Source organism: Allokutzneria multivorans, from assembly GCF_039537405.1.
Classification (GTDB): domain Bacteria; phylum Actinomycetota; class Actinomycetes; order Mycobacteriales; family Pseudonocardiaceae; genus Allokutzneria; species Allokutzneria multivorans.
Genome location: NZ_BAABAL010000019.1, coordinates 307,936 through 421,030, shown reverse-complemented (window position 1 = coordinate 421,030; position 113,095 = coordinate 307,936). Strand labels below are relative to the sequence as shown.

General features: G+C 70.6%; 114 protein-coding genes and 2 riboswitches (2 of these 116 running past the window's edge). Of the genes, 68 read left to right on the top strand and 46 right to left on the bottom strand.

The annotated features are described in order from the left end of the window. From dxr to ABD798_RS29840, 10 genes are all read left to right on the top strand, one after another. Positions 1 to 1,134: the 3' portion of a 1-deoxy-D-xylulose-5-phosphate reductoisomerase gene (gene dxr, locus ABD798_RS29885; RefSeq protein ID WP_344882121.1), read on the top strand. Its footprint begins 117 nt before the window's first position; only the last 1,134 of its 1,251 coding nucleotides appear in the window; its start codon lies off the left edge, out of view; its stop codon occupies positions 1,132 to 1,134. 4 nt (positions 1,135 to 1,138) lie between these two features. After that, complete coding sequence (locus ABD798_RS29880) at positions 1,139 to 2,359, top strand: M50 family metallopeptidase (RefSeq protein WP_344882117.1); 1,221 nt, start codon at positions 1,139 to 1,141, stop codon at positions 2,357 to 2,359. Between the two features lie 199 nt (positions 2,360 to 2,558). Beyond that, on the top strand, positions 2,559 to 3,722 hold the full coding sequence (gene ispG / locus ABD798_RS29875) for a flavodoxin-dependent (E)-4-hydroxy-3-methylbut-2-enyl-diphosphate synthase (protein WP_344882114.1): 1,164 nt from the start codon (positions 2,559 to 2,561) through the stop codon (positions 3,720 to 3,722). 344 nt (positions 3,723 to 4,066) lie between these two features. Further along, the gene (locus tag ABD798_RS29870; protein WP_344882111.1) at positions 4,067 to 4,897 is read left to right on the top strand and encodes a GNAT family N-acetyltransferase; all 831 of its coding nucleotides are present in this window, start codon (positions 4,067 to 4,069) and stop codon (positions 4,895 to 4,897) included. 45 nt (positions 4,898 to 4,942) lie between these two features. Continuing rightward, entirely contained in the window at positions 4,943 to 6,757 is a 1,815-nt protein-coding gene (locus ABD798_RS29865) for a penicillin-binding transpeptidase domain-containing protein (protein ID WP_344882108.1), read from the top strand. Positions 6,758 to 6,789: 32 nt separating this feature from the next. Next, a complete protein-coding gene (locus ABD798_RS29860; protein ID WP_344882103.1) occupies positions 6,790 to 7,077 on the top strand; it encodes a type II toxin-antitoxin system Phd/YefM family antitoxin in 288 nt (95 codons plus the stop codon). After that, entirely contained in the window at positions 7,074 to 7,469 is a 396-nt protein-coding gene (locus ABD798_RS29855; RefSeq protein WP_344882101.1) for a type II toxin-antitoxin system VapC family toxin, read from the top strand. Before ABD798_RS29860 ends, ABD798_RS29855 begins: the two co-directional genes overlap by 4 nt. A 10-nt stretch (positions 7,470 to 7,479) precedes the next feature. Then, the gene (map, locus tag ABD798_RS29850; protein ID WP_344882098.1) at positions 7,480 to 8,337 is read left to right on the top strand and encodes a type I methionyl aminopeptidase; all 858 of its coding nucleotides are present in this window, start codon (positions 7,480 to 7,482) and stop codon (positions 8,335 to 8,337) included. Further along, a complete protein-coding gene (locus tag ABD798_RS29845; protein WP_344882096.1) occupies positions 8,334 to 8,792 on the top strand; it encodes a GNAT family N-acetyltransferase in 459 nt (152 codons plus the stop codon). The genes map and ABD798_RS29845 overlap by 4 nt, the downstream gene beginning before the upstream one ends. Next, entirely contained in the window at positions 8,789 to 10,312 is a 1,524-nt protein-coding gene (locus ABD798_RS29840) for a cobyric acid synthase (protein WP_344883642.1), read from the top strand. Before ABD798_RS29845 ends, ABD798_RS29840 begins: the two co-directional genes overlap by 4 nt. Here ABD798_RS29840 and ABD798_RS29835 read toward each other — a convergent pair whose 3' ends face one another. Both ABD798_RS29835 and asnB read right to left on the bottom strand, forming a co-directional pair. Further along, positions 10,313 to 10,636, bottom strand: a complete 324-nt coding sequence (locus ABD798_RS29835; RefSeq protein ID WP_344882093.1) for a chorismate mutase — start codon at positions 10,634 to 10,636, stop codon at positions 10,313 to 10,315. A 39-nt stretch (positions 10,637 to 10,675) separates the two neighbouring features. Further along, the gene (gene asnB / locus ABD798_RS29830; protein WP_344882090.1) at positions 10,676 to 12,499 is read right to left on the bottom strand and encodes an asparagine synthase (glutamine-hydrolyzing); all 1,824 of its coding nucleotides are present in this window, start codon (positions 12,497 to 12,499) and stop codon (positions 10,676 to 10,678) included. 83 nt (positions 12,500 to 12,582) lie between these two features. On the opposite strand from asnB, the gene ABD798_RS29825 reads away from it, so the two are divergent. Further along, positions 12,583 to 13,026: a MarR family winged helix-turn-helix transcriptional regulator gene (locus tag ABD798_RS29825; RefSeq protein ID WP_344882087.1), complete on the top strand. Its 444-nt coding sequence runs from the start codon at positions 12,583 to 12,585 to the stop codon at positions 13,024 to 13,026. Here ABD798_RS29825 and ABD798_RS29820 read toward each other — a convergent pair. Continuing rightward, the gene (locus ABD798_RS29820; protein ID WP_344882084.1) at positions 13,015 to 13,710 is read right to left on the bottom strand and encodes a FadR/GntR family transcriptional regulator; all 696 of its coding nucleotides are present in this window, start codon (positions 13,708 to 13,710) and stop codon (positions 13,015 to 13,017) included. The two genes, ABD798_RS29825 and ABD798_RS29820, sit on opposite strands and share 12 nt — an antisense overlap. Before the next feature lie 48 nt (positions 13,711 to 13,758). On the opposite strand from ABD798_RS29820, the gene ABD798_RS29815 reads away from it, so the two are divergent. Next, on the top strand, positions 13,759 to 14,979 hold the full coding sequence (locus ABD798_RS29815) for a CynX/NimT family MFS transporter (RefSeq protein WP_344882081.1): 1,221 nt from the start codon (positions 13,759 to 13,761) through the stop codon (positions 14,977 to 14,979). Positions 14,980 to 15,240: 261 nt separating this feature from the next. On the opposite strand, the gene ABD798_RS29810 is transcribed toward ABD798_RS29815, so the two are convergent. After that, entirely contained in the window at positions 15,241 to 16,617 is a 1,377-nt protein-coding gene (locus ABD798_RS29810; protein ID WP_344882078.1) for a mycothione reductase, read from the bottom strand. A gap of 129 nt (positions 16,618 to 16,746) precedes the next feature. Between ABD798_RS29810 and ABD798_RS29805 the strand changes: the two genes are divergently transcribed. After that, complete coding sequence (locus ABD798_RS29805) at positions 16,747 to 17,529, top strand: polysaccharide deacetylase family protein (RefSeq protein WP_344882075.1); 783 nt, start codon at positions 16,747 to 16,749, stop codon at positions 17,527 to 17,529. Here the strand turns inward: ABD798_RS29805 and ABD798_RS29800 are convergent. After that, the gene (locus tag ABD798_RS29800; protein ID WP_344882072.1) at positions 17,519 to 18,127 is read right to left on the bottom strand and encodes a TetR/AcrR family transcriptional regulator; all 609 of its coding nucleotides are present in this window, start codon (positions 18,125 to 18,127) and stop codon (positions 17,519 to 17,521) included. The two genes, ABD798_RS29805 and ABD798_RS29800, sit on opposite strands and share 11 nt — an antisense overlap. A 96-nt stretch (positions 18,128 to 18,223) precedes the next feature. Here ABD798_RS29800 and ABD798_RS29795 point away from each other — a divergent pair, with 96 nt between their 5' ends. Beyond that, positions 18,224 to 19,123, top strand: coding sequence for an SAM-dependent methyltransferase (locus ABD798_RS29795; protein WP_344882069.1), 900 nt, complete (start codon positions 18,224 to 18,226; stop codon positions 19,121 to 19,123). Here the strand turns inward: ABD798_RS29795 and ABD798_RS29790 are convergent. From ABD798_RS29790 to ABD798_RS29750, 9 genes are all read right to left on the bottom strand, one after another. After that, positions 19,101 to 19,637, bottom strand: coding sequence for a YbhB/YbcL family Raf kinase inhibitor-like protein (locus tag ABD798_RS29790; RefSeq protein ID WP_344882066.1), 537 nt, complete (start codon positions 19,635 to 19,637; stop codon positions 19,101 to 19,103). The two genes, ABD798_RS29795 and ABD798_RS29790, sit on opposite strands and share 23 nt — an antisense overlap. Beyond that, on the bottom strand, positions 19,634 to 20,782 hold the full coding sequence (locus ABD798_RS29785) for a VanZ family protein (protein ID WP_344882063.1): 1,149 nt from the start codon (positions 20,780 to 20,782) through the stop codon (positions 19,634 to 19,636). Before ABD798_RS29785 ends, ABD798_RS29790 begins: the two co-directional genes overlap by 4 nt. A gap of 125 nt (positions 20,783 to 20,907) precedes the next feature. Continuing rightward, a complete protein-coding gene (locus tag ABD798_RS29780; RefSeq protein ID WP_344882061.1) occupies positions 20,908 to 21,222 on the bottom strand; it encodes a hypothetical protein in 315 nt (104 codons plus the stop codon). Between the two features lie 292 nt (positions 21,223 to 21,514). After that, entirely contained in the window at positions 21,515 to 21,718 is a 204-nt protein-coding gene (locus tag ABD798_RS29775; protein WP_344882058.1) for a hypothetical protein, read from the bottom strand. Positions 21,719 to 22,056: 338 nt separating this feature from the next. Continuing rightward, positions 22,057 to 22,779, bottom strand: coding sequence for a class I SAM-dependent methyltransferase (locus tag ABD798_RS29770; protein ID WP_344882055.1), 723 nt, complete (start codon positions 22,777 to 22,779; stop codon positions 22,057 to 22,059). 115 nt (positions 22,780 to 22,894) lie between these two features. Continuing rightward, positions 22,895 to 23,095, bottom strand: coding sequence for a PspC domain-containing protein (locus ABD798_RS29765; RefSeq protein ID WP_086820593.1), 201 nt, complete (start codon positions 23,093 to 23,095; stop codon positions 22,895 to 22,897). A 294-nt stretch (positions 23,096 to 23,389) separates the two neighbouring features. Beyond that, the gene (locus ABD798_RS29760) at positions 23,390 to 24,349 is read right to left on the bottom strand and encodes an alpha/beta hydrolase (RefSeq protein WP_344882051.1); all 960 of its coding nucleotides are present in this window, start codon (positions 24,347 to 24,349) and stop codon (positions 23,390 to 23,392) included. Beyond that, on the bottom strand, positions 24,327 to 25,592 hold the full coding sequence (locus ABD798_RS29755; protein WP_344882048.1) for a cytochrome P450: 1,266 nt from the start codon (positions 25,590 to 25,592) through the stop codon (positions 24,327 to 24,329). The genes ABD798_RS29760 and ABD798_RS29755 overlap by 23 nt, the downstream gene beginning before the upstream one ends. A gap of 6 nt (positions 25,593 to 25,598) precedes the next feature. Beyond that, positions 25,599 to 26,306 (bottom strand): TetR/AcrR family transcriptional regulator, encoded by a 708-nt coding sequence (locus ABD798_RS29750; protein ID WP_344882045.1) that lies wholly within the window; start codon positions 26,304 to 26,306, stop codon positions 25,599 to 25,601. 227 nt (positions 26,307 to 26,533) lie between these two features. On the opposite strand from ABD798_RS29750, the gene ABD798_RS29745 reads away from it, so the two are divergent. Further along, on the top strand, positions 26,534 to 27,592 hold the full coding sequence (locus ABD798_RS29745) for a M48 family metallopeptidase (RefSeq protein ID WP_344882042.1): 1,059 nt from the start codon (positions 26,534 to 26,536) through the stop codon (positions 27,590 to 27,592). Between the two features lie 42 nt (positions 27,593 to 27,634). Here ABD798_RS29745 and ABD798_RS29740 read toward each other — a convergent pair whose 3' ends face one another. Beyond that, on the bottom strand, positions 27,635 to 28,849 hold the full coding sequence (locus ABD798_RS29740; protein WP_344882039.1) for a serine hydrolase domain-containing protein: 1,215 nt from the start codon (positions 28,847 to 28,849) through the stop codon (positions 27,635 to 27,637). Positions 28,850 to 28,882: 33 nt separating this feature from the next. Beyond that, positions 28,883 to 29,566: a M15 family metallopeptidase gene (locus tag ABD798_RS29735; protein ID WP_344882036.1), complete on the bottom strand. Its 684-nt coding sequence runs from the start codon at positions 29,564 to 29,566 to the stop codon at positions 28,883 to 28,885. A gap of 367 nt (positions 29,567 to 29,933) precedes the next feature. On the opposite strand from ABD798_RS29735, the gene ABD798_RS29730 reads away from it, so the two are divergent. The 3 genes from ABD798_RS29730 to ABD798_RS29720 all read left to right on the top strand — a co-directional run bounded on the left by ABD798_RS29730 (position 29,934) and on the right by ABD798_RS29720 (position 32,783). After that, positions 29,934 to 30,755, top strand: coding sequence for a serine protease (locus ABD798_RS29730; protein ID WP_344882034.1), 822 nt, complete (start codon positions 29,934 to 29,936; stop codon positions 30,753 to 30,755). Between the two features lie 174 nt (positions 30,756 to 30,929). After that, on the top strand, positions 30,930 to 31,721 hold the full coding sequence (locus ABD798_RS29725; RefSeq protein WP_344882031.1) for a S1 family peptidase: 792 nt from the start codon (positions 30,930 to 30,932) through the stop codon (positions 31,719 to 31,721). Positions 31,722 to 31,985: 264 nt separating this feature from the next. Then, positions 31,986 to 32,783, top strand: coding sequence for a S1 family peptidase (locus ABD798_RS29720; protein ID WP_344882028.1), 798 nt, complete (start codon positions 31,986 to 31,988; stop codon positions 32,781 to 32,783). An 81-nt stretch (positions 32,784 to 32,864) separates the two neighbouring features. Here the strand turns inward: ABD798_RS29720 and ABD798_RS29715 are convergent, their stop codons facing one another. Continuing rightward, a complete protein-coding gene (locus tag ABD798_RS29715) occupies positions 32,865 to 33,491 on the bottom strand; it encodes a LysE family translocator (RefSeq protein WP_344882025.1) in 627 nt (208 codons plus the stop codon). Between the two features lie 180 nt (positions 33,492 to 33,671). On the opposite strand from ABD798_RS29715, the gene ABD798_RS29710 reads away from it, so the two are divergent. Continuing rightward, positions 33,672 to 34,118 carry a GNAT family N-acetyltransferase gene (locus ABD798_RS29710; protein ID WP_344882022.1) on the top strand — a complete coding sequence of 149 codons (447 nt, stop codon included), beginning with the start codon at positions 33,672 to 33,674 and terminating at the stop codon, positions 34,116 to 34,118. Positions 34,119 to 34,393: 275 nt separating this feature from the next. Here ABD798_RS29710 and ABD798_RS29705 read toward each other — a convergent pair whose 3' ends face one another. After that, on the bottom strand, positions 34,394 to 34,861 hold the full coding sequence (locus ABD798_RS29705; RefSeq protein ID WP_344882020.1) for an Lrp/AsnC family transcriptional regulator: 468 nt from the start codon (positions 34,859 to 34,861) through the stop codon (positions 34,394 to 34,396). A gap of 60 nt (positions 34,862 to 34,921) precedes the next feature. Between ABD798_RS29705 and ABD798_RS29700 the strand changes: the two genes are divergently transcribed. Further along, positions 34,922 to 36,073 (top strand): trans-sulfuration enzyme family protein, encoded by a 1,152-nt coding sequence (locus ABD798_RS29700; protein WP_425549291.1) that lies wholly within the window; start codon positions 34,922 to 34,924, stop codon positions 36,071 to 36,073. Here the strand turns inward: ABD798_RS29700 and ABD798_RS29695 are convergent. Further along, on the bottom strand, positions 36,033 to 36,611 hold the full coding sequence (locus ABD798_RS29695) for a TetR/AcrR family transcriptional regulator (protein ID WP_344882016.1): 579 nt from the start codon (positions 36,609 to 36,611) through the stop codon (positions 36,033 to 36,035). The two genes, ABD798_RS29700 and ABD798_RS29695, sit on opposite strands and share 41 nt — an antisense overlap. A gap of 236 nt (positions 36,612 to 36,847) precedes the next feature. On the opposite strand from ABD798_RS29695, the gene ABD798_RS29690 reads away from it, so the two are divergent. Beyond that, positions 36,848 to 37,513: an esterase/lipase family protein gene (locus tag ABD798_RS29690; protein WP_344882014.1), complete on the top strand. Its 666-nt coding sequence runs from the start codon at positions 36,848 to 36,850 to the stop codon at positions 37,511 to 37,513. Here the strand turns inward: ABD798_RS29690 and ABD798_RS29685 are convergent. The 4 genes from ABD798_RS29685 to ABD798_RS29670 form a co-directional block, all read right to left on the bottom strand. Beyond that, on the bottom strand, positions 37,503 to 37,904 hold the full coding sequence (locus ABD798_RS29685; RefSeq protein ID WP_344882011.1) for an NUDIX domain-containing protein: 402 nt from the start codon (positions 37,902 to 37,904) through the stop codon (positions 37,503 to 37,505). The genes ABD798_RS29690 and ABD798_RS29685 overlap by 11 nt on opposite strands. Continuing rightward, positions 37,901 to 38,434, bottom strand: a complete 534-nt coding sequence (locus tag ABD798_RS29680) for a DoxX family protein (protein WP_344882008.1) — start codon at positions 38,432 to 38,434, stop codon at positions 37,901 to 37,903. Before ABD798_RS29680 ends, ABD798_RS29685 begins: the two co-directional genes overlap by 4 nt. Before the next feature lies 1 nt (position 38,435). Next, positions 38,436 to 38,972: a GTP cyclohydrolase I gene (gene folE, locus ABD798_RS29675; protein WP_344882005.1), complete on the bottom strand. Its 537-nt coding sequence runs from the start codon at positions 38,970 to 38,972 to the stop codon at positions 38,436 to 38,438. A gap of 128 nt (positions 38,973 to 39,100) precedes the next feature. Next, on the bottom strand, positions 39,101 to 40,261 hold the full coding sequence (locus ABD798_RS29670) for an 8-amino-7-oxononanoate synthase (protein ID WP_344882002.1): 1,161 nt from the start codon (positions 40,259 to 40,261) through the stop codon (positions 39,101 to 39,103). Positions 40,262 to 40,298: 37 nt separating this feature from the next. Here ABD798_RS29670 and ABD798_RS29665 point away from each other — a divergent pair, with 37 nt between their 5' ends. Continuing rightward, the gene (locus ABD798_RS29665; RefSeq protein WP_344881999.1) at positions 40,299 to 41,543 is read left to right on the top strand and encodes a cytochrome P450; all 1,245 of its coding nucleotides are present in this window, start codon (positions 40,299 to 40,301) and stop codon (positions 41,541 to 41,543) included. On the opposite strand, the gene ABD798_RS29660 is transcribed toward ABD798_RS29665, so the two are convergent. After that, the gene (locus ABD798_RS29660; RefSeq protein ID WP_344881996.1) at positions 41,525 to 41,914 is read right to left on the bottom strand and encodes a nuclear transport factor 2 family protein; all 390 of its coding nucleotides are present in this window, start codon (positions 41,912 to 41,914) and stop codon (positions 41,525 to 41,527) included. The genes ABD798_RS29665 and ABD798_RS29660 overlap by 19 nt on opposite strands. Before the next feature lie 86 nt (positions 41,915 to 42,000). Then, positions 42,001 to 42,068, top strand: a riboswitch (cobalamin riboswitch). A gap of 77 nt (positions 42,069 to 42,145) precedes the next feature. Here ABD798_RS29660 and ABD798_RS29655 point away from each other — a divergent pair. From ABD798_RS29655 to cobA, 9 genes are all read left to right on the top strand, one after another. Next, positions 42,146 to 44,116, top strand: coding sequence for a putative cobaltochelatase (locus ABD798_RS29655; protein WP_344881992.1), 1,971 nt, complete (start codon positions 42,146 to 42,148; stop codon positions 44,114 to 44,116). Between the two features lie 25 nt (positions 44,117 to 44,141). Beyond that, positions 44,142 to 44,756: a cob(I)yrinic acid a,c-diamide adenosyltransferase gene (gene cobO / locus ABD798_RS29650; protein WP_344881989.1), complete on the top strand. Its 615-nt coding sequence runs from the start codon at positions 44,142 to 44,144 to the stop codon at positions 44,754 to 44,756. A gap of 328 nt (positions 44,757 to 45,084) precedes the next feature. Next, entirely contained in the window at positions 45,085 to 46,437 is a 1,353-nt protein-coding gene (locus ABD798_RS29645) for a cobyrinic acid a,c-diamide synthase CobB (protein ID WP_344881986.1), read from the top strand. A gap of 13 nt (positions 46,438 to 46,450) precedes the next feature. Then, positions 46,451 to 47,068, top strand: a complete 618-nt coding sequence (locus tag ABD798_RS29640) for a GNAT family N-acetyltransferase (RefSeq protein WP_344881983.1) — start codon at positions 46,451 to 46,453, stop codon at positions 47,066 to 47,068. A 127-nt stretch (positions 47,069 to 47,195) separates the two neighbouring features. Next, positions 47,196 to 48,380: a cobalt-precorrin-4/precorrin-4 C(11)-methyltransferase gene (locus ABD798_RS29635; RefSeq protein WP_344881980.1), complete on the top strand. Its 1,185-nt coding sequence runs from the start codon at positions 47,196 to 47,198 to the stop codon at positions 48,378 to 48,380. Positions 48,381 to 48,563: 183 nt separating this feature from the next. Beyond that, positions 48,564 to 49,925 (top strand): precorrin-6y C5,15-methyltransferase (decarboxylating) subunit CbiE, encoded by a 1,362-nt coding sequence (gene cbiE / locus ABD798_RS29630; protein ID WP_344881977.1) that lies wholly within the window; start codon positions 48,564 to 48,566, stop codon positions 49,923 to 49,925. Positions 49,926 to 50,046: 121 nt separating this feature from the next. After that, complete coding sequence (locus ABD798_RS29625; protein ID WP_344881974.1) at positions 50,047 to 51,750, top strand: cobalamin biosynthesis protein; 1,704 nt, start codon at positions 50,047 to 50,049, stop codon at positions 51,748 to 51,750. A gap of 585 nt (positions 51,751 to 52,335) precedes the next feature. Then, a riboswitch (cobalamin riboswitch) is annotated at positions 52,336 to 52,451 on the top strand. A 52-nt stretch (positions 52,452 to 52,503) separates the two neighbouring features. Then, on the top strand, positions 52,504 to 53,583 hold the full coding sequence (locus tag ABD798_RS29620) for a HoxN/HupN/NixA family nickel/cobalt transporter (protein WP_344881971.1): 1,080 nt from the start codon (positions 52,504 to 52,506) through the stop codon (positions 53,581 to 53,583). Positions 53,584 to 53,638: 55 nt separating this feature from the next. Continuing rightward, positions 53,639 to 54,844: a uroporphyrinogen-III C-methyltransferase gene (gene cobA, locus ABD798_RS29615; RefSeq protein ID WP_344881968.1), complete on the top strand. Its 1,206-nt coding sequence runs from the start codon at positions 53,639 to 53,641 to the stop codon at positions 54,842 to 54,844. Between the two features lie 88 nt (positions 54,845 to 54,932). Here cobA and ABD798_RS29610 read toward each other — a convergent pair whose 3' ends face one another. The 4 genes from ABD798_RS29610 to ABD798_RS29595 all read right to left on the bottom strand — a co-directional run bounded on the left by ABD798_RS29610 (position 54,933) and on the right by ABD798_RS29595 (position 59,276). After that, the gene (locus ABD798_RS29610; protein ID WP_344881965.1) at positions 54,933 to 56,810 is read right to left on the bottom strand and encodes a DEAD/DEAH box helicase; all 1,878 of its coding nucleotides are present in this window, start codon (positions 56,808 to 56,810) and stop codon (positions 54,933 to 54,935) included. A 319-nt stretch (positions 56,811 to 57,129) separates the two neighbouring features. Next, the gene (locus ABD798_RS29605) at positions 57,130 to 57,870 is read right to left on the bottom strand and encodes a serine protein kinase RIO (protein WP_425549290.1); all 741 of its coding nucleotides are present in this window, start codon (positions 57,868 to 57,870) and stop codon (positions 57,130 to 57,132) included. A gap of 110 nt (positions 57,871 to 57,980) precedes the next feature. Continuing rightward, positions 57,981 to 58,721, bottom strand: a complete 741-nt coding sequence (gene yaaA, locus ABD798_RS29600) for a peroxide stress protein YaaA (RefSeq protein ID WP_344881963.1) — start codon at positions 58,719 to 58,721, stop codon at positions 57,981 to 57,983. Between the two features lie 192 nt (positions 58,722 to 58,913). After that, positions 58,914 to 59,276, bottom strand: a complete 363-nt coding sequence (locus tag ABD798_RS29595; RefSeq protein ID WP_344881960.1) for a VOC family protein — start codon at positions 59,274 to 59,276, stop codon at positions 58,914 to 58,916. An 83-nt stretch (positions 59,277 to 59,359) separates the two neighbouring features. Between ABD798_RS29595 and ABD798_RS29590 the strand changes: the two genes are divergently transcribed. Continuing rightward, on the top strand, positions 59,360 to 61,108 hold the full coding sequence (locus ABD798_RS29590; RefSeq protein WP_344881957.1) for a proline--tRNA ligase: 1,749 nt from the start codon (positions 59,360 to 59,362) through the stop codon (positions 61,106 to 61,108). Positions 61,109 to 61,438: 330 nt separating this feature from the next. Continuing rightward, positions 61,439 to 63,313, top strand: coding sequence for a Xaa-Pro dipeptidyl-peptidase (locus ABD798_RS29585; protein ID WP_344881954.1), 1,875 nt, complete (start codon positions 61,439 to 61,441; stop codon positions 63,311 to 63,313). Between the two features lie 3 nt (positions 63,314 to 63,316). Here ABD798_RS29585 and ABD798_RS29580 read toward each other — a convergent pair whose 3' ends face one another. From ABD798_RS29580 to ABD798_RS29565, 4 genes are read right to left on the bottom strand one after another with little or no spacing between them, the layout of a single operon-like run. Then, entirely contained in the window at positions 63,317 to 64,009 is a 693-nt protein-coding gene (locus ABD798_RS29580) for an HAD family hydrolase (RefSeq protein WP_344881951.1), read from the bottom strand. Continuing rightward, positions 64,006 to 64,890, bottom strand: a complete 885-nt coding sequence (locus ABD798_RS29575; RefSeq protein WP_344881948.1) for a DUF8017 domain-containing protein — start codon at positions 64,888 to 64,890, stop codon at positions 64,006 to 64,008. The genes ABD798_RS29580 and ABD798_RS29575 overlap by 4 nt, the downstream gene beginning before the upstream one ends. A 39-nt stretch (positions 64,891 to 64,929) precedes the next feature. Next, on the bottom strand, positions 64,930 to 65,622 hold the full coding sequence (locus ABD798_RS29570; protein ID WP_344881945.1) for a DUF8017 domain-containing protein: 693 nt from the start codon (positions 65,620 to 65,622) through the stop codon (positions 64,930 to 64,932). A gap of 33 nt (positions 65,623 to 65,655) precedes the next feature. Continuing rightward, on the bottom strand, positions 65,656 to 66,066 hold the full coding sequence (locus ABD798_RS29565; RefSeq protein WP_344881942.1) for a YjbQ family protein: 411 nt from the start codon (positions 66,064 to 66,066) through the stop codon (positions 65,656 to 65,658). A gap of 51 nt (positions 66,067 to 66,117) precedes the next feature. On the opposite strand from ABD798_RS29565, the gene ABD798_RS29560 reads away from it, so the two are divergent. Continuing rightward, positions 66,118 to 67,152: an aminotransferase class V-fold PLP-dependent enzyme gene (locus ABD798_RS29560; RefSeq protein WP_344881939.1), complete on the top strand. Its 1,035-nt coding sequence runs from the start codon at positions 66,118 to 66,120 to the stop codon at positions 67,150 to 67,152. Positions 67,153 to 67,312: 160 nt separating this feature from the next. Continuing rightward, positions 67,313 to 68,068 (top strand): hypothetical protein, encoded by a 756-nt coding sequence (locus ABD798_RS29555; protein WP_344881936.1) that lies wholly within the window; start codon positions 67,313 to 67,315, stop codon positions 68,066 to 68,068. A 7-nt stretch (positions 68,069 to 68,075) separates the two neighbouring features. Here ABD798_RS29555 and ABD798_RS29550 read toward each other — a convergent pair whose 3' ends face one another. Together ABD798_RS29550 and ABD798_RS29545 are read right to left on the bottom strand one after the other, a co-directional pair. Next, positions 68,076 to 68,537 carry a ferritin-like domain-containing protein gene (locus ABD798_RS29550; protein WP_344881933.1) on the bottom strand — a complete coding sequence of 154 codons (462 nt, stop codon included), beginning with the start codon at positions 68,535 to 68,537 and terminating at the stop codon, positions 68,076 to 68,078. After that, positions 68,537 to 69,025 (bottom strand): hypothetical protein, encoded by a 489-nt coding sequence (locus ABD798_RS29545; RefSeq protein WP_344881930.1) that lies wholly within the window; start codon positions 69,023 to 69,025, stop codon positions 68,537 to 68,539. The genes ABD798_RS29550 and ABD798_RS29545 overlap by 1 nt, the downstream gene beginning before the upstream one ends. 154 nt (positions 69,026 to 69,179) lie before the next feature. Between ABD798_RS29545 and rimP the strand changes: the two genes are divergently transcribed. The 17 genes from rimP (at position 69,180) to ABD798_RS29460 (ending at position 87,746) form a co-directional block, all read left to right on the top strand. Beyond that, complete coding sequence (gene rimP / locus ABD798_RS29540; RefSeq protein WP_344881928.1) at positions 69,180 to 69,740, top strand: ribosome maturation factor RimP; 561 nt, start codon at positions 69,180 to 69,182, stop codon at positions 69,738 to 69,740. Beyond that, positions 69,737 to 70,759 (top strand): transcription termination factor NusA, encoded by a 1,023-nt coding sequence (gene nusA / locus ABD798_RS29535; protein ID WP_344881925.1) that lies wholly within the window; start codon positions 69,737 to 69,739, stop codon positions 70,757 to 70,759. The genes rimP and nusA overlap by 4 nt, the downstream gene beginning before the upstream one ends. Before the next feature lie 105 nt (positions 70,760 to 70,864). Continuing rightward, complete coding sequence (locus ABD798_RS29530) at positions 70,865 to 71,197, top strand: YlxR family protein (protein ID WP_344881922.1); 333 nt, start codon at positions 70,865 to 70,867, stop codon at positions 71,195 to 71,197. A gap of 78 nt (positions 71,198 to 71,275) precedes the next feature. After that, positions 71,276 to 74,386: a translation initiation factor IF-2 gene (infB, locus tag ABD798_RS29525; protein WP_344881919.1), complete on the top strand. Its 3,111-nt coding sequence runs from the start codon at positions 71,276 to 71,278 to the stop codon at positions 74,384 to 74,386. A 217-nt stretch (positions 74,387 to 74,603) separates the two neighbouring features. Further along, positions 74,604 to 74,900 carry a DUF503 domain-containing protein gene (locus ABD798_RS29520; protein WP_086829167.1) on the top strand — a complete coding sequence of 99 codons (297 nt, stop codon included), beginning with the start codon at positions 74,604 to 74,606 and terminating at the stop codon, positions 74,898 to 74,900. A gap of 42 nt (positions 74,901 to 74,942) precedes the next feature. Next, positions 74,943 to 75,383: a 30S ribosome-binding factor RbfA gene (rbfA, locus tag ABD798_RS29515; RefSeq protein ID WP_344881916.1), complete on the top strand. Its 441-nt coding sequence runs from the start codon at positions 74,943 to 74,945 to the stop codon at positions 75,381 to 75,383. A 4-nt stretch (positions 75,384 to 75,387) separates the two neighbouring features. Then, positions 75,388 to 76,407, top strand: coding sequence for a DHH family phosphoesterase (locus tag ABD798_RS29510; RefSeq protein WP_344881913.1), 1,020 nt, complete (start codon positions 75,388 to 75,390; stop codon positions 76,405 to 76,407). A gap of 34 nt (positions 76,408 to 76,441) precedes the next feature. Then, complete coding sequence (locus ABD798_RS29505; protein WP_344881910.1) at positions 76,442 to 77,743, top strand: MATE family efflux transporter; 1,302 nt, start codon at positions 76,442 to 76,444, stop codon at positions 77,741 to 77,743. Positions 77,744 to 77,857: 114 nt separating this feature from the next. Beyond that, positions 77,858 to 79,186 carry an MFS transporter gene (locus ABD798_RS29500; protein WP_344881907.1) on the top strand — a complete coding sequence of 443 codons (1,329 nt, stop codon included), beginning with the start codon at positions 77,858 to 77,860 and terminating at the stop codon, positions 79,184 to 79,186. Positions 79,187 to 79,211: 25 nt separating this feature from the next. Then, positions 79,212 to 80,135, top strand: coding sequence for a tRNA pseudouridine(55) synthase TruB (gene truB / locus ABD798_RS29495; RefSeq protein WP_344881904.1), 924 nt, complete (start codon positions 79,212 to 79,214; stop codon positions 80,133 to 80,135). A gap of 21 nt (positions 80,136 to 80,156) precedes the next feature. Beyond that, positions 80,157 to 81,119: a bifunctional riboflavin kinase/FAD synthetase gene (locus tag ABD798_RS29490; protein ID WP_344881901.1), complete on the top strand. Its 963-nt coding sequence runs from the start codon at positions 80,157 to 80,159 to the stop codon at positions 81,117 to 81,119. A gap of 5 nt (positions 81,120 to 81,124) precedes the next feature. Next, positions 81,125 to 81,607 (top strand): XRE family transcriptional regulator, encoded by a 483-nt coding sequence (locus tag ABD798_RS29485; RefSeq protein WP_344881897.1) that lies wholly within the window; start codon positions 81,125 to 81,127, stop codon positions 81,605 to 81,607. A gap of 692 nt (positions 81,608 to 82,299) precedes the next feature. Next, positions 82,300 to 82,569, top strand: coding sequence for a 30S ribosomal protein S15 (gene rpsO / locus ABD798_RS29480; RefSeq protein ID WP_030430415.1), 270 nt, complete (start codon positions 82,300 to 82,302; stop codon positions 82,567 to 82,569). Positions 82,570 to 82,798: 229 nt separating this feature from the next. Continuing rightward, positions 82,799 to 85,048 (top strand): polyribonucleotide nucleotidyltransferase, encoded by a 2,250-nt coding sequence (locus tag ABD798_RS29475; protein WP_344881891.1) that lies wholly within the window; start codon positions 82,799 to 82,801, stop codon positions 85,046 to 85,048. Positions 85,049 to 85,132: 84 nt separating this feature from the next. Then, positions 85,133 to 86,512 carry a M16 family metallopeptidase gene (locus ABD798_RS29470; protein WP_425549308.1) on the top strand — a complete coding sequence of 460 codons (1,380 nt, stop codon included), beginning with the start codon at positions 85,133 to 85,135 and terminating at the stop codon, positions 86,510 to 86,512. Further along, positions 86,509 to 87,264: a 4-hydroxy-tetrahydrodipicolinate reductase gene (dapB, locus tag ABD798_RS29465; protein ID WP_344881885.1), complete on the top strand. Its 756-nt coding sequence runs from the start codon at positions 86,509 to 86,511 to the stop codon at positions 87,262 to 87,264. Before ABD798_RS29470 ends, dapB begins: the two co-directional genes overlap by 4 nt. Positions 87,265 to 87,302: 38 nt before the next feature. Next, a complete protein-coding gene (locus ABD798_RS29460) occupies positions 87,303 to 87,746 on the top strand; it encodes a hypothetical protein (protein WP_425549289.1) in 444 nt (147 codons plus the stop codon). Here the strand turns inward: ABD798_RS29460 and ABD798_RS29455 are convergent. After that, complete coding sequence (locus ABD798_RS29455) at positions 87,739 to 88,227, bottom strand: VTT domain-containing protein (protein WP_344881882.1); 489 nt, start codon at positions 88,225 to 88,227, stop codon at positions 87,739 to 87,741. The genes ABD798_RS29460 and ABD798_RS29455 overlap by 8 nt on opposite strands. Positions 88,228 to 88,283: 56 nt before the next feature. Then, positions 88,284 to 88,844 (bottom strand): GNAT family N-acetyltransferase, encoded by a 561-nt coding sequence (locus tag ABD798_RS29450; protein ID WP_344881879.1) that lies wholly within the window; start codon positions 88,842 to 88,844, stop codon positions 88,284 to 88,286. A 266-nt stretch (positions 88,845 to 89,110) separates the two neighbouring features. On the opposite strand from ABD798_RS29450, the gene ABD798_RS29445 reads away from it, so the two are divergent. Beyond that, positions 89,111 to 89,464, top strand: coding sequence for a hypothetical protein (locus tag ABD798_RS29445; protein WP_344881876.1), 354 nt, complete (start codon positions 89,111 to 89,113; stop codon positions 89,462 to 89,464). Positions 89,465 to 89,512: 48 nt separating this feature from the next. Here the strand turns inward: ABD798_RS29445 and ABD798_RS29440 are convergent, their stop codons facing one another. Next, a complete protein-coding gene (locus ABD798_RS29440) occupies positions 89,513 to 90,265 on the bottom strand; it encodes a S1 family peptidase (protein WP_344881873.1) in 753 nt (250 codons plus the stop codon). Positions 90,266 to 90,551: 286 nt separating this feature from the next. On the opposite strand from ABD798_RS29440, the gene ABD798_RS29435 reads away from it, so the two are divergent. From ABD798_RS29435 to ABD798_RS29425, 3 genes are all read left to right on the top strand, one after another. Next, positions 90,552 to 90,722, top strand: a complete 171-nt coding sequence (locus tag ABD798_RS29435) for a hypothetical protein (protein ID WP_344881870.1) — start codon at positions 90,552 to 90,554, stop codon at positions 90,720 to 90,722. Between the two features lie 152 nt (positions 90,723 to 90,874). Next, positions 90,875 to 91,888 (top strand): EamA family transporter, encoded by a 1,014-nt coding sequence (locus tag ABD798_RS29430; protein WP_344881867.1) that lies wholly within the window; start codon positions 90,875 to 90,877, stop codon positions 91,886 to 91,888. Positions 91,889 to 91,905: 17 nt separating this feature from the next. Next, complete coding sequence (locus tag ABD798_RS29425) at positions 91,906 to 93,120, top strand: winged helix-turn-helix domain-containing protein (RefSeq protein ID WP_344881864.1); 1,215 nt, start codon at positions 91,906 to 91,908, stop codon at positions 93,118 to 93,120. 18 nt (positions 93,121 to 93,138) lie between these two features. Here the strand turns inward: ABD798_RS29425 and ABD798_RS29420 are convergent, their stop codons facing one another. Beyond that, entirely contained in the window at positions 93,139 to 93,750 is a 612-nt protein-coding gene (locus ABD798_RS29420) for a TetR/AcrR family transcriptional regulator (protein WP_344881861.1), read from the bottom strand. Between the two features lie 75 nt (positions 93,751 to 93,825). Here ABD798_RS29420 and ABD798_RS29415 point away from each other — a divergent pair, with 75 nt between their 5' ends. Next, positions 93,826 to 95,040 carry a cytochrome P450 gene (locus ABD798_RS29415; protein ID WP_344881858.1) on the top strand — a complete coding sequence of 405 codons (1,215 nt, stop codon included), beginning with the start codon at positions 93,826 to 93,828 and terminating at the stop codon, positions 95,038 to 95,040. A gap of 102 nt (positions 95,041 to 95,142) precedes the next feature. Here ABD798_RS29415 and ABD798_RS29410 read toward each other — a convergent pair whose 3' ends face one another. Further along, entirely contained in the window at positions 95,143 to 96,072 is a 930-nt protein-coding gene (locus ABD798_RS29410; RefSeq protein ID WP_344881856.1) for a DUF4097 family beta strand repeat-containing protein, read from the bottom strand. 19 nt (positions 96,073 to 96,091) lie between these two features. Continuing rightward, entirely contained in the window at positions 96,092 to 96,685 is a 594-nt protein-coding gene (locus ABD798_RS29405) for a toxin-antitoxin system HicB family antitoxin (protein ID WP_344881853.1), read from the bottom strand. Between the two features lie 150 nt (positions 96,686 to 96,835). On the opposite strand from ABD798_RS29405, the gene thyX reads away from it, so the two are divergent. The 6 genes from thyX to ABD798_RS29375 all read left to right on the top strand — a co-directional run bounded on the left by thyX (position 96,836) and on the right by ABD798_RS29375 (position 102,810). Continuing rightward, positions 96,836 to 97,588, top strand: coding sequence for an FAD-dependent thymidylate synthase (gene thyX, locus ABD798_RS29400; protein WP_344881850.1), 753 nt, complete (start codon positions 96,836 to 96,838; stop codon positions 97,586 to 97,588). Between the two features lie 18 nt (positions 97,589 to 97,606). Next, the gene (locus ABD798_RS29395) at positions 97,607 to 97,993 is read left to right on the top strand and encodes an ACT domain-containing protein (protein ID WP_344881847.1); all 387 of its coding nucleotides are present in this window, start codon (positions 97,607 to 97,609) and stop codon (positions 97,991 to 97,993) included. A gap of 9 nt (positions 97,994 to 98,002) precedes the next feature. Next, positions 98,003 to 98,629, top strand: coding sequence for a TIGR03085 family metal-binding protein (locus ABD798_RS29390; protein ID WP_344881844.1), 627 nt, complete (start codon positions 98,003 to 98,005; stop codon positions 98,627 to 98,629). Between the two features lie 302 nt (positions 98,630 to 98,931). Continuing rightward, positions 98,932 to 99,858 carry a 4-hydroxy-tetrahydrodipicolinate synthase gene (dapA, locus tag ABD798_RS29385; RefSeq protein ID WP_344881841.1) on the top strand — a complete coding sequence of 309 codons (927 nt, stop codon included), beginning with the start codon at positions 98,932 to 98,934 and terminating at the stop codon, positions 99,856 to 99,858. After that, complete coding sequence (locus ABD798_RS29380) at positions 99,855 to 101,573, top strand: ribonuclease J (RefSeq protein ID WP_344881838.1); 1,719 nt, start codon at positions 99,855 to 99,857, stop codon at positions 101,571 to 101,573. The genes dapA and ABD798_RS29380 overlap by 4 nt, the downstream gene beginning before the upstream one ends. A 253-nt stretch (positions 101,574 to 101,826) precedes the next feature. Continuing rightward, on the top strand, positions 101,827 to 102,810 hold the full coding sequence (locus ABD798_RS29375) for a hypothetical protein (protein ID WP_344881835.1): 984 nt from the start codon (positions 101,827 to 101,829) through the stop codon (positions 102,808 to 102,810). Positions 102,811 to 102,878: 68 nt separating this feature from the next. Here the strand turns inward: ABD798_RS29375 and ABD798_RS29370 are convergent, their stop codons facing one another. The 3 genes from ABD798_RS29370 to ABD798_RS29360 form a co-directional block, all read right to left on the bottom strand. After that, on the bottom strand, positions 102,879 to 103,007 hold the full coding sequence (locus ABD798_RS29370; protein ID WP_344881832.1) for a hypothetical protein: 129 nt from the start codon (positions 103,005 to 103,007) through the stop codon (positions 102,879 to 102,881). Between the two features lie 24 nt (positions 103,008 to 103,031). Next, complete coding sequence (locus ABD798_RS29365; protein ID WP_344881829.1) at positions 103,032 to 104,207, bottom strand: S1 family peptidase; 1,176 nt, start codon at positions 104,205 to 104,207, stop codon at positions 103,032 to 103,034. A gap of 292 nt (positions 104,208 to 104,499) precedes the next feature. Beyond that, complete coding sequence (locus ABD798_RS29360) at positions 104,500 to 105,330, bottom strand: lysophospholipid acyltransferase family protein (RefSeq protein ID WP_344881826.1); 831 nt, start codon at positions 105,328 to 105,330, stop codon at positions 104,500 to 104,502. Between the two features lie 116 nt (positions 105,331 to 105,446). Here ABD798_RS29360 and ABD798_RS29355 point away from each other — a divergent pair, with 116 nt between their 5' ends. Next, complete coding sequence (locus ABD798_RS29355; RefSeq protein ID WP_344881823.1) at positions 105,447 to 107,924, top strand: FtsK/SpoIIIE family DNA translocase; 2,478 nt, start codon at positions 105,447 to 105,449, stop codon at positions 107,922 to 107,924. A gap of 160 nt (positions 107,925 to 108,084) precedes the next feature. Here the strand turns inward: ABD798_RS29355 and ABD798_RS29350 are convergent, their stop codons facing one another. The 3 genes from ABD798_RS29350 to ABD798_RS29340 all read right to left on the bottom strand — a co-directional run bounded on the left by ABD798_RS29350 (position 108,085) and on the right by ABD798_RS29340 (position 109,987). Beyond that, on the bottom strand, positions 108,085 to 108,519 hold the full coding sequence (locus ABD798_RS29350; protein WP_344881820.1) for a phospholipase: 435 nt from the start codon (positions 108,517 to 108,519) through the stop codon (positions 108,085 to 108,087). Between the two features lie 316 nt (positions 108,520 to 108,835). Beyond that, complete coding sequence (locus tag ABD798_RS29345) at positions 108,836 to 109,357, bottom strand: phospholipase (protein WP_344881818.1); 522 nt, start codon at positions 109,355 to 109,357, stop codon at positions 108,836 to 108,838. Between the two features lie 96 nt (positions 109,358 to 109,453). Further along, the gene (locus ABD798_RS29340; RefSeq protein ID WP_344881815.1) at positions 109,454 to 109,987 is read right to left on the bottom strand and encodes an amino-acid N-acetyltransferase; all 534 of its coding nucleotides are present in this window, start codon (positions 109,985 to 109,987) and stop codon (positions 109,454 to 109,456) included. A gap of 103 nt (positions 109,988 to 110,090) precedes the next feature. On the opposite strand from ABD798_RS29340, the gene rimO reads away from it, so the two are divergent. From rimO to ABD798_RS29320, 4 genes are all read left to right on the top strand, one after another. Then, positions 110,091 to 111,536 carry a 30S ribosomal protein S12 methylthiotransferase RimO gene (rimO, locus tag ABD798_RS29335; protein ID WP_344881812.1) on the top strand — a complete coding sequence of 482 codons (1,446 nt, stop codon included), beginning with the start codon at positions 110,091 to 110,093 and terminating at the stop codon, positions 111,534 to 111,536. Continuing rightward, on the top strand, positions 111,533 to 112,132 hold the full coding sequence (pgsA, locus tag ABD798_RS29330; RefSeq protein ID WP_344881809.1) for a CDP-diacylglycerol--glycerol-3-phosphate 3-phosphatidyltransferase: 600 nt from the start codon (positions 111,533 to 111,535) through the stop codon (positions 112,130 to 112,132). The genes rimO and pgsA overlap by 4 nt, the downstream gene beginning before the upstream one ends. An 88-nt stretch (positions 112,133 to 112,220) precedes the next feature. Further along, a complete protein-coding gene (locus ABD798_RS29325; RefSeq protein WP_344883631.1) occupies positions 112,221 to 112,685 on the top strand; it encodes a CinA family protein in 465 nt (154 codons plus the stop codon). A 145-nt stretch (positions 112,686 to 112,830) separates the two neighbouring features. Beyond that, on the top strand, positions 112,831 to 113,095 hold the 5' portion of the coding sequence (locus ABD798_RS29320) for a helix-turn-helix domain-containing protein (RefSeq protein WP_344881806.1). Its footprint extends 185 nt past the window's final position; the window shows 265 of its 450 coding nt (coding positions 1-265); its start codon is at positions 112,831 to 112,833; its stop codon lies off the right edge, out of view.

Below are 113,095 nucleotides of genomic sequence, written 5' to 3'. Positions count from 1 at the left end.
GTGGCCGGTATCGCGGCGGGCGGCAGTGACCCGGCCGCGGTGGCCGCCCAGGCGCTGGAGTTCGAGGTCGAGTCCGTCGCGGTGACCAGGGCCAGCGCGGCGGAGGACCTCCAGCTCGCGCTGTACGCCGAGGCGCAGCGGCGCGGGTTCGAGCGCGGCGAGTTCCGGCTGCCGAGGATGCTGGTCGGGCCGGAGGCCGTCCGCGAGCTGATCGCCTGCACCCCGGTGGACGTGGTGCTCAACGCGCTGCCCGGCTCGATGGGCCTGACCCCGACGCTGGACGCGCTCGCCACCGGCTCGATCCTGGCGCTGGCCAACAAGGAGTCGCTGATCGCGGGCGGGCCCCTGGTGCTCAAGGCGGCCGAGCCCGGCCAGCTCGTGCCCGTGGACTCCGAGCACTCCGCGCTCGCGCAGTGCCTGCGCAGCGGGCGGGCCGAGGAAGTGGACCGGCTGGTGGTGACCGCCTCCGGCGGGCCGTTCCGGGGCCGTCGCCGCGAGGAGCTGACCGAGGTCACGGTGGCCCAGGCGATGAACCACCCGACGTGGGCCATGGGCCGGGTGATCACGATCAACTCCGCGACCCTGGTCAACAAGGGACTGGAGCTGATCGAGGCGAAGCTGCTCTACGACCTGCCCTACGAGCGCATCGACGTGGTCGTGCACCCGCAGTCGATCATCCACTCGATGGTCACCTTCGTCGACGGTTCGACGCTGGCCCAGGCGAGCCCCCCGGACATGAAGCTGCCCATCTCGCTGGCGCTGAACTGGCCGAACCGGGTTCCCGGCGCGGCGCGGCCGTGCGTGTTCGACACGGCGTCCTCGTGGACCTTCGAGCCGGTGGACGACGAGACCTTCCCCGCGGTGCGCCTCGCGCGGCAGTCCGGGATGGCGGGCGGGTGCGTGCCCGCCGTGTACAACGCGGCGAACGAGGAGGCGGTCGAGGCGTTCCTCGCGGGCCGCGCCTCGTTCCTCTCGATCGTGGACACCGTGCAGCGCGTCGTGGACGAGGCCGACCAGTGGCGCGCGGAACCGTCTACGGTGGACGAGGTGCTGGCCGCGGAGCAGTGGGCCAGGGCTCGGGCTCAGGAGCTGGTGGGCGCGGTCGGCGGCCCAGCCACCGCTGGAAGGAACTAGAGACGTGTCGTTCGTTTTCGGCGTTGTGCTGTTCGCACTCGCCATCGGGGTGTCCATCGCCCTGCACGAGTTCGGTCACCTGCTGACCGCGAAGATGTTCGGGATGAAGGCCACCGAGTACTTCATCGGGTTCGGGCCGCGGATCTTCTCCTTCCGCAAGGGCGAGACCGAGTACGGGCTCAAGGCCATCCCGGCGGGCGGCTACGTGCGCATCATCGGCATGACCGCGCTGGAGGAGGTCGACCCGGCGGACCAGAAGCGGGCCTTCTACAACCAGAAGGTGTGGAAGCGCGTCGTCGTGCTCGCCGCAGGCTCGGTCATGCACTTCATCATCGGTGTGCTGGTCGTGTACTTCATGGCCGTCTCCACTGGTATGCCCAACCTGGAGAACAAGCCGATCGTCGGTGAGGTCAGCCAGTGCGTGCCCGCCTCGCAGGACACCAGGACCGGCTCGCTCACCCAGTGCGGCCCCGGTGACAAGGCGCCCGCGCTGGCCGCCGGTCTGCAGAAGGGCGACCGCGTCCTCAGCGTGGGGGGCAAGGAGACGCCGGTCTACGCGGACGTCCTCAAGGCGACCCGCTCGACCAGCGGCCCGACCCCGTTCGTCGTGGAGCGCGGCGGTCAGCAGCTCACGCTGACCATCGACGTCGCACAGGTGCAGCGCATCCCGCTGAACACCAAGCCCGGCCCCGACACGCGGCTGGAGCCCGTCGGCGCGGTCGGCCTGGCCAACGCGAGCACCATCTCCTACGGCGCGCTCTCCGCTGTCGGACCGACCTTCGAGTTCACCGGGCTGCTGTTCCAGAACGCCTGGGAGGGGCTGAAGCGGCTGCCGGAGAAGGTGCCGGTCGTGGTGAAGGCGATCTTCGGCGACGACAACCCGGAGCGCCCGGTCAGCGTCGTCGGCGCGAGCATCATGGGCGGCGACGCCGTCGAGCGGGGCCTGTGGGAGGTCTTCCTCATCCTGCTGGCGATGCTCAACCTGTTCATCGGCGTGTTCAACCTGCTGCCGCTGCTGCCGCTGGACGGCGGGCACATCGCGGTGAATCTTTATGAAAAGGCCCGTAACTCGATCCGGCGAATGCGTGGTCGCCCGATCGGGGCTCCGGTGGACTACACGAAGCTGCTTCCGCTCACCTACGTGATGATTTTCCTCGGTGGTGCGCTGATGCTGCTGACCATCACCGCTGATGTGGTGAACCCGCTGCGCCTGGGTGGCCAGTAACGAACTACCGAATGTGAGCGGTGCCGCGGCCATTGTTTTCCGGCCTTGTGGCACCGCTCACATTTGTTGTATGGGATTCCAGTCGCCCCCCGGAGTTTCCGCGCCGGTGCCCGGGGGCCGTACAGTGGAAGTCGGCAGGGAAGTCGGCAGTGGCCTCCAGCCGGTCGGTCGAAGATCCTCATCCCGGGAGTTGAAATCCATGTCCGTTGACGGTGTGATGCTCGGAATGCCGGGCTTGCCCGCTCCGGTGCTCGGACAACGACGCAAGACCCGCCAGCTCCAGGTTGGCTCCGTCGGGGTCGGCAGCGACTCGCCGATCTCGATCCAGTCCATGACCACGACCCTGACCTCCGACGTCAACGCGACGTTGCAGCAGATCGCCGAGCTCACGGCCTCCGGCTGCGACATCGTCAGGGTGGCCTGCCCGTCCCAGGACGACGCCGACGCGCTGGCCGCCATCGCGAAGAAGTCGCAGATTCCCGTCATCGCCGACATTCATTTCCAGCCGAAATATGTTTTCGCGGCGATCGAGGCCGGTTGTGCGGCTGTTCGGGTGAATCCGGGAAACATTCGCAAGTTCGACGACAAGGTCGGCGAGATCGCGAAAGCGGCCAAGGACCACGGAACTCCGATCCGCATCGGCGTGAACGCCGGATCGCTCGATCCCCGGCTGCTGCAGAAATACGGCAAGGCCACCCCGGAGGCGCTGGTCGAGTCCGCGCTGTGGGAGGCCTCGCTGTTCGCCGAGCACGACTTCCACGACATCAAGATCTCCGTCAAGCACAACGACCCGGTGGTCATGGTGCGCGCCTACGAGCTGCTCGCCGAGCGGTGCGACTACCCGCTGCACCTCGGCGTGACCGAGGCGGGCCCGGCGTTCCAGGGCACCATCAAGTCGGCCGTGGCCTTCGGCGCGCTGCTGGCCAAGGGCATCGGTGACACCATCCGCGTCTCGCTGTCCGCGCCGCCGGTGGAGGAGATCAAGGTCGGCACGCAGATCCTGCAGTCGCTGAACCTGCGCCCGCGCAAGCTGGAGATCGTCTCCTGCCCGTCCTGCGGGCGCGCCCAGGTCGACGTCTACACCCTCGCCGAGCAGGTCACCGCCGGTCTGGAGGGCATGGAGGTGCCGCTGCGGGTTGCCGTGATGGGCTGCGTCGTCAACGGCCCCGGCGAGGCGCGCGAGGCCGACCTCGGCGTCGCCTCCGGCAACGGCAAGGGCCAGATCTTCGTGAAGGGCGAGGTCATCAAGACCGTGCCCGAGCACAAGATCGTCGAGACCCTGATCGAGGAGGCCATGCGCATCGCCGAGGAGATGGAGGACGCGGGCGAGCCCTCCGGCGCCCCCGTCGTCAGCGTCTCCTGACCCCTCCGTTCGACCACCCCGACGACACCGAACCCCGCGGCCCCCGCCGCGGGGTTTCGTCGTCTTCGGCCGGTGTCAGGTGCCTTGACCGCCCGGTCCGCCTCACTCCACGACCCTGTGCGCCAACGCCTCGTTTGGTGCGCTCAACTCCCTGAACGACCCGTTTGGTGCGTTGAGCGCGCTGAACGGGTCGTTCAGTGCGCTCAAGTACCTGAAGGGGTCGTTCAGGGCTTGTGCCGAGGGGGTTGAGGGGTGCTCACGTGGAGTGAGGGGAGCAGGTGGGGATACGGCCAACCGGGGGGCAACCGGCGCGCGTTCGGCCCGTGTTCTGGCAGTCTTGGGGGGTGCTGAAGCTTGCCGGGGCTCGGCTGCTCGACGAAGGCGATCTTCGGGCGGTTCGTGCCGTTCTGGACGCCGATCCCGTCGCGTCGTGCATGGTCTCCTCCCGGGTGGAGGTCGCGGGCACCGATCCGTGGCGCCTCGGCGGTGAGCTGTGGGGCTTCGGCAGGGACGGGATGTGCTTCTCCGGCGCGAACCTGGTGCCGCTCGCGGGCGGTCCCGCCGCGGTGCGCGCCTTCGCGGACCGGGCGTTGCGCCGCCGCCGCGCGTGCTCCTCGCTCGTGGGTCCGGCGGAGCAGGTGCTCGGCCTCTGGCAGGAGCTGGAGCCGGAGTGGGGCTCGGCCCGCGAGGTCCGCGCCGACCAACCGCTGATGGCACTGGCAGGTGCGCCGACCGTGCGCCCCGACGCGCTGGTCCGCCCGGTGCGCCCGGACGAGCTGGACCGCTACCTGCCCGCCGCCATCGCGATGTTCATCGAAGAGGTCGGCATCGACCCCCGCGCCGAGGACGGCGGCGTCGGCTACCGCGCCCGCGTCGCCGAGCTGGTCGCGGCGGGGCGCGCGTTCGCCCGCTTCGAGGACGGCGAGGTCGTCTTCAAGGCGGAGATCGGCGCGATGTCGGCGCGGGTCGGCCAGATCCAAGGGGTCTGGGTGCGCCCGGAACGTCGAGGTCAGGGCCTGGGCGCGGCGGGAACGGCCGCCGTCGCGGACCGCCTCGTGCGCGGGCTCGGCAGGGTGGCCAGCCTCTACGTCAACGGCTACAACGCTCCCGCCCGCGCGGCCTACGCCAGCATCGGCTTCACCCAGGTCGGCCAGTTCAGCACGGTTCTGTTCTAGACGGCTGTCTAGGCGTTGTCGGGGACCGCTGGCACACTGTGCGCCGTGTCAGCACAGCCACCACGCATCCGCTCGGTCAGGCTGTTCGCAGCCGCGCTCCTCCTCCTGCCGGTCGCGGGTTGCGGGCTGTTCGGCTCCGAAGCGAAACCAGAGGTCGCGGCCCGCACCTTCCTCAACGCGTTCGCGGGCGGGGACACCACGACGGCGTCCAAGACCACTGACGACGCGCAGTCCTCGAAGGACCTGATGGAGAAGGTCCGCGCCGCGCTCAAGCCGGTCGCGATCAGGACGACCGTCGGCGAGTCGACCGCCAAGGGCGAGACGGCGACGGTGACCTACACGGCCGAGTGGGACCTGGGGAAGAACCGGATCTGGGGCTACAAGGGAACTCTGGAGCTGCGCCGGGGCGACAAGCAGTGGCAGGTGCACTGGACGCCGGAGGCGATCCACCCGAAGCTCTCCGCCCAGCAGACCCTCGCGCTGAAGGAGCAGCAGCCCGACCCGGCGCCGATCCTGGACCGCGACGGCGGATCGCTGCTCTCGGCGGAGAAGGTCGTCTCCGTGCTGCTCGACCGGAAGCAGGCCGGTGACCTGCCGGCGGTGGCCGCCTCGCTGGCCACCGCGCTGAACCGCTTCGACGGCGACATCACCCAGCAGTCCATTGTGGACAGAGCGGGCAAGACGCCGGAGGGCCAGGCGTACGCGGTGGCGCTGCTGCGCGATCCCGACTACCAGAAGGTGAAGGCGCAGATCTACGACCTGCCCGGGGTGCGGTTCAGCTCGCAGACCCGGTTGCTCGCGCCGGACCGCGCCTTCGCCTCCCAGGTGCTCCCGGGAATCCGCAAGGCCGTCGAGGACCGCATTGAGGGCAAGGCGGGCTATCGGATCTACTCGGTGAACGCGGGCGGCAACGAGGTCGAGACGCTGGTCGACGAGAAGGCCGTGCCCGCGCAGGCCGTCACCACCGCGCTCAGCCGCTCCGTCCAGACGGCGGCGGAGGACGCGGTCGAGCCGGTCGGCAACGCGACGATGATCGTGGCACTGCAACCCTCCACCGGCGACGTGCTCGCGGTGGCGCAGAACGGGGCCGCCGACGCCCAAGGCGCGGTCGCGCTGACCGGGCGCTACCCGCCGGGCTCCACCTTCAAGATCGTCACGGCGGCGGCCGCGCTCGGTGGCGGGGTCGCCGACTCCGGGACCGAGCTGCCCTGCCCCGGCACGTGGACCATCCAGGGGCGCAAGATCCCCAACGACAACGAGTTCGAGCTCGGCACCGTCCCGCTGCACCGCGCCTTCGCGCGCTCGTGCAACACCACCTTCGCGGAGCTGGCGACCAAGCTGCCCGCTGACGCGTTGACCAAGTCCGCCAAGCAGTTCGGCCTCGGCTCGGACTTCGTCATTCCCGGCATCACCACCGTGACCGGCTCGGTCCCGCCCGCCGCCGGGATCGTCGAGCGCGCGGAGGACGGCTTCGGCCAGGGCAAGGTGCTCGCCAGCCCGTTCGGCATGGCCCTGGTCGCCGCGACCGCCGCGAAGGGCTCGATGCCGCTGCCCAACCTGATCCGCGGCGCCGCCAAGACCACCGTCGACGCCGAGCAGCAGCCCGTGCCGCAGCCCGTGATCGACTCCGTTCGCACGATGATGCGCGAGGTGGTGACCGAGGGCACCGCCACCAAGCTCCAGCGCAACGGCGAGGTGCACGGCAAGACCGGGACCGCGCAGTTCGGCGACGGCACGCGCTCGCACGGCTGGTTCGTCGGCTATCGCGGCGATCTGGCGTTCGCGGTGCTGATCGTGGACGCCGGTTCCTCGGCTCCGGCAGTGGACGTGGCCTCGAAGTTCCTGGCGGCGGTCCGTTAGCTGACGTTCGGCAAGGTGCTACCATGTAGCACATGAGTGCGGAGACCATTGGCGTACGCGAGTTGCGGCAGAACGCGAGCAAGTACCTGAAGCGGGCCGCCGCCGGCGAGACGCTGGTGATCACCGAGCACGGTGTTCCAGTGGCGATGCTGGCGCCACCGCCGAAGCCGTCCCTGCGCGAGCAGTTGATCGCCAACGGCGAGCTACTTCCAGCTGACGGCAACAAGGACGCGTGGTTCGAACCACCGCTCCCCGCCGACCCTGGAAAGCCGTTGTTGTCGGAGATCCTGCAGCAGATGCGGGACGAGGAGCGTTGGTGATCTACTTCGATTCGTCCGCCATGATCAAACTGGTCCTCCAGGAGCCGGAGAGCGCGGCCTTCCGGGAGTGGGTGAGCGAGGTCAGGCATGAGACGTCCATCAGCAGTTCGCTGATCCGGGTCGAAGTGGTTCGCGCCGCCAGCAGGTACGGAGCCGATGCCTCGGCCAGGGCGCGCTCGGTGCTCGCGGGGCTGGAGACCATGCCGATGACCTACGCCCTGCTCGATGAGGCCGCCGCGCTGCCGTTGCAGGTCAAGAGCCTCGACGCGATCCACCTGGCGACGGCGATCCGGCTGCGCAGTGAGCTGAAGGCGTTCGTCTCCTACGACAAGCAGCTCATCGCCGCGGCGAGCGTGGTCGGTCTGAACGTCGAGACGCCCGGGGCGTCGTAGGCTGGGGCCCATGCCCGTCAGTGCCCCCTTGAAGCCAGGTCAGCAGTCCCCGCGCCGCCCCGTGCCCTCGCACATCGCGCGGCCCGAGTACGTCGACAAGCCCGCCCCGAAGCGCAACACCGATCCGTGGGTGCAGCCGGACGAGGTGATCGAGGCGATGCGCGTCGCGGGCAAGCTCGCCGCGCAGGCGTTGGAGGAAGCGGGCAAGGCCATCGCGCCCGGCGTGACCACCGACCACGTGGACGCGGTCGTGCACGAGTTCCTCTGCGACAACAAGGCCTACCCGTCGACGCTGGGCTACCGGCAGTTCCCGAAGTCCTGCTGCACCTCGCTGAACGAGGTCATCTGCCACGGCATCCCGGACTCCACGGTGATCTCCGACGGCGACATCGTGAACGTGGACGTCACCGCGTTCATCGGCGGCGTGCACGGCGACACCAACGGCACCTTCCTCGCGGGTGAGGTCGACGAGGAGTCGCGGCTGCTGGTGGAGCGGACCCGCGAGGCCACGATGCGCGCGATCAAGGCGGTCAGGCCGGGCAGGCAGATCAACGTGATCGGCCGGGTGATCGAGGCGTACGCGAAGCGCTTCGGCTACGGCGTGGTCCGCGACTTCACCGGGCACGGCATCGGCCGCTCCTTCCACAGCGGGCTCGTGGTGCTGCACTACGACGAGCCGAAGATGGACACCGTGCTGGAGCCCGGGATGACCTTCACGATCGAGCCGATGATCACGCTCGGCACGATCGACTACGACATCTGGGACGACGGCTGGACGGTCACCACCAAGGACAAGAAGCGCACCGCGCAGTTCGAGCACACCATCGTCGTCACGAAGGACGGCTCCGAGATCCTGACGCTGCCATGATCACGTTCAGGCGCTGGACCGAGGCGGACGCGGCCTGGTACGTGGAGCAGGCCAAGGACCCGGAGATCCTGCGCTGGACCACCGACGGCCCCGATCTCACCGTCGAGTTCCTGCGCGGGCGCATCGCCGAGCTGACCGAGGAATCGCTGGCCTGGCTGATCGTCGACGCGGAGACGGGCGAGCGGCTCGGCAACGCGGCGGTGGACGTGAAGGGCGGGCTGGCCGAGCCCTCGTACTGGGTGGCCTCCTCGGCGCGTGGGCGCGGCGTCGCGACCGCGGCGTTGCTGGAGATGTGCGCGCGGGCGCGGGCGGCGGGTGCCGAACGCGTCGAGGTGATCATCCACCGGGACAACGCGGCCTCGGCGCGGGTGGCGGGCAAGGTCGGCTTCACCGAGGTCGAGTCCTTCGACAACCCCAAGCTCGGGCCGTGCGTGCGCTACCGGCTGGGCGGGTGAGCCGGGGCGGAGCGCTGCTCGTCGCGGGGACCACCTCCGACGCGGGCAAGAGCGTGGTGGTCGCGGGCCTGTGCCGGTGGCTGGCCAGGAAGGGCGTGCGGGTCGCGCCCTTCAAGGCGCAGAACATGTCCAACAACTCCGTGGTGACCTCGGACGGCGGCGAGATCGGGCGCGCGCAGGCGGTGCAGGCCGCCGCCGCCGGACTGGAGCCGTCGGTGCGGTTCAACCCGGTGCTGCTCAAGCCGGGCAGCGATCGCAGCTCGCAGGTCGTCGTGCTGGGCAAGGCACTCGGCCAGGTCAGCGCGATGTCCTACCGGCAGCGCAAGCTGGAGCTGGCCGAGGTCGTCGCGTCCACATTGGACGGTTTGCGGCGGGACTACGAGGCGGTGGTCTGCGAGGGCGCTGGGTCACCGACCGAGATCAACCTGCGCGCCAACGACATCGCGAACATGGGCCTGGCCAGGGCGGCGGAGCTGCCGGTGCTGGTCGTCGGCGACATCGACCGGGGCGGGGTGTTCGCGCACCTCTTCGGCACGCTCGCGCTCCTCGACGCGGCCGACCAGGCGCTGGTCAGCGGCTTCGTGATCAACAAGTTCCGCGGCGACCCGGCGTTGCTGGAACCCGGGCTGGACCAGATCTCCGAGCTGACCGGGCGGCCCGTGCTCGGCGTGCTGCCCTGGCGCGAAGAGCTGTGGCTGGACGCGGAGGACTCGTTGTCCTACACGGCGGACGGCGTTGTCGGCCGTCCCGCGCCGCCCGCCGGAGAGCAGTGGCTGCGCGTCGCGGTGGTGCGGTTGCCCAGGATCTCCAACGCCACCGACGTCGAAGCGCTGGCCTGCGAGCCCGGCGTCTCGGTCCGCTTCGTCACCGAGCCGTCCCGCATCGCGGACGCGGACCTCGTCGTGCTCCCCGGCTCGAAGTCCACAGTGGACGACCTGGAGTGGTTGCGGCGCACGGGTTTGGCGGAGGCCGTTGCGCGGCACGCGGCGAAGGGGCTGCCCGTCGCCGGGATCTGCGGCGGCTTCCAGATGCTGGGCGTGCGGATCACCGACCGCGTCGAGTCGGCGGCGGGGGAGGTCGAAGGACTCGGTCTGCTCGACCTCGACATCGAGTTCCGCGAGCGCAAAACCCTTGAGCGCCCAACGGGAACGGCGTTCGGCGAAGCGGTGAACGGCTACGAGATCCACCACGGCGAGGTCACGCGATCCGCCGAAAAGCCGTTGGTGCAGCTGGAGAACGCGCAAAGTGAGGGCGCGCTGACGGACAACGTCGTCGGCACGCACTGGCACGGGCTGTTCGAGAACGACGCCTTCCGTGCGGAGTTCCTGCGCTGGGCGGCCGAACGCAGCGGCAGGGACGGGTTCGCCGTTGCTGGCGGGGTGTCCTTCGCCGAGCAGCGCGCGGCGCAGCTGGACCTGCTCGGCGACCTGGTCGCGGACAACCTGGACACCGACGCGGTCATGCGCCTGCTGGAGCACGGTGCTCCCGGCGGGATGCGCACGCTCCCGCCGGGAGCCTGATCACGAGCTGGGGCCCCGGAAAGCTTCGAGAACGGCCTTGGCGATCTTCTCCCCACCGTCGCCGAGCCTGGCGCGGTACTTGTCGATGATCACCTGCTCGCGCGACGGGTCAACGCGGCCACCGCCCGCCGAGGTGCGAGCTCGCTGCACCGCCTCCGATGCCTCCTTGCGCTGGCCCAGCAGTTCGACGATCTGCCGGTCCAGGTCGTCGATGCGCGTCCGCTGCTGGGAGATCACGTCCGAGGGAGCCGCCGGGGCAGGGGGTGGTGTGCTCCCGCACGCCGACATCGTGAGAACTCCGAGCAGCGCAAGGACAACGCGCATCGCCGACCTCCTTGAGTCGTGGCTACGGGCAACCGTAGATCACAGCTCGACGCGCACGTCGTAGTCGCTCAGCCAGCCGTCCAGCGTCAGGATGACCTCCAGCGGGCGCCGCGCCGCGATCGAGGAGCCCCGGTCGAGCAGGCTCCGCGTCTTGTCCGGGTCCACCAGCTCGAACGCCCGCGAGGTCCCCGCGTGCAACAGGGTGCTGACCCGCTCGTGCAACGCGGCGTCGTATCCAGTGTCCTGTGTGGACGGATACGGGCTCTTCACGCGGTCCACCACCGACTGCGGCAGCACGTCAGCCGTTGCCGCGCGCAGCAGGCTCTTCTCCCTGCCGTCGAAGGTCTTCATCGCCCACGGCGCGTTGAACACGTACTCGACGAGCCGGTGATCGCAGAACGGCACGCGGACTTCGAGGCCGACGGCCATGCTCATCCGGTCCTTGCGATCCAGCAGGGAGTTCACGAAGCGGGTCAGGTGCAGGTAGCTGACCTCCCGCATGCGCGCCTCCTTGCCGGACTCGCCGGGCAGCTTCGGCGCCTCAGCGATCGCTTCCGCGTAGCGCTGCTGGACGTAGCCGCCGATGTCGAGCTTGCTGACTACGCCCTCGCGCAGGAAGTCCGGCCGGTCGCCGTTGCCCATGACGTGCATGGCCAGCCACGGGAAGGTCGGCGCGTTCACGGCCTTCTCGTTGTGGAACCAGGCGTAGCCGCCGAACACCTCGTCCGCCGACTCGCCGGAGAGCGCGACCGTGGAGCGCTTCCTGATCTCCTGGAAGAGCAGGTAGAGCGAGATGTCCATGTCGCCCATGGAGATCGGCAGATCGCGGGCGCGGAGCACGGCCTTGCGCGCGCCGTCGTCGAGCAGGTCGGCGTTGTTCAGCACGATGTTGGTGTGGTCGGCCGCCACGTGCTCGGCCACGTCGGCGACGAAGGGCGCGTCCGGGCTCGGGCGGAACTCGTCGGCCTGGAAGTTCTCGGTGTAGCCCGCGAAGTCGACGGAGAAGGAACGCACCGGCACGTCGAGGGACTTCGCCGCGAGCGCGGTGAGAGCGCTGGAGTCCAGGCCGCCGGAGAGCAGCGTGCACAGCGGCACGTCGGAGATCAGCTGCCTGGCCACGATGTCGTCCAGCAGCTCGCGCACGGTGCTGATCGTCGTTTCGAGGTCGTCGGTGTGCTCGCGCGCCTCAAGCTTCCAGTAGGTGCTCTTCTGCAAGCCGGTCCGCGAGACGCGCACGAGGCTGCCGGGGCGGACCTCGTACATGCCGTCGAGGATCGCCACCTCCGGCGTCTTCACGAAGGACAGCGCCTCAGCGAGGCCTTCCGCGCCGATGACGGCCTTGGCGAGCGGGTTGGCCAGGATCGCCTTGGGCTCGGAGCCGAAGAGCACGCCGTCCGCGGTGGGGTAGTAGTACAGCGGCTTGATGCCGAGCCGGTCCCGCACGAGCAGCAGTTCCTCGCTGCGCGGGTCCCAGATGGCGAAGGCGTACATGCCGTTGAGCCGGTCGACCAGGCCCGCGCCCCACTCCAGGTAGGAGCGCAGCACGACCTCGGTGTCGCTGCTGGTGGAGAACTCGTGCCCGCGCCGGATGAGCTCCGCGCGCAGCTCCTTGAAGTTGTACGCCTCGCCGCTGTAGGTGATGACGGCTTCGACCTCGCCGTCGCGCGAGGCCACCATCGGCTGCGCGCCGCCGTCGATGTCGATCACCGAGAGCCTGCGGTGGCCGAGCGCCGCGTGCTGGGCGAACCAGCTCCCGCCGGCGTCGGGGCCTCGGCAGACCATCGTCTCGGTCATGGCGGCGACCGCGTCCCGCTCGGTCGTCAGATCGTGCCGATAAGCCACCCATCCCGTGATTCCGCACATCGCAGATCCCCTTTTCTCGTGGATAACGACCACGTTACGACTTACAGTTGCGCGGCGCAACAGTCGGGAGGTATGGTGCGTATGTGACAGAGCGGACAAACAGCTCAGGAATGACCGAGCTGGAGCAGCAGCTGACGCTGTTCGCGCGCAAGGCGGTCTGGCGGAGCTGGTCGCGGGGCTACCAGGGCCTCGACCACATCACCTACCCGTACCTCGCCGCGGTCGCGCTCCAGGGCGAGAGCCGGGTCGCCGACCTGGCGAAGCGGTTCGCCGTCGACAAGTCCACCGCGAGCAGGCATGTGGCAAAACTCCAGGCAGCGGGCTTGGTCAAGCCGGTGGAGAACCCGCCGGACGCGCGGTCGATCCCGCTCTGCGCCACCGCCGCCGGGATGCGGCTGCTGGCCGACGTGCAGGCCGAGCGCGCGGCGTGGCTGCGCGCGGCGCTGGCCGACTGGGACGAGGAGGATCAGCGCGTCCTCGCGACTTTGATGGCCCGGCTGAATTCCGGACTGGAGTCAACTTTGTGACTTTTTGTCTTTTCCTGGGAGGTTTGACAACAGTTCTTCCAGGAAGCCGCCCGCTTCCCTGACTGCTTTTTCTGGGTCCTGTTCGCGCACGGCGTCGAGCAGTTCCGTGTGCGAGACGTGTTCCTCGGTGCGCAGGCTGGTGTCCACGGTCGCCGCGACGCTGGAGCGCACCGCCTCGGTGAAGCCGCGGTACAGCTCGGTCAGCACGTTGTTGTGCGAGCACTCCACCAGGAACAGGTGGAAGTCGGTGTCGAGCTGCACCATCAGGTCGAAGTCGCCCGCCGCCAGCGCGGTGTCGCGCTCGGCGAGGATGCGCTCCAGCTCGGCGAGGTCCTCGGCGCTGCGCCGGGTCGCGGCTTGGCGCGCGCCCTCGACCTCCAGTGCTCGGCGCACCTCCAGCACGTCGCGCAGCTCCGAGCCGCACAGCCTGCGGACCGCGCCGGAGAGCTCGCTCGTCGCGCGGACGAAGGTGCCGTCGCCCTGCCGGACCTCCAGCAGCCCGGCGTGCGCGAGCGCGCGAACGGCCTCGCGCACGGTGTTGCGGCCGACGCCGAGCGCGGTCACCAGCTCCGGCTCGGGCGGGATGCGCCGGCCGACCGGCCACTCTCCCGAGGTGACCAGCGCGCGCATCTGCTCGATGACCTGCTCGACCAGACCGGCGCGCCGGGTAGTGGCCAACGGCACAGGCTCATCCTTTCATCCGAACATCCCATGTTTGCCATACTCGTTCGCGTGACGCTCTCGCCTCAGCTCGACCAGCCTGCCAGCACCCGATCCGCGCCCGCCGCGAGCGTGGCCGGCGGACTGGCTCTGGTCGTGGGCGTGGTGCTGGCGGCGGCGAACCTGCGTCCCGCCGTGACCAGTCTGGCGGCGGTGCTCTCCGAGGTGCGGGACACGCTCGGCGTTTCCGCCGCATGGACCAGTGCCGTCACCGCGATCCCGACGCTGTGCTTCGGCCTCGTCGGCATGCTCGCCCCGTGGTTCAGCCGCCGCTACGGCGCTCGCGCGGTGATCGGCGGAGCGCTCGCGCTGATCACCGTCGGCCTGGCGCTGCGCGTGGTCGACGGGCCGTTCGTGCTGGTCGCGGGCACGTTCCTGGCCTGCGCGGCGATCGCCGTCTGCAACGTCCTGATCCCCGTGGTGGTCAAGGACTCCTTCCCCGCCAGCAAGGTCGGTGCGGTCACCGGCGCCTACAGCGCGGCGCTGTCCGCCGGTGGCGCGGTCGCCGCGGCGTTCACCGCTCCGCTGGAGGAGCTGGTCGGCGGCTGGCGCGGCGCGGTCGCCATGTGGGCGCTGCTCGGCATCCTCGCGTTCGCCACCTGGACGCTCGCCGGTCGCGGCCCTTCGCCGTCGGAGGCCGTCGTGGCGGACCCGACGCCCCGCCGGTCGCTCCTGCGCAGCCCGTTGGCTTGGGCCGTCACGGTCTTCTTCGGTTTCCAGTCGCTGGTGGCCTACACGGTCATGGGCTGGCTGCCGGAGATCCTGCGCGACACCGCAGGCGCTTCGTCGACCACGGCCGGGCAGTTGCTGGCCATCGTGATGGTCCTCGGCGTGCCGGTCTCGATGATCGTTCCGCCGCTGGCCGCGCGTGCGCGTTCCCAGTCCGCGTGGGCGATGTCCATGGCCTTCACCGGCTTCGTCGGGTTCGCCGGACTGCTGCTCTGGCCGACCGCGGCGACGGGTTTGTGGATCTTGCTGATCGGCATCGGCATGGGAGTGTTCCCGTTGGCGCTCACGCTGATCACGTTGCGGGCGCGCACCGGCCAGGACACCGCGCGGCTGTCCGCGATGGCGCAGAGCCTCGGCTACCTCATCGCCGCCGTCGGCCCGTTCGCGGTCGGCCTCCTGCACGGCCTCACCGGCACCTGGACCGCGTCCCTCGTGCTGATCCTCGTGGTCCTCGCCGCCCAGATCCTCCTCGGCCACATCGCCGGCCGCCCCCGCTACGTCTAGGGCTTGTCCTGCAAGTGGTTGCGCTGTGCCTCCCGGTCACGGTGTCGCTGGGGGTTGGGGTGTCTTCAAGACCACCAAACCCCGCTGCTGATCATCGTTAACCGCCGCAAACCCTGCGGTGTTGCGGGGTTTGCTGTCGTTGGAGACGGTGGGGGTGGGGGTTGGGTGGTCTTGAAGACCGGCGAACCTGATGACTCACAGGACAGGGTCTAGCACCGCCGTGCGCGCCAACTGGGTCGAGTTGACGCGCGCGGCGGGTGGCTAGTGCTTCACGGGGAGCTTGAGGAGGGCGTTCTCCACCAGCTCGGGCATCGTGGGGTGGATCCAGTACTGGCCGGTGGCGATGGTCCGCGCGGTTTGGCCGAAGTGCATGGCCTGGATCAACGGCTGGATCAGCGTTCCCGCCTCCGGGCCGATGATGTGCGCGCCGAGCAGCCTGCCGGTTTCGGGGTCGGCGATCAGCTTGCAGAAGCCGGTGGTGTCCTCCATCGCCCAGCCGTAGGCGATGCCCGCGTACTCCTGCACTGCCGTCACGTAGTTCACCCCGGACGCGCGCGCCTCCTGCTCGGTCAGACCGACGGCGGCGATGGTCGGCGAGGAGAACACCGCGTGCGGCACGAAGCGGTGGTCGGAGGCGAGCAGCTTCTCCGGCTGCAAGAGGTTGTGCTGCACAACGCGGGACTCGTGATTGGCCACGTGCTTCAACTGGAACGGCGAAGAGATGTCGCCGAGCGCCCAGATCCCGTCGACCCCCGTGCGCTGGAACTCGTCCACCACTACGCGGCCGTCCAGGTGCGTCGCCACCCCGGTCGCGGCGACGTCGAGAGTGTCGGAGTTCGGCGTGCGCCCGACCGCGACGAGCAGTTCCTCGGCCTCCACGACCTCAGCACCGTTGGGGCCGTTGAGGTGCAGCCGCACCACGCCGTCGACCCGCTCCGCGCGGACGGTCTCGCGGTTCAGGCGGAGGTCCCACCGCTGCGCGGCCAGCTCGGTGAAGCGCGCGGAGACCTCTTCGTCCTCGGCGCGCAGAACCGCGCCGGAGCGCGCGATCAGCGTGACGTCCACGCCGAAGGAGGAGAACACGTGCGCGAACTCGGTCGCGACGAAGCCGCTGCCGAGCACGATCATCCGTCGGGGCAGCTCGTCCAGCCGCATCACGGTGTCGTTGGTGTGGAAGCCGGTCTCCACGATGCCGGGGATCTCCGGGACGACCGGCCTGCTGCCCGCCGCGAGCACGAAGCGGTCCGCGGTGATGACTTCGCCCGTGCCGGTGTCGAGCTGCTTGGGGCCGACGAACTTCGCCTCACCGGTGAAGACCGTGACGTTCGGGCAGTCCTCGACGCGGTAGCGCTTGCCGCCCGCCGCGATCGGGTCGATCCGGCCGAACACGCGGTCGCGGATCTCGGGCCAGCGCACGCCGTGCAGCTCCGAGTCGACACCGAGCTTCGTGCCCGCCGCCGGGGTGCTCGCCACGTTCGCGGTGTGCACGAACATCTTCGTCGGGATGCAGCCGACGTTGAGGCACGTCCCGCCGAAGACGCCCTTCTCGACGATGGCCACGTTCCAGTCGTCGAACCGCTCGTCGAGGATCGAGTTCCCCGAGCCGGTGCCGATGATCACCAGGTCAAAATGCCGCACGGTGCGTCCCTTCGAGATCCGTCGAGCCCGACCGTACCCGCGCCCTGTCCGTCCCAAGTGTCCGGAAGGTTCGTGGCACTTGTCACGGCAACCCCGCAGTCAAGCTCTTCCGCCGAGTACAACGGATTCATGCGGCTCTTGTCTTCCCGTCGGGTGCTGGTGGCGAGCGTTCTGGCGCTGGCGTTCATAGCCGCCTGCGGTGCGCCGCCGCCCCCTCCGCCCGCCCCGGCACCGCCGCCCCCGCCGCCGACGCCGACCGGACCGCCCGTCCCGTCCTTCGACGCGCCCTACGCCTTCGGCACCTCGCAGGCCAAGATCCCGCCGCTGGAGCACGGCCTCGCCCCCGTCGTGAAGCGCGTCCACACCGACAAGCCCTACGTCTTCATCACCATCGACGACGGCCAGGTCCCGCACCCCGCCGCCCTGGACCTCATGCGGCGCAGCAAGACCCACCCCACGCTGTTCCTCACCGACCGCTACGTAGAGGGCCACCGCGGCTACTTCAAGGACCTCCGCGACCAGGCGGGCGCGACGATCGAGAACCACACGCTGAGCCACCCCAACCTGCGCGGCAAGCCCTACGACGTGCAGCACAAGGAGATCTGCGGTACCTCCGACGCCTACCAGCGCGAGTACGGCAAGCGCCCCGTGCTCTTCCGCCCGCCCTACGGCAACTACGACGACACCACGCGCAAGGCCGCCGCCGACTGCGGCATCAAAGCGCTCGTGCTGTGGACCGAGACCGTCAACGACGGCGTCGTGCAGTTCCAGGCCGGCACGAAGCTGAAGGCCGGGGACATCGTCCTCATGCACTTCCGCAAGACCTTCGTCGAGGACTACACCGCCCTGCTCGCCAAGATCAAGGAAGATGGGATGACCCCCGTCCCCCTGGCCGACTTCCTCACCCCGTAGCGATCCCCGGGTTCACTGCCAGGAGGCCGGCGAAGCCGGTCGTGAGCCTGTCGGGATCGAGATCACCGAGCAAGGCGTCCTGGACGAGAAAGGCCGGCCCGAGCGCGGCGAGGATCTCCGCCATCTCCGCGACCGGCGCCCCGTCGGGGACGGTTCCGCGTTCGACGTGGAGCTCGAGCAGGCGGGCGAAGTGCTCGCGGACCCTCCGGTGATCATCGGCCAGTCGTCCGCGCAGGGTGTGGTCACGCTGCGCTTCTGCCCAGACCTGCACAGCGAGTCCCGGGACGTCGTCGGCCAGCGAGGATCGCAGTGCGTGCAGGAAGCGCCCGAGCACCTGCGGCAGCGGTTCGAGGTTGCCGTCCTCCCGCGCCGGTGCCAGCGAGCGCCCCACCTCGGCGAGCACCTCGTCGATGATCGCGGAGATGAGCTGGTCCTTGCTGGTGAAGTAGCCGTACACGGCTCCAGCCGACAGTCCTGACTCGGCGAACACGTCTGACATCGACGTTCCGGCGAACCCCTTGCGGGCGAAGCAGCGCCGGGCGGCCTCGGTGATCTCCCTGCGCCGCGCAGTGCGGTAGTGCTCTGACACGGCTGGCATCCACGTCCCCCAAAAAAGAAGAGCAATTCTCTTTGTGGTGACTCATAGTATCTGCTAGAACGATAGAGAACAATCATTCTGTTTGGAGGCGTCGTGGTGACCGACGAGACGAGTGCGACGGGGGACGCCGTCCCGCGTGGAGTGGGGGCGACGGCGCTCGGCGTGACGCGCCTGCGGGCGATCGAGAGCAACCGCGCTCGCCCCTTGGCGATAGATCCCTACGCCGAGCGAATCCTGGAGGCCGCGGTGCCGGCGGGCTCGGAGTGGACCGCGGACAGGGGAGCGGCAGAGCCGCGCTTCTTCCGGCTGATGCGCGACCAGGTCGCGGTCCGGACCCGGTTCATCGACGACACGATCGCCCGCGCGGTCGCGGACGGGGCAGCCCAGGTCGTCGTCCTCGGCTGCGGGATGGACACCCGTTCGTACCGCCTGAACTGGCCGGAGGGCGTGCACGTCTTCGACCTGGACCTGCCGGAAGTGCTCGCGTTCCGGGACGCCGTTCTCTCAAGGCTCGCGGCCTCCGGCGGTCACCGGACGTCGGTCGCCGCCGACCTGCGGGAGGACTGGCCGCGCTCGCTGGTGGCCGCCGGATTCGATCCGACGGTCCGGACGCTCTGGGTCTGCGAGGGGCTGCTGTACGCGTTGCCCGCCACCGCCGCAGAGGATCTCCTCACCGAGATCACCCTGCTCTCGTCCCCGGCCAGCGCTGTCGTCGTCGACCACATCACCGACTCACCGGCTTTCGCGGCGGCACGGGAGGAGGTCTCGCCGGAGCTGCTCGAACTCTGGCAGGGAGGCCCCGAGCACGTGGGCACGTGGTTGTCCGGGCACGGCTGGGAGCCGGACGTCCGCGATCTCAGGAACGAGGCCGCGCGGTACGGCCGCGAGATTCCCGAGGACCTCGCGGGAGGTCAGCACGAGGTCGCCCGAACATGGCTCGCCGTCGGAGAACTGGCGAGCACGAACCCGGGTGTCAGTGGGCGTAGGTGGGGGTGATGATGGCGCGCGCCAGGGTGTGGAAGGCGAGGTTGAAGCTGACGACGGCGGCGGTGGCGTCCTTGTCCACGCCGAGGGACTCGACGTCGACGGCGTGCACCACGAAGTAGTAGCGGTGCGCGCGGTCGCCCTGCGGCGGAGCGGCGCCGCCGTAGCCGGGGGTGCCGAAGTCGGTGGGCGTCTGGAAGGCGCCCTCGGGCAGGGAGCCGGAACCCGCGCCGGTGGGGAGCGAGGTCACGGAGGCGGGGACGTCGACGAGCACCCAGTGCCAGAAGCCGGACGGCGTGGGGGCGTCGGGGTCGAAGCAGGTGACGACGAAGCTCTTGGTCTCGGCGGGGAAACCGGACCAGGACAGGGCGGGGGAGAGGTTCTCGCCGCTCGCGCCCATGCCGTTGAACACGTGCTTGGCGGACAGCGGCTGACCGTCCGCGATGTCGTCCGAGGTGACCGTGAACGACGCGACCTCGGGCAGCAGCGCGTACGGATCGGGGGCGACGGGACGGTCGAGGCTCATCGGTGTTCCTCCGCGGGAAGGTGTTCGAACCGGTACTTGCGATCGGGGGCAACCCTAGTGCCGTAGCGGTCCACCCGGGAGTCGATCACCGTCAGCCCGGCGACCACCCCGCTCAGCCCGCGACCGCCCGTGGTGTGCACGAGGAAGCCGAAACTGGCGCACACCAACGACACCGCCGCGTCGGGAACCGCCCCGACGAGCACGTAGTACCCACCGGAGCCGGTCAGGAACCTCAGCGCGGCGCGCGGCCAGCGGGGGACCTGGCCGAGTCGGTCGGCGGGGCGCAGGAGCACGATGCGCTGGCCGATGGTGCCGCCGTTGCCCAGCAAGGGGATCACCAGCAACAGCAGCACGGCGGGCAGCCAGTACGCCAGAACCGAGGTGAGCAAAGGGTTCCACACGCCCTCGCGCGGGACTTCGCCGTGCAGCGCCCAGTTCGCGAGCTTCGCGCCGAACAGCAGGCCGTTGCCCGCGACCCACACGGCGAGCAGGTCGAGCGCGATGCCGAGCAGGCGCCGCCGCCGCGTCACGGGCCGGGGTACGCCGACGGGGACGCGAACCCGTTGTCCTGGAACGAGGTTGAGCACGGGAGCGAGCAGGAAGCCGACGGCCGCTCCGAGAGAGTTGGAGAGCAGGTCCCCGGTGTCGAAGAGGCGGTACGGGCATTGGAAGAGGAACCACACGCCGGTCAGCTGGGTGCTCTCCACGGTGAGCGAGATCAGCAGCCCGGTGAGCAGCGTCAGCGGCAGGCCGCAGCGGAACAGGTGGCGCAGGAACATGCCGAGCGGGACGAACAGCGCCACGTTGAACAGCACCTGGCGCAACGCGGGATTGCGCAGCAGCGCGCGGATGCCCGCGGTGTCGTACTTGCCCATGTCGGAGACGAAACGCAGCGGCGCGAGCACCGGCCTGGTGACCGCCGCGTGCCGCACGCAGTACGCCGTGTCGATCTCGGGCAGCGGTAGGAGCGTGTAGGTGACGAGGGCGAAGGAGTAGATCAGGAAGGCCAGTCCGAGCACCGCGTGCCCGAGGCCCAGCTCGCCCCGCCGGTGGTAGCTCCAGGCGATGTAGGGCACGACCAGCACGGCCGCCAACCCGAATCCCCCGAGCACCGCGACGACGGCCGACAGGGTCGTGCCGCTCACCAACCGTTCCCCCTGCCGCCCCGCACCTCCTGCCAGTATCGCGAAAAATGATCATGAATTCCGGGTGCTCCACCCGGACGTGTGAGACGGGCGGCCGGTCGCACCGGCCGCCCGTCGGGAGAGCGTCAGAGAACGACGAGGACGCGGATGCCGAGCAGGTTCACGCTCAGCCGCACGTGCACGCCGACCCGGATCTTGCCGATCACGATGCAGCCCGCCAGCCGCACCTTGACCGCCGCGCCGACCTTCGGCTTGATCGTCACGTAGCCGCCGACGACGGCGGTGACAGTGCCCTCGACCTTGGCCGCCGCCTGTACCGAGGCCCCGGCCTTCGCGTGGGTCGTGCCCGCCGACGCCGCCGGAGCCGCGCCGAGCAGCAGTGCCGTGCCGACCGCGGTGGCCACGACGGCGCCGAGGGCCCGCTTGGTGAAAGTACGCATGGAATCGCACCCCTCCCGGTGAATGCCTAACTGACCTTCAGTCAACTCCTCGCTCGACAGATGGGAAGTGGGCGGGCAGCGATTCACTCGAACCGGGCGACAGCAATTCGGAGCGTGATCTGCGATGTGCCCGGTCGGATTACTCGCGCCAGCACGACGTGGGAATCGAGCAAATCGTTAGAAAACTTCTCGCGTTCACTGAGTGGGGTGGTTGTCTCGACGGGGACACGGCGGCACAACAAAGGGGGTGGCCGGAAAACCGGCCACCCCCTTCGCGGGGACGTTCACATCTCTAGAGGACCACCAGAATTCTGATGCCGAGGAGGTTGACGCCGAGCCGCACGTGCACGCCCTCGATGAGCGGGCCGCCGATGACGATGCAGGCGGCCAGGCGCAGCTTGACCCGCACACCGGTCTTGAGCTTGACCGTCGCGTAGCCCTCCGCGACCGACTCGACCTCGCCTTCGCCGTTCTCCTCGTCCACCTGCGTGGACATCGAGGGACCCGAGGGGCCCGCCGGCGCTGCCGAGGCCGGTAGGCCCGTGAGTGCGAGGCCTGCGGAAAGGGCCGCGGTCGCGGCCAGGGTCACTACGCGCTTCGTGATGGTTCGCATGGTTTGGTGCTTCCCCTCGACTCAGGCAAATATCTGGAGTGGTGGGCCCGTCACCAGTGCAACACCCGATTCCGGATCCCGGCAGCCCCAATTCGCTGTTTCACCCGTTTCCCGGAATCCCATGAACTGAGAGCGACTGATGTGCCACCCCGACGTATGACCCGAATCAGGCGGTGTGAGTACGCCCGTGATTGTCCCGTTATCACCTGAACGGGAGGTTTTCAGGGCTTTCGCGCGGTGACCAGCGTGGTCGGGGCCCACGGCCCGCTCCACCACATCCGCCAGCCGAGACCGCGCCTGCGCACCTGCGTCATCCCCAGTTCGGTGAGCGCTGCCGCGTACTGGCGCGTGTGCCCGACCTCGGCGAGCACGATCCGCCCGCCGGGGCGCAGAACGCGGACCGCCTCGCGGATCGCCAGCGCCCGCGCGTCGGCCCCGGCGACGGTGGTGATCGCGACACCGCTCAGCACGAGGTCGAAGGAGTCGTCGAGCAGCGGCAGTCGAGCCAGCTCGCCGGTGCGCAGCTGGACGCGGTCGGCGACCCCCTCCGCGAGGGCGTTCTCCTTGGTGGCGCCGATGTCGTGGCCCGCCTGGTCGAGGCTGCGCCACGGGTCGACGCCCACGGCCGTGCCGCCGACGTCGAGGCGCCTCGCCGCGGCGAGCAGCACGGAGCCCCGGCCGCAGCCGAGGTCCAGCACGTCCTCGTCGCCGCGCGGCCGGAGCTCGTCGAGCAGCTCCTCCCAGACGGCGAACTTGCCGCGCACGGTGGTGTGCAGGTGCACCAGCGCGCACAACGCCAACAGCCCGGCTCCCACGAGGGGAACCGGGCCGTCGGTGACGGTCGCCGTCAGCAGGCAGGTGAGCACTCCGAAGCCGAAACCCGCGAGAACGATCGGGGCGTCGATTCCGTAGGAAGCCGCCCGTCGCACCGATACTCCAGCCATGTCGGACTCCTGCCACCCGTTTCCAGGGGCACAGAATAATCCGGCTCTCGCGAAAGGAAACGAGAGTTCGGCGGGATTGCGGTGATTGTCCGAAATGGCGGGTAAATAATTCGCGTCAGTGGTCGGGCTTGGGCAGCACCAGGGCCAGTGCCAGGTACAACAGCACCTGCGGGCCGGGGAGCACGCAGGACACCACGAAGCCGAGGCGCACGGCGCCGGGGCGCCAGCCGAAGCGCTCCGCGATGCCGCCAGCGACGCCGAAGAACACGCTGTCGCGGGAACGGGTGAGTCGGTGGGTGCGGTACGGAGCGGACATTTGCGTTACCTCCCGGGCGTCGCGGCGGAGCGGGGATCTCTGAAGATCTATTGCTCCTCCACTTCAGGTTGCCCATTCCGCGCAATCGGTACCTCGGGGTCCACCCGGAATCCGACCCCGATCCCGGAACACCGCCCTCAGGGGCAGGCCGTGTTTCGCAGGTCCGTGTTCGCGATGGCCGGGCCGAGGTCGCCCCTGGCGGCGCCGCCAGAAAGCCCACGTACAACACCGGTACGCGGACTTCCCGCCGTCTTGCCAGGAACGACCTCGATCCCGGCCCTCATCGAACGAGACCTACGAAACACGGCCTAGACGCTGCGCCAGCCAGGAGTCGATCTCGGCGAGGGCCTTGTTCCGCACCGGCTCCGGCGAGAGGAAGAGGTCGTGCATGCCGTCCTCGATCGGCACGGTGGTCACGTCGCGGCCGAGCTTGGGCGCCCAGCGCGCGATCTGCTCCACGTCCAGCACGGTGTCGGCGGTCATCGCCGCGGGCTCCCACTTCTTGCGGTGCAGCAGGCTGCGCGAGGAGTGCTCGACGAGCACCGGAACGCGGATGTCCAGCCCTCTGTGCACCTGCGCGTGGCCGAGCCGGACCGCGCGCAGCCAGCCCGCGCGCACGGGGAAGTGCTCGGACGGCTTCCACGCGTTGTCGTAGGTCCACTCGCCGTGGTGGGTGGAGCTGAGGCTGTGCCCGTAGGTCGGCGCGAGGCCGGGCTTCACGACCAGGCGGGGAGCGAAGCGGCCGACCACGTTGTTCACCGCCGTGCCGACGGTGCGGGTGAGCCACGGCTCGGCGAGGTCCAGCCACGGGCTGTTCAGCACCAGGGCGTCGATGAGGTTCGACGCGCGGTGCTCGTGCGCCCACAGCGGCGCGATCAGCCCGCCGGTGGAGTGCGCGAGCAGCACCAGGCGCTGGTGCCCGTGCTCGGAGCGGATCACCTCGATCGCGGCGTCGATCTCCTCGAAGTACTCGGTGAGGTCCGTGGTGTAGGTCGGCAGCTGGTCGGGGCGGATCGAGCGTCCGTAGCGCCGCAGGTCCACCGCGTAGAAGTCGTAGCCCTGGCTGGCGAAGTGCCGGGCGAGGTGGTCCTGGAAGAAGTAGTCGCACCAGCCGTGGACGTACAGGACCGCGCCCTTGCCCGGCGAATCGGCCGGGAGGTGCACCAGCGTCGCGACGACCTCGTCGCCGTCCTGGGTCGGGGCGAGGGGCAGCGTTCGAACCCGATAGGGCTCACCGAGAATGTCGACGTCCACGCGACAAGTGTGACCCCTGACCGCCCTGCGGTGGCACCTCGGCGTTGTGCACGGCACGTTTCGAGCGCACGCGCAGCGGCATCGACGTCGGCACGGTGATCCACCCGATGCGCTGGGAACGCAGGGCGTCGCGGTCGACGGCGATCTCGCAGTAGCGCCACAGCAGCAGTTCCAGGGCCATCCGCGTCTGCAACCGCGCGACGGGGGAGCCCGGCCCGAACGGCAGCCCGTAGCCGGTGGACAGCCGCGAGGTGGTCTTGCGGTGGATGTCGAAGCGTTCCGGGACGGGGAAGCGGTGCTCGTCCTGGGTCACGGAGTCCATGACGACCACGACCTGCTCCCCGGCCGCGATCCGCTGGCCGCCGAGGTCCAGATCGAGCTTCGCCCTGCGCGTCACGCGGGAGACCGGCGGGCTGTAGCGCAGCACCTCCTCGATCGTCGGCGCGAGCAGTTCGGGGCGGGCGCGCACCTCCTCGCCGACCTGGCCGAACTCGTCGAGGCAGAGCACGGTGGAGGCCAGCAGGCTGGTCGTGGTGAGGTGCCCGGAGAGCAGGAGCAGGCCCAGCAGCGCGACCGCCTGGTCGTCGTCGGGCAGCCGGCCGTCGATCTCGGTCCCGAGGAACTCCGCGGTCAGGTCGGCGCGCGTCGTCCTGCGGTAGGAGGCGACGTGCGCGTACAGGTAGGCGAGCAGCTCGGAGCGCGCGTCACAGGCGGAGACCCTGCGTTGAGCGGGCACGACCGAGGGCTGAGGAGGGTTGCCGCACAACGCGTCCACCCACAGCAGCACGGAGTCGAGGTCCTGCTGCGGCACGCCGAGCAGCTCGGCGATCACCCGCACCGGCAGCGGGAAGGCGAGGTCCGTGGCGAGGTCGATCCGATCGTCCCCGGCGACCCGGTCGAGCAGCTCCGTGGTCAGCGTCAGCACCCTGGAGCCCAGCGCGGCCACGACGCCCGGCGTGAACCGGCGGCTGACCGTGCGCCGCAGCTCGCGGTGCATCGCCGAAGTGATCACCACGGATTCGCGCCCGGAGAGCAGCCGGGCGACGAGCGCGCTGGAGGAGGCGTATTCCGAGGTGAACGCGGCGTGGTCGGTGAGCACCCGCGCGGCGTCCTCGTAGCGGTAGACCATCCACTGCCCGGAGTCGACGTCCCGCGCGACGGGCTCGGCATCGCGCAGCGCGCGGTGCCGGTCCCCCTCGGCCGTCGTCGGCCGTGCTCCCAGCGCCTCGACCACGAAGCTCACCCCTCCTCAGTTCCGCGTCGCTGCCGGCCCCCCGTTCACGAAGTCCACGCAGCGCGCGTGGGTCCGTTCGTAGAAGGCGGTCACGTCCGCGGCGATCCTCGTCAGTTCCTCCTCGGACGGCGTGTCCCTGGTCTCGAACGCGTTGCGCACGATGTGCGCGAGCACGTCCGCCGTGGTCTCCAGCCCCATACCGGAACCACCGGGCACCGCCGTGTCGATCAGATAGAACCCCATGATCGTGCATGTGAGCCCCTGGATCTCAAGTTCCGGACTGAGATCACCCCGAAGCAGGCGTCCGTTCGCGATCGCGTCGTCGTAGCCCTGGCGCTCCAGCATCAGCACCGCCGTGGGCACCGTGCTGCCGTCGCGGCTGACCAGCGAGCCGAGCACCTCCTCGTCGGCCACCAGCATCGCTCGCATCAGGGGGCTGCTCATGACCGCCAGGTAGCCGATGCGCACCATCCGGTTCGGCAGCACGGCGGCCGGGTCGGCGGCGATCTCGTCGAGCAACGTGCGCAGGTAGCGGGCCGACTCGCGCACCAGCACGGCCTGGAACAGGTCGTCGCGGGTGCGCCAGTGCAGGTAGACGGTGCCCTTGCCGATGCAGGCGCGCTTGGCGATGTCGTCGACGGTCGTCCTGCGGTAGCCCCAGCGCAGCAGCAGCTCGGCCGCCGCGTCCAGGACTCGTTCCGCCCTGGCGGCGCGTTCGGCCACGGCTCTCCCACCTCGATGACGGTTGTTTGACTGCTTGACTGAAAACGGAATCTGGTCAAGATTGCATGGGGCAGCGGGGGAGTCAACGGGGGTGTCGGCCTCTCACAGGGGGTGGGGCCGACGCCCCCGAGCTGGTCATCGCGGGTTCGGGGGCGGAATCAGGGTTCTCACCGATCTCGCCGGTCGCCCGGTCGGTCTAGCCTCGATGGCACACCAAGGATCGGGGAGTGTCTGTGAACCAACCGCCTCAACCGCCCGCCGCGACCGGCCGGGTTCGGTTTCCGAACATCAGCCCGCGCGCGTACGAGCACCCGGCGGACCGCGGCGCGCTGGCGACCGCGCGCGCCGTCCCGGGGTTCCCCGCGGTGCTGAAGGCCATCTCCGGTGCCCTCGGGGAGCGCAGTGAGCGACTGCTCTCGCTGGCCTCCTCGATCAAGGTCACCGAGACCCAGTACCCGACGGTGCACCGCCTGCGGGTGGAGTGCGCGGCGGTGCTGGACATCAACCCCGCGCCGGAGGTCTTCGTCGCGCGGGACCCGCACGCCAACGCGATGACCATCGGCATGGACGAGCCGTTCATCGTGATCACCACGGGCCTGATCGAGCTGCTCGACGAGGACGAGCTGCGCTTCGTCATCGGCCACGAGATGGGTCACGCCCTCTCCGGTCACGCCGTCTACTACACGGTGCTGCGCAGGCTGATCTCCATGGTCACCGGCATCGCGTGGATGCCGGTCGGCTACTGGGGCATGCGGGCGATCATCATCGCGCTGCAGGACTGGTACCGCCGCGCCCAGCTCTCCGCCGACCGCGCGGGCCTGCTCTGCGCGCAGGACCCCGAGGTCGCGCTGCGCACGCACATCAAGCTCTCCGGTGGCATCGACGTCAACGAGATCGACACCGAGGCCTACCTCAAGCAGGCCGAGGACTACGACAAGGTCCCGGACGTGCGCGACAGCGTGCTCAAGCTGCTGCACCTGAGCAACCGGCTCGACCCGCTGCCGGTGGTCCGCGCGGCCGACCTGCAGAAGTGGGCGGCGGGCGAGGAGTACCGGGCGATCCTGGCCGGGGAGTACCCCAGCAGGGAGAACGACGACGTCACCAACTGGCGCGACGACGTCAAGTCGGCGGCGAAGTCCTACAAGGACGCCATCGCCAGCTCGGCCGACCCGCTCGCCAAGGTCCTCAACGAGGTCGGCGAGACCCTGTCCAGCACGGCGGGCAAGGTCTGGCGCAAGTTCACCGGCGGACCGGACGACCGGCCCCCGTCGGGCGACGGGAAGTAGGGAAAGGGGCGCTCCCGGAGCGCCCCTTTTCTCCGTGCCGTGTCAGCCGGTCGTGCGCGGCGCGCTCGCCGGGCTCGGCGTCGAGCTGCCGCAGGCGGCCTTCGTGATCACGTCGAGGTAGGCCGGGTCGATGGTGGGGTGCGGCTTGAGCGTCCCGTCCGAGCCGATGCGCTGGTACTTCATCAGGTTCGTGCCGACGGAGAGCTGGCGCCCGCCGTCCTCGGTCGAGCCGCTGAACGTGCCCATGCCCCACACAGCGCCGTCGTGGCCCCAGATCCGCCCGCACGGCAGCGCGTAGACGTTGAGCCCCAAGCCGTACTCGCCGACCTTCGTGCCGTTGGGCGCGAGGATCGGCACCGTGCGCTTCATCTCCGCGAGCTGCGCGGGCGCGAGGAGTTTGCCGCTCTGCAAGGCTTTGTGGAACGCGACCACGTCAGCCATCGGAGCGATGATCTCACCGGCCGCGTCCGCCCACGTCATCTTGTAGACGCTGAAGTCCTTGGGCGGCACGAAGGCTCCGTACAGCTCCTCGTAGGCCTTCGCGTGCGGACCACGGATCTTCGTTTCCTTGCGCGGGAAGTACGTGCGCTCCATGCCCGCCGGGCGCAGCACGTTGCGCTCGACGTACTCGCGGAAGTCCGCCTTGGTGACCTTGGTCAGCAGCAGGCCGAGGATGAGGTAGTTGGTGTTGGAGTAGCTCCACCGCTCCCCGGGCGCGCCGGTCGGCGGCAGCGGCAGCGCGGTGCGCACGAGCGAGGCGGAGTCGAAGTCGCGCAACCGGTTCGCTTCGATGTCCTCGGGCTTCGGGAAGAGCGCTGCGACGAAGTCGGCGATGCCGCTGGTGTGGTTGAGCAGCATGCGCACGCTCACCCGGCGGCCCAGATCGCCCGGCACGTTCTCCGGAAGGTAGTCGCCGATCGGTCCGTCGAGCGCGATCTTCTTGGCTGCCACCAGCTGGAGCACGGCGGTGGCGATCATCGGCTTGGTGACGCTGCCGATGCGGTGCTCGAAGTTCGCGCGTGCGGGCACCCTCGTGTCCTCTGTGTCTACTTCGGACACTCCGGCGGCGCCTTGCCAGTGCTGCTTGCCATCGCGCACGGCGGCGTAGACGGCGGGCATCCCCGCCTCGTGCAGCTTGGTCAGACTTGCTTGCAGCGCAACAGGATCAAGTGCCGGCTGACCCGCGCTCGCGACACCCGTGCTGAGCGCCGTGGCGAGCACGGCCGCGACGCCGATCCGAGCTAGATTTCCCCGCATGCGCGCGACCGTAGTCACCGCAGGGCGCGGTATCTACTTGCCGTTGGCCGAAAAGTGCATCAGATCCTTCGGTGAGCGCCACGATCCGCCCCAGGTCCAGCCGACCGAGGAGAACGCGCGCGTGACGACGTCGCCTGAGAAGACCATTCCGGGTGAGCGGCGGGTGCGGTTCACGTAAGCGCCCGCCAGCTCCGGCAGCACGAGGTCGCCGCGCAGGTACGGGTTGCAGAACGGGTTGATGTCCACCGCGATGCCGAGCGCGTGCGCCGACCAGGTGGTCAGTCCGCGCGCCGGTCGGCAGACGAACGCCGAGGTGTTGTTGCCGTCGCCGGTCGGAGCGCGGTCGAGGTCCGCGCGCGAGGAGATCCGCATCTCCTCCAACGGGAACTTCGCGGCCCAGAGCTTGCCGAAGACCGTGACCATCGCGTCCGCCGCGCTCGCGTTCACGAGCAGCTCGCCGGTGTGCTGGCGGCCGTCGAAGCCCCAGAACGACAGCGTCAGGTAGCGCAGGTCCTCCTTGCGCACGGGGCACCCCTGCTGCCACGTGCTGCGCGCCAGAACGTCGGCCGGGACAGCGCTGACCGTGGAGGCGAAGCGGTTCTCCTTCGGCGCGGGCAACACGTCCGTGGTCGGCAACGCGCGGTTGACGAGCTCCTGTGGAGTGGGCAGGACCGCGCCGAAACCGTCCGGGCGCTTCGGCAACGGCCGCGCGCCCACGCGCCACAACGGTTTCGGCGACACCGTTGTCGTCGTTATGGGCGCTGTTGTCGTGGGCGAAGTGGTGGTGGTCGGTGCGGAAGCGCTGGTGAGCGGCGCCTGCGCTGCTGGAGCGGGAGGGGCTGAGCAGCCCGCGACGAGGGCCGCTCCACACATCAGCGTCAGCGCGTTCTGTGAAAGGCGCTGTGAAAAACCGGCCACTCCACCAGCTTCCCACGAACGGCCCAAACGATCTTTGAGGCACCCCGATGCCCCGTCGTTCGGTGCCGTCCATTTAGATCAGTGGCCGGTACGCCGACTAGTCGAGTGGACCTCGTTGAAGAATCCGGTGGTTTGGGACGCCGGAAAATGGACAAGGAGATCGCGCATGTCGACCCCGCCCGCAGCGACCCGTTCCCGCAGGCGAGTGCTGGGGATCGCTCTCGCCGCCGTCTCGCTGGCCGCGCTCGTCCCCACCGTCGTGGTCGGCCTCGCCGCCGCGAACGAGCCCGTGGAGGAGGTGCACGCCGACCCCTTCGTCGTCGGCGGGCAGCGCGCCGCGGTGGGGCAGTTCCCCGGCCTGGTCTACCTCGTCGACCGGCTCGGCTCCCTCTACTGCGGCGGCGCCCTGCTCACCCCGACGAAGGTGTTGACCGCCGCGCACTGCGTGGACCAGCGCTCCGCGGCGGGCATCACCGTGGTGTCCGGCCGGGAGGACACCGAGACCCGCGCCGGGCAGTCCTCGCGGGGCTCGAAGTCCTGGCAGCACCCGTCCTACCGCAGCGTCTTCGAAGGCGATGACCTGGGCGTTCTGACCCTGGAGACGCCGATCCTGGCACCGACCGCCACCCTGGTCGCTCCCGGCGAGCGCGCCAGCTACGCGCCGGGCACCGAGGCCGTCGTCGCGGGCTGGGGCGCCACCAGCGAGACCGGCTCGGTCTCGCGCTACCTCATGTCGGCGACCGTGCCGGTGATGGAGGACGCGACCTGCTCGCGCTCCTACCGCTCGTACAACCCGAAGAAGATGTTCTGCGCGGGCTACGACGGCGGGCGGGTCGACAGCTGCCAGGGCGACTCGGGCGGACCGCTGCTCGTGCGCGGTGTCGTGGTCGGCGTGACCTCGTGGGGCGACGGCTGCGCCAGGGCGGGCAAGCCCGGCGTCTACGTGCGGCTGACCACCTACTTGGACACGGTGCGTGCCCAGCTCTGAATCATGATCCCCAATGGAGCAGTGCCGTCCTTCGCGGCTGGTCCATCCGACTGGGCTGAATAGACTAATTCGAACAGCCGTTGTTTCTTGATCTCACCAAGCGTTTGCTCTGTGTAGCCCCGGGGGTCACCCATCCGGGGAACAACTGCTGAGATGCGCGATTGGGAGGCAAAGATGGCGGCAACCCTGCACCGTCTGGCCAGAACCGTCGGGGTCGCGCTCGCGGTGGCCACCTGTGGGATCACCTCGCTGTCCGTGGCCGCTGCGGCAACCCCGCCGGAGCAGAAGATCGTCGGTGGTGAGCGCGCGAAGATCGCCGACCACCCGTACACGGTCTTCCTGACCAACAACTCGAACTTCCAGTTCTGCGGCGGCACCGTCGCGGCCGCGAACAAGATCGTCACCGCCGCGCACTGCGTGAAGGGCAAGACCGCCGACAGCATCAAGGTGGTCGCGGGCCGCGAGGACAAGCAGGCCACGGACGGCACCACCGCCACCGTGACCAAGGTCTGGGTGCACCCGCAGTACACGACGGCGACCGCGGGCTTCGACGTGGCGGTGCTGACCCTGGGCTCGAACCTGACCCAGGCGGCGGCTCCGCTCGCCACCTCCGCCGACGCCGCCCTCTACAAGGAGGGCGCGACCTCCACCGTGCTCGGCTGGGGCACCACCAGCTCCGGCGGCGCCGCGTCGCGCTACCTGCTGAAGGTCGACGTCCCGGTCACCTCGGACGAGACGTGCAAGACCGCGTACTCCCAGTACAGCAACACCTCCATGGTGTGCGCCGGTGTTCCCGAGGGCGGCAAGGACAGCTGCCAGGGTGACTCCGGTGGGCCGATGATCGGCGGCGGCAAGCTGATCGGCGTCGTCTCCTGGGGCGAGGGCTGCGCCGCGCCGAAGAAGCCCGGTGTCTACGCCCGCGTGTCCGCCTACAACGACGTGCTCCAGGAGCAGATCAAGTCCTGATCCGTTCTCCTGGTAACCCTGCGGCTCCGGCCCGGAGCACCCTTCCCAGTGGGGGTGCGCCGGGCCGGACGCCGTTCCGGGGTTTGTTCGGCAGAATCTCCGCTTTGCCGACGAATCCGCTGTTCCAGGCCGTTTTGGTGAAACATTTCCCAAGTGCTGAGCTGTTCAGCCTACATCTAACGGCCGTTGTGCCACTCCGTCACGGACCGCTTGCATTGTGTTCACCCCCGGTGAGGGCCTGGGGCATGCGAGAGGAGCACGACCATGGCGGGAACCCTGCGTCGCCTGGTTAGGTTCGCCGGAGCGGCCGTTGCCGTGTCGACGATCGGGCTTTCGTTCGTCCCGTCGGCCGTCGCGGCCGACAACGGAGACCCGCAGACCCAGATCGTGGGCGGCACGCGGGCCAGCATCAGCCAGTACCCGTGGACGGTCTTCCTGACCAACACCTCCGGCTTCCAGTTCTGCGGCGGCACCCTCGTCTCCAAGACCAAGGTCGTCACCGCCGCGCACTGCGTGAAGGGCACCGCCGCCTCCGCCGTCCGCGTGGTCTCCGGCCGCGAGGACAAGCAGAGCACCGCGGGCACCGTCACCAACGTCTCCAAGGTGTGGGTGCACCCCAGCTACACCACCGCGACCGCCGGTTACGACGTCGCCGTGCTGACGCTGGCCAACGCGGTCAACTCGGCCGTGCTCCCGCTGGCCACCCCGCAGGACACCGCGCTCTACGCGGCCGGGACCAACTCCACCGTGCTCGGCTGGGGCACCACCAGCTCCGGCGGCTCGGCATCGCGCTACCTGCTCAAGGTCGACGTCCCGGTGACCTCCGACGCCACCTGCAAGACCGCGTACCCGCAGTACAGCAACACCTCCATGGTGTGCGCGGGCATCCCGGCCGGTGGCAAGGACAGCTGCCAGGGTGACTCCGGTGGCCCGATGGTCGCCGGCGGCAAGCTGATCGGCGTCGTCTCCTGGGGCCGTGGCTGCGCGCTGCCGAACTACCCCGGCGTCTACGCCAGGGTCGCGCCCTACCACGCCGTGCTGACCGCTCAGATCAACTCGTAATTTCGCTGCGTTTCGTTGCACAGCAAGAAGAAGAGGCGAGGACGGTCCCTGCAACCGCCCTCGCCTCTTCGCTTTCCCCCCTTAAACGACGAGCCCTACTGACATGGTCAGGAAGGCCGTCGCTGAGACCACGTCGAGCGTGGTCAGCACCGCCGGGCGCTGGAGCTTGCCGGAGACTCGCGCCGCGGTGAGCACGATGCCGGTCTCCCACGCCGCCGCGAGCGCCAGGAACACGACGCCGAGCAGGCTGAGCTGGAGCACCGGGCTGGTCGCCGCGCCCATGAACTGCGGCAGGAACGCCAGGCAGAACAGCAGCATCTTCGGGTTGGTGATGTTGCAGACGAAGCCCCGCCGGAACGGATTGCCGTTGCCGCGCGGGGTTTCCGCGTCTGCGACCCGGCCGCCGCGCGAGCGCCACACGTCCCTGGCGATGCCGAAGGCCAGGTAGGTCAGGTAGGCGGCGCCGAGCCAGCGCAGCGCCGTGAGCACGCCCGGGTTGCTGGCCAGCACCACGCCGAGGCCGGAGACCACGAGCGCCACGTGCACCAGGCTCGCGGAGTGGATCCCGGCGAGGGTGAGCAGGCCCGCCCGCGTCCCCGTGCGCATGGAGGTGCGCAGCAGGAGGAAGACGTCGACCCCGGGGGTGATCACGAAGATCACGCTGGCTATGACGAAGACCGGAAGCTGGCTGGTGTCGATGGCGGACATGGCGCACCCCCTCTTGGTGGACGACCGGACGGGTATCCCGGCACAAGGCAGGCAAATTTCTTGCCCTCGACGACATTAGCAGAAGATTTTGCGGAATCTTGACGCTTTGACCGTGCTTTCCACCACGTCACCCGGACGTCACACTGGTTCTTCCGGCTCGGCTCTGGTACGCACGTGCGCGTGACGAAGACCGAGAGGACCCAGCGCAGGGCGACGGGGAACGAGCTCAGCGCGGAGGAGCTGTACCGCATCCTGCGGTTGCGGGTGGACGTGTTCGTGGTCGAGCAGAAAGCGGCCTACCCGGAGCTCGACGGCCGCGACCTCACGCCGTCGACCGTGCACCTGTGGAGCGAGACCCCCGAAGGCGTGCTCGCCTACGTCCGCGTGCTCGACGAGCCCGACGGCACCGCGCGCATCGGCCGCGTCGTGACCGCCGCGCCCGCGCGGGGACAAGGCCTGTCGCGTGAGCTGATGGAAGCCGCGCTCACGGAGATCGGCGACCAGCCGTCAGTGCTCGACGCCCAGACCCAGGTCGCCGGTTTCTACACCTCGCTCGGCTACCGCGTGGTCGGCGACGAGTTCATGGACGACGACGGCATCCCTCACGTCCCCATGCACCGCCCCTAACCCCCACATTGGGTACGTCAGCGAGGTGACCCGTTCGGGGGGACGTGGTGGCTCCTGACGCGGAGGTTGCGGGGTCTTGAAGACCGGCAACCCTGCTGTGGCGGTCGTCAACGGTGGTGAACCCGTTGGTGGCGCGGGGTTTGCGGTGGTTGGAGACCGCTCGCGCGGGGGTTGTGGGGTCTTGAAGACCGGCGAACCCCGTGGGGGCCGGGTGCGCCGAGACTCCGTTGCGTGCTCAACCCGGGATGAAGAGCGCTTCCCTGTGCGAGGCCGGGTCAGGGGAGGAGGGGGCCGCCGCGCCAGTGTTGGAAGATCAGGTTGGTGTGCACGAGCGCGACCTCGGTGCGCGCGGTGAACTCGTCGAGCACGAGGCGCTGGAGGTCGGCGGCGCTGCGCGCGGCGACGTGCACGAGAAAGTCGTCCGGGCCGGTCAGGTGGTAGAGCGCGCGCGTTTCCGGTTGCGCCAGAACGTGTTCCACGAACGGGTCGACGAGCGGGCGGCGGTGGGGCTGGACGCGAACGGACAGGAACGCCTCCAGGGGCCTGCCGAGCTTGGCGGCGTCGACGCGGAGGTCCTGGCCGAGGATCACGCCCGCCTCGCGGAGCCGGTTCACCCGGTCGAGGCAGGTGGACGGCGCGACACCGACGGCGGCGGCCAGCTCCTTGTTGGAGGTCCGTGCGTCGTTCTGGAGCACTCGCAGGATGTCGAGGTCGACCGGATCCAAGCGCACGTTCAGCGTCATCCGCCGAATTCTAGCCGGATCGCTTGCCGTGCAACCGGCTGATCTTCGACGCTGCTGCTCATGCAGCTGGAGACAACGGCCGTCCACGCGGGCCGCGAAGACCTCGTCGACCTCGGCGTTCACGCCGTGCCGCTCGACCTCTCCACGACCTACCCGTCCCGGGACAGCCGGGAGGAGGCGCTCCGCCTGGACGCCTTCGCCGAAGGGGCGCAGCTGCCCGGTGCGCCGATCTACGGCCGCCTCGGGAACCCGACCGTCGCCCGCTTCGAGTCCGCGCTGGCCGCGCTCGAAGGTCTGCCCGCCGCCGTCTCCTTCGCCAGCGGGATGGCCGCCCTCTCCGCCTGCCTGCTCGCGGCGGTCTCGCAGGGCAAGCCGCACGTGGTCGCGGTTCGCCCGCTGTACGGCACCAGTGACCACCTGATCGCCTCCGGCCTGCTCGGCAACGAGCTGACCTGGGCCGATCCCGCCGATGTCGCCGCCGCGATCCGGCCGGACACCGGGCTGGTGATCGTCGAGACGCCCGCCAACCCGACGCTGAGCGAGGTCGACCTGCGTGCGCTGGCCGACGCGTGCGGGTCGGTGCCCTTGTTGGTGGACAACACTTTCGCGACTCCGGTGCTGCAACGCCCCGCCCAGTTCGGAGCCTCGATCGTGCTGCACAGCGCGACGAAGTTCCTTGGCGGACACGGAGATGTGCTCGGCGGCGTCGTGGCGTGCGACGAGTCCTACGCGCGCGTGCTGCGTCAGATCCGCATCGTCACGGGCGGAGTGCTGCACCCGCTCGCCGGATATCTGTTGCTGCGCGGGCTTTCCACGCTCCCCGTGCGCATCAAGGCACAGTCGGCGAACGCCGCCGAGCTGGCCGGTCGGCTGGCCGCGCACCCCGGAGTCCGGCGCGTGCACTACCCGCGACTCGGCGGCCCGTTGGTGGCGTTCGAGGTCGAGGGTGATCCGCACGCGGTGATCGCGGCCGTCCGGCTGGTGACCCCGGCGGTCAGCCTGGGCAGCGTGGACACGCTCATCCAGCACCCCGCCTCGCTCAGCCACCGCATCGTCGAGGAGTCCGACCGCCACGGTTGCGGTGTCTCCGACCAGCTCCTGCGGATGTCCGTGGGCCTTGAGGACGTCGACGACCTGTGGGCGGACCTCGACGCGGCGGTGCGGAGCGCGGTCAGCGCCGGTGCTCGATCAGTGCCAGCACCTGTGGGATGACCCGTTCCATCGGCTCGGTGGACTGGAAGGCGCGGCACAGCACCATCGCGCCTTCCAGGCTCACCAGCATCAGCATCGCCAGGCCGTCGGCCTGCTCCGGCTCGATGCCGTAGGACGCCAGCCCCTCGGCGAGCGCGCTCAGCCAGGCCGAGTACGCGTCCCGGCACGCCTCGGTCAGCGGCTCGGAGGTGGGCACCGAGTCCAGCACCACGGTCGTGATCGGGCAGCCCTCGGTGAAGTCGGAGTCGCGCAGCTGCTCAGCGAAACCCTTGCACATCAACGAGATCCAGTCCTCCGGCGTCGCGCTCATGGCACGCGCCTTACCGATCAGCTCGACCCACTCGCCGATGCACTCGCGCACCCCCGCGACGGCCAGCTCCTCCTTGCCGCCGGGGAACAGGAAGTACAGCGAACCGCGCGGGGCGCCGCTGTCCTCGATCACCTGCGCGAGGCCGGTCGCGTGGTAGCCCTGCCTGCGCAGCAGCTTGCGCGCGCTGTCGACGATCTTGTCCCGGGAGTCCGACTTGGGTCGTGGCACGCCTCGACCATACCGATCTGCGTAGTCAGAAGTAGGACGAGCGGCCAACGTGGTTGCGCGACAACGTGAACGGCACGCTCGGAGTGCAGCGAAGCCGGTTTGCCCGTGCGGCGAGCAAGGCGCGCGCGTTCCCTCGCCGACGGGCTCGCCGGGCCGCGTGAGAGTTCTTGATGGCCGGTTCGGTCAGGGCCGAACTTCGCTAGCTTCGGCTGCTCTGGCAGATCGAAGGGACACACATGCGCAGGTTGATGTCGGTGCTCGTGGCCGTGCTGGCCGCCGCGTCGGTCACGGGTTCCGCCCAGGCGGCCGGGCGGACACCGGTGGTCTTCGTGCACGGCTTCAGCGGGGGATCGTCGGTCCTGTTCGCGGAGATGATCGACAAGTTCAAGGCGGCGGGCTGGGCCGACCGCGAGCTCATCCGGTGGGACTACGACTGGAAGCAGTCCAACTTCACCACCGCGAACCAGCTCAAGGGCAAGATCGACCAGGTGCTCAGCGCCACCGGCGCCACCAAGGTCGACATCGTCGCGCACTCCATGGGCTCGCTGTCCACGCGCCACTACGTCAAGGCGCTCGGCGGCACCGCCAAGACCAAGCGCTGGCTGTCCATCGGTGGCGTCAACCAGGGCGCCGAGGTGGCCAAGCTCTGCCCGGGCTTCCTCTTCGACTCGTGCGCGGACATGAAGCCGGGCTCGAAGATGCTCAAGGCGCTCAACGACTCCACCCCCGCGCCCGCGCCGACGAAGTACCAGACGCTGTCCTCCAGCTGCGACCTGATGGCGCCGGAGTCCAAGGTCAAGATCCCGGGCGTGCCCAACGTGAACGTCGGCTGCTACGAACACATTTACATGCCCAAGGGCGACCGCGTGATCACCGAGGCGATCAAGTACCTCAGGCCCTGACCGCGTCCATGAGGATGGCGTGGTGGTCGAAGGCCAGCTTCGGCAGATCGGCCAACGGCCACCACCCCGCCTCCTTCGCGTCGGAGGACCCGCGCACCGGAACGGGTTCCGGCAGTGCGAAGAGGTAGGCGGTGCTCTTGTAGAGGCCGCGCGGATCGCGACCGGGCGCGTCGTACACGCCGACCCACCGCAGTTCCTTCGCGACGCAGAGCAAACCGGTCTCCTCGGCGAGCTCGCGCACCGCAGCGTCCACAGTGGACTCTCCGGCGTGCACGTGCCCGCCGGGAAGCGCCCAGTGCCCGACGAAGGGCGGTTTCCCGCGCCGGATCAGCAGCACGTGCCGCCGTCCGGCGCGGGAAGCCACGACCACCACGTCGGCCGTGGTGATCACGAACCGACCAACGGGCCGGTGAACAGCAGCACCGCGGCGGCGCTGCCCACCCCGAGCACCAGGGCCACGAGCGCGGGCCGTGCTCCGCCCGAGGCCCAGGGCTGGGACCGGTCGAGGGAGTACCGGCCGGGGCCGATCGCGGCGACGCACACCGCGATCACCGCGACCACGATGGGGTACTCCGCACCCCCGTCCTTCGACCAGTACCCGACCGAGGTCAGGGTGACCGCGACCGCGTTGGACATGACGCCCACCAACGCCGCCGAGGCGAGCGGGGTGAGCAGTCCCACGGCCAGCATCAGCCCGCCGGCCAGCTCGGTCAGCCCGGCGACCACGGCGAACGGGTAAGCCGGGGCGTACCCGCGCGAGGCGAAGAACGCCGCGGTCCCGTCGAGCCCACCTCCGCCCAGCAGGTTGAACAGCTTCTGCTCGCCCTGCAACGCGATGAAGATGCCGACCACCGCGCGCAGCACCAGCATCCCGACGTCGCCGGCCTTCTCGTTCCCCTTCGGGGTGAGCAGCGCCTTCACGTCAGGACCGCATGCCGTAGGAGTCCAGCAGCGCCTGGTCGCCGAGCACGTAGGTGGTGTCGGTGCCGACGGTCTGGTCGCTGGGGCCCCTGCTGCACATGCACATGTGGCGCCCGGTGGAGTGCACGCGGACCGCGCGCGCCCCGCCCGAGGTCATGATCTCCCTGGCGATGTCGGCGACCAGGTCCTCCTGGATCTGGAAGCGCTTGGCGTAGGCGTTGACCAGCCGGGGGAACTTGCCGAGACCGATGATCTTGGTGCCCGGCACGTAGGCGATGTCGATCTTGCCGAAGAACGGCAGGAAGTGGTGCGCGCAGATGGAGAAGTAGTTGATCTCGTGCACGCGGACCACGCCCTGGTGGTCGCCCTCGACCGGGCGAGTCGTCTTGAGCAGGGTCGACGGGTCGATCGAGTAGCCCTCCAGCAGCTCGCGGTAGGCCCGCACGATGCGGTCCTCGCACTCCGGCTCCGCGAACCACCGCACGGCGCGGTCGTCGTCGGTGACGTTGGACTTGATCCACTCAGCGATCGTGGTCATCACGCGTTCCTTCCCGATGCGGCCGTGGCGGCGGCCGGCGAATGGGGCGATCTTGGAAGGCGCGGATGGAGCAGCGATGGAGCTGTGATGGAGGGGAGCGCTCGAACCGGCCCCCGACCTGCCCGCACTCAAATACCGGAAGCGGGGTTTGAACCGAGGATCACCTCGACCGCGGTGCTGATCTCCGAGGGCGTGAGGTCGGCGCGCGCGGTCAGGCGGAGCCGGGAGACGCGGTCGGGGACCGACGGCGGGCGGAAGCAGCCGACCGCGACGCCCTCGGCCCGGCAGCGCAGCGACCACTCCAGGGCTTCGGCGGGCGAGGGGGCGCGCACGGAGACCACGGCGGCCTCCGGAGTGCTGGCCGAGAGCCCCGCGTCGGCCAGGCGCTGAGCCAGTTCGCGCGCGACAGCACGGGCTCGGCCGGGCAGGGCGGGCTCGGCGCGGATGATCCGGAGGGCGGTGAGCGCGGCTCCGACGGCGCTCGGCGCGAGGCCCGTGTCGAAGATGAAGCTGCGCGCGGTGTCGATCAAGTGCGCGATCACCCGTTCGGAGGCCAGCACTGCTCCGCCTTGTGCCCCAAGGGATTTCGAGAGCGTGGTGGTGACGACGACGTCCGGCTCACCCGCGAGCCCGGCCGTCAGAGCGGCTCCCCCGCCCGCGCCGAGCACGCCGAGCCCGTGCGCGTCGTCGACGACCAGCCCGGCGCCGTGGTCGCGGCACGCCTCCGCCAGCTCAGCCAACGGAGCCAGATCACCGTCCACGGAGAAGACCGAGTCGGTCACCACCAGCGCCCGCTTGCGCGTGCGGTTCGCCAGCGCGTCCCGGAATGCCGCCACGTCGCGGTGCGGCACCACAACGGTCTCCGCGCGGGACAGTCGCCCGCCGTCGATCAGCGAAGCGTGGTTGTGCTCGTCGGTGATCAGCACCGTTCCCGGACCGGAGAGCGCCGCGATCACGCCGAGGTTCGCCGCGTAGCCGGTGGAGAAGACCAGCGCGGCGGGGAACCCGCAGAACTCCGCCAGCTCGGCCTCCAGCTCGGCGTGCAGCTCCGTCGTCCCGGTGACCAGGCGGGAGCCCGTCGCGCCCGCGCCCCACTGCAACGCTGCGTCGGCGGCGGCCTTCGTGACGCGGGGATCGCGGGTCAGGCCGAGGTAGTCGTTGCTCGCGAGGTCGAGCACGGTCGCGACCTCGGGCCTCGGCCGCAGCGTCCGGCTCAGCCCGGCTTTCGCCCGTGCGGCCGAACGCGTGTCCAGCCAGTCGAACGTGTGGGTTCCAGTGCTCAAGCTCACTCGGGCAGTCTCGCATCGCCCGGTTACCGTCGTGCCCGTGCGGGCGGCGGCGGATGTGGGGATCGGGTTCGACCTGTTCGACCCCGGCTTCGTCGCCGAGCCCGAAGAACCGCTGGCCCAGCTGCGCGAGCAAGCCCCGGTCCAGCGCGATCCGAGCACCGGGCTGTGGCTCGTCAGCCGCTACGCCGACGTCCGCGAGGTGCTCGCCGACCCCGAGGTGTTCCGGCCCGACAACGCGCTCACGGCGGTGACGCCGCTGCCCGTTCCGACGCTCAGGATGCTTGCCCGGGCGGGGTTCTCGCTGCCGCCGACCTTGGCCAACAACGGCACCGACAGCCACTCCGGCCTGCGCCGCGTCGTCGCGTCCTTCCTCACGCCGCCCCGGATCGACCGCGCCATGGAGCTGACCCGCGCGCTCGTCGCTTCGGGGCTCGACGAGGCTCGGCGTCAGCTCGCGGAGACCGGCTCGTGCGATCTCGTCGAGCTGATCGCCCGCGACCTGCCGTGCTTGGTGCTGCTGGACATTCTGGGCATCGAGGGAGTCGATCTACCGGTTCTCAAGGCCTGGAGCCGCGCCTCTCTGGAGCTGTTCTGGGGCAATCCCGATCCGGCCCGGCAACGGCAGCTCGCCGAGGAAGCCGCGGAGTTCCACCAGTGGCTCGCCGCGCGCGTCAGGGCGGCTGAGCCCTCGCCAGAGGATCTCTTCGGAGCGCTTGTGGCACACCGCAAACCCGGAGAACGCCCGCTGCGCGTCGCCGAGGCGGTCGGCGTCTGTTACTTCTTGTTGATCGCAGGACAAGAGACCACGACGCAGCTGCTCAGCACACTGATCCGCCGCTGCGTCGAGCGCCCCGAACTGTGGAAACGGCTCTCTGACGGGGAGAACGGCCTCGCGGCGGACTGCGTCGAGGAGATCCTGCGCCGCGAACCCCCGGTGATCACCTGGCGGCGGATCACCGCGCGTGGGACGAGCCTCAGCGGTGTGGAGCTGCCCGAGGGCGCCCAGCTGCTGCTGATGCTCGCGGGCAGCGGCTCCGATCCGGAGGTCTTCGCCGAGCCCTCGCGGCTGTGCCCGGGGCGTGCCCAGGCGCGACGGCACCTGGCTTTCGGTTACGGCAGGCATTTCTGCCTCGGAGCCGGGCTGGCGCGCGCTGAGGCCGCCGTGGTGCTCGACGCCGTCGCCCGCGCACTGCCCGACCTCCGCCTGCTGGAGCCCGATCCGCCGATGCTGGGGCTGCTGTCCTTCCGCGCGCCGACGAGGCTTCAGGTGGCTCGCGCGTAGGTCCCGTGCCCGAAGACGATCTTGCCGTCCTTGAAGGTCAGGATCTCGTTGACCAGGTTCCCGCGCTCGTTGCGGTAGTTGATCACGATCGTGTCCACGCCGACGTACACGCCCTCCACGGCGAAGTGCAGCTCCGGCAGGAACTTCAGGCCCTTCTCCCAGTACTCGCGCAGCGCCGCCTTGCCGACGACCTTGCCGTCACCGCCGAGCAGCCGCGCCGCGACGGGGGAGTGGAACACCACGTCGTCGGCGTAGTGCTCCAGGATCAGGTCGAGGTCGTGGGTGTTCCACCTGTCTTCCCAGTCACGCGCGAATTCTTCAGCGAAGTCCATATCGATGCTCGACCCCGCAAGCGGGTCTTCGGTATCCATGTGGCATGCGTAGCAGTGGGATTCCCGACTGTCGCGGCGTTTTCCCACTGTGTGTGATGATGCCGGGGACGACGCGAGGGGAGTGCGAGGAAGCCGGTGCGAATCCGGCGCGGTCCCGCCACTGTGACCGGAGCGATCCGGGAGCCAGGAACTCACCCCCTTCGCCGGGCGCGCACCCCCGCGCGTCCGACCCCTACCCGGGCGTGGACACCCGAGGAAGGAACTGCGCTGGTGACCGCTCGCTATCCGTTCTCCGCCGTCGTGGGGCACGAGGACCTGAGGCTGGGGCTGCTGCTCAACGCGGTGCACCCGGGCATCGGCGGAGTGCTCGTCCGAGGTGAGAAGGGCACGGCCAAGTCGACCATCGTGCGCGGGCTCGCGGCGCTGCTGCCTGCTTTGGAAGCCGTGCGCGACTGCCGCTTCGCCTGTGACCCGCAGCGCCCCGACCCCGGCTGCCCGGACGGCCCGCACTCGCCCGACTCGCCCGACTCGGTCGTCAGGCCGTCGAGCCTGGTGGAGCTGCCCGTCGGAGCCACGGAGGACCGCCTCGTCGGCTCGCTCGACCTGGAGCGCGCGCTGACCGAGGGCGTGCGCGCGTACCAGCCCGGCCTGCTCGCGGCGGCCCACCGAGGCGTGCTCTACGTCGACGAGGTCAACCTGCTGCACGACCACCTCGTGGACCTGCTGCTCGACGCCGCCGCGATGGGGCGGGCGCACGTGGAGCGCGACGGCGTGTCCGTTTCGCACGCGTCGTCCTTCCTGCTGGTCGGCACCATGAATCCCGAGGAGGGCGAGCTGCGGCCACAGCTGCTCGACCGCTTCGGCCTGACCGTGCAGGTCAACGCGTCCCGTGACGTCGAGACGCGGACCGAGGTCGTGCGTCGTCGCCTCGCCTACGAGGCCGATCCCGCTGGTTTCGCGCAGCAGTGGGAAAAGGCCGACGCCGAGCTGGCGGAGCGCATCGTCGATGCACGCCTCGCGCTGCCCAGCATCGCGTTGCCCGACTCCGAACTCCGCCGCATCGCAGCGGTGTGCGCGGCGTTCGAGGTGGACGGCATGCGGGCTGACCTCGTGGTGGCTCGCGCGGCTCTTGCGCACGCGGCGTGGCGCGGTGGGGATGCGGTGACCGCGGCCGATGTGGAGGTCGCCGTCCGGCTCGCGCTGCCGCACCGCCGTCGCCGCGACCCCTTCGACGAGCCCGGCCTGGACTCCGAGCAGCTGGAGCAGGCCCTTCGCGATGCCGCCGAGCAGGCCGAAGCTCCCGAGCCCCCAGAGGACGACGGCCCTGGCTCCGGTTCTCCATCGCCAGGTGAAGGGCCGTCTGCGCCTCCTCAGGAACAGCAACCGGGTCAAGGTGCTGGCGGTGGTGGTGAGCAGCCGCCCGCCAAACCCGCGCAGCAGTTCCGCCCGCGCTTGCTCCAGGTCCCCGGGCTGGGCGAAGGCGCGCCGGGCCGTCGTTCCCGTTCCCGCTCGTCCTCCGGCCGCGTCGTCCGATCCTCCACTGTGGACGGACATGGCGTGCACCTGACCGCGACCGTCCAAGCCGCCGCTCCGCACCAGCACGCGCGCGGACGCAGCGGCTCCGGGCTCGAACTCCGATCTGGCGATCTTCGCCGCGCGGTTCGTGAGGGCCGCGAGGGAAACCTGGTGCTGTTCGCCGTGGACGCGTCCGGCTCGATGGCCGCCCGCTCGCGGATGTCCGCGGTGACCGGCGCAGTGCTGTCGCTGCTGCGTGATGCCTACCAGCGGCGCGACAAGGTCGGCCTGATCACCTTCCGTGGCCGTGAAGCTGAGGTCGCGCTGCCGCCAACGTCCTCTGTGGACGCTGCTGCGGTGCGGCTGCGCAGGCTCCGCACGGGTGGTCGCACACCCCTCGCCCACGGGCTGCTCGCCGCGCGGAAACTGCTTGCGGCAGAACGACTTCGTGATCCGCGTCGGCGTCCGCTACTGGTGCTCGTCACCGATGGGCGCGCCACCGTCGCCGCGAGCCAGGGCGGCGACGCGCTGCACGACGCGATGCGCGCGGCGGCGCTGCTCGAAGCCGACGGTGTCGCGAGCGTCGTCGTGGACTGCGAGAACGGCGTTGTCCGGCTCGGCCTGCCCGACCGGCTCGCTCTCGCGCTGGGCGGAACCTGCCTCCAGCTCGCCGAACTGTCCGCTGAGCAGGTGGCCGGGGTCGTCCGCGCCGCCCGTGCTGCATAAGGAAGTCCCAAGAGGGGAAGACACAGTGCCGCAAGGACAACCTTCGGTCGTGCCCGCCGATGGCAAGACCACTCGGCAGCGCAGGAACCGGCCGCTCGTGGTGGTGCACACCGGCGTCATGAAGGGCAAGTCCACCGCCGCGTTCGGGCTCGCGCTGCGCGGGTGGAACCAGGGCTGGGACATCGGCGTTTTCCAGTTCGTCAAGTCCGCCAAGTGGAAGGTCGGCGAGGAGGCCGCTTTCCGCGCGCTCGGCGAGCTGCACGCGAACACCGGCCAGGGCGGTCCCGTCGAGTGGCACAAGATGGGCGAGGGATGGTCCTGGTCGCGGAAGAAGGGCACCGAGGAAGACCACGCCGATGCCGCGCGCGAGGGCTGGCGCGAGATCGCCCGCCGGATCGCCGAGCAGCAGCACGACCTCTACGTGCTCGACGAGTTCACCTATCCGCTGCACTGGGGGTGGATCTCCGTGGACGAGGTCGTCGCGACGCTCGCCGATCGCCCCGGCCACCAGCACGTGGTGATCACCGGCCGCAACGCTCCGGCGGCGCTGATCGACGCCGCCGACCTCGTCGTGGAGATGACCAAGGTGAAGCACCCCATGGACGCCGGTCAGAAGGGCCAGCGGGGCATCGAGTGGTGACCGCCGAGGTTCTCCGGTCTTCAAGTACCGCAAACCCCGCCCGCGCGCGTCTCCAACCGCCCCCTACGTCCGTGCACACCGAGGGTTCGCGGTGAGCGCGGGTCTGGTGGTCTTGAAGACCGGCGGACCGGGGTTCGCGGTGGTTAAAGACCTCGCGGGGCGGGGGTTCGGTGTACTTGAAGACTGGCAAACCCGTGGCGGCAGGATGCGGGGTTTGTGGTGGTTGACGACGGCGTGGGCGGGGGTTGGGTGGTCTTGAAGACTGGTGAACCCTGTGCGGCGCGAGGTTTGTGGTGGTTGAAGACGGTGCGAAGGGGGTTGAGGGGTCTTGAAGACTGCGGAACTGGTGGCGCGGGTGGTGCTCGCCGCGCCGGGCTCGGGGTGCGGGAAGACCACGGCGGCCACCGGGCTGATCAGCGCGCTGCGCCGGGCGGGGCACCGCGTCGCGCCCTTCAAGGTCGGGCCGGACTACATCGACCCCGGCTACCACTCGATCGCGGCGGGCCGCCCAGGCCGCAACCTCGACCCCGTCCTGGTCGGCGAAGAGCGGATCGCGCCGTTGTTCGCACACGGCTCCGCGGACGCCGACATCGCGGTGATCGAAGGCGTGATGGGCCTCTTCGACGGCCGCTCCGGCACACCGAGCTTCGGCTCGACCGCGCACGTGGCGAAGCTGCTCGACGCGCCGGTGGTGCTCGTCGTCGACGCGCGCGGTCAAGGCCGTAGCCTCGCCGCGCTGCTGCACGGGTTCCGCGGCTTCGACCCCGAGGTCCGCCTGGCCGGAGTGCTGCTGAACAACGTCGGTTCTCCGCACCACGAACAGGTTCTGCGCGACGCGTGCGACGAGGTCGGCCTGGACGTGGTGGGCTGCCTCCCGCGCCGCCAACAGCTCGACGTGCCCTCGCGCCACCTCGGCCTGGTCACCGCCGTCGAGCACGGAGCCGCCGCGCTCGACGCGGTCGCCGCGATGGGGGACCTGGTCGCGGAGTCGGTGGACCTCGAAGCCGTCGTCCGCCTCGCGCGATCGGCTCCACGGAGGGGAACCACGCCGTGGAAGTCCACTGTGGACAATCCGGTGGCAGGTCGGCCCGTCGTCGCGGTGGCGGGTGGGCGGGCGTTCACCTTCGGCTACGCGGAGCACCTCGAACTCCTCGAAGCGGCGGGCGCGGAGGTCGTCCCCTTCGACCCGCTGCGCGACGAGCACCTGCCGGAGCGCACGGCCGGACTGCTCCTGCCCGGTGGCTTCCCGGAGCAGCACGCCGCCGAGCTGAGCGCGAACACGGTGCTGCGCAAGGAAGTCGCGGACCTCGGAAGACCCGTGCACGCGGAGTGCGGCGGGCTGCTCTACCTCGCGCGATCCCTGGACGGCATGCCCATGTGCGGAGTGCTCGACGCCGAGGCGGAGATGACCTCGCGGCTCGTGCTGGGCTACCGCGACGCCGTCGCCGCGACGGACTCGCCGGTCGGGGCGCTCGGAGAACGCCGGACCGGGCACGAGTTCCACCGCACCCGCATCACTCCCGGAGCCGGAGCGCAGCCCGCGTGGTTCTGGCGTGATCGCGAAGGTCGTCCCGTTCGCGAGGGTTTCGCGGTCGGCGGGGTCCACGCCTCCTACCTGCACACACATCCCGCCGCGGCGCCGGAGTCCGTGCGGCGCTTCGTGGAGCGCTGCGCGATGTGACACGGTGTCCGGCGTGGAGCACGTTGACCCGTCGTCCCAGATGCGCATCGACGCCGATGACCCGTTCGCGCTGGCGCACGTCGCCTGCGTGCTCCCACTGGTCGTCCTGCGCACCCGGCGCACGGTGCTCCGGCCCTTCCGGGTCACCGACGCCGCCGACGTGGCCGAGGGCGTCGACGACGAGGTCCTGCGCTGGATCCCGCTGCCCGAGCCCTACGACGAAGCCGCCGCGCTGACCTGGTGCGCCGAGCAGTCCCACCACGTGCGCCTCTCCGGCGAGGGCCAGAGCTGGGCGGTCTGCGACCCCGAGACCGACCGCTTCCTGGCCACCATCGGCCTGACCAGGACGCGGTGGGAGCACCGCGTGACCGAGGTCGGTTACTGGGCCGCTCCGCACGCGCGGGGCCGGGGGTTCATGACGGAGGCCACGAGGATGGTCGCGGAGTGGGCGCTGCGCGAACTCGACTTCGCCCGCGTGGAACTGCGCGCGGCGGTCGGGAACACGGGCTCGCAGCGGGTCGCGGAGAAGGCCGGGTTCACCCGTGAGGGTGTGCTGCGCAACGCCGACCGGCACCGGGGACGCCAACACGACCTTGTTTCATGGTCGCTCGTTCCGGCCGATCTTGACTGATTGTGCCCGCTCCAGCGCCCAACGTGACCGGGCTCGTGAGCCGATCACGCGTGGCGGTACCGTCTTCGCGACCACTGTTTGTCATGTCGTGACTGTCGTGTCGCAGGAGCGGCCGAGGGGAGCAACCGTGAACGGGCGAGTTTCGTTCATCGGCGCCGGGCCTGGCGCAGCGGACCTGCTGACGCTGCGCGCGGCGCGACGGATCGCCGAGGCCGACGTCGTTCTGTGGGCGCCGAGCGTGCTGGACGCCGACTGCGTCCGCGAGCACGCCTCCGCAGAGGCCGAGCTGGTCGACTTCACCCTGGTCGGCCAGGACGAGGTCCTGGAGATCTACCGGCGCGCGATCGTCAAGCGGCTCAAGGTCGTCCGCCTGCACCCCGGGGACACCGCGCTGTGGGGCTCCGTGCAGGAGCAGCACGACATCTGCCGCAAGTTCGGCCTCGACGTGGAGATCGTCCCCGGCGTCTCCACCTACTCCGCCGCCGCCGCGACCGTCGGCAAGGAGCTCACGGCCACCGAGAACGCCCAGTCGATGATCATGACGAGGGTCGAGGGCAGCAACTCCGACCTGCCGGACGCCGAGCGCATCCGCGCGTTCGCCCGGCACGGCACCACGATGGCGATCTCGCTGCCGGGGGCCCGTGCGGGCCAGTTGGCCGAGGAGCTGATCGAGGGCGGCTACGCCGAGGACACCCCCGTCGTCGTCGCCTACAAGACCACCTGGCCGGACGAGCTGACCGTGCAGACCACCGTCGGCGAGCTGGAGCGCGTGGTCAAGCAGCACAAGCTCTGGCGGCACACGCTCTTCCTCGTCGGCAAGGCGCTGCGCAACGGCGGCGCCCGCTCCTACGCCCCCGCCTCCACCGCGGCCGGCTACCGCCGCACCAGCCGCCCGCTGCGCGCGGTGAAGTCCGTCGAGCCGCAGCTGATCCCGGGCGAGGCGGAGTCCACCGCCAAGTCCGCGCAGCCCGGCTCCGACGTGGCGTGGTGGGCCGTTCGCGACCTGCAGGAGACCACCCGCACGACCAGCCGCACCGCCCGCCGCTACCGCACCGCGCGGCTCACCGGCACCTCCACCAGGGTGGCCGCGGCCAGCAAGACCACCAAGCACCCCGACCAGGTGACGCTGCCCGTCGACCTCCCCGAGGTCCCGGCGGTGGCTGAACAGGCCAAGCCCAAGCGCAAGCCCGCCGCGGAGAAGCCCGTCGCGGACACGGCGGAGAAGACCGAGAAGGCCAAGGCCCCCACCAAGGTCGCCAAGGGCAAGAGCACCGCGCCGCGCAAGCCGAAGCGCTCCTCCAAGACCGGCTGAGCACACCGTCCACAAAGGACTCTCGGCCGGAACGTTTGCATTGCCGTCGAACGGGTGAATCTCCGGCGCGGCGCGCGCCCGAGGGCCCGGCTATGGGCTAACTGATGGGTGTCCGTGGGCATGGGCGCCCCGCCCACCTGGTTCCAGCGCACCGGTCGTGCCCCGGGGATGTGGAGACGAGCTGTGCGTACGGGCGTTGGCCGCTCCGGCGGGATGTTCCGCCGAGGCCGCCAGACAACGGAGGCCGGACCGGTCGGTCACGAGCTGCTCCAGCAGCGGTCGCCGAACCACGAGCGCCCGCGCTCCGGAACACCCGCCGCGATCTCGGTGAGCGTGGTCGGTCTCGACGGTCAGGGGTTGCCGCGCGGCGCCACCGAGGTGCTCGCCGGGGCCAAGGTCGTGCTCGGTGGTCGCGTGCACCTGGACGCGCACGCCCCGCACGGCGCCCGCCGGATCCCGCTCGGCGAACCGGGAACGGCCCAGTTCGACCAGGCGCTCACCGACCTGGAGGAGCTCTCCGAGCAGGACGGCCCCGCCGTCGTGATCACCTCCGGCGACCCCGGCTTCTTCGGCGTGATGCAGGGGCTGCGCGAGCGCGGGGTGCGGACCGCCAAGGTCCTGCCCGGCGTCACCGGCGTGCAGCGGCTGATGGCCAAGCTCGGCCGCTCGTGGGACGACGTGCTCGTGGTCAGCGCTCGCGGCCGCGATCTCCGGCGCGCGCTCAACGTCTGCCGCGCGCGGCCCGCCGTCGCCGTGCTGACCGACGCCGTCGCCGGTCCCGCGGAGATCGGCGCGGGCCTCACCGGCTGGCGCCGCACGCTGATCGTCGCCGAGGACATGGACACCCCGGACGAGCGGATCTCCGTGGTGGACCCGCCGAAGGCCGCCAAGCGCCGCTGGCGCGAGGCGAACGTCGTGCTCTGCCTCGCCGACCCCGAGGCCGTCCCGCCGCGCGGCTGGTGCGCGGGCGGAGAGCCGATCCCGCCCGCGTCCGGGTGGGCGCTGCCCGAAGAGGCCTTCGCCCACCGCGACGGCACCGTCAGCAAGGCCGAGGTGCGCGCGCTCGCCCTCGCCAAGCTCGGCCCGCGCCCCGGCACGCTCATCTGGGACGTCGGCTCCGGTGCCGGGGCACTGGCGATCGAGTGCGCCCGCCTGGGAGCCGCTGTCGTCGCCGTGGAGCCCAATCCCGTGCAGTGCATGCGCATCATCGCCAACGCCGCGACCCACGGCGTCGACATGCGCATCGTCGAGAACGAGGCCCCGGCGGCGCTGGTCGGCCTGCCCCGCCCCGACGCGATCTTCGTCGGCGGCGGAGGTCCCGAGGTCGTCGCGGCGTGCGCGGCCGTCGGAGCCGAACGCGTCGTCGTCGCCCTCACCGCCCTGGACCGCCTCGGAGCGTGCCGGGACGCGCTGCGGCACTCCGGCTACGTGGTCGACGGCTGCCAGCTCTCCGCCAACCGCCTCGCCACCATGTCCGACGGCGCCAGCCGCTTCGTCGGCACCACCCCCACCCTCCTCCTCTGGGGCCGCCGTTCCACCTCGTGACCCTCAACCCCCTCAGCGCGGACTGAAGTACCCAATGTGGCACTGGTTACGTCTGGCGAAACAAATGCCACATTGGGTACGACCCCGGATGGGGGATGTGGAGCGGGGATAGGGTTTCGGGGTGATCGGGTTGTTTGCGGTGACGGCGCAGGGGCGTCGTTCCGCGGGGGAGCTTGCGGCACACCTGGGCGCGGACGCCGCGGTGGTCGAAGGGGCGGTGAAGCCCGCGCTGCGGCGGATGTGGCCGCGACTGGGCGCCGCCGTGTTCTTCCTGTCCACCGGGGCGACGGTGCGGATGGTGGCGCCGCTGCTGACCGACCGGCACGGCGACCCGGCCGTGGTCTGCGTCGACGAGGAGAGCGGCTTCGCGGTCGCGCTGACCGGCGGCCCGGCGGCGAACGCGCTGGCCGACCGCGTCGCCGAGTTCCTCGGCTGCCGCCCGGTCGTCACCACGGCGGCGGAGTCGGTCGGCGCCACGGTCCTCGACGAGCTGGTCGAGCTGCTTGAGGCCACTGTGGACGGTGAACTCGCCGACTGCGCTGCCGCGCTGCTCGCCGGAGAGCCGGTCCGCGTGGTCAATCCGCTGCGCTTTCCCTTGCCCGCCATGCCTTCCAACGTCACGGTGCACGAAGAACCGCCGCCGAGTGGTCCACAGTGGACGGTGGTGGTGGACGACCGGCTGCTCTCGGTCGAGGGCAAGGTCCTCCGCCTCGTGCCCAGGACCCTGGTGATCGGGATCGGCTCGTCCATCGGGGTGTCGGCGGGCGCGGTGACCGGCCTGCTGGCCGAGCTGGCGGAGCGCGCCGAGCTGGACCTGCGAGCGGTGCGCGCCTTCGCCACGGTCGACGCCAAGTCGGACGAGCCGGGAATCGTGGACGCGGTCGACGACCACGGCTTCTGGCAGGACAGCGCGCCCGACCTGCTGCACTACCCGGCGGAGACCCTCGCCGGGGTCGACGTGCCGACGCCGAGCGAGGACGTGCGCGCGGAGATGGGCACGCCCAGCGTCGCCGAAGCCGCCGCGCTGCACGCCGCGGGTGAGCTGGCGTGCGGCTCTCCGGTGGAGCTGGTCGCGGCGAAGCTCAAGGGGGACAAGGCAACCGTCGCCGCGGCCAGGGTGCGCCCGCGCGGTCGGCTGGTCATCGTCGACGCCGGTCCGGACGCCGAGGACCTCCGCGTGCCCCGCGCCGAGGCCGAACTGCGCCGCGCTGCCGTGGTCGTCGGGCTCGAAGCCGACTTGGAGCGCGTCCGGCACCTGCTGCGCCAGGGCACGGAGGTCCGGGTGAGCGTGCCCGGCGACGAACGTCAGCGCGCGGCCGAAGCGGTGCGCCTGGCCGTCGCGGGGCTCTCCGTGGCCCTGGTCGGCTCCGGCGCGCTGATCGGTCCCGCGCTGGAGCAGGCCGACGCGCGGATCGAGATCGCCGGAGTGCCCGGCGTGAGCCCTGAGTCGGCGGCAGCGGCCGCGCTGGGCGCTCCGCTCGGCGCCGACCACGCGGTGATCAGCCTGGCCGACTCCGCGACGCCGTGGCCGGTGATCGAGCAGCGCGTGCGCGCCGTCGCCGAGGCCGACGTGGTGGTCTGCCTGCGGGACAACGCGGACTGGCGGCTCGGCGCCGCGCTGGACCTGCTGCGCCTGCACCGCCCGCCGAGGACCCCCGTCGGCGTCGTCGGACCAGGCGCCGGCGCCGGTTCCGGTGCCGAAGTGGCGATGATCACCGGCTTCGACCCGGCAGCCGTTCCGGCCTCCGCCACGGTCGTCGTCGGGAGTTCGCGGACCCGCGCGGTCGGCGGCCGGATGGTCACTCCGCCCGCGTCCGCGCATTGATGCGCAACCGGTAGCACGTTGTGATGAAAAGGTGGCTCAAGCCCTTGCCGCGCAAGGGCATTCGGGTGTGCCATTGATGTGCCCGTCTTGACGAGGTAACACGTCCCAGGTGGGAGGTGGAAATTGCGAGCACTGGCCAGGACGAGATCCGCGGCCGCGGCAATGTTGACCACGGGAGATCCTCCGTCACCGTTGGGTTGAGCGTGACGGCCCGGTCAACGGCACCACCCGGCCCCGGTCTTCCGGCTGAGCCGACCAGAGTCGAGCACCACTGCTGAACGTGTGTGAGCGGTTGCGGAAACTTGAGATCGCGACCGCGAAAGAGACGACGAAGTGTACGGTCGAGGCGGGGATCGTGGCCTCGTCGATTTCTGGAAGAGTTTCACGTTCGCCGACCCGCTTTGCCTGCCCCTCCCGCCGCCCGGGGCAGGCAAAGCTCATTTCGCTCCTATTCCGTTTCTTTTCTCGGAGCCCTCTCCGGACCGCCCGCGGGCCTCCCGCCGGCCTCCGTCGAAGATCACGTGGCCGACACGGCCCGGGCTCAACCCCCTCCGGCCGGATTGACGCGGCCTCGCCCCCGCCCCCACGATGCGGGGCGCCACCAGTGCGAGGAACCCGGTGCGAATCCGGGACGGTCCCGCCACTGTGATCGGGTCGAGGTGATCCGAGAGTCAGGAACTCCCTGGTGGTCGCGCGCCACGCCGTGGCTCGCGCGAACTCCCCCTCGGGCGAGGCACCCAGGAGGTTCCTTTCATGACGTCCCTTGACGCCCAGGCTCCCAGCGGCGCGTGGACCGCGCAGGAGCGGCGAAGGCTCTTCGGCATCATCGGCGCGATCGTGGTGCTGCACGTCGTGGGCATCGGGCTGTACCTGGCCTACGCCGACAGCTTCCCCGGCTCCGGCATCCTCGCCTCGGCGGGCGCCATCGCCTACGTGCTCGGCGTCCGGCACGCCTTCGACGCCGACCACATCGCCGCCATCGACGACACCACGCGGCTGATGTTGTTGCGCGGCAAGCGCCCCATGGGCGTCGGCTTCTTCTTCGCGATGGGCCACTCCTCGGTCGTCCTCGTGCTCGCGCTGGTCGTCGCGCTCGCCGCGGGCACCGTCGCGGAGTCCGAGGTGGAGGGCGTGCAGGAGGTCACCGGCACCATCGCGACGATCGTGGCGATCTCGTTCCTGCTGCTCGTCGCCGTGCTCAACGCGGGCGTGCTGCGCTCGCTGAGCGGGCTCTGGCGGAAGCTGAAGCGCGGCGAGATGGCCGAGGCCGAGGTCGAGCGCGTGCTGATGAACCGCGGTGTGTTCAACCGGATCTTCGGCGGGCGGCTGCGCGTGCTGATCCGCTCGTCCTGGCACATGTACCCGGTCGGCTTCCTGATGGGGCTCGGCCTGGACACCGCCTCGGAGATCACGCTGCTCGGCCTCACCGCGACCCACGCGGCGGGCGGTCAGCTCCCGCTGGTCGCGGTGCTGAGCCTGCCGTTGATCTTCGCGGCGGGGATGAGCACGTTCGACACGCTGGACTCGCTGCTGATGACGCGGGCCTACTCGTGGTCCTACCGCAACCCGGTGCGGACGTTGTTCTACAACACGGTCACCACCGCGATCACCGTGGCGATCGCGGGCTTCGTGGTGGTGGTCTACGTGTCGCAGCTGCTCGCCGAGAAGGCCGGGCTGACGTGGCTGGCCGGGATCGGCGAGATCTCCGAGCAGTTCGAGATCATGGGCTACGGCATCGCGGCGACCTTCCTGCTGGCGTGGGGTGGCGCGGTGCTGTGGTGGAAGGCGCGCGGCTACGAGGAACGCCACCCGGCGATCGCGGCGGGCGAGTGATCTCACAGCGCTCTCCGGGTGTGTTCGGCGGCGCGGATCGGCATGCTTAGCGGTCATGCGGGCTGAGCAGCACTACCTCGCCGGGTTGGACCTCGCCGGGCGGCGCGTCGTGGTGGTCGGTGCGGGCACGGTCGCCCAGCGCCGACTGCCGCGACTGGTCGCCTCGGGAGCGGTCATCGAGGTCATCTCGCCGGAGGCGACCCCGGCCGTGGAGGCGATGGCGACGGCGGGGGAGTTCACCTGGACCCGCCGCACCTACGCGGACGGCGATCTCGACGGCGCCTGGTACGCGGTCGCGTGCACCGACGACACGGCCGTGAACGAGGCGATCACCGTTGAGGCTGAACAGAAGCGCGTGTTCTGCGTGCGCGCCGACATCGCCCGCCTCGGCACCGCCGTGACCCCTGCGGTGGGCTCGCACGACGGGCTCCTGCTGGGCGTTCTGGCTGGCGGTGAGCACCGGCGCTCCGCCGCCGTGCGCAACGCCGTGGTCGACTCGCTGCGCTCGGGCGTGGTCAGCGACGCCGCTTCGCCTGCTCTGCCCGGCGTGGCGCTCGTCGGTGGTGGGCCTGGCGACCCCGAGCTGATCACGGTGCGCGGCAGGCGTTTGCTGGCGCAGGCCGATGTCGTGGTGGCCGACCGGCTCGCCCCGCGCGAGCTGCTGGAGGAGCTCGCGCCGCACGTGCTCGTCGTCGACGCGTCGAAGATCCCGTACGGCCGCGCGGCCAGCCAGGACGTGATCAACTCGACGCTGATCGAGCACGCGAAGGCCGGGAAGTTCGTGGTGCGCCTCAAAGGCGGTGACCCCTACGTCTTCGGCAGGGGCTTCGAGGAACTGCTCGCCTGCGCCGAGGCCGACGTCCCGGTGACCGTTGTCCCGGGCGTCACGAGTGCTTTCGGGGTGCCCGCCGTCGCAGGCGTGCCGGTGACCCATCGCGGTGTCGCGCACGAAGTCGTTGTGGTGTCAGGACATGTGAGCCCGACCGACGAACGGTCCCTTGTGGACTGGCCCGCGCTGGCGAAGCTGCGCGGCACCCTGGTGCTGATGATGGCCGTCGAGCGCGCGGACGTCTTCGCGAGCACGCTGATCGAGCACGGCCGCCCCGCCACAACGCCCGTAGCGGTGATCCAGGAGGGCACCACGCGCGCTCAGCGAGTGGTGCGCACGACGCTGGACAAGCTCGGCGCCACGATCACCACCGAGGCGATCCGCCCGCCCGCGATCATCGTCGTCGGCGAAGTGACCGCTGTAGCCCCCTGAGCCCGCACCGAACCCCGAGAACGCGCGAAACCCCCGCGCCCCACGCTGAGTGTGGGGGCGGGGGTTTCCCGTTGGTGGAGCTCAGGTGCTAGTGGGTGGGGGAGTTGAAGCGCTGACGGCCCCCGGTGCCACGGTTCTGACGGGCGGCGCGGTCACCACCCTGGTGGCCGCGGTCGTCGCGAGGACCGGCGGCGCGCTCGGGGCGGCGCCACTCTTCACGCGGAGCGCGCCCGCTCGGGCGGTCGTCGGAGCGGAAGCCGCTGCGGGCCGGGCGGTCGTCGTTGCCCCGGAAACCGCGCTCGTCCCGGCGGAAACCGCCACGGTCGCCACCGCGCTCGCCGCCACGGTCGTCGGAGCGGAAGCCCCCACGGTCACCACCGCGGTCGTCCCGGCGGAAGCCGCCGCGCTCGCCACCACGGTCGTCGGAGCGGAAACCGCCACGGTCCTCGCGACGGACACCACGGTCCTCGCCACGGTTGTCGTCGCGGCGGAAGCCACGGTCGCCACCGTCCTCGCCGCGGAAACCGCCACGGTCACCACGGTCGTCGCGGCGGAAACCGCGCGGGCGGTCGCCGTCACGGGCGGGGCGACGGCCGAAGCGGCCACCGCGCTCGCCACCACCGGCGCGGGCCGGGCGACGCTCGGGGCGAACGGCCTCGTCCGGCAGTTCGATGCCGCTGGGCCTCTGCGCGCCGGTGATCTCGTTCAGCTCGGTCCAGCCCGGGCGGACCCGGGTGATGGTCGGCTGCACGCCCGCCTTGGAGGTCATCGCCTGCACGGAGCGGCGCTGCGCCTGCAGCGCCAGCGTGACGACGACACCGGCCTGGCCCGCGCGCGCGGTGCGACCCGCGCGGTGCAGGTAGTCCTTCGGGTCCAGCGGCGGGTCGACGTGCACGACCAGGCTCACGTCGTCGACGTGGATGCCGCGGGCGGCGACGTTGGTCGCCACCAGGCAGGTGGTGACGCCGTCGCGGAAGTCGCCGAGGGTGCGGGTGCGCGCGCCCTGGGTCTTGCCGCCGTGCAGGCCGCCGGCCTTCACGCCGACGGAGCGCAGCTTCTTGGTCAGCCGGTCAACGCCGTGCTTGGTGCGGACGAACATGATGGTCCTGCCCTCGCGGGCGCCCACCTCGGCGACGACGTCGAGCTTGTCGTCGTTGCTCATCAGCAGCACGTGGTGGTCCATCGTGGACACGCTCGCCGAGGGCGGCGCGGTCGAGTGGGTCACCGGGTCGGTCAGGTAGCGCCGCACCAGCTGGTCGACGTCGCCGTCGAGGGTGGCGGAGAACAGCAGCGTCTGGCCGTTGGGCGCGACCTGGTCCAGCAGCTCGCGGACCTGGGGCAGGAAGCCCATGTCGGCCATCTGGTCGGCCTCGTCCAGCGCGGTGACCTGGACCTCCGCCAGCGAGCAGGTGCCCTGGCGGATGTGGTCGCTGAGGCGGCCGGGGGTGGCGATCAGCAGGTCGACCCCGCGCCGCAGCGCCGCGACCTGCTTCGGGAACGAGGTGCCGCCGACGACGATGTTGCAGCGCAGGCCGAGGCCCTCCGCCAGATCACCGAGCGAGTCGCGGACCTGCATGGCCAGCTCACGGGTGGGCACCAGGACCAGGCCGCGCGGCTGCAGCGGCTTGGTGCGGCCCTGGGAGAGGGCGACGAGCATCGGCAGGCCGAAGGCCAGGGTCTTGCCGGAGCCGGTCTGGCCGCGGCCGAGCAGGTCGCGCCCGGCGAGGGAGTCCGGCAGCGTGGCGGCCTGGATCGGGAACGCGTCGACGATGCCGCGCTTGGCGAGGCGCTCGACGAGCACCTCGGGCAGGCCCAGCTCGGCGAAGGTCTTGGTCTCCGGGCTTTCGACGTCGGCGACGTCGGCGGTCTCCGGAACGTCCTGCGCCTCGACGGCGGCAGGGCTGGTCACCCGGTGGCGAGGCTTGCGCTGGGCGTGCTCGGTCCGGGCAGGTGAAACGATGGACACAGATCCTCCGAGACGTGGCACGTCTCGGGGACTCCCGCCGATCGATTCAGATCGCGAGACGGTCACAAGGACGGGCCCGGCGCTTTGTGCGCCGTTGAGTGGTCAGGAGCACCACCGGCCGACCGGGCCGGCAGACGCGATCTTCGCGCGACTGACGTGGTGCGTTCCCCAGTGTAGCTGGTCGCCGGATCGGCCCGGCCCCCGTGCGCCCCGTCGCGGAAAACCGTTTCCCGCGACGGGGCTCATGATCAACTATTCGCGCAGGTCAGCGGTGTGTCTCCCGGCCTGCGACAAGAACGGGGTGAGTTGGAGCACCCGCCTAGAGCAGCCTGGCCTCGCGGCGCAGCAGCTCCTCCAGCCAGTCCGCGTCGGCCACGTCCTCGGGCAGCCCGCGAGCGAGGAACCACGCGCACGTGGTGCGCACGTCGCGCCGGAGGAACTGCTCGCTCTGCGGATTGGCGACGAGGTCCACGACCTGGGGCAGGTCGATCACCACGAGCCGGTCCGCGTGCACGAGCAGGTTGAACGGGGAGAGGTCGCCGTGGGTGAGGCCCTCGGCGGCCATCAGCAGCATCGCGTCGACGAGCTGGAACCACAGCGCGCGCAGGGCGTCGGGCTCCGGCCGCAGCTGCGCGAGCCTCGGTGCGGCCGAGCCGTCGGGTTCGCCGACGAACTCCAGCAGCAGCTCCGTGCCCCGGTGCTCCACGGGGTAGGGAACGGGAACTCCCGCCGTCCACAGCCGGGTCAGCGCGGTGAACTCCGCTTTCGCCCACTGCTGCGAGATGACGTCGCGGCCGTAGCGCGTGCGGTTGGCGATGGCGCGGGTGTCGCGGGACCTGTGGGTCTTGCGGCCTTCGAGGTAGCCGGAGTCGCGGTGGAACATCCGGTGCTCGGAGCTCCGGTAGCGCTTGGCCGCCAGCAGGCAGCTCGCCCCGGAACCGGGGATCGAGCGCTCGATGAGGTGGACGTCGGCTTCCTTGCCGGTCTTGAGGACCCCGAGCTCGTGATCGACTGCCGAGTCGTCAGTGATCAGCCAGGCGGGGAGGGCGTGCGATGGCACGGTGTGCGCTCCTACGGGAAAGGACGGACATGGCTGCGAAGTTCATGTCGCACCTCCTCGTTTCGTAGGGAGCGCCAGGATCGCCGACGGCGCCCGCGCGTGCAATCGAGTTAGTCGGTGAGCAGCTCCAGCTCGGTCTCGCCGGTGACCTCCAGGCTGAGCCCGGCCGCCGCGGCGATCTTGATGACGTCCTTGAGGGAGGACGCTTCCTTGCGCGCGGAGCCGAGCACGCGAGCGAGGCGGCCCTTGTGCGCCTTGTTGAAGTGGCTGACCGTCTTGCGGCGCCCGGTGCCGTCGTCGGTGACCACGCGCACGGTCACCGCGCCCGCGACCTTGGCCAGCCCGGCGTAGGAGCCGGAGCGGAGATCGACCACGAGACCGTCCACTTCGGACAGTGCGGGTTCGAGCACCGGTTTCCACATGGCGCGCAAGGGACCTGTTGCGGCGAGCGTGCTGCCCGCGGAGAGCCGGTAGTGCGGGATCCGGTCGTTCCCGCGCACGAGCCCGAACAGCGCCGAGGCCACGGCCAGGCGCGAGTCCGCGCGGGCGCGCTCGGCCTTGGTGAGCGTGCCGATGGCGAGCGCGTCGTAGAGGACACCGGTGTAGCGGGTGAGCGCGAGCATCGTCGGCGCGGTGAGCAGCGCCGCGTTGTGCCCGACCTCGTCGAGCTGGCGTTCGGAGATCCCGAGCGCCGCCATGCTGGCCACCGGGTCCGCCGCGAGGTCGACGAGCGCGTCGACCAGTTTGCGGCGCACGGGGGTCAGTGCGGGGAAGGACAGCGCGTCCAGATCGAGAGGCGGGCCGAACCCGCCAAGGGCCTTCGTCTCCGACGGCGGCAGCAGCACGAGCACCCGCAGAGCCTAGAACCCCGGCTTGGTACGTACCCAATGTGGCGTTTGTTTCGCGAGACGTAACCAATGCCACATTGGGTTCATCAGTCCGCGCTGAGGAGGTTGAGGGTCGGCCTGCTCGCTGAGGACGGCCTCGCGGGCGTCCGGGGCGGTGGCGGAAGCGCGTCGCCACGCCAGCTGCGCGGTGAAGCCTCAGGTGGGCATCTCGGAGCGCTCGGAGACGCAGAACTCGTTGCCCTCGGGGTCGGTGAGCACGGTCCAGGTCAGCCCGGGCACGGTGAACTCGCCGCTGACCGAGGCGCCGAGCGCGACCAGCCGCTGCACCTCGGCATGGCGGTCGTCCGCGCTGAGGTCCACGTGCACGCGGTTCTTGTCGCGCTTCGGCTCGTCGACGCGCTGGAGGCCGATCGCGGCGCCCCTGGCGTCCTTCGGCGCGAGGAAGACGAACTCGCCGAGGTCGGCGACGACCGTGAAGTCGAGCGCCTCGGTCCAGAACGCGGTGAGCTTCGCCGGGTCGGCGCAGTCGATGGTGATGCAGGCGATGTTGAGTCCCATGCGATCGCACGGTAGACGCGCCGACCGACATCCGGGAGCCCATCGTTAGGCTGCTCGAACCACGGAATGAAGGAGTTCAGCCAGTGATCACCAGGATGTCGTCGCTGTTCCTGCGGACCCTGCGTGAGGACCCGGCCGACGCAGAGGTGCCCAGCCACAAGCTCCTCGTGCGCGCCGGGTACGTCCGCCGTGTCGCCCCGGGCGTGTACTCCTGGCTGCCACTGGGCTGGCGCGTGCTGCGCAACGTCGAGCGGGTCGTCCGCGAGGAGATGGACGCGATCGGCGCGCAGGAGGTCCACTTCCCCGCGCTGCTGCCGCGCGAGGCCTACGAGAGCACCGGCCGCTGGACCGAGTACGGCGACACGCTGTTCCGGCTCAAGGACCGCAAGAACGCCGACTACCTGCTGGGACCGACGCACGAGGAGCTGTTCACCCTGATGGTCAAGGGTGAGTTCAGCTCCTACAAGGACTACCCGGTCGTGCTCTACCAGATCCAGAACAAGTACCGGGACGAGGAGCGCCCCCGCGCGGGCATCCTGCGCGGCCGCGAGTTCGTCATGAAGGACTCCTACTCCTTCGACCTCACCGACGAGGGCCTGTCCAGCTCCTACCAGGCGCACCGCGACGCCTACATCCGGATCTTCGAGCGGCTGGGCATCGAGTACCACGTGGTCTCCGCCGTCTCGGGCGCGATGGGCGGCTCCGCGAGCGAGGAGTTCCTGGCCCCCGCCGAGGTCGGCGAGGACACCTACGTGCGCTGCCTGGAGAGCGGCTACGCGGCCAACGTCGAGGCCGTGACCACGCCGGTCCCGCCAGCGCGCCCGCTCGACGGCCTGCCCGCGGCGCAGGTGCACCACACGCCTGCCACCCCGACGATCGAGACGCTGGTGGCCTTCCTCAACGGCGCCGGGCTCGGCCGCGAGTTCACCGGCGCGGACACGCTGAAGAACGTGCTGTTCAAGACCCGCGTGCCCGGTGCGAAGGAGTGGACGCTGCTGGCGATCGGCCTGCCGGGTGACCGCGAGGTGGACCTCAAGCGCGTGGAGGCCGGGCTCGCGCCCGCCGAGGTCGCGCTCGTCGAGGAGGCCGACTTCAAGGCCAACCCGTGGCTGGTCAAGGGCTACATCGGCCCGAAGGCGTTGCAGGACAACGGGGTTCGCTACCTCGTCGATCCGCGCGTCGTCACCGGGACCGCGTGGGTGACCGGCGCCGACAAGGCCGACCACCACGTCGTGGACCTCGTCGCGGGCCGCGACTTCACCCCGGACGGCACGATCGAGGCCGCCGAGGTGCGCGAGGGCGACGAGTCCCCCGACGGCGGCGGCAAGCTCGTCATGGCGCGCGGCATCGAGATCGGCCACATCTTCCAGCTCGGCCGCAAGTACGCCGACGCGTTCGGCCTCGACGCGCTCGGGCCGGACAGCAAGCCCGTGCGCATCACCATGGGCTCCTACGGCATCGGTGTCTCGCGGGCGCTCGCCGTCATCGCCGAGCAGCGCGCCGACGACAAGGGCCTGGTGTGGCCGCGCGAGATCGCTCCCGCTGACGTGCACGTGGTCATCGCGGGCAAGGACGACACCGTGCGCGAGGGCGGGGAGCGGATCGCCGCCGAGCTGGACGCCGCGGGCGTCCGGGTGCTGCTCGACGACCGCAAGGCTTCGCCCGGCGTGAAGTTCGCCGATGCCGAACTCGTTGGTGTGCCGACGATCCTCGTGGTCGGTCGCGGCCTCGCCAACGGCGTGGTCGAGGTCAAGGACCGCGCCACCGGCGAGCGCGTCGAGGTCGGCGTGGACAAGGTCGTCGCCCACCTCGTCGACCTCTGCCGCACCTGAGCTCCGCCGCAACCCGACCGCAGCGGGGGTTCCGCAGTCTTCAAGACCCGCGAACCCCCGCTCCGCACGTCTTCAACAGCCGCAAACCCCTTGAGGGTCTGCGGCTGTTGGCGTTGCCGGGGTGCCCGGGGTTTGTAGCTGTTCGCGATCGCTGGGGGCGGGGTTTGCGGGTCTTGAAGACTGGCGAACTCCGCGTGATGTGCGGCCGGATGGAGTAGGCGGATGTGAATATCGCCCGCCTTTGGTCGCTTTCGCGCGGGCGCGGGGACCCGGTTGCCTGGTTCTCGTGGCCCACCCGAACCCTGCCGGGTGGGCGCCCAGGAGGACAGCATGCGACACCTGCGCAGATCGATCGCGCTCTTGACCGGGTTGGCGGCCGCGGCCGCCGCGACCCTGGCGGGGGTTCCTGCCTTCGCTCAGCCAGCCAACAACGTCGTCGACAACGAGACCAAGCCGATCTACTCCTACGCGGAGGCGATCCGGGAGACGGTCTACATCGAGTCCAAGATCGACAGCGATGCGGACGGCAAGCCGGACCGCATCGCCGCCGACGTGATGCGGCCCAAGGAGACCAACTCCGGGCTGAAGTCGGCGACGGTCATGGAGGCCAGCCCCTACTACTCGGCGGCGGCAGCGGCGCGAGCCCGTGGCGGCGACGAGAACTTCCTGCCGGGAGCGGCCCCGCGCGGGTTCGGCCGGTGGTACGACGAGTTCTTCGTGCCGCGCGGCTACGCGGTGGTCGAGGTCGAGATGCAGGGCACGGCCCGCTCCCAGGGCTGCCCCACCACGGGTGACTCCGAGGACACCTCCTCCATCGAAGCCTCGGTGGACTGGCTCAACGGCCGCGCGAAGGCCTTCTACGCCGACGGGAAGCCCGCCGTGGCCTCGTGGAGCACCGGCGCGGTCGGCATGCTCGGCGTCTCCTACAACGGCACGCTGCCCAACGCCCTCGCCGCGCGCGGTGTGGACGGCCTCAAGACGATCGTGCCGATCGCGGCGATCTCCAGCTGGTACGACTACACCCGCGACCAGGGCATCGGCTACCAGGGCGCGTGGGGCAACCGCTACCCGGAGTGGCTGGCGAACTACGTGATCAGCCCGGCCGCCAAGGCGAAGTGCGCCGCCTTCGTGAAGTCGCTCGGCGACCGGGCGAACGACGACACCTACGACTACACCAAGTTCTGGGCCGAGCGGGACTACCGCCCGGACGCTGCGAAGGTGAAGGCCTCGGTGTTCGTGGTGCACGGCCAGGAGGACTGGAACGTCAAGCCCGGCCACTTCTCCAAGTGGTGGTACGAGCTGCAGAAGCTCGACGTGCCGCGCAAGGTCTGGCTGCACCGAGGCGCGCACAGCGACCCGATCGGCATCCGCAAGGCCGAGTGGGAAGGCGTCATGCACCGGTGGATGGACCACTGGCTGCTGGGCCTGCAGAACGGCGTGATGTCCGAGCCGATGGCCGACATCCAGCGGCCGGACGGCACCTGGGAGACCCACGCGAGCTGGCCGGACGCGGCGGCCAAGAAGGCGAAGCTGTTCCTCGGCGCCGGTGGACAGGGCGCGCCGGGCGTGCTCAAGCCGCAGCCGGTCGCCGACCCGGCCAAGCAGGTGATCACCGACCTGAAGAACCAGTCGGAGTCCGCAGCCGCCGGAGACCCGGAGCTGGCCAAGGCCAACCGCCTCGCCTACCTGACCGAGCCGCTGAAGGAGGCCGTCCGGCTCTCCGGAACGGCGTCGGTGAACGTCAACGCCAGCGCGGACACCACGAGCGCCCCGCTGACCGCGCTGCTGGTCGACTACGGCCAGGCGACGCGCACCGAGGCGCTGGGCAAGTCGCCGATCGAGCTGATGACCGACTCGTGCGAGCAGGCGGACCTGCGTCGTCGCACCGGTTGCGCGGCCCCGCCCGTCGAGGTCACCGCGGCGACGCCGTACAAGGTGATCACCCGGGGCTCGATCGACATGAAGAACAACCAGTCGCTCACCCAGGGCCAGGACCTCGTGCCGGGCCGGACCTACAACGTCAAGTGGGAGCTGCACCCGAAGGACTACGTGTTCCCGGCCGGGCACCGCATCGGCCTCGTCCTGGTGCAGAACCTGCCGAGCTACATCACCCCTGACGCCAAGGCGAACAAGGTGGAGATCACGCTCGCGCCGAGCAACCTGGAGCTCCCGATCGTCGGGGGCGTGCGCTCGATCAAGTTCTGACAGCTACCCGAGGATGCTGAGCACGGCCGCGGTGTCGGCGAGGTCCGAGAGGACCACGTCGGCCCCGGCCGCGCGCAGCTCCGAAGCACTGCTGTGGCCCGTAGCCACGCCGACCGCCACAGCGCCGTGGTGGCGCGCGGCGGTGATGTCGTGCGGGCTGTCGCCGAAGACGATCACTGCGTCGGCGGCGAAACCGTTGGTGTGCCTGGAGGTCGCGGCTTCAACGGCCGCGGCCACCAGGTCCGCTCGCACCAACGACGCATCGCCGTAGCCACCGATCGCCAGGTCCAACCGCCGATCGAGGCCGAAGGCGCCGAGCTTGTGCCTGGCGATCTCGACCAGGTTCCCCGTGACCAGGCCCTGCGCCACGTCCGTGCGCAGCGCCACCGCGTCCAGCGCCTCGACCGCGCCCGGCAGCGCGCGCCCACGCACGGGCAGCACGTCCAGATCGGCTTCCACCGCCTCTGTGAGCGCGGCGAAGAGCCCGCGCACCGAAGCGTCGTCGGTCGGCAACCCGTGCGCTGCAAGGATCTCGGTGCTGATCCAGCGCTCCGTGCGGCCCGCCGTCGGCGGTTCGTGCACCAGTTCGGTCCCGGTCGCGGCGGCCAGCGCGCGGCGGTACCAGTGCATCCCGAGGCCGCGCAGCTCGACCAGCGTCAGGTCGATGTCCCACAGCACCAAGCGGTTCGGGCTCATTCCGAGGCGATGCGGAAGCTGTCGACGATCTTGTTCAGCTCGTCGTCGGTCGCGGTCGGCGCCGACTCCTGCCCGGCGACCGCGGCGGTGTCGGAGTTGGCCACCATGACGATCGCGTGGTCGGGCTTGAGCACGAACGCGACCGCGATCACCTTGCCGGAGGCGGCCATGCACGGCTCGCCGGGCGCGGTGGTGGCCGTCGCCTCCAACACCACACCGGGGAAGCCCTGGCGCTCCACCGGTTTCGGCTGGCCGAGCTTCACCTCCGGCTGCTGCGTCTTGCCGTCCTTGGTGAACTGGTAGAAGGAGCTCGCGAAGCCCTTGGCGTAGTCGGCGGCGATGGTTCCGGCCTCCAGCGCGGGGCCGCCCTCCTTCGGCTTGAGCCCCAGCATGCCGGTCACGCCGCGCGAGTAGGTCCCGCCACCGCACTGGTAGGCCCCCAGCGCCGCGAGGGTGCTGATGCCCGGGGTCCCGAGCGCGTTGCGCATGTCCGCGGGCGGCTTCGGCTTCCACGCCGGGGGCACCTCGTACAGCAGCCTGGCGACCGAGTTGGCCACGACCTGCCAGCCCGGGTTCTTCGCGGCCTCGCGAACCGGCTCCGGGCCCTTCGCGACGTCCTTCGAGGAGGTCGTCGGGCCCGGGGGCGGCGGTGTCGGCGCGGCCTGGGGGCTCTTGCCGTTGGTCAGCAGGACGACGGTGACCACGACCGCGGCGACCAGCACGACGCCGAGGCCGCTGAAGAGAATGGCCTTGGTGTGCTTGCCCTTCTTCTTCTGCGGCTGCTGGTCGAAGGCGCCGAGCCCGCCGTACCCGCCCTGGCCGAAGCCGCCGTACTGCGGCTGCTGTCCCTGCTGGTCCTGTCCACCACCTGGCCACGTCACGGCAGCGACGGTACTCCCAGGGCGCGCGGAGGGGGCAAGTCAGCTCGCCACCCGGACGGACTCCAGAATCCTGCGGACGTCCTCCGCGCTGGGGGAGAACTCCGCGTCCTTGCCGTCCTCCGGCACCTCGATCTTGACCGCGACCGTGCCGTTGGGCGTGGCGAGCGCGAGCACCGTGATCCGCGCTTTGCTCGCGCGGCAAGGGTTCTGCGACGCGGAGGAGACCTCGGCGACCACGGTGGCCCCGGTGAGGCCGTCGACTGTGGTGGGGGTCGGCGCGGCCAGCTCGACCGTGGGGGAGGCGTACCCGGTCCTGGCTGCGCCCTCGGCCACCTCGCCCGCGACGATCGCGGGGTCGTCCCTGCGCGCCGTGCGGCCGGAGCCGATCTCGCCCCGGACGAACTCGGCGCCGTCGCACTGGAAGGGCCGCGCGGCGGCGAGCCCGCTCAGCGACAGCACTCCGCCGGGCCTGGCCATCCTGGAGTTGCCGATCGCCCAAGAACCCGGCACCTCGTAGACCAGTCCCGCGTCCTGGTTGACGATCACCTGCCAGCCGGTGTTGCGCGCGGGCGGCAGCGGCTTGGTGGTCGCGGGGGGCCGGGTGGTCTTCTCGGGAGGCGGCGGGGGCGCGCTGGTGGTGCTCGACGCGGTCCTGCCGCCGCCGCGCGAGAGCAGCAGCACGGCAGCGGTCGCCCCTGCCGCGACGATCACCAGCAACAGCGTGATGATCATCGCGTTCCTGCGCCCGTTCGGCCCCCGCACGGCTCAGCCCGCGAGGAAGCTGAGCCGGACGTTGCGGACCGGGTTGTCGCGGTTGGTGTCGACCAGGCACACCGACTGCCACGTGCCCAGCGCCATGCGCCCGCCGAGGACCGGGACCGTCGCGTAGGGCGGAACCAGCGCGGGCAGCACGTGATCGCGGCCGTGCCCCTTGGAGCCGTGGCGGTGCCGCCAGCGGTCGTCGGCGGGCAGCAGCTCGCGCAGCGCGGCCAGCAGGTCGTCGTCGCTGCCCGCGCCGGTCTCCAGCACCGCGAGGCCCGCGGTCGCGTGCGGCACCCACACGTGCAGCAGCCCGTCGGCGCCGTCCACCCCGGCCAGGAACCGCTCGCACTCCGCCGTCAGGTCGTGGACGACCTCCACGGAGCCGGTCCTGATCTCGATCACCTCGGAACGCATGTCCCTCAAACTAGTCCGAAATCCGCTGGAGCTGTGCATACGCTCGGAGGCATGCGCCTTGCCTTCGGAGCGAACTTCGACGTCCCCGCCGGTTACCTCAACACGCCGAGCATCGGCGTCCCGTCCCAACCGACCGTCGACGCCGTGCGCGAGTCGGTTCAGCGCTGGGGTGCGGGCGCCGACCACCCGGCCGACTTCGACGGGCTGGTGCTGCGCGCGCGAGCCGCCTTCGCCTCGCTGGTCGGATTCCGGACCGAGGACGTCGCGGCAGGGGCGAGCGGTTCCCAGCTCGTCGGCGTCGTCGCCGCGAGCGTGCCGGACGGCAGTCGGGTGCTCACCGCCGCGAACGAGTTCACCAGCCTGACGTTTCCCTTTGCCGCGCAAGCACATCGCGGCGTGAAGGTGACCGAGGCCGACCTCGCCGAACTACCGTCCTCCGTGGACGGTCACGACATCGTCGCGGTGAGCGTCGTGCAATCGGCCAACGGCGAGCAGGTCGACCTGGAGGCGCTGCGCGAGGCCGCCGCCCGCTCCGGTGCACGGGTGCTGTTGGACGCCACGCAGGCCGCCGGCTGGACGCCGCTCGACCTGGGGTGGGCGGACTGGGTGGTGGCCGCCGCCTACAAGTGGCTGCTCTGCCCGCGCGGAGCCGCCTGGCTGGCCGTGCGGCCGGACGCGCTCGAAGAGCTGGTCGTGCACTCGGCGAACTGGTACGCGGGCGAGGACCCGTGGCAGTCGATCTACGGGCTGCCGCTGCGGTTGGCGCGCAGCGCGCGTCGGCTGGACCTCTCGCCGGTGTGGTTGGCCCAAATCGGCGGCGCGGCGTCGCTGGAGTTCCTGGCCGACCTGGACCTGTCCGCGGTGCGCGCGCACTGCGTCGGTCTGGCTGACGGGCTGCTGGCCGAGCTGGACCTGCCCCCTGCCGGGTCCGCGATCGTCTCCCTCGAACTCTCCGAGGAGCAGAACCGGCGGCTCGCCGAGGCCGGGGTGAGGTCGGCCTCCCGCGCCGGGCGGACCAGGCTCGGCTTCCACCTCTACAACTCCGAGGAGGACGTCGAGCTGGTGCTGCGCGCGGTCAGGCTTTGACCGAGCGTGAATCTCGAACGGGTGGAATTGTCTGGACCGTGACTATCTGTCCGTTACCGCTGTTCACGCGGACAGGTGAACGCCAAGGCTGGCGCATGCCGTTATCAAGGTTGTAGGGACGCGTCGCGTTTCCCCCGGGAGACCGTTACCGTGAGCCATCGTGTCGGATCTGCGCTCATCGGACGGACAGGTGATGACGCGAGTGGAGCCCGTTGAGTGGGACACCTCGCCCCTGACCGAACCCGCCCCAGCTCCGCGACGGCGGCCCGAGGCGGCCAAGGTCGCGGAGCCGCCCGCGCAGGGCTCGGACGGCCCCAGCGCGTCCGACCGCGTTGCCGCGCTCGTGGCCGACCGCTCGCGCAAGGGCTGGCTGATCAAGGGCGGAGTGCTCGCGGCCGTCGCACTGTTCTCCGGCACGCTCTGGGGCGCGAGCGGCGGCACGATCACCGGTGTCGCGACGCTGCCCGCCGATCCGCCGCAGCTGGTCTACGAGGAGCACGCGACCGTCGCCGACAAGGACTGCGCCGCGCATGCCTACGACGACACGCAGCAGTTTCTCCGCAAGACGCCGTGCGAGCGCATGCTCCGCCTGCTGTTCGCCACCAAGGCCAAGGACGGCTCCCCGGTCGTGGTCTCCCTGGCCCTGGTCACGATGCCCACCGTCAACGACGCGACAGCGCTGGAGCAGCTCACCAAGTCCGACAAGACCGGCAACGTCAACGACCTCATCCGCGAGAACCGCAACGTGCCTGGCGGGCCCGCGCAGTTCAAGGACGCGGGCTACGCCTCAAGCGTCGAGGGCACGACGGTGCTGATCGCGGAGTCGGACTTCTACAACCACACGCGCAAGGACGTCGACCTGCTTCAGGAAGTCAGCACGGACGCGCTCCGCGTCGGGCGCGCCATCAACACCTGACGGGTCCCTACTGGCGGCCGGGGAACGCGGTCGTCGTCGGGGTCTGCCCAGCCATCTTGCGCCAGCGCGCGGTGCGCACCGCCGAGGCCGTCAGTCCCTCCAACGCCGTGCGCCGCAACGACTCCTCGTCCGATCGTTCGAGCACGCCGTGCCACGCCGACGCCGCGTCGGTCTCCGCTGACGCCAGCAGCCCGGCCGCGCTCGCCTGGTTCGTCACCGGCTGAGGCGGTTGGTAGGCGGGCTCAGCGGGCACAGGCGTGGCCCCCGCGTCGCGCAACAACCGCTCCACGGCGTCGCGTCGCGCGCGGTGCGACGTCTCGCCCTCACGGATCGACGCGTCGGCCGACGAGGGCAAGAACGCCGATGCCAAGCCGTAGGCCCACTCGGCGGCGTGCTCGGCGGCCAGCGCCTGCTGCACCGCGTTCACCGTCTCCTGCGACGGCGGGTTCTTCTGCGTACGGACGAACATCAGGCCAGCACCTCCCGCAGGCACGCACAGCTCGCCGCGACCGAGCCGACCAGGCCCGCGCGGTGCTTCGGCAACGACGGCACCAACTCCGCCGCGCGCTTCTCCCCGGTCGTCAGCGCCTCCTTCAAGGCGCTCAGCGCGGCCGAGGCCTGCTGCGGCGCACTCGGAGCCGGTGCGGGCGGCGGAGTCGCTGTCGCGCTTACGCGTGCGGGTCGGGCCCGGTTCAGCTCCTTCTCGAACGCGCCGTGGTGCGCGCGCCGGTCCGCCGCGACCGCGTCGGCCTTCGCCGCGAGCGAGGGGTGCGCCGTCGCGACCGCCTTGGCGAGCTCGGCGTCCGAGCGCGCCTGCGCGGCGAGCTCCTCCAGCGGATCGGGCTTGTCCGGGGTCGGCTCACCGGTGCACGCGCTCAGCGGCAGCGCCACCGCGCCCGCGAGCCCGGCGCGCAGGAAACCGCGGCGAGAATGTCCTGAGGAATGTCCTGAGACCACGAAAGCCCATCCTGCCAGGCTCCCTCGATCGGGCGGCGATCACGGATACGTGCTCGCGCGGGGCGAGGAGCTACGCTGTGCGACCGGACCGGTGCGGCGTTCGCGCACCGGCCGATTTCGTGGGTTCAACTTCAAGAGCTAGGGAGCCCGACAGGTGTCCAGCAGGCAGCACGGGGGGCCTGGTCCTCGGGACCAGCTCACCGCGCAGCTCGAACCCCTCGTGGACGAGGCCGTCCGCGCGGCGGGGTTCGAGTTGGAGGAACTCGACGTGCGGTCGGCGGGCCGCCGACGGGTTCTGCGCGTCGTCGTCGACTCTGAGCGCGGGGTGAACCTGGACGAGGTGGCCGAGGCCTCCCGTTCGGTCGCCGAGGCGCTCGACGCGCGCGAGGACGTGCTCAAGGACGCCTACACCCTGGAGGTCTCCTCGCGCGGGCTCGACGCCCCGCTGACCAAGGCCCGGCACTGGCGGCACACCCGCCTGCGGCTGGCCAAGGTCCGCCTCTCCGACGGCTCCGAGTTCGTCGGCAGGGTCGGCGATGCCGATGACGAGGGCGTCCAGCTGCTGGTCGGCGGAGCGCTGCGGCGCGTCGTCTACACCGACGTCGCCAGCGCCAAGGTCGAGATCGAGTTCAACGCGCCCCCCGCCAAGGAACTGGCGGCGCTGGGCGCGAACGACGCAGACACGAACGACACAACGGAGGAGGAGTCGAAATGAACGTGGACATCGCCGCGCTCCGGGCGATCGAGCGCGAAAAGGAGATCCCCTTCGAGACGGTGCTCGGCGCCATCGAGACCGCGCTGCTGACCGCCTACAAGCACACCGACGGTCACTTCCAGCACGCGCGCGTGGAGATCGACCGCAAGACCGGCATCGTGCGGGTGCTGGCCCAGGACGTCCAGCCCGACGGCGTGATCGCCGACGAGTGGGACGACACCCCCGAGGGCTTCGGGCGCATCGCCGCGACCACCGCGCGCCAGGTCATCCTGCAGCGCCTGCGCGACGCCGAGCACGAGCGCACCTTCGGCGAGTTCGCCACCAAGGAGGGCGAGATCCTCGCCGGTGTCGTGCAGCGCGACGCCCGCGCCAACTCGCGCGGCATGGTGGTCGTCAAGGTCGGCGACATCGAGGGCGTGATCCCGCCCGCCGAGCAGGTGCCCGGCGAGACCTACACCCACGGCATGCGCCTCAAGTGCTACGTGGTCACCGTGTCCAGGGCGGCGCGGGGCACCCAGGTGACCCTGTCCAGGACCCACCCGGGTCTGGTGAAGAAGCTCTTCGCGCTGGAGGTCCCGGAGATCGCCGACGGCACCGTGGAGATCGCCGCGGTCGCGCGCGAGGGCGGGCACCGCACCAAGATCGCGGTCCGTTCCACCGTGCACGGGGTGAACGCCAAGGGCGCGTGCATCGGCCCGATGGGCGCGCGCGTGCGCAACGTGATGAGCGAGCTGGCCGGCGAGAAGATCGACATCGTCGACCACGCCGACGACCCCGCGAGCTTCGTCGGCAACGCGCTCTCGCCCGCGAAGGTCATCTCGGTGACCGTGGTGGACGAGCGCGCCAAGACCGCGCGCGTGGTGGTCCCGGACTTCCAGCTCTCGCTGGCCATCGGCAAGGAGGGCCAGAACGCCCGCCTCGCCGCGCGGCTCACCGGCTGGCGGATCGACATCCGCAGCGACGCCGCGCCGGACACCCCGAGCGCTCCGGGAGCGGGGTCCTCGGGCACCGCCGAGTAGGGGTCGCCGACGGGTGTCGGCAAGATCTCCGGGCGCCGGTGAACAACCGGTTCGCCCTAGGCGTTAGACTCATGAGTGGTTCAGGGCGCCGGGGAACGGGATCCAATGCGCACGTCTGCTGTTCGAACGTGTGTCGGATGCCGCACCCGGGCGCTCGCCGCTGAGCTTCTGCGCGTGGTGGTCTCGGGCGATTCCGTCGTTCCCGACCCCCGGCGTCGGCTCCCGGGACGGGGCGCCTGGTTGCACCCCGATCCCGAGTGCCTTCGCCTCGCCGAACGGCGAAGGGCGTTCCCGCGAGCACTGCGCTTCGCCGGCCCGCTCGACACCGCCCCGATCGGCTCCCACCTCGCCAAGGTGGCCCGGCTCTCGACCGACGAGGGAACCTCCCCGTCGTGCAATGCGAAGGAAGCAGGTCGACCGATCATGAATCAGCCGTGAAGCTGAAGACATGAACGCGCTTCGACGGTAGGACGAGGTCGTGCGGGCTTGCCGCTCGGCCTCCCAGTGAGGAGACAAGTGGCAGGCAAGGCCCGTGTGCACGAGCTCGCGAAAGAGCTCGGTGTCACCAGCAAGGACGTTCTGAACAAGCTCAAGGAGCTTGGTGAGTTCGTGAAGTCGGCGTCCTCCACCGTGGAGGCCCCGGTCGCCCGCAAGCTGCGGGACTCCTACCCGGGCGGCAAGGCGGACAAGCGTCCGTCCGCGCCCAGGCCCGGACCCCCGGCCCCCAAGCCCGGCCCGGCACCGCAGTCCGGTGCCCCGGCCCCCAAGCCCGCTCCGGCGGCCCCGGCGTCGTCCGCCCCGGCCGCGGCGCCTTCTGTGTCGTCGGCGCCGTCTTCGGAGAACAAGCCCGGTCCGCGTCCCGGACCCGGCCCCAAGCCCGGCCCCCGCCCTCCGGCCCCCAAGGTCGAAGAGGTCAAGCCCGCTCCGGCCCCGGTCGAGCAGGTCAAGCCCGCGGTCGCCGAGTTCAAGCCTGCCGCTCCCGCGCCCAAGGCGCCCGAGCAGCAGGCGGCCAAGCCCGCGACGCCCGCCGCTCCCGCGGCCTCGGCGTCCCCGTCGGGTGCCAAGCCCGGTCCGCGCCCCGGCCCCAAGCCCGCGCAGGCCGCTCCGTCCGTCGTCCCGCCGAAGCCGCAGTCCCCGAAGCCGGGTCCGCGCGCTCCCCGGGTCGGCAACAACCCCTTCGGCGTCGGTGGCGGTGCTCCCGCCCAGCGCCCGCAGGCCCCGGGTGGCCCGCGTCCGGGTGCTCCGCGTCCCGGTGGCGAAGGCCGCCCGGGTGGCGAGGGCCGTCCCGGTGGCGAGGGCCGTCCGGCCCAGGCCCCGCGCGGTGACGCGCGTCCCGGTGGCCCGCGCCCGACCCCGGGCAACATGCCCCCGCGCCCGAACCCCGGCATGATGCCGCCCCGTCCGCAGCGCCCCGCCGGTGGTCCCGGTGGCGGTCGCGGTGGTCCCGGCGGTGGCCGTGGTGGCCCCGGCGGTGCCGGTGGCGGCCGTGGCGGTCCCGGCGGCGGTGGCGGTGGCTTCCGCCCCGGTGGCGGCGGCGGTGGCGGCGGCTTCCGCGGTGGCGGTGGCGGCGGTGGCGGCTTCCGTCCCGGTGGCGGCGGCGGTGCCGGTGCCCCCGGTGGTGGCGGCGCTCCCGGTGGCGGTTTCCGTCCCGGTGGTGGCGGTTTCCGCCCGGGTGGCGGCGGCGGTGGCCGTGGCCGTGCCGGTGGTACCGCTGGCGCGTTCGGCCGTCCCGGCGGCCCGAGCCGCAAGGGCCGCAAGTCGAAGCGGCAGAAGCGGCAGGAGTTCGACAACATGCAGGCCCCGTCCATCGGTGGCGTGCGGTTGCCGAAGGGCCAGGGCGAGGTCGTCCGGCTCGCGCGCGGCGCCTCGCTGACGGACTTCGCCGACAAGATCAACGCCAACCCGGCCGCGCTGGTGCAGGCGATGTTCCACCTCGGTGAGATGGTCACCGCGACGCAGTCGGTCACCGACGAGATCCTGGAGCTGCTCGGCCAGGAGATGAACTACCGCGTCCTCGTGGTCAGCCCCGAGGAGGAGGACCGCGAGCTGCTGGAGTCCTTCGACATCAGCTACGGCGAGGACGAGGGCGGCGAGGAAGAGCTCGAGTTCCGCCCGCCGGTCGTCACCGTCATGGGTCACGTCGACCACGGTAAGACCCGCCTGCTCGACACGATCCGCAAGGCGAACGTGCACGAGGGCGAGGCCGGTGGCATCACCCAGCACATCGGCGCCTACCAGGTCATGGCGGGGCTCGAGGGCCGCGACCGCCTGATCACCTTCATCGACACCCCCGGTCACGAGGCGTTCACCGCCATGCGTGCCCGTGGCGCCAACTCCACCGACATCGCGGTGATCGTGGTCGCCGCCGATGACGGTGTGATGCCGCAGACGGTGGAGGCCATCAACCACGCGCAGGCCGCGAACGTGCCGGTCGTGGTGGCGGTCAACAAGATCGACAAGCCGGGTGCGAACCCGCAGAAGATCCGCCAGCAGCTCACCGACTACGGGCTGGTCGCCGAGGAGTACGGCGGCGAGACGATGTTCGTGGACATCTCCGCGAAGCAGGGCACGAACATCGACGGCCTGCTGGAGGCGATCCTGCTGACCGCGGACGCCACGCTGGACCTCCGGGCCAACCCGGACATGCAGGCCCAGGGTGTCGCGATCGAGGCCCACCTCGACCGCGGCCGCGGTTCCGTCGCCACCGTCCTCGTCCAGCGCGGCACGCTGCGCATCGGTGACTCCATCGTCGCCGGTGACGCGTACGGCCGCGTGCGCAGGATGGTCGACGAGTACAACGAGGACGTGCTGGAGGCGACCCCGTCGCGTCCGGTGCAGGTCATCGGTTTCACGTCGGTTCCCGGCGCCGGTGACACCTTCCTCGTGGTCGACGAGGACCGCGTCGCCCGCCAGATCGCCGACCGGCGCCGCGCTCGTGAGCGCAACGCCCAGCAGGCGGCCAAGCGCAAGCGCGTCAGCCTGGAAGACCTGGACGCGGCTCTGAAGGAGACGCGCCAGCTCAACCTGATCATCAAGGGTGACAACTCCGGTACGGTCGAGGCGCTGGAGAGCGCCCTGGTCAAGCTGGAGGTCGGCGAGGACGTCGAGCTGCGGGTCATCCACCGCGGCGTCGGTGGCATCACCGAGGGCGACATCAACCTCGCCATCGCCGACAACGTGATCGTGCTCGGCTTCAACGTCCGCGCGGAGGGCAAGGCCACGGAGCTGGCCAACCGCGAGGGCGTGGACGTCCGCTACTACACGGTCATCTACCAGGCGATCGACGAGATCGAGGCGGCCCTCAAGGGCATGCTCAAGCCGATCTACGAGGAGGTCGCGCTCGGCAAGGCCGAGGTCCGCGAGGTCTTCAAGTCCTCCAAGTTCGGCACCATCGCCGGTTGCCTGGTCATGTCCGGCGAGATCAAGCGCAACACCAAGGCGCGACTGCTGCGCGACAACGTCGTGGTCGCCGACAACCTCTCGATCACCTCGCTGCGCCGTTTCAAGGACGACGCGACCGAGGTCCGCGAGGGCTACGAGTGCGGTATCACCCTCGGTTCGTACGGCGATCTGAAGATCGGCGACTCGATCGAGACCTTCGAGATGCGCGAGAAGCCGCGCAACTGATGTCCGACGACGGCCGGGTGTTCCGCACCCGGCCGTCCTCGGGGTGTTCGGTGGCCTCCGGGCCACCTTCCCCGTTCCTTGTGCCACTCGGGGGACCGAGTCCCCCGTACCCCTTATGGTGCGAGCTTCCGCCGAACCAGCCCGGTCGCCAGGTCGAGGACCGGCGCCGGTTCGCCCGCTCGCTCCTTCACCTCGAATATTCACAACGGTGATGCCCGTGTACGTGGGATCGTTGGAGCTGGACGTCCTGTTCGGGGACGTGCACTCGCTCAAGCAGAAGCGCTCCTTGGTGCGGCCGGTCATCGCCGAGCTGCGCAAGCGCTTCGAGGTGGCCGCCGCCGAGGCGGGCCACCAGGACCTGCACCGCCGCGCCCTGATCGGGGTCTCGGCGGTGGCGGGGGACACCGAGCACGTCCGCGAGGTCCTCTCGGCCTGCGAACGACTGGTGGCCGGACGCCCCGAACTGGAACTTCTCTCCGCCCGGCACAGGTTGTTCGGGCCGGAGGACGAGTAGCCGCGCTGTGAAGCGCTGTACGAGAAAGACAGGAGGAGCGCCGTGGCCGACCAGGCCCGCGCCCGCAGGCTCGCCAAGCGGATCGCCCAGATCGTCGCGTCCGCGTTGGAGCACGACGTGAAGGACCCCCGCCTGGCCATGGTCACCGTGACCGAGGCCAAGGTGACCGGTGACCTGCGCGAGGCGACCGTGTTCTACACCGTCCTCGGGGACGACGCCGACCACGCGGGCACCGCAGCCGCGCTGGCCAGCTCGACCGGTGTGCTGCGCTCCCTGGTGGGACAGCGCACCGGCGTGCGTTACACCCCCTCGCTGGCCTTCGTGCTGGACGCGGTGCCCGACACCGCCCGGCAGATGGAGGAGCTGCTCGCCAGGGCGCAGGCGGCCGACGCCGACGTGGCCCGGATCGCCTCCGGCGCCAAGCCCGCCGGTGAGGCCGACCCGTACCGCAAGCCCCGCGAAGTGGACGAGGACGAGGACTAGTGCTATGCGAGACCCCGAAGACCCGCTTGCGGGGTCGAGCATCAGCACGCTGCAGAAGGCGGCGCGGCTGTTGGCCGAAGCGCCCGACGTGACCCTGCTCGCCCACGTCAACCCCGACGCCGACGCGCTCGGCTCTGCGGTGGCGCTGGGCATCGCGCTGCAACGGCGCGGAGCCACCGTGCGGGTGTCCTTCGGGCACCCCGCCGAGGTGCCGGAGTCGTTGCGGGGCTTGGACTCCACCGGAATCGTCGTGGGTGTCGACGAGGTGCCCGCTGTGCCGCCGTTCCTGGTGGCGCTGGACGCTGGCAGCGTCGACCGGCTCGGCGTGCTCGGTGACCGCGTCGCCGCGACCGCGGCGGCCGGGGGCGAGGTGCTCGTGCTCGACCACCACGCCTCCAACACCGGTTTCGGCACGCACAACGTCGTCGACACCGAGGCCGAAGCCACGGCGGTGATCGTGCTGCGCGTGCTGGACGAGCTCGGTGCCGAGGTCGACGAGCCGATCGCCCGCTGCCTCTACGCGGGCCTGGCCACCGACACCCGCTGCTTCCGCATCGCCAACGGCGGCACCTACGCGATCGCCTCGCGGCTCGTGGACGCCGGGGTCGACCCCGATGCCACGCTGCGCCCGATGCTGGACACGCACCCGTTCGGCTGGATGGGCATGCTCGCCGCGGTGCTCGGCGGGGCCAGCCTGGAGCCGGATTCGGCTCAGGGACTGGGTTTCGTGCACGCCGCCGTCCGCGCGTCGGACTCGGAGGGCTTGCGCGGTGAGGACGTGGACAGCGTGATCGACATCCTGCGCACCACGCGTGAGGCCGAGGTCGCCGCCGTGTTCAAGGAGACCGCGCCGCAGACGTGGACGGTGTCGCTGCGCGCGATGGACCGGCTCGACGTGGGTGCCGTGGCCGAATCACTGGGTGGCGGTGGTCACCGCCTCGCTTCCGGGGTGACACTGCACTGCGCGCTCGACCAGGCCGTTGACCAGGTGCGTTCCGCCCTGGAGACCGCTCCGCTGCTCTGAGCGCGTTGTCGGTGGGCTGACCTAGTCTCTGGCCGTGAAGGTTGTTGAGTCGCCTCGGCGCATCCTGGGCTTGGCGCTGCCCGCGCTCGGAGTGCTTGCCGCTGAGCCGCTGTACCTGTTGGTGGACACCGCCGTGGTGGGTCATCTCGGCGCGGTTCCGTTGGCGGCGATGGCGATCGGCGGGATCGTGCTCGCCCAGGTCTCGACGCAGCTGACCTTCCTGTCCTACGGCACGACCGCTCGCGCGGCGCGGCTGCACGGCGCCGGTCGCCGGTCCGAGGCCGTCGCGGAGGGCGTGCAGGCGACCTGGCTGGCCGTGGTGGTCGGCCTGGTCCTTGTGCTGGCCGGGCAGCTGCTCGCGAGCCCGATCGCGCACGCGCTCGCCGGTCCCGGCGCGGTCGCCGACGCCGCCGTGGGCTGGCTGCGCATCGCCCTGCTCGGCGCGCCGCTGGTGTTGATCACGATGGCGGGCAACGGGTGGATGCGCGGAGTGCAGGACACCGCCCGGCCACTCCGATATGTGTTGGCGGGCAACGGGATCTCCGCCGTTCTGTGCCCGCTCCTGGTGTACTGGGCGGACTGGGGGCTCGCCGGTTCGGCGGTGGCCAACGTGGTGGCTCAGGCGATCTCCGCCGCGATGTTCCTCCGCGCGTTGGTGGTGGAGCGCGTGCCGTTGCGCCCGGTCCCGCGCCTGATGCGCGCCCAGCTCGGCCTCGGCCGCGACCTCATCCTGCGCAGCCTCGCGTTCCAGGCGTGCTTCGTCTCCGCGGCGGCCGTCGCGGCGCGCACGTCGGCCGAGGCCGCCGCCGCGCACCAGGTGGTGTTGCAGCTCTGGACCTTCCTGTCGCTCGTGCTGGACTCGCTGGCGATCGCCGCCCAGTCGCTCGTGGGCGCCGCGCTGGGCTCGTCGGATTCCTTGCGCGCCAAGGCCCTCGCGCGACAGATCACCGTCTACGGCCTGTGGTTCGGTGTTCTCTTGGGCGTGCTCTTCGCCGCGTTGGTGACCGTGCTCCCACCGGTGTTCACCCCCGATGCCGCCGTGCTCGCGCAGGTTCCGCACGCGTGGTGGTTCTTCGTTGCGCTGCAACCGATCGCGGGTGTCGTCTTCGCGCTGGACGGAGTGCTGCTCGGCGCGGGCGACGCCGCCTACCTGCGCACCGCGACCCTCGTGTCGGCGGTGATCGGCTTCCTGCCCCTGGTGTGGCTCTCCCTCGCGATGGGCTGGGGTCTCGCCGGAGTGTGGACGGCCCTGTCCGCTTTCATGCTGCTGCGCTTGGCCGCCGTGCTCCTGCGCGCCCGCTCCGGCGCGTGGGCCGTCCCCGGTGCCGTTCGCTAAGAGTGTGGGCGAGTGCACGTTTGCGCGGCTAACGCGGGGGTGGGGTGGGGGCGATGGAACCAGTGCCAACGTTGGCGTTCCCTTTCCCCTTCTCCATGTTCGGAGGGTTTCCCCTTGCCTTCGGTCGAGCGCGCCACCCGTCGGGGCTGGCTGGTCTGGACCATTGCGGTAGCCATCTACGTCGCGGCGGTCTTCCACCGCACCTCGCTCGGCGTCGCCGGCCTCCAAGCCGGTGAGCGCTTCGGCGTGGGACCCGCCGCACTCGGCGTCTTCACCGTCCTCCAGGTCGGTGTGTACGCGCTCATGCAGATCCCCACCGGCGTGCTCGTGGACCGCTTCGGCCCGCGCCGGGTGCTGACGGTCGCCGCCCTGCTCATGGGCGCGGGTCAGCTGCTGTTCGCCGTCGCTGACTCCTACGCGCTCGCGCTCGTCGCCCGCGCGGTCCTGGGCAGCGGCGACGCCATGACCTGGGTGAGCCTGCTGAGGCTGATCGCCGGTCACTTCCCCGGCCGCCAGTACTCGGTGGTCGTCTCGTTCTCCGGAGCCCTCGGCGCGGCGGGCAACCTCGTGTCGACGGTCCCGCTGACGCTCGCGCTGGACAACGTCGGCTGGACGTGGACCTTCCTCGCGGTCGGCCTGGTCACCGCCGCCTACTCCGTGCTCGCCCTGTCGAAGCTGCGTGATCACCCTGCGGGACAAGAGGTTCGCGCTGCCGACCCGGTGGCGCCGCGCCTGGTCGCGCACCGCGTGGCGGACTCGTGGCGCGTGCCGGGGACCAGGCTCGGTTTCTGGGTGCACTTCTCGACGATGTTCGGGCCCGCGGTGCTCGGTCTGCTCTGGGGCTTCCCGTACCTCGTCGAGGCGCAGGGCATGGACCCGCACGCCGCGAGCGCGTTCCTCGGGCTCCTGGTGCTCGGCGGTGTCGTCGGCAGCCCCGTCGTCGGAGCGCTGATCGGCCGGCGCCCGGAGCACCGCATGCCGATCGTGGTCGGCTACCTGATCAGCGCGCTGGTCGTGTGGGCGGTGCTGCTGGGCTGGCCCGGCGGGCACGTGCCGACGCCGCTGATCGCGGTCGGCCTGGTCGTGCTCTCCCTCGGCGGACCTGCCTCGGCCGTCGCGTTCGCGTTGGCCCGCGACTACAACCCGCTGCGCGTGGTCGGCACCGCGACCGGCGTGGTCAACGTCGGCGGCTTCACGGCCACGACGGTGTCCGCGCTGTCGGTCGGCGTGCTGCTGGAGCTGACGCGCTCGCTCGGTCCCACGACGTCCTTCCGCATCGCGCTGATCGCCGTGGTCGCCGTGCTGGTCTTCGGCACGTGGCGGACCGCGGTGTGGTGGCGGCGGGCGCGCGGAGTGGTCTTCGCGGCGGAGGCCCGGGGCGAGGAGGTCCCGGTCCAGCTCCGCCACCGCCGGTGGGACGAGGACCTGGCCCTCGCGGCCTGAACCCCGCGGATTAGGGTTTCCCGTCGTGACGAGAGCACGACGGGACCGCAGGTCCGACCGCCCGACCTCCGACGTCCCGCCAGGGCTGGTCATCGTGGACAAGCCCGACGGGATGACCTCGCACGACGTGGTCGCGCGGGTGCGGCGGATCATGGGCACCCGCAAGGTCGGCCACGCGGGCACGCTCGACCCGATGGCCACCGGCGTGCTGGTTCTCGGCATCGAGCGCGCGACCAAGCTGCTCGGCCACCTCGCGCTGGACACCAAGGCATACCTGGGCACCATCCGCCTCGGCTCGGCCACCACCACCGACGACGCCCAGGGCGAAGTCCTCTCCACCGCCGACGCGTCCACTGTGGACGAAGCGGCGATCACCTCGGGCATCGGCGCGCTCACCGGCGCGATCGAGCAGGTCCCGAGCGCGGTCAGCGCGGTCAAGGTCGACGGCAAGCGCGCCTACGCCAGGGTCCGCGACGGCGAGACCGTCGAGCTGAAGGCGCGCCCGGTCACCGTGCAGCGCTTCGACGTGCTCTCGATGCGGCGCGAGGGCACCTTCACCGACCTCGACGTGCTCGTGGAGTGCTCCTCCGGTACCTACGTCCGCGCGCTGGCCCGAGACCTCGGCGCCGGGCTCGGCGTCGGCGGCCACCTCGCCGCGCTGCGCCGCACCCGTGTCGGCCCGTTCGGCATCGCGCTCGCCCGCACGCTGGAGCAGCTGGAGGAGGAGCCCAAGCTCGCGCTGGACCTCAGCTCCGCCGTGGCCGCGGCCTTCCCGCGCCGCGACGTCGACGAGGCCGACGCCGCCGCTCTGCTCACCGGCAAGCGCCTGCGCGGCACCGGGATCGCGGGCACGCACGGCGTGTTCGACCCCACCGGCAAGGCGATCGCGCTGGCCGAGGAGGTCGAGGGCCGGACCCGCTCGCTCGTGGTGCTGAGCCTGGAGGCCTGAGCCGCCCGTAAGCTTCCCGTCGTGCAGCGTTGGCGTGGACTAGAGCACCTTCCCGGGGGCTGGGGCCGTTGCGTGCTGACCGTCGGGGTCTTCGACGGCGTGCACCGGGGGCACCAGCAGCTGATCACGAGGGCGGTGGAGCTGGCCCGCGCCCGCGATCTCCCGTGCGTGCTGATGACCTTCGACCCGCACCCCTCCGAGGTGGTGCGGCCGGGCAGTCACCCCGCGCAGCTCACCACGCTGCGCAGGCGGGCCGAGCTGGTCGAGCAGCTGGGCGTAGACGTGTTCTGCGTGCTGCCGTTCACCCCGGACGTCGCGCGCATCCCGGCCGATGAGTTCGTGCACGAGATCCTCGTCGAGCGGCTGCACGTGGCTTCCGTGGTGGTGGGGGAGAACTTCAACTTCGGCCACCGCGCGCAGGGCGACGTCGCGCTGCTGGAGACCCTCGGCCGCCGCTTCGGCTTCGTCGCCGAGGGCGCGCGCCTGCTCTCCGACGAGCAGGTCACCTACTCCTCCACCTACATCCGCGCGTGCATCGACGCGGGCGACGTGGTCGCCGCCGCCGGAGCGCTCGGCCGCCCGCACCGCGTCGAGGGCATCGTGGTGCGCGGTGACGGCCGAGGCCGCGAACTCGGCTTCCCCACGGCGAACCTGTCCACCGCGCGCACCGCCGCCGTGCCCGCCGACGGCGTGTACGCGTGCCGCTTCGTCGACATCGGCCACGGCCGCCCCGGCTCCGCGCCGAATTTCGCCGAGCCCCGCATGGCCGCCGTGTCCGTCGGCACCAACCCCACGTTCTCCGGGCGGGAGCGCCGCGTCGAGGCCTTCGTGCTCGACACCAGCGAGGACCTCTACGGCCAGCGGGTCGCGCTCGACTTCGTGGAGCGGCTGCGCGGCCAGGAGCGCTACGACACCGTCGAGGCGCTGATCGACCAGATGCACCTCGACGTGGCGAAGACCCGCGAGCTGCTGGCCGACGGGTGAGCGCGGTGGACGACCAGAAGATCGTGCAGCGCAACCTCGCGCTGCAGCGGGAGTGGTACGGCGAGCCCTTGGGCGACCGGGTCCGGCGGCTCGTGGTCGCCTACTCCACCTCTCAGGCGCAGCTCGCCGACGTGCTCGGGATCAGCGCCCCCATGCTCAGCCAGGTGATGAGCGGCCGCCGCGCCAAGATCGGCAACCCCGCGGTGCTGGCCAGGCTCGTGATGCTGGAGCGGCGCGTGCTCACCGCCGGAGTGGCCGCCGGGGACCGCGAGGCCGTCGAGCGCGCGCTCGAGGAGGTCCGCGCTTCGCAGCCCACCGTCGGCCTCGACACGCTGCCCGTCGACGAGCGCGGCGCCGACCAGGCCGCCGTGAGCAGACTGCGCGAACTGGCCGTCGCCGAGGAGCTCTCCGGAGCCGCACGCCTGCTGGGCGAGCGCTACCCCGCGCTGGCGGGCCTGCTCTCCCGCGCAGCCGCCGAAGGCGACTAACCCCAACGGGGTCGTACCCAATGTGGCATTTGTTTCGCCTGGCGTAACAAATGCCACATTGGGTACACAACCACTGCGTGACTGCGGCGGGGTCGGTTCCCCGGTCTTCAAGACCCGCGAACCCCCGCCTCAACCGTCTCCAACCACCCCAAACCCCACGTCTTCACGAGCGCCAACCACGAACGGCGCGTTTGACGCGTTGAGCGCACCAAACGACCCGTTCAGGGCTCCCAACGCACTGAACGGGTCGTTCAGGGCTTCGGAGGGCTGGTGCGCCGGTCTTCGAGATCCGCGGACCCCTGCCTCAACCGTCTCCAACCACGCCAAACCCCTCGTCCCATGCGCGCCCACCCAGCGAACGGCTCGTTTGGTGCGTTGAGCGTCCTGAATGACTCATTCAGGACGCTCAAGTACCTCAATGAGTCATTCAGCGCTCAAGTGGAAATGTGGTGGCGGGGGTTGGGGTGGGGCGGGCACACTGGTGGTGTGCGGCCGGCGCGGATGAGTCCGCCGGTTGATCTAGGTCCACCCGTTCGTGCGCGGTGTGACGCTTGCCCTGACGGGCTGCGGGGACGAGCCTGCTAACCTCAGTAGTTGGGTCTGGCTGCGTTCCGTGGCGGCCACGACCGTCTTCGCGTGACGCGGACCTCGCTCGCGCGGCCCCACGGAAAGACCAGCAAGGAGATCTACACGTGGCTCTGTCCACCGAGCAGAAGAAGAACATCCTCGGCGAGTACGCCGTCCGCGAGGGCGACACCGGCTCCCCCGAGGCCCAGGTGGCCCTGCTGAGCAAGCGCATCAGCGGTCTCACCGAGCACCTGAAGGTGCACAAGCACGACCACCACTCCCGCCGGGGTCTGCTGCTGATGGTCGGCCGTCGCCGCCGTCTGCTCAACTACCTCGCCAAGGTGGACATCGAGCGCTACCGGTCGCTGATCCAGCGCCTCGGCCTGCGCCGCTGACGTGATTCGAGGGGGAGTGGCCAGCGGGCCGCTCCCCCTCACCGCAACACCAGCACCACAACCCAATTTCAGGGCCTAGACGCCACCGCAGCACTCGCGGGACGCACGTTCGCCGGTCCTCGGTAGTGGTCTCCGGAAACAGCCGGGGACTTCGATCGAAGACCGGCCTTGTTCGGACCGCACACCCGCGACGTCCTCGCGGCGGCGGCCCGCAGAACAAGGAGCATTTGTGACCGAACTTGCAGTGCACGAGGCGTCCGCCGTCATCGACAACGGCCGCTTCGGAACCCGGACGGTGCGTTTCGAGACCGGCCGGCTGGCCCGTCAGGCTGCGGGCAGCGTCGTCGCCTACCTGGACGACGAGACCATGCTGCTCTCCGCGACCACGGCGTCGAAGCAGCCGAAGGACCACTTCGACTTCTTCCCGCTGACCATCGACGTCGAGGAGCGGATGTACGCCGCGGGCCGCATCCCCGGCTCGTTCTTCCGCCGCGAGGGCCGTCCCTCCACCGAGGCGATCCTGACCTGCCGCCTCGTCGACCGCCCGCTGCGCCCGTCCTTCGTCGACGGCCTGCGCAACGAGATCCAGGTCGTCATCACCGTGATGAGCCTGGACCCCAAGGACCTCTACGACGTGGTGGCGATCAACGCCGCCTCCGCCTCCACCCAGCTCGCCGGGCTGCCGTTCTCCGGCCCGGTCGGCGGCGTGCGCGTCGCGCTGATCGAGGGCCAGTGGGTCGCCTTCCCGACCTACGAGCAGCTCGAGGGCGCCGTCTTCGACATGGTCGTCGCCGGTCGCGTCGTCGGTGACGACGTCGCGATCATGATGGTCGAGGCCGAGGCCACCGAGCAGGTCACCGCCCTGGTCGCCGAGGGCGCCTCCGCCCCGACCGAGGAGATCGTCGCCTCGGGTCTCGAGGCCGCGAAGCCCTTCATCAAGGTGCTGTGCGAGGCCCAGGCCCAGCTGGCCCAGGTCGCCGCCAAGCAGACCCGCGACTTCCCGCTGTTCCCGGCCTACCAGCCGGACGCCTACGAGGCCGTCTCCGCCGCCGTCTCCGACGAGCTGGCCCAGGCGCTGACCATCGCGGGCAAGCAGGAGCGCGAGTCGCGCCTCGACGAGGTCAAGGCCGCCGCACTGGAGCGCGTCGTCACCGAGGGCTCCGCCTTCGCCGGTCGGGAGAAGGAGGTCGCCGCCGCCTTCCGCTCGCTGAACAAGAAGCTGGTCCGCCAGCGCGTGCTGCGCGACCAGATCCGCATCGACGGCCGCAGCACCACCGACATCCGCAGCCTCTCCGCCGAGGTCGCGCTGATCCCCAGGGCGCACGGCTCGGCGCTGTTCGAGCGCGGCGAGACCCAGATCCTGGGTGTCACCACGCTGAACATGCTGCGCATGGAGCAGCAGATCGACGCGCTGACGCCGGAGACGCGCAAGCGCTACATGCACCACTACAACTTCCCGCCGTACTCCACCGGTGAGACCGGCCGCGTGGGCTCGCCCAAGCGCCGCGAGATCGGCCACGGCGCGCTGGCCGAGCGGGCGCTGGCGCCCGTGCTGCCCTCGCGCGAGGAGTTCCCCTACACCATCCGCCAGGTCTCCGAGGCGCTCAGCTCCAACGGCTCCACCTCGATGGGCTCGGTCTGCGCCTCGACGATGTCGCTGCTCAACGCCGGTGTGCCGCTGAAGGCGCCGGTCGCGGGCATCGCGATGGGTCTGGTCTCCGACGAGGTCGACGGCGAGACCCGCTACGTCGCGCTGACCGACATCCTCGGTGCCGAGGACGCCTTCGGCGACATGGACTTCAAGGTCGCGGGCACCAAGCAGTTCATCACCGCCCTCCAGTTGGACACCAAGCTCGACGGCATCCCGTCGGACGTGCTGGCCAAGGCGCTCAGCCAGGCGCAGGACGCCCGGCTGACCATCCTGGAGGTCATGCAGGAGGCCATCGACGCGCCGGACGACATGAGCCCGTTCGCGCCGCGCGTCACCGCGGTGAAGATCCCGGTCGACAAGATCGGCGAGGTGATCGGGCCCAAGGGCAAGATGATCAACTCGATCACCGAGCAGACCGGTGCCGACATCTCCATCGAGGACGACGGCACGATCTACGTCGGCGCGGCGGACGGCCCCTCGGCCGACGCGGCGATCGACCTGATCAACGCGATCGCCAACCCGCAGCTGCCCAAGGTCGGCGAGCGCTTCCTCGGCACCGTGGTCAAGACGGCCGCCTTCGGCGCGTTCGTCTCGCTGCTGCCGGGCAAGGACGGCCTGGTGCACATCTCCAAGCTGGGTGCGGGCAAGCGCATCGCCAAGGTCGAGGACGTCGTCTCGGTCGGTGACAAGCTCCGCGTGGAGATCGCCGACATCGACAACCGCGGCAAGATCAGCCTCGTGCTGGTCAGCGAAGAGAACACTGACAACGCCGCCGCCGAGGGCGCCGACGCCAAGGCCGAGGCTCCGGCGGAAGCCGCCGCGAACTAGGGTCGTCCTGGCAGCACACAGCAATCCACTCCGCAGGGGGCGCTCACACAGCGCCCCCTGCGGCGTAGCGGAGGAGATCCGACCCTGAACGCGAACGGTGCCGGTGAGAACGGCGGAGTGACCGAGATCCTGGAGCGCGTCTCCGAGGACTGCGCGGTGCGCAGGACCGTGCTGCCGTGCGGCCTGCGGGTGATCACCGAGCAGCTGCCGGGCGTGCGCTCGGCGTCGGTGGGCATCTGGGTCGGCGTCGGGTCCCGCGACGAGGAGCCCGAGGTCGCGGGTGCCGCGCACTACCTGGAACACCTGCTGTTCAAGGGAACGCGGCGGCGCACCGCGGCGCAGATCGCCGAGGAGATCGACGCGGTCGGCGGCGAGCTGAACGCGTTCACCGCCAAGGAGCACACCTGCTACTACGCGCACACGCTGGACGCCGACCTGCCGCTGGCGGTGGACCTGGTCTCCGACGTGGTGTTCGAGGCCGTGTGCGCCGACGCGGACATGGAGACCGAGCGCAGCGTCGTCCTCGAAGAGATCGCCATGCGCGACGACGACCCCGAGGACCTGCTGCACGAGGCCTTCTGCGCGGCGATGCTCGGCGGGCACCCCCTCGGCCTGCCGGTGCTCGGCACCGACGAGTCGATCACCGCGATGAGCCGCGACGCGCTGTTCGCCTTCTACAAGAAGCGCTACACGCTGCCGAGGATGGTGCTGGCGGCGGCGGGCAACGTGGACCACGCGGAGATCCTGGCGCTGGCGGAGGCCGCTCTCGGCGAGCGCGCGAACGAGCGGCACACACCGATCGCGCCGCGCACGGGCTCGGCGGCCCTGCCGGCCGTGCCGATGCTCGACCCCGCGAGCGGGTCTTCGAGAAGCCGCTTGGTGCTCCAGCACGACGAGTCCGAGCAGGCGCACCTGATGCTCGGCGTGCCCGCGCTGGACCGGCACGACGAGCGCCGCTTCGCCCTCGGCGTGCTCAACGCGGCCCTCGGCGGCGGCATGAGCTCGCGGCTGTTCCAAGAGGTGCGCGAGCGGCGCGGGCTGGCGTACTCGGTCTACTCCTCGATCTCCTCCTACGCCGACACCGGCATGCTCTCCGTGTACGCCGGATGCCAGCCCGAGCGCCTCGGCGAGGTCGCGGGCGTCATCCGCGAGGTGCTCGGCGAGGTCGCCGACAACGGCCTCATGGACGCCGAAGTGACGCGTGGCAAGGGACAGCTGCGCGGGAACCTCGTACTGGGCCTGGAGGACACCGGTTCGCGGATGTCGCGGATCGGCAAGGGCGAGCTGAACTACGCCGACCACCTCAGCGTCGAGCAGACCCTGGCGCGGATCAGCGCGGTCACTCCGGAGGACGTGCGGGCGCTGGCCAAGGACCTGCTGAGCCGCCCGGTCAGCGCCGCGGTGGTCGGGTCGTACGCTTCTGCCGAGGAGTTGCCGAGCGAGGTGCACGAGGTGATCGCATGACGGACAGCACGCGGGTGGGAGTGCTCGGCGCACGGGGGCGCATGGGCGCCGAGGTGTGCCGCGCGGTGGAGGGTGCCGAGGACATGGTCCTGGTGGCCGCCCTCGACGCCGGAGACCCGTTGTCCGCGCTGTCCGAGGCCGGGGCTCAGGTCGTCGTCGACTTCACCCAGCCCTCCGTCGTGATGGACAACATCCAGTACTGCGTCGAGAACGGCATCCACGTCGTCGTCGGCACGAGCGGTTTCACCGACCAGCGCCTGGAGCAGATCCAGGGCTGGCTCGCGCAGCGCTCCGACCTCGGCGTGCTGATCGCCGCGAACTTCGCCATCGGCGCCGTGCTGGCGATGAAGTTCGCCGAGAAGGCCGCGCAGTTCTACGAGTCCGTGGAGATCGTCGAGCTGCACCACGAACGCAAGGTCGACGCGCCGTCCGGCACCGCCGCCCGCACCGCGCGCCTGATCGCGGACGCGCGCTCGGCAGCCGGGCTGGAGAAGTACGCGCCGGACGCCACGACGGAGTCGCTCGACGGCGCTCGTGGCGCGGACGTGGACGGCATCCGCGTGCACTCGCTGCGGCTCGCAGGCCTTGTGGCGCACCAGGAAGTGCTGTTCGGTGGCACCGGCGAGACGCTGACGATCCGGCACGATTCCTTGCACCGCAGCTCTTTCATGCCCGGCGTGCTGCTCGGCGTGCGCGAGGTGCTGAAGAACCCGGGGCTGACCCTGGGCCTCGAATCGGCTCTGGGGCTGTAGATGATCACCGCCGACGTATTTTTCCGCGCGGAGGCGAAATGATCACCGCTCGGCGGATGGCCGTGGTGCTGACCGCGGCGCTCGCGGTCTACTTCGTGCTGCTCGCCGGGCGGGGGATCGACCTCATCGCCTCCGGCACCGTCGTCGGAGTGCTCATGGGCGTGGCGATCCTGCTGCTGCCCGTGCTCGGCGTGATCCTGACGTTCTTCGAGTGGCGTTTCGGCGCGCAGACCGAGAAGCTGGCGCGCCTGCTGGACGACGACGGCGAGTTCCCCGACACCTCAGCGTTGCCGCGCCGCCCTTCGGGACGGGTGGAGCGCGACGCGGCGGACGCCTACTTCGCCGAGCGCAAGCAGGAGCTGGACGAGGCGCCGGAGGACTGGCGCGCGTGGTTCAAGGTCGCGCAGGCCTACGACCTCGCCGGGGACCGCAAACGCGGCCGCGAGGCCATGCGGAAGGCGATTGAACTTCAGCTCAGGTGAGCCACACGCCGAAGACCGACGGCGCGGCAGCGAGCGCGGCGAAGCGCACGAAGCGGCCGATCAGGCAGGCGGACAGGAAGTTGGTCAGCGACACGTTCGCGACCCCGGCGACCACCGCGACCGCGAAGTACGGCGGCAGGCTGGTCGAGGACGACAGCAGCAGCACGCCGTAGGTCCACGCGGGCCGCTTCTCGCACTCCGCCGCGAAGCGCTCCATGTAGCCGCTCCAGCGCCCCTGCACGTGCTCGGCGTCCTGCTGCTTGCGGCGCAGGAACGACGGCAGGCGAAGCATTCCCTTGCCCGCGTAGTAGTAGACGAGCTTGCCCGCGACCGAACCGACCGCGACCACGAGCGCGAGCGCCCACCACGGGATTTCGGGCTGTGTCACGGCGACGCCGAGCACCCACGGCTCGATCAGCACGGGCGGGATCACCGAGGACAACACCGCCATGCCGAGGCTCGCGCTCAACCAACCCAGCACTGCGGTACCCCCATAGCAAAAGGCCGACTGGCGAGGCTAGCACCCCAACGGATGACTCAATCCCGGAGTTCGAGCTCCAGGGAGCCGGTCAGCCGGTACTCGCGCAGCGGACGCCCGCCCGCGTCCAAGGTGCGCACGGTGCCGTCGGTGTCCCACCCCGCCGCGCGGTAGAAGTTCAGCGAAGCCTTGTCCTCCTGGGCGACCCAGGCGACGCCGCGCACCCCGCCCTTCTCGCGGTAGGCGGTGGCGGCCGTGGCCAGCAGGCGCCCGCCGTGCCCGCGACGGCCCCACCTGGGCTCGACCAGCAGGGTGCCGACCTGGACGACGTGCTGGGCGTCCTCGGGCAGTGCTCCGTCGGCGGCGGCCACCTCCTCCTCGGGGGCGGGCAGGATCGCGCAGAAGCCCACGGTCCACTCGCCCTCGGTGGCCACGAACACCAGCCCCGGGCCCTCCTGGACCGCTTGGCGCCACACGGCTTCCGCGCCGTCGGCGTCCATCCCGGCGAGCACGTCGGCCGGCAGCAGCGCGGCGTAGGCCTGGCGCCAGGTGTCGAGCTGGATGCGGGCGATCTCGGCGACGTCGTCGAGCGTCGCCGGGCGAACGGCGGCCTGGGCCATCGGGGGAGCTCCGTCGGGTAGCTAGCGGGGTGTGCCGCCAAGAACCTACCCGCGTCCGCGCGGCGAGCCGTGATGGCTACCCGTGGCCGGGCTCGCACCAAACCCCGTGCTGCGCGCGCCCCTCGCCGGAGCCGCCAATCCCCTCCCCGGTGGCGTCTTCGGCGACGCGTGGTGAGCCTGCTTCACCCGTGCGGCCAGGGCGCTCCGCGCGTGCTGGACGGAGACTTGGTGCAGACGGATTTCCCTTATATATCTGGAGATTTCACATGCGCAGGAACGCTTTGCTCGCCGTCGTCGTCGCGGCCTCCGTGGTCTCCGCGCCCGCCGTCGCGTTCGCCTCCGAGACCGAGACCTCGCCCGGCATCAGCACCGGCGCGATCCAGGACAAGATGGTCGCCGGGCTGCAGAAGGCGATGGGGCTGCTGCTCAACAAGATCCACACCTCGATGAAGCGGGGCATGCCGCTGACGCAGGACGACTTCAACCAGCTCATGGAGGTCCGCGACCGTCTCGCCAAGAAGGGCGTCGCGCCGACCAGGGAGTCCGAGGAGAAGCTGGCCATGATCAGGGCTGATTCGGCGGAGTGGGTGCGCAAGCTGCTGGAGAAGATGGGCGCCTGAGCCGCAGGGGACGCGGTGCCGTTGCCGCACCGCGTCCCCCGGCTGCGGTCAGACCCCGGCGTGGCTCCTGATCCAGTCGCGGAACAGCGCGACGTTGGTGTAGCCCGCCCACCCGCTGCCCGCCGGGCGGTGGCCGATCGCGCAGACCCCCGCCTGCACGGTGTTCCCGGAGGCCCCGCGCACGGTTACCGGTCCGCCGGAGTCACCACCGGCGATGCTTCCGTTGGTCTGCGTGCAGATCGCGCGCGGCGTGGCGTTGCTCTGCGCGCAGTTGACGCTGCTGATCTGGCCGTCGGCGTACTTGAGCCGCTCCGGAAGCGGGCCGCTCCAGTCCGCCTTCTCCGAACCCCAGCCGAGGACCTGCGCGGCCTTGCGGTCGGCGAGGTCGGCGGAGGTGGCCAGCGTCGAGTACTGCGACACCGCGACATCGCGATCCAGTTGCAGCAGGGCGATGTCCGCGCTCGGCCAGTTGTAGCCGGGGTGGACGACCTTGCGGGCCACCGTGGCGGTCTGGCCGCCGCTGCTGCGGGTCAGCGAGCCCACGCGCACGGTGTAGGTGCCTGCCGCGGTGACGCAGTGCGCGGCCGTGAGGACCCACCGCCGCGCGATGATCGAGGACGTGCACGTGAACCCGCCGTTGCGGTGCAGGGCGCTGATCCACGGCTTCGCCGACGACACGAAGCCGCCGCCGACGATCTGCGTCTGCACGTCTTCGGGTGCGGGCGCCGCTGTCGCGGTGGGGGCGAGCACTGTCGTGACACCCAGGGTGATGGCCGCGAGCCGCATGCTGGTGAAGCGCATGATGATCTCCTTGCAGGGGGAGAATCCGCGCGGCGGTGCGGGTTCGAAGGGGAGACGTGGTCAAGTCTGAGGAAGAGTCGCGTTTATCGGTCAGCTCCGTTCGTCGCAAACTTTCCTCGTGAGTAGTGCTGCGTTCGCACAGTGCGCTCCGCCATTTGTCCCGCGCCGTTCGTCGTTGTCGCGCAAAGTGATGTCCGCATCACTCGTCCCGGGAATGCCGATCTTTCCCGCGCGGGTCCCAGAATGGGCTGTTCGCCCCGCCGGGGCGTGGGAGTGGGGAATCATTGTGAAGCGCCAGGTGGAGCCGGGTTCCGAGCCGACCGCGGACGATCTCCTCCGCGTGATGCGCGACACCTCCCAGGAGTCGCTGGCCAGGCGGCTCGCCGAGGCCATCGCCGCCGAGTCGCACGTGGCCGCGATCCTGCCGAGGCAACGCGGGGCCAGTCGCCTTTCCTGAGCCCTCGAATGGGTCGAATCGTGCGTTCCGGGAATGTCCGGCGGGTTTTCTCCGGAGGTATGCGGGGGCGTCACTGAATATTGATCTTGTCGACGTCCTGCATGGCGGGAAACCGCGAGATCTTTGTCAGGGGTGCGTGCGAACGTGGGCGTGTGACGACCTCTGCCGCCTCGTCGACCGGGACCCCTGACGCGACCGATTCCCCTGACACCACCGCGCACCGCGCCCCCGGGTGGCTCCCGTGGGCCGCGCTCGGCGTGGTCTACCTGGTGTGGGGCTCCACCTACCTCGGCATCCGCTTCACGATCACCTCGATGCCCGCGCTGCTCTCCGCCGGGCTCCGGTTCCTGCTGGCCGGACTGCTGCTCACGGTGATCGTCCTCGCCGTCTCCGGCCGCTCCGCCCTGCGCATGTCGCTGCCGGAGTTCGGCACCGCCGCGCTCGGCGGAGTGCTGCTTCCCGCGCTGGGCAACGGGATCGTCGTCATAGCCCAGTTCCAGGTGGCGTCGGGGCTGGCCGCGCTGCTGGTCGCCTGCGTGCCGCTGTACGTGGTGGTGCTGCGCCGGGCCAGCGGCGAGCGGCCGCCGTGGATCACCTTCGCCGGGGTCGGGCTCGGGCTGGCCGGGCTCGCGGTGCTGCTGCTCGGCGGATCGACCTCGGCGGGCACGCACGGCTCGGCGTGGTGGGGGCCGTGGTTGGTGTTGCTGGCGGCGGCCTTCTGGGCGACGGGCTCGTTCGCGACGACCAAGCTCCCCGTGCCCGCCAACCCCTTCGCGCTCTCCTCCGTGCAGATGGTCGTCGGCGGGATCGTGCTGTCCCTGGGCGGTCTCGTGTCCGGCGAGCGCATCGACTTCGCCGCGATCACCCCGTCCTCCTGGATCGCCTGGATCTACCTCGTCGTCTTCGGGTCGCTGCTGGCGTTCAGCTCCTACGTCTACGCGCTCGGCACGCTGCCGGTGTCGACCGTGGCCACCTACGCCTACGTCAACCCGGTGATCGCGGTGGTGCTCGGCGTGGTGCTGGCGAAGGAGAGCTTCGACCTCGTCCAGCTCGCCGGTGGTGCGTTGGTGCTGGTCGCGGTCGTGCTCGTGGTGCGCGCGGAGCGTCGTTCGCGGCGGTCGGTGATCACGGAGTCCTCGCCGGTCGAGGGGACTGTCAGTGGGTGATGCCACTATCTCCAGCCGTGCAGACTCTCTCGCTGGCGGCCACCCGCAGGGCGGCGTTGGCCGCGCAGGGCTTCGCCGACGCCCGCCCGGCAGGACCGCCGACCCGACGGCACCTCCAGCGCGTGCTCGACCGCACCGGCCTGCTCCAGCTGGACTCGGTGAACGTGGCCGTGCGTGCCCACTACGCACCGGTCTTCGCGCGCCTGGGCTCCTACCCGTTGGAGCTGGTGGACGACGCCGCCTGGTCGCATTCCGCGCGCAGGCCCCGGCTGCTCGTGGAGTACTGGGCGCACGAGGCCAGCCTGCTGCCGGTGGCTGACTGGCCGTTGCTGCGGTGGCGGATGCGGCGGTACGAGTCGTTGAAGGGCAAGCACTGGAAGGCCGCGCACAGCGAACCCCAGCTGATCTCCGACGTGCTCGCCGCAGTCAAGGAGCTGGGCCCGGTCGGCGCGGGCACCCTGGAGCGCGAACTGGGCGGGCCCGGCAAGCTCGGCAAGGGCGGGTGGTGGAACCGCAGCAACACCAAGATCGCGTGCGAGTACCTGTTCGCCGTCGGCGAGCTGACCACCGGGGCGCGACGCGGCTTCGAACGGCTCTACGACCTGACCGAACGCGTTGTGCCGCAAGAGATCCACTCGCTGCCGGAGCCCAGCCTCGACGAGGCCGCGCGCCGGCTGGTCGAGCGTTCCGCGATCTCGCACGGCGTCGCCACCGAGACCGACCTGCGCGACTACTACCGGCTCGGCGTGCAACCGTGCCGCCAGGCCATCGCCGAACTCGTCGAGGACGGCGTGCTGGAGCCCGTCCAGGTCGAGGGCTGGCGCAACCTCGCGTACCGCCACGTCGACGCCAAGATGCCCCGCAGCGTCCGCGCACGCGCGCTGCTGTGCCCGTTCGACCCGCTGATCTGGGAGCGGGCGCGCACCGAGCGGCTCTTCGGTTTCCACTACCGCATCGAGATCTACGTTCCCGCCGAGCTGCGGAAGTTCGGCTACTACGTGTTCCCGTTCCTGCTCAACGAGGAACTCGTCGCGCGCGTCGACCTCAAGGCCGACCGCGCCGACGGCGTGCTGCGCGTGCAGGGCGCCTTCGCCGAACCCGACGCGGACCGCACGCGCGTCGCCGTCGAGCTGGCCGACCAACTGCGCGAGATGGCGGAGTGGCTCGGCCTGTCCGGCGTCTGGATCGGCGCGCGCGGTGACCTCGCCAAGCACCTCCGCAAGGTCATCTGACCGTCCACTGTGGACGTTTTACGTGGGCGCTGGGCGGAGTCCGGCGACCATCCTGGTGAAGACGGCGGTGTACTCGGCCTTCACCAGGGGCTTGTCCTCCGGTGCGGCCTGGGCCAGCGCGATCCCGGCGGCGCCGAGCATGCTGAAGAGGAGGCGGGTGGTGGTGCGCACGGGCTGCGGCTCGATGTCGCCGCTGTCGATCATCGCCGTGACGAGCTGCTCGACCAGCCGGTAGGAGGCGTCCTGCTCGGCCGCCTGCCAGTACGCCGAGCCGAGCGCGATGGGCGCCTCCAGCCACACCACCCTGCCGAACACCGGGTCGCAGCAGTGCTCCAGGAAGACCTCCAGTGCGGCGAGCGCGGCCTCCCACGGGGTCGGCGCCCGCCGCGCCGCGGCCGCTGAGGCCCGCGTGGCCTCGGAGTCCAGCTCCTCGAAGGCGGCGGCGAACAACGCGGTCTTGTTGGCGAAGTGGTGGTAGATCGCGCCCCGGGTGGCGTGCACGTCGGCGGCCACGTCCTCCAGCGCGGTCCCCGCGAAGCCCCGTTCGGCGAACCTCCTGCCGGCCGCCGCCAGCACCGCGGCCCTGGTGGCCTGGGCGTACTGCTCGCGCCGGCTCCTGGTGGTCGACATGCGCACAGCCTACGACATACAGTGCGTATGTCACCGACGCTGTGTATGTCGCGGTCGCCCGTGGAGGAGAGCCCGATGACCATGCCCGACGAGCTGCTGTACAACCCCTTCGCTCCGGGGTACTTCAACGATCCGTACGCGCAGTACAAGGTGTTGCGCGACGAGGACCCGGTGCACCAGCACCCGCTGGGGTTCTGGTTCGTCTCCCGCCACGACGACGTCGCGGCGCTGCTGCGGGCCGGGCTGTCGGTCGAGGTGCGCAACCTCGCGCCCGGCGAGTTCCGGGACCAGGTCGTCCCGGAGGAGGGGCGCGGCGCGCTCGACCTGTCCATGCTCGACCGCGACCCGCCCGACCACACGCGGCTGCGTTCGTTGGTCACCAAGGTCTTCACGCGTCGCCGGGTGGCCGCGCTGCGCCCACGGATCGAGCAACTCGTGGACGCCGCGCTGGACCGCATGGCGGAGAAGGGCGACTGCGACCTGGTCGAGGAGTTGGCGTTCCCGCTGCCGTTCGCGGTGATCTCGGAGATGCTCGGCATCCCTGAGGGCGACCACGCCCGCATCCGCGAGCTGAGCGGAACACTCGTGCGGTCGCTGGAGATCGTGGCCGACGACGAGACCGTCAACGCGATCGCCGCGGCCGACGCCGAGCTGACCGCGATCGCTGCCGACCTGGTCGAGTGGAAGCGGGGCAACCCGGGGGAGGACCTGCTCACCGACCTCGTCCAGGCCGAGCACGAAGGACAGGTGCTGGACCGCGATGAGCTTGTGGCGCAAGTGGTTCTGCTCTACGTCGCCGGTCACGAGACCACGGTCAACCTCATCGCCAACGGCGTGAACGCGTTGCTGCGCAACCCGGATCAGCTCGCGGCGCTGCGCGACCGACCGGAACTCGAAGCGAACGCCGTGGAGGAGTTCCTGCGCTACGACTCGCCCGTGCAGCAGACGCGGCGGGTCACGACCGAGCCCTTCACCTTGCGGGACAAGGAGATTCCGGCGGGCTCCTTCGTCATCGCCTGCTTGGGCTCCGCCAACCGTGACGAGCGCTTCTACGGCTCCGACGCCGACCAGCTCCGGCTCGACCGGCCCGAGGCCCGGCACCAGGTGTCCTTCGGCGCCGGGCCGCACCACTGCCTCGGCGCCGCGCTCGCCCGCCTGGAGGGCGAGGTCGCCATCGGCCGACTGGTGCGGCGCTTCCCCGACCTCGGCTTCGCCGGAGCGCTGGAGTGGAACGGCCGTATCAACCTCCATGGCCCCGCCACCTTCCCCGTCACCGTGCACTCCGCCTAAGGCCTGTCCTGTGAGTGCTTGAGCTGCGGATTCCGGTCACGGCGTCGCCTGAGGGTTGGGGTGTCTTGAAGACCGGCGAACCTGACGACCTACAGACAGGCGCTAGTTGACGGAGGTGGTGACGAGGACGTTGCCGGAGGCGGTGCGGCCCTCGATGCGCAGCGCGGGGTTGTCCCAGCCGGACTGGCGCTCGGCGAACACGGGCAGTTCGCTGCGTGCCTCGCCGGAGACGGAGAGCAGGTCGAGTTCGGCCACGATGCCTTGGCGCACACCGATTCTGAGCGAGCCGGAGCCGCTGGCGAGGTGGATGCGGCCGGACGCGGCGTCGGCGACGGTGAGGTCCCCGCTGCCGGTGCGCACCTCGACGTCGTGCTGCACGGCGCCGAGCCACACGTGCCCGCCGGTGGTGACGAGCTTGCTGGGGCCGTGCACGGCGGAGATCTCCAGCGCGCCGTTGCCGCTCTTCGCGCGCAGCGTGCCGTGCACGGGGCCGAGCCGGACGGTGCCGGTCCCGGTCTGCACGTTGGTGCTGCCGTCGGTGCGGTCCACGGTGATGTCACCGCTGGAGGTGGTCAGGTCGATCCGCCCGGCGGCCGCCCCGGTCGCACCGGCCACGGTCACGGCGGCGGAGCCGGTGGTGACGGTGACGTGGGAGCCCCTGGGCACGCGCACGAGGACGGCCAGCGGCACGACGCGCAACGGCATGCCCTGTGGGCCGCGCACGACGAGGCGGTTGCCGGTCTGCTCGATCCGGGTCTGCTTCACAGCCTCGTCGGTCGGAGCGTCCTGCTCGCCGCCGACGATCTGCGAGTTGACCCAGTTGAAGAGCCCGGAAAGGCCGTTCACCAGGGTGTCCCCGCCCTCGGTCAGGCGGCGCACGGTGACCGAGGCGCCGTGGTCGCCGATCAGCTCGACCTCGACGCGGCCCGCGTTGACGTGCACCTCGACCTCGGCGGGCCGGGTGGTGACGAACTCGTGCTGGCGGATGACGCCGTTGTCGGTGTTGGTGCCGGTGTTGGTGGACTCGCTCATGTCTTCTCTCCCCCTGGCCTCAGCCACGAACCCAGCCGCGAAGGCGTTCACCGGTCTCGGGCTGCTCCTGCTCCCGCCGCGCCTTCTGCTGGTTGTTGGCCCGGTTCTGCAGCGCGCTGCGCACGGCGTAGCCCATCCAGCTGTTCAGCGACACGCCCTGCGAGGCGGCGGCCTTCTCGGCCTTGGACTTGATCTCGTCCACCATGCGCAGCGTCACCCGGCTGATGTTGCCGGTGGCGTCGTCGAAGGCGTTCTTGAGCGGGGTCTCCTCCTTCGGCTGCTCCTCCTCGGCCGGGGCCGCTGCCTCCTCGGGCTCCGGTTCGGGAGCCGCCTCGGGTTCCGGCTCCGGCTGGGGCTGCGCGCGCGGGGCGCGGAGCGGGCTGGTCACGACCTCGACGTCGCGGCCGCGGAGCCGGACCTCGACGACGTGGTCCTCCTGGGCGGCGGTGACCTGGGCGGCGAGGTCGGACAGCGCGTTCATGATCACCAGGCGGGCGGCGGGCTCCAGGGCCGCGGCCAGCACCGCGGCGGTCCGCTGGGTCTGCTCGTCCCCGGCCGACGCCGCGGTGGCGAGGTCCTCGCGGAGCGCGGCGATGTAGGGCGTGAGGTCCATGACGTCACTATGGCGTCACCGGTGACGTCAGTCAACCGAGCGTGGCGTCACGAAGTCTTATACCCGCAGGCGAGCGCCGATCTTGAGCCCTCTACTGTGGCTCGCGGAGTGCGTCCGAACCCGGCGGGCGCAGGGAGCAAAGGGCAAGGCATGGCGCAGACGGTGTCCCCGAAGGTGCAACTCATCGCCAAGACGGAGTTCTTCCCGCCCGCCGAGGTGCCCTGGTCCACCGACGCGGACGGCGGTCAGGCACTGGCGGAGTTCGCCGGGCGCGCGTGCTACCAGTCCTGGCGCAAGCCCAACCCGAAGACCGCGACCAACGCCGGGTACCTGCGGCACATCCTGGAGGTGGGCCACCTCTCCGTGCTGGAGCACGGGTCGGTGAGCTTCTACCTGACCGGCATGTCCCGCTCGCTCACCCACGAGCTGATCCGGCACCGCCACTTCTCCTACTCGCAGCTCTCGCAGCGCTACGTGCCCGAGTCCGACGCCGCGATGGTCGAGCCGGACGTGATCGCGAACGACCCCGAGCTGCACGAGATGTTCGCCAAGGCCGCCGAGGCCAGCGTCGCGGCGTACAACGAGCTGCTCGCCGGGCTGGAGAAGAAGTTCGCCGACGTCACCAACGCGACGCTGCGCCGCAAGCAGGCCCGCCAGGCCGCCCGCGCGATCCTGCCCAACGCCACCGAGACCCGCATCGTGGTGACCGGCAACTACCGGGCGTGGCGCCACTTCATCGCCATGCGCGCCACCGAGCACGCCGACGTGGAGATCCGCGCGCTGGCCATCGAGTGCCTGCGCCACCTGCAGAAGGCGGCGGAGAACGTGTTCAGCGACTTCGAGATCTCCTCGCTGCCCGACGGCACGGAGGTCGCCTCCAGCCCGTTGGTCGCCGAGGGCTGAGCTGAGAAGGGGGCGGGCGTGAGCACGGTTGAGCTGGACCTGCTGCCAGGTGCCCACAGCGTGCTCCGCCTCGCCGCCGATGCCCGTGCGCCAGTAGAAGTCCTTGCGGCGCAAGGGTTTGTGTCGATCACCAGAACGCGCGACGAGCTGTCGGTGGTGTGCCCGACGGCTGTCGCGCCGACCGCCGACGAGGCCGAGGGCGGGTGGCGCGTGCTGACCGCGCGCGGCCCGTTCGACTTCGCGCTGACCGGGATCATGGCCGCGCTGTCCACCCCGCTCGCCGAGGCGGGCGTGCCGCTGTTCGCGTTGTCCACCTATGACACCGACCACCTGATGGTCCGCGAGGAACACCTGGCGCGAGCCGTTGCCGCACTGGAGAACGCGGGCCACCGAGTGCACGCCTAGGCTGGGCCCATGGGCCTGGCGCGGGATGAGCGAAGTGCACTGTCCGAGCTGTTCGAGGAGGTCGGACCCGACGCGCCGACGCTGTGCGGGGACTGGCTGACCCGAGACCTCGCCGCGCACCTCGTGATCAGGGAGCGCAGGCCCGACGCCGCCGCCGGAATCCTCGTCTCCGCGCTGGCGGGCTACACCGAGCGCGTGCAGAAGAGCTACGCCGCGAAGCCCTGGCGCGAGCTGGTCGAGCTGGTGCGCACCGGCCCTCCGACGCTGTCGCCGTTCTCCTTGCCAGGCGTGGACGAATCGGCCAACGGCGCGGAGTTCTTCGTGCACCACGAGGACGTTCGCCGAGGCGCTCCGGGATGGGAGCCCCGCCCGGCCGACGCGAAGCGCGACGAGGCGGTGTGGCGGCAGGTGTCGCGGGTGGCGCGGCTGAACTACCGGCGCAGTCCGGTGGGCATCGAGCTGCGGCGCCCGGACGGCGCGGCGGTCACCGCCAAGCGCGGGCCGAACACGGTCGCGCTGATCGGAGAACCGGCCGAGCTGCTGCTGCACGCCTTCGGCCGGGCCGAGGTGCGCCTGGAGTTCGAGGGCGAGCAGCGCGCCATCGCCGTGGTCAACGGCCTCAGTCGAGGCATCTAGCCCGAGAGCCCGACTTCGGCAAGCCCTCGGGTCCGCCGGTCTTCAACGACAGCGCACCCGGCAAGGCCGCGGGGTGTGCGGCGGTTAGCGATGATCAACAGGGGGGTTCGGGGGTCTTGAAGACACCCCAACCCGTGGAGAGCGAACTCACGCGAAAAGTTGGTGTGTTCTGGCGCGCGCGGGCGGAGGAAAACCGGGGCTCGGCGGTGTTTGGCGGAAGGCATTGCGCGGTCCCCGCGACAGTGCGTTCACCAGGGGCGGCGCCGCGTGGAGCACGCCTGCCCGCGCGGTAGCGTCATGCCATGACCGGATGCCCCACCGCCGCCCCAGGCCGCCCGTTCGGCCGCGTGCTCACCGCCATGGTCACCCCGTTCACCGAGACCGGGAAACTGGACCTGGACGCGGCGCAGAAGCTCGCCGCACACCTCATCGAGTCGGGCAACGACGGGCTGGTGCTCAACGGCACCACCGGGGAGAGCCCGACGACCTCCGACGCCGAGAAGGCGGACCTCGTCCGCGCGGTGGTCGACGCGGTCGGCGGCAGGGCGGCCGTGGTCGCGGGAGCGGGCACCAACGACACCGCGCATAGCGTGCAGCAGGCCATCGCCATGGAGAAGGCGGGCGCGCACGGGCTGCTGGTGGTCTCGCCCTACTACTCGCGGCCGGCGCAGACCGGGCTGCTCGCGCACTTCTCGGCGGTGGCCGACGCGACATCGCTGCCGGTGATGCTCTACGACATCCCGGGCAGAACGGCGGTACCGATCGAAGTGGACACGCTCTGCGCGCTCGCGGAGCACCCGAACGTCGTCGCGGTGAAGGACGCCAAGAGCGACCTCTTCGCCAGCTCGCAGGTGCTGAGCCGCACCGACCTGGCCTTCTACTCCGGCGACGACATGATCAACCTGCCGTGGTTCTCGGTCGGCGCGGTCGGTGTCGTCAGCGTGATCGGGCACGTCGCCGGGGGTCGCCTGCGCGAGATGCTGGACGCGCACGAGCGCGGTGACGTCGTCGCCGCGCGCGAGATCCACCGGGACCTGCTGCCGGTTTGCGCGGCGTTCGGCAGACTGGGCGGTGTGATCTTCAGCAAGACAGCGCTGCGCCTGCGCGGCCTCCCCGTCGGGGAACCCAGACTGCCCATCCCCTCGGCCACTCCCGCCGAGCGCGACGCGCTCGCCGCGACCCTGCGCTCCGCCGGCCTCGACCTCGTTGAGGAGGCGGTCGCTCAGTGACCTCGCCGACGACGGCCAGTCGCGTACAGACCCACCGCTCCACGGCGCTCATCCCGCCGCCGAAGCTGCCCGAGGGCGGCCTGCGCGTCGTCGCGCTCGGCGGCATCGGTGAGGTCGGCAGGAACATGACCGTCTTCGAGCACGCGGGCGAGATGATGATCGTCGACTGCGGAGTGCTGTTCCCCGAGGACATGCAGCCCGGCGTCGACCTGATCCTGCCGGACTTCCGCGCCCTGGAGCAGCGCCTGCACGACATCGTCGGCCTGGTGCTCACCCACGGCCACGAGGACCACATCGGCGCGGTGCCCTTCCTGCTCAAGCTGCGCCCCGACCTGCCGGTCTACGGCTCCCGCCTGACGCTGGCGCTGCTCGCCGCCAAGTGCAAGGAGCACCGGCAGACCCCGCGCCTGGTCGAGGTCAAGGAGGGCGAGCACCACGCGATCGGCCAGTTCGACTGCGAGTTCTTCGCCGTCAACCACTCCATCCCGGACGCGGTGGCGGTGGCGATCAAGACCTCGGCCGGGGTCGTTCTGCACACCGGTGACATCAAGCTCGACCAGCTGCCGCTGGACGGGCGGCTGACCGACCTCGCGGGCTTCGCGCGGCTGGGCGACGAGGGCGTCGACCTGTTCCTGGTCGACTCCACCAACGCCGAGGTGCCCGGCTTCGTCACGCCGGAGCGCGAGATCGGCCCGGTGCTGGACAACGTGATCCGCAAGGCCACCCAGCGGGTGATCGTCGCGTGCTTCGCCAGCCACGTGCACCGCGTTCAGCAGGTGCTCGACGTGGCGGGCAACCACGGCCGCCGGGTCGCCTTCGTCGGGCGCTCGATGGTCCGCAACATGGGCATCGCCGCCGAGCTGGGCCTGCTCAAGGTGCCTGCCGGGCTGTTGGTGGACCTCAACGAGGCCATGACCATGCCCGAGGACAAGGTCATGTTCGTCTCCACCGGGTCCCAGGGCGAGCCGCTGTCGGCGCTGTCCAGGATGGCGCGCGGCGAGCACCGGCAGATCAGCATCCGCGCCGGGGACACCGTCGTGCTGGCCAGCTCGCTCATCCCCGGCAACGAGAACGCGGTCTTCGGCGTGGTCAACGGCCTGGTCCGGCTGGGCGCGAACGTGGTGCACCAGGGCAACGCGAAGGTGCACGTCTCCGGGCACGCCTCAGCCGGCGAGCTGCTCTACCTCTACAACGCGGTGCGCCCGAGCAACGTGATGCCGGTGCACGGCGAGTGGCGGCACCTGCGCGCCAACGCCGAGCTGGCCATCCTCACCGGCGTCGCCCCGGAGCGCGTGGTGATCGCCGAGGACGGCGTGGTCGTGGACCTCGTCGACGGCCAAGCCAGCATCACCGGCCGCGTCGAGGTCGGGTACGTCTACGTCGACGGGCTCTCCGTCGGCGACGTCGGCGAGTCCACGCTGTCCGACCGCCTCGTGCTCGGCGAGGGCGGTTTCATCTCGATCACCATCGCCATCGAGGCCGCGACCGGGCGCGCGGTGGCGCCCCCGACGATCTCCGGGCGCGGGTTCTCCGACGATCCGAAGGCGCTGGACCAGGTCGTTCCGCTGGTGGAGATGGAGCTCTCGCGCACCGAGGCGGAGAACATCACCGACTCGCACCGCATCGCCCAGGCCGTGCGCCGGGTCGTCGGCCGCTGGGTCGCCGACACCTACCGCCGCCGCCCGATGATCGTCCCGACGGTCATCGAGGTCTAGTCCGTCAGAGCCGTCCGTGCGGGTACCGATCCACCGGGTACCCGCGCGGATGGCGGACGCGCCACCCCCGAACGCCGGGCTCTCTTTCAGTGATTTTCACAGTTGGCCCGGAGTGCTCAACGCATCACAGCTGGTCACGGACGTGGTGAAGAACGTTTGCCGCTCGTTCGGGACTGGTTTCCGGCCTGTTGGCAAGGTTAACTAGTTCCCCACCTAGGACGGCCGCGCAGGCGTGGCCGAGGTGGGAGGAGCCATGACCCTCGACGCGGTCACCCCGGTCGTCGGGCGTGCGGACACGCGCTCCATCGCTGAGATCGACGACCCCGAACTCCTGGCCGCCCTGCGCACGGGCCCGTTCTCCGAGGCGCTGCGCGTGGCGATCCGCCGCAGCGGGCTCGCACTGGAACGCGTGCAGTCCCGCCTGCTGACCCGCGGCGTCCGGGTCAGCCTCGCCACGCTGAGCTACTGGCAGCGCGGGCGCAGCCGCCCCGAGCGGATCGAGTCGCTGAAGGCGGTCGAGCTGCTCGAAGAGGTGCTGCGACTGCCGCCGAACTCGCTGCTCAACCTGCTCGGCCCGCGCCGCCCGCGCGGCCGCTGGCAGGCGGGTGCCCCGCGCCCGCTGACCTTCGACCGGTTGTGGCCCGACCACTGGGCGCTGGAGAGCGTGCTCGAAGAGGCGGCGAGCGGCAGGCTGAACGAGCACGTCACCGGGCTGACCATCAGGGACCAGTACTGGATCGGCGCCGATCGGACCGAGCGCCGCGTGGTCACCAGCCAGGTGCTGCGCGCCGAGCGCGACGGCGTCGACCGCGTGGTGGCGATCTTCCGGGGCGACGACCCCGACCAGCAGATCCCCTCGGTGATCACCGTGCAGTACGGCGAGCTGGGCCGGGTGTGGTCCGACGACGACTCCGGCTTCCTGGTCTTCGAGATCCTCTTCGACCGCATGCTGGACCGAGGTGAGACCACCGTCGTGGAGTACGAGATCGTCTTCCCCGAGGGCGGGGCCGTCGCGCTCTCCTCCGACCGCCGCGCCCGCTACCCGGTTCGCGAGTACCTGCTCCAGGTGCACTTCGACCCCACGGCCGTTCCGCGCCGGGTCTTCGAGTTCAGCAGGCACAACGCGCAAACCCCCGATCACATGCGCAACGAGTTGTTGCTCGGCCGCTCCGGAATGGTGCACTCGCTGCACAGCGAATGCGTTCCCGGAGTGCACGGAATCAGCTGGGAATGGTAACGACCCGCGCGTCCCGATAAAGGACACGCGGGCCGTTCAGTACGAGCAGCCGGGCTTGAGGTCGTTTCTCACGAGTCCGTGTTCGCGATAGCCGGGCCGAGCCCGCCCCTGGCCGCGCCGCCGGAAAGCCCACGTACAACACCGGTACGCGGACTTCCCGCCGTCTTGCCAGGAACGACCTCGATCCCGACTCTCATCGAACGAGACTCGTGAGAAACGACCTAGCTCGCCGTCTGCACGGACAATCCGTAGTAGCTCAACGCGTCGCTGAGCGGCTGGAAGTACGAGGACTTCCCGGCGATGGTGCCGCCGTTGAAGGTGCAGGTCTGGCCGATCGGACCGCCCGAGGTCATGCCCTGCGCCTGGTTGCCGGAGATGTAGGCGCCGCCGGAGTCACCGCCCGCGGTGCAGACCGAGGAGCTGCCGAGCCCGCGCACGACCGTCTGCGGGCCGCCGTTGGGGTCGGTGTAGGTGACCGTGACGTTGTAGGACTTGATGTTTCCGCAGGTCCAGCCGGTGGTGGCGCCGGACTTGCAGATCGTGGAGCCCACGGCGGCCCGGTTCGCGCCGCGCACCGCCACGGTCCCGGCCGCGCCCCACGTGCCGACCGAGGTCATGATCCGGTCCTCGGCGTCGATGCGGGCGATGCCCATGTCCACGCTGTCCTTGCCGATGCCGAAGCGCGTGTTCGTGGCCTTGCCGAAGTGCGTGCTGCCCAGGTAGAGGTCGGGCAGGCCCTCGACGCAGTGCCCGGCGGTGACCAGGAAGCGCTGGCCGGAGGAGTTCGTGGCGCCGAAGCCGACCGAGCACCACCCGCCGCCGGAGGCGCTGAAGGTCATCTTGCTGCCGGGGTAGACGTCCGCGGTCGGGGCGAGCCGCTCGCCGGTCGTCTCGACCTTGACCGCGTTGCCGTGCTTGGCGGCCGCTGCCAGGAACTTCTCCGTGGAGGCGGAGCGGCGGCCCTCGTGCACGGACACCACGACCGTGTCCGAGGCCAGGTCGACGGCCCACGAGTTCACGCCGTCCGGGCGGTGCGTGCTCGCCGCGCGGTCCAGGTCGGCGGAGACGCGCTCCAGCGCCGCGGCGCCACGGGCTCCGGTGCGGACCGCGAGGCCCTTGGCCTTCGCCTTGGCCGTGCTGGCCTTGTCCGCGGTGTTCACGATGAGCTGGCCGTTCACGAAGAACGCGCCGTCCACCGCCGCACCGGAGCCGCTCAGCTCGGTGAGCCGCTGCTGCTGGACGCCCTCGCTGTCCAGCCGCGCCGCGGCCGCCGCCGGGCTGATCCCCTGGCTGCTGGAAAGCGCGTCCAGCATCGCCGGGTCGTAGGAGTTGGTCGGCGAGGCGATCGCCACCGCGGTGCCGGAGAAGCCGAGGAATCCGGCCGCCAGAACCGTCACAAAAGCCTTCGTTGAGCGTGACAAAGCAGGGCTCCTTTTTCTGGCAGGCCGCAGCGAAGCAGGGAGGAATCAGCGAAGAGCAGGGAATCGCTGACTTTCTCGCTGCGGCCTGGCCGCATTCCACTGAAGCCTCGAATGCGATGGCACAACTGTCGTTCTCCGTGCTCCCGCAAGCAAGACCCGTGGTGCCTTCACTTTTTCACTGGCGTTTCACATCGCGAGAGCACCCCGCGTGAAAAACCCCACCGTCCGATGTGGACGGTGGGGTGGAAGGCCTTGTGCCGCTTGGCTCTCAGAGCTTGTCGGGGGTCCAGGGGCTCTGGCCCTTGATGGGGCGCGTCTTGTCCTTGAAGCGCGGCTCGCCCAGCTCGTCCTCGCGCAGCGGGACCAGGCCGGTGGCGATGGAGCGCATGATCCGGTCGCGCGCGCGGACGGCGTCGCCCGGCGTGGTCGGCGACAGGTCCTCCAGCGGCACCTGCGGGCCGAAGTGCACCCGGAACTTCGGGCGCTTGAAGACCGACTTGAACCACGAGGTCATCAGCGGCTTGAAGTCGCTCCAGCCCTCGACGTTCTTGGAGCCCCAGACGACCGCCTCGTGCGCGCCCCACTGGCTGACCGGCAGCACCGGGGTCTTCGCGCCGAGGGCGATCCGGGCGGCGCCGCTCTTGCCGCGCTCCGGCCACAGGCCCGCGTCCAGCGAGATCTGGCCCTCGGGGTAGATGACCAGCGTCTTGCCCCTGTTGAGCGCGTCGATGGCGTTGTCCATGGCCTGGGTGACCGTCTTCTCGCCGCGGTCGACCCGCACGTGGCGGCAGGTGCGCCACGCCCAGCCGACCACGGGCGCGTCGAAGAGCCCGCCGGTGGACATCAGGTAGGGGATGACGCCCCGCTTGTGGCACGCCGCGACCAGCACGAAGCCGTCGAAGACCCCGATGTGGTTGGAGGCGACGAGCACCGGTTGACCGCGCAGCTCCTCGGGCACCTCGCCGGTGACGACGAGCTTGCCGGTGACCGCGACGAAGACCCTGTTGGCGCGCAGAAGAATCCGCCAGAGCAGGGGCGGGCGCCGCAGCGGTCCCGGCCTGTCGGACGGCTCGTCTGGGATGGAAGGCAGAGAACTCATGGCGAGGGCAGCATGGCACGTTCGCGCGGGCCCGTGTGCGACCAAGTCCGAATTTGTCGGGTGCGTTACGGCGTGACGGCTTCGGGCACGAGCGAGGGCCCACTACCGTGTCGGGCATGGCAAACCGCGCGACTCCGGCGAAGAGAGGGACCTCGGGCTCCCGGGGCGGCGGCAAGCCACGTGCGAGTTCTGGCAGCTCACCGGCGAAGCCGAAGCCGAAGGCCCCCGCGGCTCGTTCACGTCCCAAGCCACGCGCGCCCGCCAAGCGCGCGCAGGCTCCTCGGAGGTCGGGCGGCAACCCGATCGGCAGGGGACTGCGCGCGGGCTGGGGCCTGGTGGCCAAGGGCGTCGGCGGGCTGGCCCGAACCGTCGCGCGCACCAAGGAGATCGACTCCGCCCACCACCGCGACACCGTCGGCCTGCTGCTCATCGCGGTCGCGGTGATCTCCGCCGCCGGGGTCTGGTGGCAGGCGGGCGGTCCGGTCGGCGAGGGCGTGAACTGGGCCGTGCGCAGCGTGATCGGCGCGGGCGCCGTGGTGCTCCCGCTGCTGCTGCTCGGCATCGGCATCACCGTGATGGTCCGCGAGAGCACCCCGGAGGCCCGGCTCCGCACCGTTCTCGGCTCGATCCTGGTCACGCTGGCCGTGCTCGGGCTGCTGCACATCTTCACCGCGCGCCCGCAGAGCTCCGACGGCTGGATGACCGGCGGCGGCGCGCTCGGCTACGCGATCGGCGATCCGCTCTCGCAGGGGCTGACCACCTGGGTCACCGTCCCGCTGCTGCTGCTCCTGGTGATCCGCGGCGGCCTGCTGATCTCCGGCACCCCGATCCGCGAGCTGCCCGGACGACTGCGCGCGCTCACCCAGGGCGAGCCCTACGACGACGGCTCCGAGGAGGTCGACGCCGACGACCTCTTCGACGACGTGGACCCGGCCTCGGTGCGGCTGCGCAAGCCCTCCCGCCGTCGCCAGGCCACGGCCCCCGACGAGGACGACCAGCTCAGCCTGGACGACGTGCCGCGCGAGCCCGCCAAGCCCGCGCGCCCGGTCAAGGAGACCCCGCAGGTCGTCGACAAGGCACCGGCGAAGATGGCGATGCGCCCCGTCGAGGGCGATTACAAGCTGCCGCCGATGACTCTGCTGACCACGGGCGACGCGCCGAAGGCCCGCAGCCGCGCCAACGACGCCATGATCGAGGCGATCACCGGCGTGCTCGACCAGTTCTCCATCGACGCCCAGGTCACCGGCTTCACCAGGGGCCCGACCGTGACCCGCTACGAGGTCGAGCTCGGCCCCGGCGTGAAGGTCGAGAAGATCACCGCGCTGACCAAGAACATCGCCTACGCGGTGGCCACCGACAACGTGCGGCTGCTGGCCCCGATCCCCGGCAAGTCCGCCGTGGGCATCGAGGTGCCCAACAGCGACCGCGAGATGGTCCGGCTCGGCGACGTGCTCAAGTCCGGGACCGCGGCCAAGGACCACCACCCGCTGGTGATCGGTCTCGGCAAGGACATCGAGGGCCACATGGTCACCGCGAACCTGGCCAAGATGCCGCACCTGCTGGTCGCGGGCTCCACCGGCTCCGGCAAGTCCAGCTTCGTCAACTCGATGCTGGTCTCGCTGCTGTCCAGGGCCACCCCGGAGGAGGTCAGGATGATCCTGATCGACCCGAAGATGGTGGAGCTGACGCCCTACGAGGGCATCCCGCACCTGATCACGCCCATCATCACCCAGCCGAAGAAGGCCGCCGCCGCGCTGGCCTGGCTGGTCGAGGAGATGGAGCAGCGCTACCAGGACATGCAGGTCAACCGGGTCCGGCACATCGACGACTACAACCGCAAGGTGAAGTCCGGCGAGATCACCGCGCCGCCGGGCTCGGAACGGGAGTACCGCCCGTACCCCTACATCCTGGCGATCGTCGACGAGCTGGCCGACCTGATGATGACCGCGCCCCGCGACGTCGAGGACGCGATCGTCCGGATCACCCAGAAGGCGCGCGCGGCAGGCATCCACCTGGTGCTGGCCACCCAGCGGCCCTCGGTGGACGTGGTAACCGGCCTGATCAAGACCAACGTGCCGTCGCGGCTGGCCTTCGCCACGTCCTCGCTGACCGACTCGCGGGTCATCCTCGACCAGCCGGGCGCCGAGAAGCTGATCGGCATGGGCGACGCGCTCTACCTGCCGATGGGTGCCTCCCGCCCGGTGCGCGTGCAGGGCGCCTACATCGGCGACGACGAGATCAACTCGGTGGTCGCCTTCACCAAGGAGCAGGCGGAGCCGGAGTACACCGACGGCGTCACCTCGGCCAAGGCGGGCGAGAAGAAGGAGATCGACCCGGACATCGGCGACGACCTCGACGTGCTGATCCAGGCCGTCGAACTGGTCGTGACCAGCCAGTTCGGCTCCACGTCGATGCTCCAGCGGAAGCTGCGCGTCGGCTTCGCCAAGGCCGGCAGGCTGATGGACCTGATGGAGAACCGCGGCGTCGTCGGCCCCTCGGAGGGCTCGAAGGCGCGCGAGGTCCTGGTCAAGCCCGACGAGCTGGACTCCGTCCTCTACTCCATCCGCGGCGGCGGCCCCATCGAGGACGACTAGGGCGTGTTTCCCAGGTCTCGTTCGATGAGAGCCAGGGGCGGGCTCGGCCCGGCTATCGCGAACACGGACTTGTGAAACACGCCCTAGCCCGCACGGGCACGAAGAAGGCCCACCCGAGCAGGGAGCGGGTGGGCCTTCCGGTTCTGGGGCGCGGTGGGGATCAGGTGCCCCACTTGCGGACGGCGGCGTAGTAGAGGTCCGCGATCCGCTTGCAGGCCCAGTTGGACCCGCAGATGCCGTACAGGTCGCTCTTGAACTTGTTGTCGACCCGCAGCTTGGCGTCGGAGTTCCACCGCTGCTGCTTCTTGTAGTTGCGGTAGCCGAAGTCGTGCCGATGGCACGCGGGCTTGAAGTTGAAGCCGACCGGCTTGTCCGGCGACCACGAGCAGGCGTCGGAGGACCAGTCCAGCTGCCCGTCGTAGGGCTTCTGGTTCCTGGTGTTCTCGAACTGGCTCAGCGAGTGGCTGAACAGGTACTGGTCGGTGATCGCCCGAATGTCGACCGCCTGTGCGGTGCCCGCGCCCATGGTGACGCCCATGGCCAGCGCCGTGGCGACGAGCGTGCCCCGGGCGGCGGAGCGGATGGAACCGGTCATGAGGTCTCTCCTCGCAGGGTGAGGTAGATAACACCGGGATTCCTACCCCGCCGGGCCGCCGACCGGTAGCGCGCTCTAAAAAATCCTGAACAGGATTCGGCAAAAGGGAAGTTGATCAATTTCGACGGGTCGAAAGTTGTAAGCCGTTCGCTGGTGCTCCGTTTGTACGACCATTCGGCCGCGGGACCTGATTGCTGGGCCGTTGGGGTGAGTCGTCGATCACACTGTTGGCCTATTGTGGCTGTACAGGGCGTGCTCGGGACGTTCTGGCAACCGCGAGTGCTCACAGTGTGCGGTTGCCAAAACGTGACCCTGGCTAACGCGTGGCGGCCGCCCTCGCGGCCGCTTTCACGTCACTCCGGTTGAGCGCGTCGGCGGTGCTGCCACTGCCGCCGAAAGTGCGCACCGCGTAGTAGTAGATGTCGGCCACTCGTCGGCAGCCCCAGTTCCCGCCGCAGATCCGGTACATGTCGTCGCGGAACTTGTTGTCGATCCGCAGCCGGTTCGCCGAGGTGAAGCGCCCCTGCCACTGGTAGTTGCCGTAGCCGAAGTCGTGCCGGTGGCACGCGGGCAGCACCTGGAAGCCGAACGGCCGGTCCGGAGCCAGGGTGCAGCCGTCGGTCGACCAGTCCAGCTCGCCGTCGTACGGGCGCTCCAGGCGGATCTGGCCGAACTCGGCGAGGGACTTGGAGAACATGTAGTCGTCGGTGACCGCGCGGACGTCGATCGCCTGCGCGGTGCCCGCGCCCATGACGAGGGTCAGCGCCAGGGCGATGACCGCGGTGGCACCGGCCCTCACCCCGGGCGCCAGTCGCCGTAAGCCTCGTGAAGCCCTCATCGTGATCTCCCTCCGTGCTGAAGCGCACAGATGCGCACACCCATGTTGTTACGGCATGGATGAGCTGGGAGAACAGCCCCGAATGGGGAACGCTTCCTAACGATCGCGCACGCGGTCGGCCAGCATCAGCAGCATCCGCGAGTTGCCGAGCGTGTTCGGCTTGACGTAGGGCAGGTCGAGGAACTCCGCGACACCGACGTCGGGGGAGCGGCGGATCTCCTCGTAGACCTCCGGGGTGACCGGGGTGCCGTCGATCTCCACGAAGCCGTGCGAGCCGAAGAAGCCCGTCTCGAAGGTCAGCACGAAGATCCGGCTCAGCCCCAGCTCCTCGGCGACGTCGAGCAGCTTGCTCACGATCCGGTGGCCGATGCGCTTGCCCTTGGCCGCCGGGTCCACCGCGATGGTGCGGATCTCCGCCAGGTCCTCCCACAGCACGTGCAGCGCGCCGCAGCCGAGGAAACCGCTCGCGTCGGTGGCGACCCAGAACTCCTGCACGTCCTCGTAGAGGGTGACGAGATCCTTGTCCAGCAGCACGCCCTCGTACTTGTCCGCGAGCGCCTTGATCGCGGGAACGTCACTCGTCCTGGCTCGGCGGACGGTGACCCCGGAGAGCTCCGGATCGATCGACACGCGAGCAGCCTACGCCTGCCGTCGATCCACATTCGCCCGGACAACGCGCGCGGGGGAGTGGTGTGGTCGGAGGGAGTCGGTGGGGGCGGTTACCCTGACCCGCGTGTCTGCGCCCCCCTCTTCCCGCCGTGTCGCCCTGCTGACCCTCGGCTGCGCCCGCAACGAGGTCGACTCCGAGGAGCTGGCCGGACGGCTGGGCGCGGGCGGCTGGGAGCTGGTCGACCCGGACGCCGAAGCCGACGTGGTGGTGGTCAACACCTGCGGCTTCGTCGAGTCGGCGAAGAAGGACTCCGTCGACACGCTGCTGGCGGCCTCCGACACCGGCGCGAAGGTCGTCGCCGTCGGGTGCCTCGCCGAGCGCTACGGCAAGGAGCTGGCCGACAACCTCACCGAGGCCGACGCGGTGCTCGGCTTCGACCACTACCCGAACCTGGCCGAGCGGCTGGACGACGTGGTGGCGGGCCGCGAGCTCACCTCGCACGTCCCGGTCGACCGCCGCACCCTGCTGCCGATCTCCCCGGTGGAGCGCCCCAAGGCCACCTCCGACGTGTCCGTCCCCGGCCACGGCTGGGTGCCCGGCGTCGTCAGCGCCAACCGCAAGCGCCTCGACGACTCCCCGGTCGCCCCGCTGAAGATCGCCTCCGGCTGTGACCGGCGCTGTTCCTTCTGCGCCATCCCGTCCTTCCGCGGCTCCTTCGTCTCGCGCACCGCCGACGAGCTGGTCGCCGAGACCACCTGGCTGGCCTCGCAGGGCGTCCGCGAGGTGTTCCTGGTCAGCGAGAACTCCACCTCCTACGGCAAGGACCTCGGCGACCTGCGCGCGCTGGAGAAGCTGCTGCCGCGCCTGGCCGCCGTGCCCGGCATCGACCGCGTGCGCGTCTCCTACCTCCAGCCCGCCGAGACCCGGCCCGGCCTCGTCACGGCGATCGCGAGCACTCCGGGCGTCGCCGCGTACTTCGACCTCTCCTTCCAGCACTCCAGCGAGCGCGTGCTCCGCAGGATGCGCCGCTTCGGCTCCACCGACTCGTTCCTGGCGCTGCTGGAGCAGATCCGCGAGCAGGCGCCGACCGCGGGCGCGCGCACCAACGTCATCGTCGGCTTCCCCGGCGAGACCGAGGAGGACCTCGCGGAGCTGGAGCGCTTCCTGACCGGAGCGCGGCTGGACGCCATCGGCGTGTTCGGCTACTCCGACGAGGACGGCACCGAGGCGCTGGAGCTGGACGGCAAGCTCTCCGAGGACGTCGTCAACGAGCGCGTCGCCCGGATCTCCGCGCTGGCCGAGCAGCTGACCACGCAGCGCGCCGAGGAGCGCGTCGGTGAGGAGGTGCTGGTGCTCGTCGAGCAGCTCGCCGACGAGGACTCCGACTGCACCGGCCGCGCCGAGCACCAGGCTCCGGAGGTCGACGGCGAGTGCGTGTTCGCCGATTCCGACGAGTTGGCCGTCGAGGACTTGGAAATCGGAATGCTGGTGCGCGCCAAGGTGATCGCTGCCGAAGGCGTTGACCTCGTCGTCGAGCCCCTGGAGATCGTGCAGGGGATCTCGGCGTGAGCGCCGGGGGTGAGCCCACCGCGGCCACACCCGTGCCGCTGCTGAACATCGCCAACCTGCTGACCATGCTGCGGCTGGCGCTGGTGCCGGTCTTCATGGTCACCCTGTTCGTCGGCGACGGCCACGACCAGTACTGGCGCTGGGTGAGCTTCGGGGTGTTCGCGCTCGCCTCCATCACCGACCGCATCGACGGCAGCGTCGCCCGCCGCTACGGCCTGGTCACCGACTTCGGCAAGATCGCCGACCCGATCGCGGACAAGGCGCTGACCGGGGCCGCGCTCATCGGCCTGAGCGTGCTCGGCGACCTGCCGTGGTGGGTGACCATCGCGATCCTGGCCAGGGAGCTGGGCATCACGCTGCTGCGGTTCTGGGTGATCAGGATCGGTGTGATCCCGGCCAGCCGCGGCGGCAAGGTCAAGACGCTGCTGCAGATCCTGGCGATCGGGCTCTACCTGCCGATGCTGCCCAGCGGCTTCGACCCGCTGCTGTGGACCATGATGGGTGCCGCCGTGGTGGTCACCGTCGTCACCGGTTTCGACTACATCGTCCAGGCGCTTCGACTGAGGGCTGGTGCCCGTGAGCGTGAGTCCCACTGAAGAACCGCTCGCGGGTTCGAGCATCAGCACTGAAGAACCGCTTGCCGGTTCGAGCATCTTCGCTGAAGAACCGCTCGCGGGTTCGAGCATCAGCACTGATCTTGTTGCGGCACTGCGCGGGCGAGGGGAGACGGTCGCCACCGCGGAGTCGCTGACCGCCGGTCTGGTCTGCGCCGCGCTGACCGATGTCCCCGGTTCCAGCGCCGTGGTGCGCGGCGGACTGATCGTCTACGCCACCGATCTGAAGGCCTCGCTCGCCGGCGTGGACGCGGACCTGCTCGCCCAGCACGGCGCAGTGCACCCGGAGGTGGCGGCCCAGCTCGCGGAGGGCGCGCGGCTGCGCTGCGGCGCGACGTGGGGGCTCGGTCTGACCGGGGTGGCCGGGCCGGACCCGCAGGACGGCGTCGCGCCGGGCACCGTGCACATCGGCCTCGCGCACGCGGACCGGGAACCAAGCGTCATCACCCTGCGTTGTGGAGGAGACAGGCACGCGGTGCGTGCGGCGTCCCGTGATGCCGCACTGTCAGTGCTCGCGCGCCATGTCATGACCTGATCGGGGTAACTCCGTTCGGAACATCAGGGGAATGGATAACGTTCGCCCTTGGCGGACGAGCACCATTACGCACTTCCGGTGTCAGAGACGCTGGGTACCGTGTTCGCCACGGCCTTGAGGCTCGCGCAGTGAAGGGAGGCACGCGATGACCGTGCTGCTGAGGGAGGCGCTGGGGGACCGGCTGCGCCGTGCCCGCACCGACCAACGCCGTACTCTTCGAGAGGTTTCGCGTACCGCCCGGGTGAGCCTGGGGTACCTCTCCGAGGTCGAACGCGGCCGCAAGGAGGCCTCCAGCGAGCTGCTGGCCGCCATCTGCGGAGCGCTGGAGCTGCCGCTGTCGGAGCTGCTCGGCGAGGTCGCCGCGGACATCCGCGCGGGCGAGCCGATGCGGATCCCGGCGCCGTCGCAGG

Coding starts and splice junctions, on each gene's coding strand:
- ispG (WP_344882114.1), top strand. CDS start 2,559: ATGTCCGTTGACGGTGTGATGCTCGGAATGCCGGGCTTGCCCGCTCCG.
- ABD798_RS29860 (WP_344882103.1), top strand. CDS start 6,790: ATGAGTGCGGAGACCATTGGCGTACGCGAGTTGCGGCAGAACGCGAGC.
- map (WP_344882098.1), top strand. CDS start 7,480: ATGCCCGTCAGTGCCCCCTTGAAGCCAGGTCAGCAGTCCCCGCGCCGC.
- ABD798_RS29845 (WP_344882096.1), top strand. CDS start 8,334: ATGATCACGTTCAGGCGCTGGACCGAGGCGGACGCGGCCTGGTACGTG.
- ABD798_RS29835 (WP_344882093.1), bottom strand. CDS start 10,636: ATGCGCGTTGTCCTTGCGCTGCTCGGAGTTCTCACGATGTCGGCGTGC.
- asnB (WP_344882090.1), bottom strand. CDS start 12,499: ATGTGCGGAATCACGGGATGGGTGGCTTATCGGCACGATCTGACGACC.
- ABD798_RS29805 (WP_344882075.1), top strand. CDS start 16,747: ATGCGGCTCTTGTCTTCCCGTCGGGTGCTGGTGGCGAGCGTTCTGGCG.
- ABD798_RS29800 (WP_344882072.1), bottom strand. CDS start 18,127: ATGCCAGCCGTGTCAGAGCACTACCGCACTGCGCGGCGCAGGGAGATC.
- ABD798_RS29790 (WP_344882066.1), bottom strand. CDS start 19,637: ATGAGCCTCGACCGTCCCGTCGCCCCCGATCCGTACGCGCTGCTGCCC.
- ABD798_RS29780 (WP_344882061.1), bottom strand. CDS start 21,222: ATGCGTACTTTCACCAAGCGGGCCCTCGGCGCCGTCGTGGCCACCGCG.
- ABD798_RS29775 (WP_344882058.1), bottom strand. CDS start 21,718: ATGTCCACGCAGGTGGACGAGGAGAACGGCGAAGGCGAGGTCGAGTCG.
- ABD798_RS29770 (WP_344882055.1), bottom strand. CDS start 22,779: ATGGCTGGAGTATCGGTGCGACGGGCGGCTTCCTACGGAATCGACGCC.
- ABD798_RS29765 (WP_086820593.1), bottom strand. CDS start 23,095: ATGTCCGCTCCGTACCGCACCCACCGACTCACCCGTTCCCGCGACAGC.
- ABD798_RS29740 (WP_344882039.1), bottom strand. CDS start 28,849: ATGCGGGGAAATCTAGCTCGGATCGGCGTCGCGGCCGTGCTCGCCACG.
- ABD798_RS29730 (WP_344882034.1), top strand. CDS start 29,934: ATGTCGACCCCGCCCGCAGCGACCCGTTCCCGCAGGCGAGTGCTGGGG.
- ABD798_RS29725 (WP_344882031.1), top strand. CDS start 30,930: ATGGCGGCAACCCTGCACCGTCTGGCCAGAACCGTCGGGGTCGCGCTC.
- ABD798_RS29720 (WP_344882028.1), top strand. CDS start 31,986: ATGGCGGGAACCCTGCGTCGCCTGGTTAGGTTCGCCGGAGCGGCCGTT.
- ABD798_RS29715 (WP_344882025.1), bottom strand. CDS start 33,491: ATGTCCGCCATCGACACCAGCCAGCTTCCGGTCTTCGTCATAGCCAGC.
- ABD798_RS29705 (WP_344882020.1), bottom strand. CDS start 34,861: ATGACGCTGAACGTGCGCTTGGATCCGGTCGACCTCGACATCCTGCGA.
- ABD798_RS29700 (WP_425549291.1), top strand. CDS start 34,922: ATGCAGCTGGAGACAACGGCCGTCCACGCGGGCCGCGAAGACCTCGTC.
- ABD798_RS29690 (WP_344882014.1), top strand. CDS start 36,848: ATGCGCAGGTTGATGTCGGTGCTCGTGGCCGTGCTGGCCGCCGCGTCG.
- folE (WP_344882005.1), bottom strand. CDS start 38,972: ATGACCACGATCGCTGAGTGGATCAAGTCCAACGTCACCGACGACGAC.
- ABD798_RS29660 (WP_344881996.1), bottom strand. CDS start 41,914: ATGGATACCGAAGACCCGCTTGCGGGGTCGAGCATCGATATGGACTTC.
- ABD798_RS29620 (WP_344881971.1), top strand. CDS start 52,504: ATGACGTCCCTTGACGCCCAGGCTCCCAGCGGCGCGTGGACCGCGCAG.
- cobA (WP_344881968.1), top strand. CDS start 53,639: ATGCGGGCTGAGCAGCACTACCTCGCCGGGTTGGACCTCGCCGGGCGG.
- ABD798_RS29595 (WP_344881960.1), bottom strand. CDS start 59,276: ATGGGACTCAACATCGCCTGCATCACCATCGACTGCGCCGACCCGGCG.
- ABD798_RS29585 (WP_344881954.1), top strand. CDS start 61,439: ATGCGACACCTGCGCAGATCGATCGCGCTCTTGACCGGGTTGGCGGCC.
- ABD798_RS29580 (WP_344881951.1), bottom strand. CDS start 64,009: ATGAGCCCGAACCGCTTGGTGCTGTGGGACATCGACCTGACGCTGGTC.
- ABD798_RS29570 (WP_344881945.1), bottom strand. CDS start 65,622: ATGATCATCACGCTGTTGCTGGTGATCGTCGCGGCAGGGGCGACCGCT.
- ABD798_RS29565 (WP_344881942.1), bottom strand. CDS start 66,066: ATGCGTTCCGAGGTGATCGAGATCAGGACCGGCTCCGTGGAGGTCGTC.
- ABD798_RS29560 (WP_344881939.1), top strand. CDS start 66,118: ATGCGCCTTGCCTTCGGAGCGAACTTCGACGTCCCCGCCGGTTACCTC.
- ABD798_RS29550 (WP_344881933.1), bottom strand. CDS start 68,537: ATGTTCGTCCGTACGCAGAAGAACCCGCCGTCGCAGGAGACGGTGAAC.
- nusA (WP_344881925.1), top strand. CDS start 69,737: ATGAACGTGGACATCGCCGCGCTCCGGGCGATCGAGCGCGAAAAGGAG.
- ABD798_RS29530 (WP_344881922.1), top strand. CDS start 70,865: ATGCGCACGTCTGCTGTTCGAACGTGTGTCGGATGCCGCACCCGGGCG.
- ABD798_RS29510 (WP_344881913.1), top strand. CDS start 75,388: ATGCGAGACCCCGAAGACCCGCTTGCGGGGTCGAGCATCAGCACGCTG.
- dapB (WP_344881885.1), top strand. CDS start 86,509: ATGACGGACAGCACGCGGGTGGGAGTGCTCGGCGCACGGGGGCGCATG.
- ABD798_RS29460 (WP_425549289.1), top strand. CDS start 87,303: ATGATCACCGCTCGGCGGATGGCCGTGGTGCTGACCGCGGCGCTCGCG.
- ABD798_RS29450 (WP_344881879.1), bottom strand. CDS start 88,844: ATGGCCCAGGCCGCCGTTCGCCCGGCGACGCTCGACGACGTCGCCGAG.
- ABD798_RS29445 (WP_344881876.1), top strand. CDS start 89,111: ATGCGCAGGAACGCTTTGCTCGCCGTCGTCGTCGCGGCCTCCGTGGTC.
- ABD798_RS29440 (WP_344881873.1), bottom strand. CDS start 90,265: ATGCGCTTCACCAGCATGCGGCTCGCGGCCATCACCCTGGGTGTCACG.
- ABD798_RS29420 (WP_344881861.1), bottom strand. CDS start 93,750: ATGTCGACCACCAGGAGCCGGCGCGAGCAGTACGCCCAGGCCACCAGG.
- ABD798_RS29415 (WP_344881858.1), top strand. CDS start 93,826: ATGACCATGCCCGACGAGCTGCTGTACAACCCCTTCGCTCCGGGGTAC.
- ABD798_RS29410 (WP_344881856.1), bottom strand. CDS start 96,072: ATGAGCGAGTCCACCAACACCGGCACCAACACCGACAACGGCGTCATC.
- ABD798_RS29405 (WP_344881853.1), bottom strand. CDS start 96,685: ATGGACCTCACGCCCTACATCGCCGCGCTCCGCGAGGACCTCGCCACC.
- thyX (WP_344881850.1), top strand. CDS start 96,836: ATGGCGCAGACGGTGTCCCCGAAGGTGCAACTCATCGCCAAGACGGAG.
- ABD798_RS29390 (WP_344881844.1), top strand. CDS start 98,003: ATGGGCCTGGCGCGGGATGAGCGAAGTGCACTGTCCGAGCTGTTCGAG.
- dapA (WP_344881841.1), top strand. CDS start 98,932: ATGACCGGATGCCCCACCGCCGCCCCAGGCCGCCCGTTCGGCCGCGTG.
- ABD798_RS29375 (WP_344881835.1), top strand. CDS start 101,827: ATGACCCTCGACGCGGTCACCCCGGTCGTCGGGCGTGCGGACACGCGC.
- ABD798_RS29370 (WP_344881832.1), bottom strand. CDS start 103,007: ATGAGAGTCGGGATCGAGGTCGTTCCTGGCAAGACGGCGGGAAGTCCG.
- ABD798_RS29360 (WP_344881826.1), bottom strand. CDS start 105,330: ATGAGTTCTCTGCCTTCCATCCCAGACGAGCCGTCCGACAGGCCGGGA.
- ABD798_RS29355 (WP_344881823.1), top strand. CDS start 105,447: ATGGCAAACCGCGCGACTCCGGCGAAGAGAGGGACCTCGGGCTCCCGG.
- ABD798_RS29350 (WP_344881820.1), bottom strand. CDS start 108,519: ATGACCGGTTCCATCCGCTCCGCCGCCCGGGGCACGCTCGTCGCCACG.
- ABD798_RS29345 (WP_344881818.1), bottom strand. CDS start 109,357: ATGAGGGCTTCACGAGGCTTACGGCGACTGGCGCCCGGGGTGAGGGCC.